The 112,042-nt window shown below is 61.5% G+C and carries 112 protein-coding genes, 1 pseudogene and 1 riboswitch (1 of these 114 only partly in view); of the genes and pseudogenes, 66 read left to right on the forward strand and 47 right to left on the reverse strand.

Annotation, left to right across the window (positions count from 1 at the left end; genetic code table 11):
* Positions 1 to 55: 55 nt before the first annotated feature.
* Positions 56 to 484: a phage holin family protein gene (locus tag AB4Y87_RS11155; protein WP_442004407.1), complete on the reverse strand. Its 429-nt coding sequence runs from the start codon at positions 482 to 484 to the stop codon at positions 56 to 58.
* 126 nt (positions 485 to 610) lie between these two features.
* Between AB4Y87_RS11155 and AB4Y87_RS11160 the strand changes: the two genes are divergently transcribed.
* The 5 genes from AB4Y87_RS11160 to AB4Y87_RS11180 all read left to right on the forward strand — a co-directional run bounded on the left by AB4Y87_RS11160 (position 611) and on the right by AB4Y87_RS11180 (position 6,471).
* Positions 611 to 1,729 carry a histidinol-phosphate transaminase gene (locus AB4Y87_RS11160; protein WP_442004408.1) on the forward strand — a complete coding sequence of 373 codons (1,119 nt, stop codon included), beginning with the start codon at positions 611 to 613 and terminating at the stop codon, positions 1,727 to 1,729.
* A gap of 149 nt (positions 1,730 to 1,878) precedes the next feature.
* Positions 1,879 to 3,072 (forward strand): pyruvate dehydrogenase (acetyl-transferring) E1 component subunit alpha, encoded by a 1,194-nt coding sequence (gene pdhA / locus AB4Y87_RS11165; protein ID WP_442004409.1) that lies wholly within the window; start codon positions 1,879 to 1,881, stop codon positions 3,070 to 3,072.
* Positions 3,072 to 4,052, forward strand: a complete 981-nt coding sequence (locus AB4Y87_RS11170) for an alpha-ketoacid dehydrogenase subunit beta (protein ID WP_442004410.1) — start codon at positions 3,072 to 3,074, stop codon at positions 4,050 to 4,052. The genes pdhA and AB4Y87_RS11170 overlap by 1 nt, the downstream gene beginning before the upstream one ends.
* Positions 4,053 to 4,107: 55 nt before the next feature.
* Positions 4,108 to 5,739, forward strand: a complete 1,632-nt coding sequence (locus AB4Y87_RS11175; RefSeq protein WP_442004411.1) for a 2-oxo acid dehydrogenase subunit E2 — start codon at positions 4,108 to 4,110, stop codon at positions 5,737 to 5,739.
* Between the two features lie 291 nt (positions 5,740 to 6,030).
* The gene (locus tag AB4Y87_RS11180) at positions 6,031 to 6,471 is read left to right on the forward strand and encodes a phosphatase PAP2 family protein (protein ID WP_442004412.1); all 441 of its coding nucleotides are present in this window, start codon (positions 6,031 to 6,033) and stop codon (positions 6,469 to 6,471) included.
* 60 nt (positions 6,472 to 6,531) lie between these two features.
* Here AB4Y87_RS11180 and AB4Y87_RS11185 read toward each other — a convergent pair whose 3' ends face one another.
* From AB4Y87_RS11185 to AB4Y87_RS11195, 3 genes are all read right to left on the reverse strand, one after another.
* Positions 6,532 to 6,870 carry a hypothetical protein gene (locus AB4Y87_RS11185; RefSeq protein WP_442004413.1) on the reverse strand — a complete coding sequence of 113 codons (339 nt, stop codon included), beginning with the start codon at positions 6,868 to 6,870 and terminating at the stop codon, positions 6,532 to 6,534.
* A gap of 144 nt (positions 6,871 to 7,014) precedes the next feature.
* Entirely contained in the window at positions 7,015 to 7,443 is a 429-nt protein-coding gene (locus AB4Y87_RS11190) for a universal stress protein (RefSeq protein WP_431117086.1), read from the reverse strand.
* Entirely contained in the window at positions 7,440 to 8,750 is a 1,311-nt protein-coding gene (locus AB4Y87_RS11195) for an aminotransferase-like domain-containing protein (protein ID WP_442004414.1), read from the reverse strand. The genes AB4Y87_RS11190 and AB4Y87_RS11195 overlap by 4 nt, the downstream gene beginning before the upstream one ends.
* Before the next feature lie 110 nt (positions 8,751 to 8,860).
* Between AB4Y87_RS11195 and AB4Y87_RS11200 the strand changes: the two genes are divergently transcribed.
* From AB4Y87_RS11200 to AB4Y87_RS11210, 3 genes are all read left to right on the forward strand, one after another.
* A complete protein-coding gene (locus AB4Y87_RS11200) occupies positions 8,861 to 9,709 on the forward strand; it encodes an isocitrate lyase/PEP mutase family protein (protein WP_442004415.1) in 849 nt (282 codons plus the stop codon).
* Positions 9,710 to 9,820: 111 nt separating this feature from the next.
* Positions 9,821 to 10,906 carry a hypothetical protein gene (locus tag AB4Y87_RS11205; RefSeq protein WP_442004416.1) on the forward strand — a complete coding sequence of 362 codons (1,086 nt, stop codon included), beginning with the start codon at positions 9,821 to 9,823 and terminating at the stop codon, positions 10,904 to 10,906.
* Positions 10,887 to 11,426: a hypothetical protein gene (locus tag AB4Y87_RS11210; RefSeq protein ID WP_442004417.1), complete on the forward strand. Its 540-nt coding sequence runs from the start codon at positions 10,887 to 10,889 to the stop codon at positions 11,424 to 11,426. Before AB4Y87_RS11205 ends, AB4Y87_RS11210 begins: the two co-directional genes overlap by 20 nt.
* A gap of 118 nt (positions 11,427 to 11,544) precedes the next feature.
* On the opposite strand, the gene AB4Y87_RS11215 is transcribed toward AB4Y87_RS11210, so the two are convergent.
* On the reverse strand, positions 11,545 to 12,402 hold the full coding sequence (locus tag AB4Y87_RS11215; RefSeq protein WP_442004418.1) for a GerMN domain-containing protein: 858 nt from the start codon (positions 12,400 to 12,402) through the stop codon (positions 11,545 to 11,547).
* A gap of 181 nt (positions 12,403 to 12,583) precedes the next feature.
* On the reverse strand, positions 12,584 to 13,147 hold the full coding sequence (locus tag AB4Y87_RS11220) for an NAD(P)H-dependent oxidoreductase (protein ID WP_442004419.1): 564 nt from the start codon (positions 13,145 to 13,147) through the stop codon (positions 12,584 to 12,586).
* Positions 13,148 to 13,233: 86 nt separating this feature from the next.
* On the opposite strand from AB4Y87_RS11220, the gene AB4Y87_RS11225 reads away from it, so the two are divergent.
* A complete protein-coding gene (locus tag AB4Y87_RS11225; RefSeq protein WP_442004420.1) occupies positions 13,234 to 13,839 on the forward strand; it encodes a TetR/AcrR family transcriptional regulator in 606 nt (201 codons plus the stop codon).
* 238 nt (positions 13,840 to 14,077) lie between these two features.
* Here AB4Y87_RS11225 and AB4Y87_RS11230 read toward each other — a convergent pair whose 3' ends face one another.
* A complete protein-coding gene (locus tag AB4Y87_RS11230) occupies positions 14,078 to 14,227 on the reverse strand; it encodes a DUF7660 family protein (protein ID WP_442004519.1) in 150 nt (49 codons plus the stop codon).
* Positions 14,211 to 15,062: an SMP-30/gluconolactonase/LRE family protein gene (locus AB4Y87_RS11235; RefSeq protein WP_442004421.1), complete on the reverse strand. Its 852-nt coding sequence runs from the start codon at positions 15,060 to 15,062 to the stop codon at positions 14,211 to 14,213. Before AB4Y87_RS11235 ends, AB4Y87_RS11230 begins: the two co-directional genes overlap by 17 nt.
* Positions 15,063 to 15,366: 304 nt before the next feature.
* Here AB4Y87_RS11235 and AB4Y87_RS11240 point away from each other — a divergent pair, with 304 nt between their 5' ends.
* Both AB4Y87_RS11240 and AB4Y87_RS11245 read left to right on the forward strand, forming a co-directional pair.
* A complete protein-coding gene (locus AB4Y87_RS11240; RefSeq protein ID WP_442004520.1) occupies positions 15,367 to 15,819 on the forward strand; it encodes an ester cyclase in 453 nt (150 codons plus the stop codon).
* A 287-nt stretch (positions 15,820 to 16,106) separates the two neighbouring features.
* On the forward strand, positions 16,107 to 17,243 hold the full coding sequence (locus AB4Y87_RS11245) for an FAD-dependent oxidoreductase (protein ID WP_442004422.1): 1,137 nt from the start codon (positions 16,107 to 16,109) through the stop codon (positions 17,241 to 17,243).
* 121 nt (positions 17,244 to 17,364) lie between these two features.
* Here the strand turns inward: AB4Y87_RS11245 and AB4Y87_RS11250 are convergent, their stop codons facing one another.
* Positions 17,365 to 17,838 (reverse strand): DUF6278 family protein, encoded by a 474-nt coding sequence (locus AB4Y87_RS11250; RefSeq protein WP_442004423.1) that lies wholly within the window; start codon positions 17,836 to 17,838, stop codon positions 17,365 to 17,367.
* Between the two features lie 203 nt (positions 17,839 to 18,041).
* On the reverse strand, positions 18,042 to 18,329 hold the full coding sequence (locus tag AB4Y87_RS11255; RefSeq protein ID WP_442004424.1) for a hypothetical protein: 288 nt from the start codon (positions 18,327 to 18,329) through the stop codon (positions 18,042 to 18,044).
* A gap of 400 nt (positions 18,330 to 18,729) precedes the next feature.
* Between AB4Y87_RS11255 and AB4Y87_RS11260 the strand changes: the two genes are divergently transcribed.
* The 3 genes from AB4Y87_RS11260 to AB4Y87_RS11270 all read left to right on the forward strand — a co-directional run bounded on the left by AB4Y87_RS11260 (position 18,730) and on the right by AB4Y87_RS11270 (position 20,973).
* On the forward strand, positions 18,730 to 19,755 hold the full coding sequence (locus AB4Y87_RS11260; RefSeq protein WP_442004425.1) for a DUF695 domain-containing protein: 1,026 nt from the start codon (positions 18,730 to 18,732) through the stop codon (positions 19,753 to 19,755).
* A 325-nt stretch (positions 19,756 to 20,080) separates the two neighbouring features.
* Entirely contained in the window at positions 20,081 to 20,479 is a 399-nt protein-coding gene (locus tag AB4Y87_RS11265; protein WP_442004521.1) for an ankyrin repeat domain-containing protein, read from the forward strand.
* A complete protein-coding gene (locus AB4Y87_RS11270; RefSeq protein WP_442004426.1) occupies positions 20,446 to 20,973 on the forward strand; it encodes a hypothetical protein in 528 nt (175 codons plus the stop codon). The genes AB4Y87_RS11265 and AB4Y87_RS11270 overlap by 34 nt, the downstream gene beginning before the upstream one ends.
* A 140-nt stretch (positions 20,974 to 21,113) precedes the next feature.
* On the opposite strand, the gene AB4Y87_RS11275 is transcribed toward AB4Y87_RS11270, so the two are convergent.
* Positions 21,114 to 21,569, reverse strand: coding sequence for a DUF4304 domain-containing protein (locus AB4Y87_RS11275; RefSeq protein WP_442004427.1), 456 nt, complete (start codon positions 21,567 to 21,569; stop codon positions 21,114 to 21,116).
* A gap of 141 nt (positions 21,570 to 21,710) precedes the next feature.
* On the opposite strand from AB4Y87_RS11275, the gene AB4Y87_RS11280 reads away from it, so the two are divergent.
* A complete protein-coding gene (locus tag AB4Y87_RS11280) occupies positions 21,711 to 22,001 on the forward strand; it encodes a DUF4190 domain-containing protein (protein WP_442004428.1) in 291 nt (96 codons plus the stop codon).
* A 296-nt stretch (positions 22,002 to 22,297) separates the two neighbouring features.
* Here AB4Y87_RS11280 and AB4Y87_RS11285 read toward each other — a convergent pair whose 3' ends face one another.
* Positions 22,298 to 22,648 (reverse strand): DUF2750 domain-containing protein, encoded by a 351-nt coding sequence (locus AB4Y87_RS11285; protein ID WP_442004429.1) that lies wholly within the window; start codon positions 22,646 to 22,648, stop codon positions 22,298 to 22,300.
* A gap of 144 nt (positions 22,649 to 22,792) precedes the next feature.
* Here AB4Y87_RS11285 and AB4Y87_RS11290 point away from each other — a divergent pair, with 144 nt between their 5' ends.
* Complete coding sequence (locus AB4Y87_RS11290) at positions 22,793 to 23,254, forward strand: hypothetical protein (RefSeq protein WP_442004430.1); 462 nt, start codon at positions 22,793 to 22,795, stop codon at positions 23,252 to 23,254.
* Between the two features lie 178 nt (positions 23,255 to 23,432).
* On the opposite strand, the gene AB4Y87_RS11295 is transcribed toward AB4Y87_RS11290, so the two are convergent.
* The gene (locus AB4Y87_RS11295) at positions 23,433 to 23,807 is read right to left on the reverse strand and encodes a LysM peptidoglycan-binding domain-containing protein (RefSeq protein WP_442004431.1); all 375 of its coding nucleotides are present in this window, start codon (positions 23,805 to 23,807) and stop codon (positions 23,433 to 23,435) included.
* Positions 23,808 to 24,326: 519 nt separating this feature from the next.
* Here AB4Y87_RS11295 and AB4Y87_RS11300 point away from each other — a divergent pair.
* Both AB4Y87_RS11300 and AB4Y87_RS11305 read left to right on the forward strand, forming a co-directional pair.
* Positions 24,327 to 24,638, forward strand: a complete 312-nt coding sequence (locus AB4Y87_RS11300; protein WP_442004432.1) for a hypothetical protein — start codon at positions 24,327 to 24,329, stop codon at positions 24,636 to 24,638.
* Positions 24,639 to 24,962: 324 nt separating this feature from the next.
* Positions 24,963 to 25,178, forward strand: coding sequence for a hypothetical protein (locus AB4Y87_RS11305; protein WP_442004433.1), 216 nt, complete (start codon positions 24,963 to 24,965; stop codon positions 25,176 to 25,178).
* A gap of 188 nt (positions 25,179 to 25,366) precedes the next feature.
* On the opposite strand, the gene AB4Y87_RS11310 is transcribed toward AB4Y87_RS11305, so the two are convergent.
* Entirely contained in the window at positions 25,367 to 25,678 is a 312-nt protein-coding gene (locus AB4Y87_RS11310; RefSeq protein WP_442004434.1) for a hypothetical protein, read from the reverse strand.
* Positions 25,679 to 26,053: 375 nt separating this feature from the next.
* Here AB4Y87_RS11310 and AB4Y87_RS11315 point away from each other — a divergent pair, with 375 nt between their 5' ends.
* Both AB4Y87_RS11315 and AB4Y87_RS11320 read left to right on the forward strand, forming a co-directional pair.
* Positions 26,054 to 27,550 (forward strand): DUF2971 domain-containing protein, encoded by a 1,497-nt coding sequence (locus tag AB4Y87_RS11315; RefSeq protein WP_442004435.1) that lies wholly within the window; start codon positions 26,054 to 26,056, stop codon positions 27,548 to 27,550.
* Between the two features lie 295 nt (positions 27,551 to 27,845).
* Entirely contained in the window at positions 27,846 to 28,304 is a 459-nt protein-coding gene (locus AB4Y87_RS11320; protein WP_442004436.1) for a DUF4262 domain-containing protein, read from the forward strand.
* A 59-nt stretch (positions 28,305 to 28,363) separates the two neighbouring features.
* Here the strand turns inward: AB4Y87_RS11320 and AB4Y87_RS11325 are convergent, their stop codons facing one another.
* On the reverse strand, positions 28,364 to 28,846 hold the full coding sequence (locus AB4Y87_RS11325; protein ID WP_442004437.1) for a hypothetical protein: 483 nt from the start codon (positions 28,844 to 28,846) through the stop codon (positions 28,364 to 28,366).
* Positions 28,847 to 28,991: 145 nt separating this feature from the next.
* On the opposite strand from AB4Y87_RS11325, the gene AB4Y87_RS11330 reads away from it, so the two are divergent.
* The gene (locus AB4Y87_RS11330; RefSeq protein WP_442004438.1) at positions 28,992 to 29,336 is read left to right on the forward strand and encodes an Imm10 family immunity protein; all 345 of its coding nucleotides are present in this window, start codon (positions 28,992 to 28,994) and stop codon (positions 29,334 to 29,336) included.
* A 166-nt stretch (positions 29,337 to 29,502) separates the two neighbouring features.
* On the opposite strand, the gene AB4Y87_RS11335 is transcribed toward AB4Y87_RS11330, so the two are convergent.
* The 3 genes from AB4Y87_RS11335 to AB4Y87_RS11345 all read right to left on the reverse strand — a co-directional run bounded on the left by AB4Y87_RS11335 (position 29,503) and on the right by AB4Y87_RS11345 (position 31,044).
* The gene (locus AB4Y87_RS11335; RefSeq protein WP_442004439.1) at positions 29,503 to 29,721 is read right to left on the reverse strand and encodes a hypothetical protein; all 219 of its coding nucleotides are present in this window, start codon (positions 29,719 to 29,721) and stop codon (positions 29,503 to 29,505) included.
* 171 nt (positions 29,722 to 29,892) lie between these two features.
* Positions 29,893 to 30,246 (reverse strand): immunity protein Imm33 domain-containing protein, encoded by a 354-nt coding sequence (locus tag AB4Y87_RS11340; RefSeq protein ID WP_442004440.1) that lies wholly within the window; start codon positions 30,244 to 30,246, stop codon positions 29,893 to 29,895.
* Positions 30,247 to 30,693: 447 nt separating this feature from the next.
* Positions 30,694 to 31,044 (reverse strand): DUF2750 domain-containing protein, encoded by a 351-nt coding sequence (locus AB4Y87_RS11345; RefSeq protein ID WP_442004441.1) that lies wholly within the window; start codon positions 31,042 to 31,044, stop codon positions 30,694 to 30,696.
* Positions 31,045 to 31,336: 292 nt separating this feature from the next.
* Between AB4Y87_RS11345 and AB4Y87_RS11350 the strand changes: the two genes are divergently transcribed.
* Positions 31,337 to 31,954 (forward strand): RNA polymerase sigma factor, encoded by a 618-nt coding sequence (locus tag AB4Y87_RS11350; RefSeq protein ID WP_442004442.1) that lies wholly within the window; start codon positions 31,337 to 31,339, stop codon positions 31,952 to 31,954.
* A complete protein-coding gene (locus AB4Y87_RS11355) occupies positions 31,951 to 32,619 on the forward strand; it encodes a hypothetical protein (RefSeq protein ID WP_442004443.1) in 669 nt (222 codons plus the stop codon). The genes AB4Y87_RS11350 and AB4Y87_RS11355 overlap by 4 nt, the downstream gene beginning before the upstream one ends.
* A gap of 383 nt (positions 32,620 to 33,002) precedes the next feature.
* Here AB4Y87_RS11355 and AB4Y87_RS11360 read toward each other — a convergent pair whose 3' ends face one another.
* From AB4Y87_RS11360 to AB4Y87_RS11370, 3 genes are all read right to left on the reverse strand, one after another.
* The gene (locus AB4Y87_RS11360; RefSeq protein ID WP_442004444.1) at positions 33,003 to 33,368 is read right to left on the reverse strand and encodes a hypothetical protein; all 366 of its coding nucleotides are present in this window, start codon (positions 33,366 to 33,368) and stop codon (positions 33,003 to 33,005) included.
* A gap of 265 nt (positions 33,369 to 33,633) precedes the next feature.
* The gene (locus tag AB4Y87_RS11365) at positions 33,634 to 34,032 is read right to left on the reverse strand and encodes a hypothetical protein (RefSeq protein WP_442004445.1); all 399 of its coding nucleotides are present in this window, start codon (positions 34,030 to 34,032) and stop codon (positions 33,634 to 33,636) included.
* A 330-nt stretch (positions 34,033 to 34,362) separates the two neighbouring features.
* Positions 34,363 to 35,610 (reverse strand): Nramp family divalent metal transporter, encoded by a 1,248-nt coding sequence (locus AB4Y87_RS11370; protein ID WP_442004446.1) that lies wholly within the window; start codon positions 35,608 to 35,610, stop codon positions 34,363 to 34,365.
* Positions 35,611 to 36,030: 420 nt separating this feature from the next.
* On the opposite strand from AB4Y87_RS11370, the gene AB4Y87_RS11375 reads away from it, so the two are divergent.
* The 3 genes from AB4Y87_RS11375 (at position 36,031) to AB4Y87_RS11385 (ending at position 38,369) form a co-directional block, all read left to right on the forward strand.
* On the forward strand, positions 36,031 to 36,738 hold the full coding sequence (locus tag AB4Y87_RS11375; protein WP_442004447.1) for a helix-turn-helix transcriptional regulator: 708 nt from the start codon (positions 36,031 to 36,033) through the stop codon (positions 36,736 to 36,738).
* A 76-nt stretch (positions 36,739 to 36,814) separates the two neighbouring features.
* A complete protein-coding gene (locus AB4Y87_RS11380) occupies positions 36,815 to 37,189 on the forward strand; it encodes a VOC family protein (RefSeq protein WP_442004448.1) in 375 nt (124 codons plus the stop codon).
* 376 nt (positions 37,190 to 37,565) lie between these two features.
* The gene (locus AB4Y87_RS11385) at positions 37,566 to 38,369 is read left to right on the forward strand and encodes a polyprenol monophosphomannose synthase (RefSeq protein ID WP_442004449.1); all 804 of its coding nucleotides are present in this window, start codon (positions 37,566 to 37,568) and stop codon (positions 38,367 to 38,369) included.
* Positions 38,370 to 38,490: 121 nt separating this feature from the next.
* On the opposite strand, the gene AB4Y87_RS11390 is transcribed toward AB4Y87_RS11385, so the two are convergent.
* Positions 38,491 to 38,748, reverse strand: coding sequence for a PLDc N-terminal domain-containing protein (locus AB4Y87_RS11390; protein ID WP_442004450.1), 258 nt, complete (start codon positions 38,746 to 38,748; stop codon positions 38,491 to 38,493).
* A gap of 290 nt (positions 38,749 to 39,038) precedes the next feature.
* Here AB4Y87_RS11390 and AB4Y87_RS11395 point away from each other — a divergent pair.
* From AB4Y87_RS11395 to AB4Y87_RS11445, 11 genes and pseudogenes are all read left to right on the forward strand, one after another.
* Positions 39,039 to 39,602 (forward strand): annotated as a pseudogene (locus AB4Y87_RS11395) (recombinase family protein).
* 354 nt (positions 39,603 to 39,956) lie between these two features.
* On the forward strand, positions 39,957 to 40,940 hold the full coding sequence (locus AB4Y87_RS11400; RefSeq protein WP_442004451.1) for an ABC transporter permease: 984 nt from the start codon (positions 39,957 to 39,959) through the stop codon (positions 40,938 to 40,940).
* Entirely contained in the window at positions 40,940 to 41,902 is a 963-nt protein-coding gene (locus tag AB4Y87_RS11405; protein ID WP_442004452.1) for an ABC transporter permease, read from the forward strand. Before AB4Y87_RS11400 ends, AB4Y87_RS11405 begins: the two co-directional genes overlap by 1 nt.
* On the forward strand, positions 41,899 to 44,046 hold the full coding sequence (locus AB4Y87_RS11410) for an ABC transporter ATP-binding protein (protein WP_442004453.1): 2,148 nt from the start codon (positions 41,899 to 41,901) through the stop codon (positions 44,044 to 44,046). The genes AB4Y87_RS11405 and AB4Y87_RS11410 overlap by 4 nt, the downstream gene beginning before the upstream one ends.
* Positions 44,047 to 44,120: 74 nt before the next feature.
* Positions 44,121 to 45,848, forward strand: coding sequence for an ABC transporter substrate-binding protein (locus AB4Y87_RS11415; protein WP_442004454.1), 1,728 nt, complete (start codon positions 44,121 to 44,123; stop codon positions 45,846 to 45,848).
* Between the two features lie 245 nt (positions 45,849 to 46,093).
* Positions 46,094 to 46,363, forward strand: a complete 270-nt coding sequence (locus tag AB4Y87_RS11420) for a type II toxin-antitoxin system Phd/YefM family antitoxin (RefSeq protein ID WP_442004455.1) — start codon at positions 46,094 to 46,096, stop codon at positions 46,361 to 46,363.
* Entirely contained in the window at positions 46,360 to 46,617 is a 258-nt protein-coding gene (locus tag AB4Y87_RS11425; protein WP_442004456.1) for a type II toxin-antitoxin system RelE family toxin, read from the forward strand. The genes AB4Y87_RS11420 and AB4Y87_RS11425 overlap by 4 nt, the downstream gene beginning before the upstream one ends.
* A 14-nt stretch (positions 46,618 to 46,631) precedes the next feature.
* The gene (locus tag AB4Y87_RS11430) at positions 46,632 to 47,702 is read left to right on the forward strand and encodes a Gfo/Idh/MocA family protein (protein ID WP_442004457.1); all 1,071 of its coding nucleotides are present in this window, start codon (positions 46,632 to 46,634) and stop codon (positions 47,700 to 47,702) included.
* A 116-nt stretch (positions 47,703 to 47,818) separates the two neighbouring features.
* Positions 47,819 to 48,526, forward strand: coding sequence for a hypothetical protein (locus tag AB4Y87_RS11435; protein ID WP_442004458.1), 708 nt, complete (start codon positions 47,819 to 47,821; stop codon positions 48,524 to 48,526).
* Between the two features lie 181 nt (positions 48,527 to 48,707).
* On the forward strand, positions 48,708 to 49,256 hold the full coding sequence (locus AB4Y87_RS11440; protein ID WP_442004459.1) for an RNA polymerase sigma factor: 549 nt from the start codon (positions 48,708 to 48,710) through the stop codon (positions 49,254 to 49,256).
* On the forward strand, positions 49,253 to 50,113 hold the full coding sequence (locus AB4Y87_RS11445; RefSeq protein WP_442004460.1) for a hypothetical protein: 861 nt from the start codon (positions 49,253 to 49,255) through the stop codon (positions 50,111 to 50,113). Before AB4Y87_RS11440 ends, AB4Y87_RS11445 begins: the two co-directional genes overlap by 4 nt.
* A gap of 98 nt (positions 50,114 to 50,211) precedes the next feature.
* Here the strand turns inward: AB4Y87_RS11445 and ald are convergent, their stop codons facing one another.
* Positions 50,212 to 51,330, reverse strand: a complete 1,119-nt coding sequence (gene ald / locus AB4Y87_RS11450) for an alanine dehydrogenase (RefSeq protein ID WP_216926266.1) — start codon at positions 51,328 to 51,330, stop codon at positions 50,212 to 50,214.
* A gap of 208 nt (positions 51,331 to 51,538) precedes the next feature.
* Between ald and AB4Y87_RS11455 the strand changes: the two genes are divergently transcribed.
* Together AB4Y87_RS11455 and AB4Y87_RS11460 are read left to right on the forward strand one after the other, a co-directional pair.
* The gene (locus AB4Y87_RS11455) at positions 51,539 to 52,753 is read left to right on the forward strand and encodes a PucR family transcriptional regulator (RefSeq protein WP_442004461.1); all 1,215 of its coding nucleotides are present in this window, start codon (positions 51,539 to 51,541) and stop codon (positions 52,751 to 52,753) included.
* A 129-nt stretch (positions 52,754 to 52,882) separates the two neighbouring features.
* Positions 52,883 to 53,803 carry an AEC family transporter gene (locus AB4Y87_RS11460; protein WP_442004462.1) on the forward strand — a complete coding sequence of 307 codons (921 nt, stop codon included), beginning with the start codon at positions 52,883 to 52,885 and terminating at the stop codon, positions 53,801 to 53,803.
* A gap of 240 nt (positions 53,804 to 54,043) precedes the next feature.
* Here the strand turns inward: AB4Y87_RS11460 and AB4Y87_RS11465 are convergent, their stop codons facing one another.
* A complete protein-coding gene (locus AB4Y87_RS11465) occupies positions 54,044 to 55,438 on the reverse strand; it encodes a hypothetical protein (protein ID WP_442004463.1) in 1,395 nt (464 codons plus the stop codon).
* A 2-nt stretch (positions 55,439 to 55,440) separates the two neighbouring features.
* Positions 55,441 to 55,591, reverse strand: a riboswitch (cyclic di-AMP (ydaO/yuaA leader).
* A gap of 129 nt (positions 55,592 to 55,720) precedes the next feature.
* Positions 55,721 to 55,954: a hypothetical protein gene (locus AB4Y87_RS11470; RefSeq protein ID WP_442004464.1), complete on the reverse strand. Its 234-nt coding sequence runs from the start codon at positions 55,952 to 55,954 to the stop codon at positions 55,721 to 55,723.
* Positions 55,955 to 56,001: 47 nt separating this feature from the next.
* Between AB4Y87_RS11470 and AB4Y87_RS11475 the strand changes: the two genes are divergently transcribed.
* Positions 56,002 to 57,069 (forward strand): ATP-dependent DNA ligase, encoded by a 1,068-nt coding sequence (locus AB4Y87_RS11475; RefSeq protein ID WP_442004465.1) that lies wholly within the window; start codon positions 56,002 to 56,004, stop codon positions 57,067 to 57,069.
* Positions 57,070 to 57,172: 103 nt separating this feature from the next.
* Here AB4Y87_RS11475 and AB4Y87_RS11480 read toward each other — a convergent pair whose 3' ends face one another.
* On the reverse strand, positions 57,173 to 57,448 hold the full coding sequence (locus AB4Y87_RS11480) for a DUF6480 family protein (protein ID WP_442004466.1): 276 nt from the start codon (positions 57,446 to 57,448) through the stop codon (positions 57,173 to 57,175).
* Between the two features lie 130 nt (positions 57,449 to 57,578).
* The gene (locus AB4Y87_RS11485) at positions 57,579 to 58,397 is read right to left on the reverse strand and encodes an alpha/beta fold hydrolase (RefSeq protein WP_442004522.1); all 819 of its coding nucleotides are present in this window, start codon (positions 58,395 to 58,397) and stop codon (positions 57,579 to 57,581) included.
* Between the two features lie 315 nt (positions 58,398 to 58,712).
* On the opposite strand from AB4Y87_RS11485, the gene AB4Y87_RS11490 reads away from it, so the two are divergent.
* The gene (locus AB4Y87_RS11490; RefSeq protein WP_442004467.1) at positions 58,713 to 59,360 is read left to right on the forward strand and encodes a hypothetical protein; all 648 of its coding nucleotides are present in this window, start codon (positions 58,713 to 58,715) and stop codon (positions 59,358 to 59,360) included.
* Between the two features lie 143 nt (positions 59,361 to 59,503).
* Here the strand turns inward: AB4Y87_RS11490 and AB4Y87_RS11495 are convergent, their stop codons facing one another.
* Both AB4Y87_RS11495 and AB4Y87_RS11500 read right to left on the reverse strand, forming a co-directional pair.
* Complete coding sequence (locus tag AB4Y87_RS11495; RefSeq protein ID WP_442004468.1) at positions 59,504 to 59,755, reverse strand: hypothetical protein; 252 nt, start codon at positions 59,753 to 59,755, stop codon at positions 59,504 to 59,506.
* 80 nt (positions 59,756 to 59,835) lie between these two features.
* The gene (locus AB4Y87_RS11500) at positions 59,836 to 60,243 is read right to left on the reverse strand and encodes a helix-turn-helix domain-containing protein (RefSeq protein ID WP_442004469.1); all 408 of its coding nucleotides are present in this window, start codon (positions 60,241 to 60,243) and stop codon (positions 59,836 to 59,838) included.
* A 269-nt stretch (positions 60,244 to 60,512) separates the two neighbouring features.
* Between AB4Y87_RS11500 and AB4Y87_RS11505 the strand changes: the two genes are divergently transcribed.
* From AB4Y87_RS11505 to AB4Y87_RS11540, 8 genes are all read left to right on the forward strand, one after another.
* A complete protein-coding gene (locus tag AB4Y87_RS11505; RefSeq protein ID WP_442004470.1) occupies positions 60,513 to 61,583 on the forward strand; it encodes a LacI family DNA-binding transcriptional regulator in 1,071 nt (356 codons plus the stop codon).
* Between the two features lie 80 nt (positions 61,584 to 61,663).
* Entirely contained in the window at positions 61,664 to 63,340 is a 1,677-nt protein-coding gene (locus AB4Y87_RS11510) for an ABC transporter substrate-binding protein (RefSeq protein ID WP_442004471.1), read from the forward strand.
* 108 nt (positions 63,341 to 63,448) lie between these two features.
* On the forward strand, positions 63,449 to 64,426 hold the full coding sequence (locus tag AB4Y87_RS11515) for an ABC transporter permease (RefSeq protein ID WP_431117056.1): 978 nt from the start codon (positions 63,449 to 63,451) through the stop codon (positions 64,424 to 64,426).
* Positions 64,427 to 64,436: 10 nt separating this feature from the next.
* Positions 64,437 to 65,372, forward strand: a complete 936-nt coding sequence (locus AB4Y87_RS11520; RefSeq protein ID WP_442004472.1) for an ABC transporter permease — start codon at positions 64,437 to 64,439, stop codon at positions 65,370 to 65,372.
* Entirely contained in the window at positions 65,369 to 66,367 is a 999-nt protein-coding gene (locus AB4Y87_RS11525; RefSeq protein WP_442004473.1) for an ABC transporter ATP-binding protein, read from the forward strand. Before AB4Y87_RS11520 ends, AB4Y87_RS11525 begins: the two co-directional genes overlap by 4 nt.
* Complete coding sequence (locus AB4Y87_RS11530; protein ID WP_442004474.1) at positions 66,364 to 67,539, forward strand: oligopeptide/dipeptide ABC transporter ATP-binding protein; 1,176 nt, start codon at positions 66,364 to 66,366, stop codon at positions 67,537 to 67,539. Before AB4Y87_RS11525 ends, AB4Y87_RS11530 begins: the two co-directional genes overlap by 4 nt.
* Entirely contained in the window at positions 67,536 to 69,086 is a 1,551-nt protein-coding gene (locus tag AB4Y87_RS11535) for a glycoside hydrolase family 32 protein (RefSeq protein ID WP_442004475.1), read from the forward strand. Before AB4Y87_RS11530 ends, AB4Y87_RS11535 begins: the two co-directional genes overlap by 4 nt.
* Before the next feature lie 115 nt (positions 69,087 to 69,201).
* Positions 69,202 to 72,870: a GH32 C-terminal domain-containing protein gene (locus AB4Y87_RS11540; RefSeq protein ID WP_442004476.1), complete on the forward strand. Its 3,669-nt coding sequence runs from the start codon at positions 69,202 to 69,204 to the stop codon at positions 72,868 to 72,870.
* 218 nt (positions 72,871 to 73,088) lie between these two features.
* Here the strand turns inward: AB4Y87_RS11540 and AB4Y87_RS11545 are convergent, their stop codons facing one another.
* Together AB4Y87_RS11545 and ptsP are read right to left on the reverse strand one after the other, a co-directional pair.
* Entirely contained in the window at positions 73,089 to 73,367 is a 279-nt protein-coding gene (locus AB4Y87_RS11545; RefSeq protein WP_224093305.1) for an HPr family phosphocarrier protein, read from the reverse strand.
* A gap of 32 nt (positions 73,368 to 73,399) precedes the next feature.
* On the reverse strand, positions 73,400 to 75,100 hold the full coding sequence (ptsP, locus tag AB4Y87_RS11550) for a phosphoenolpyruvate--protein phosphotransferase (RefSeq protein WP_442004477.1): 1,701 nt from the start codon (positions 75,098 to 75,100) through the stop codon (positions 73,400 to 73,402).
* 129 nt (positions 75,101 to 75,229) lie between these two features.
* Here ptsP and AB4Y87_RS11555 point away from each other — a divergent pair, with 129 nt between their 5' ends.
* The 3 genes from AB4Y87_RS11555 to AB4Y87_RS11565 all read left to right on the forward strand — a co-directional run bounded on the left by AB4Y87_RS11555 (position 75,230) and on the right by AB4Y87_RS11565 (position 79,185).
* Complete coding sequence (locus AB4Y87_RS11555; protein ID WP_442004478.1) at positions 75,230 to 75,952, forward strand: TetR/AcrR family transcriptional regulator; 723 nt, start codon at positions 75,230 to 75,232, stop codon at positions 75,950 to 75,952.
* Positions 75,953 to 76,018: 66 nt separating this feature from the next.
* Positions 76,019 to 78,037, forward strand: coding sequence for a PTS mannitol transporter subunit IICBA (locus AB4Y87_RS11560; RefSeq protein WP_442004479.1), 2,019 nt, complete (start codon positions 76,019 to 76,021; stop codon positions 78,035 to 78,037).
* Entirely contained in the window at positions 78,037 to 79,185 is a 1,149-nt protein-coding gene (locus AB4Y87_RS11565; RefSeq protein WP_442004480.1) for a mannitol-1-phosphate 5-dehydrogenase, read from the forward strand. The genes AB4Y87_RS11560 and AB4Y87_RS11565 overlap by 1 nt, the downstream gene beginning before the upstream one ends.
* A 229-nt stretch (positions 79,186 to 79,414) precedes the next feature.
* Here the strand turns inward: AB4Y87_RS11565 and cycA are convergent, their stop codons facing one another.
* The 5 genes from cycA to AB4Y87_RS11590 form a co-directional block, all read right to left on the reverse strand.
* Positions 79,415 to 80,875 carry a D-serine/D-alanine/glycine transporter gene (cycA, locus tag AB4Y87_RS11570; RefSeq protein WP_442004481.1) on the reverse strand — a complete coding sequence of 487 codons (1,461 nt, stop codon included), beginning with the start codon at positions 80,873 to 80,875 and terminating at the stop codon, positions 79,415 to 79,417.
* Between the two features lie 164 nt (positions 80,876 to 81,039).
* Entirely contained in the window at positions 81,040 to 81,801 is a 762-nt protein-coding gene (locus tag AB4Y87_RS11575; protein ID WP_442004482.1) for an ABC transporter permease, read from the reverse strand.
* On the reverse strand, positions 81,798 to 82,577 hold the full coding sequence (locus AB4Y87_RS11580) for an ABC transporter ATP-binding protein (protein WP_442004483.1): 780 nt from the start codon (positions 82,575 to 82,577) through the stop codon (positions 81,798 to 81,800). The genes AB4Y87_RS11575 and AB4Y87_RS11580 overlap by 4 nt, the downstream gene beginning before the upstream one ends.
* Positions 82,574 to 82,939, reverse strand: a complete 366-nt coding sequence (locus AB4Y87_RS11585; RefSeq protein ID WP_442004484.1) for a DUF1048 domain-containing protein — start codon at positions 82,937 to 82,939, stop codon at positions 82,574 to 82,576. The genes AB4Y87_RS11580 and AB4Y87_RS11585 overlap by 4 nt, the downstream gene beginning before the upstream one ends.
* A gap of 1 nt (position 82,940) precedes the next feature.
* A complete protein-coding gene (locus AB4Y87_RS11590) occupies positions 82,941 to 83,270 on the reverse strand; it encodes a PadR family transcriptional regulator (RefSeq protein ID WP_431117042.1) in 330 nt (109 codons plus the stop codon).
* Between the two features lie 103 nt (positions 83,271 to 83,373).
* On the opposite strand from AB4Y87_RS11590, the gene AB4Y87_RS11595 reads away from it, so the two are divergent.
* From AB4Y87_RS11595 to AB4Y87_RS11605, 3 genes are read left to right on the forward strand one after another with little or no spacing between them, the layout of a single operon-like run.
* Positions 83,374 to 83,880: a GNAT family N-acetyltransferase gene (locus tag AB4Y87_RS11595; RefSeq protein ID WP_442004485.1), complete on the forward strand. Its 507-nt coding sequence runs from the start codon at positions 83,374 to 83,376 to the stop codon at positions 83,878 to 83,880.
* A 49-nt stretch (positions 83,881 to 83,929) separates the two neighbouring features.
* Positions 83,930 to 84,379, forward strand: a complete 450-nt coding sequence (locus tag AB4Y87_RS11600) for a MarR family winged helix-turn-helix transcriptional regulator (protein ID WP_442004486.1) — start codon at positions 83,930 to 83,932, stop codon at positions 84,377 to 84,379.
* A gap of 33 nt (positions 84,380 to 84,412) precedes the next feature.
* The gene (locus AB4Y87_RS11605) at positions 84,413 to 85,651 is read left to right on the forward strand and encodes an MFS transporter (protein ID WP_442004487.1); all 1,239 of its coding nucleotides are present in this window, start codon (positions 84,413 to 84,415) and stop codon (positions 85,649 to 85,651) included.
* A gap of 51 nt (positions 85,652 to 85,702) precedes the next feature.
* Here AB4Y87_RS11605 and AB4Y87_RS11610 read toward each other — a convergent pair whose 3' ends face one another.
* The 3 genes from AB4Y87_RS11610 to AB4Y87_RS11620 form a co-directional block, all read right to left on the reverse strand.
* On the reverse strand, positions 85,703 to 87,172 hold the full coding sequence (locus tag AB4Y87_RS11610; RefSeq protein WP_442004488.1) for a sugar porter family MFS transporter: 1,470 nt from the start codon (positions 87,170 to 87,172) through the stop codon (positions 85,703 to 85,705).
* Between the two features lie 332 nt (positions 87,173 to 87,504).
* On the reverse strand, positions 87,505 to 88,854 hold the full coding sequence (locus AB4Y87_RS11615) for a formimidoylglutamate deiminase (protein ID WP_442004489.1): 1,350 nt from the start codon (positions 88,852 to 88,854) through the stop codon (positions 87,505 to 87,507).
* Complete coding sequence (locus tag AB4Y87_RS11620; protein WP_442004490.1) at positions 88,851 to 90,050, reverse strand: allantoate amidohydrolase; 1,200 nt, start codon at positions 90,048 to 90,050, stop codon at positions 88,851 to 88,853. Before AB4Y87_RS11620 ends, AB4Y87_RS11615 begins: the two co-directional genes overlap by 4 nt.
* A gap of 190 nt (positions 90,051 to 90,240) precedes the next feature.
* On the opposite strand from AB4Y87_RS11620, the gene AB4Y87_RS11625 reads away from it, so the two are divergent.
* The 7 genes from AB4Y87_RS11625 to AB4Y87_RS11655 all read left to right on the forward strand — a co-directional run bounded on the left by AB4Y87_RS11625 (position 90,241) and on the right by AB4Y87_RS11655 (position 97,845).
* Positions 90,241 to 90,972, forward strand: a complete 732-nt coding sequence (locus AB4Y87_RS11625) for an IclR family transcriptional regulator (RefSeq protein WP_442004523.1) — start codon at positions 90,241 to 90,243, stop codon at positions 90,970 to 90,972.
* Entirely contained in the window at positions 90,969 to 92,075 is a 1,107-nt protein-coding gene (locus tag AB4Y87_RS11630; protein ID WP_442004491.1) for an ATP-binding cassette domain-containing protein, read from the forward strand. Before AB4Y87_RS11625 ends, AB4Y87_RS11630 begins: the two co-directional genes overlap by 4 nt.
* Positions 92,072 to 92,722 carry an ABC transporter permease gene (locus tag AB4Y87_RS11635; protein ID WP_442004492.1) on the forward strand — a complete coding sequence of 217 codons (651 nt, stop codon included), beginning with the start codon at positions 92,072 to 92,074 and terminating at the stop codon, positions 92,720 to 92,722. Before AB4Y87_RS11630 ends, AB4Y87_RS11635 begins: the two co-directional genes overlap by 4 nt.
* Positions 92,683 to 93,435, forward strand: coding sequence for an ABC transporter permease (locus AB4Y87_RS11640; RefSeq protein WP_442004493.1), 753 nt, complete (start codon positions 92,683 to 92,685; stop codon positions 93,433 to 93,435). The genes AB4Y87_RS11635 and AB4Y87_RS11640 overlap by 40 nt, the downstream gene beginning before the upstream one ends.
* Before the next feature lie 97 nt (positions 93,436 to 93,532).
* Entirely contained in the window at positions 93,533 to 94,447 is a 915-nt protein-coding gene (locus AB4Y87_RS11645; protein ID WP_442004494.1) for a glycine betaine ABC transporter substrate-binding protein, read from the forward strand.
* A 51-nt stretch (positions 94,448 to 94,498) separates the two neighbouring features.
* Positions 94,499 to 96,295, forward strand: coding sequence for a urocanate hydratase (locus AB4Y87_RS11650; protein ID WP_442004495.1), 1,797 nt, complete (start codon positions 94,499 to 94,501; stop codon positions 96,293 to 96,295).
* 95 nt (positions 96,296 to 96,390) lie between these two features.
* On the forward strand, positions 96,391 to 97,845 hold the full coding sequence (locus AB4Y87_RS11655) for an aromatic amino acid ammonia-lyase (RefSeq protein ID WP_442004496.1): 1,455 nt from the start codon (positions 96,391 to 96,393) through the stop codon (positions 97,843 to 97,845).
* Between the two features lie 103 nt (positions 97,846 to 97,948).
* On the opposite strand, the gene AB4Y87_RS11660 is transcribed toward AB4Y87_RS11655, so the two are convergent.
* Both AB4Y87_RS11660 and rraA read right to left on the reverse strand, forming a co-directional pair.
* Entirely contained in the window at positions 97,949 to 99,601 is a 1,653-nt protein-coding gene (locus AB4Y87_RS11660) for an MDR family MFS transporter (RefSeq protein ID WP_442004497.1), read from the reverse strand.
* A 133-nt stretch (positions 99,602 to 99,734) separates the two neighbouring features.
* On the reverse strand, positions 99,735 to 100,208 hold the full coding sequence (gene rraA, locus AB4Y87_RS11665) for a ribonuclease E activity regulator RraA (protein WP_442004498.1): 474 nt from the start codon (positions 100,206 to 100,208) through the stop codon (positions 99,735 to 99,737).
* A 158-nt stretch (positions 100,209 to 100,366) separates the two neighbouring features.
* Between rraA and AB4Y87_RS11670 the strand changes: the two genes are divergently transcribed.
* A complete protein-coding gene (locus AB4Y87_RS11670) occupies positions 100,367 to 101,671 on the forward strand; it encodes an MFS transporter (protein ID WP_442004499.1) in 1,305 nt (434 codons plus the stop codon).
* Here the strand turns inward: AB4Y87_RS11670 and AB4Y87_RS11675 are convergent.
* From AB4Y87_RS11675 to AB4Y87_RS11695, 5 genes are all read right to left on the reverse strand, one after another.
* Positions 101,668 to 102,759, reverse strand: coding sequence for an FG-GAP-like repeat-containing protein (locus AB4Y87_RS11675; protein WP_442004500.1), 1,092 nt, complete (start codon positions 102,757 to 102,759; stop codon positions 101,668 to 101,670). The genes AB4Y87_RS11670 and AB4Y87_RS11675 overlap by 4 nt on opposite strands.
* A 267-nt stretch (positions 102,760 to 103,026) precedes the next feature.
* Positions 103,027 to 104,310, reverse strand: a complete 1,284-nt coding sequence (locus AB4Y87_RS11680; protein ID WP_442004501.1) for an FG-GAP repeat domain-containing protein — start codon at positions 104,308 to 104,310, stop codon at positions 103,027 to 103,029.
* 142 nt (positions 104,311 to 104,452) lie between these two features.
* Positions 104,453 to 106,174 carry an FG-GAP-like repeat-containing protein gene (locus AB4Y87_RS11685; RefSeq protein ID WP_442004502.1) on the reverse strand — a complete coding sequence of 574 codons (1,722 nt, stop codon included), beginning with the start codon at positions 106,172 to 106,174 and terminating at the stop codon, positions 104,453 to 104,455.
* A gap of 171 nt (positions 106,175 to 106,345) precedes the next feature.
* Positions 106,346 to 107,491, reverse strand: coding sequence for an FG-GAP repeat domain-containing protein (locus AB4Y87_RS11690; RefSeq protein WP_442004503.1), 1,146 nt, complete (start codon positions 107,489 to 107,491; stop codon positions 106,346 to 106,348).
* A 50-nt stretch (positions 107,492 to 107,541) separates the two neighbouring features.
* Entirely contained in the window at positions 107,542 to 108,669 is a 1,128-nt protein-coding gene (locus AB4Y87_RS11695) for an FG-GAP repeat domain-containing protein (protein ID WP_442004504.1), read from the reverse strand.
* Between the two features lie 282 nt (positions 108,670 to 108,951).
* On the opposite strand from AB4Y87_RS11695, the gene AB4Y87_RS11700 reads away from it, so the two are divergent.
* From AB4Y87_RS11700 to AB4Y87_RS11710, 3 genes are all read left to right on the forward strand, one after another.
* On the forward strand, positions 108,952 to 109,560 hold the full coding sequence (locus AB4Y87_RS11700) for a TetR/AcrR family transcriptional regulator (RefSeq protein WP_442004505.1): 609 nt from the start codon (positions 108,952 to 108,954) through the stop codon (positions 109,558 to 109,560).
* A gap of 281 nt (positions 109,561 to 109,841) precedes the next feature.
* Entirely contained in the window at positions 109,842 to 111,032 is a 1,191-nt protein-coding gene (locus AB4Y87_RS11705; protein WP_442004506.1) for an NAD(P)-dependent malic enzyme, read from the forward strand.
* 159 nt (positions 111,033 to 111,191) lie between these two features.
* Entirely contained in the window at positions 111,192 to 111,695 is a 504-nt protein-coding gene (locus AB4Y87_RS11710; RefSeq protein WP_442004507.1) for a DUF456 domain-containing protein, read from the forward strand.
* A 75-nt stretch (positions 111,696 to 111,770) separates the two neighbouring features.
* Here the strand turns inward: AB4Y87_RS11710 and AB4Y87_RS11715 are convergent, their stop codons facing one another.
* Positions 111,771 to 112,042 carry the final stretch of a polysaccharide deacetylase family protein gene (locus tag AB4Y87_RS11715; RefSeq protein ID WP_442004508.1) on the reverse strand. 676 nt of this gene lie beyond the right edge of the window, so only the last 272 of its 948 coding nucleotides appear in the window; the start codon falls outside the window, past its right edge; its stop codon occupies positions 111,771 to 111,773.

Genomic DNA, 112,042 nt, shown 5'->3' on the forward strand with positions numbered 1-112,042 from the left:
CCAATGGTTAGTGCAGCGCCAACAGTGAGAACAGGCCCAGCGGCGGGAACTGCATCTAGCGTTTGCGGGCCCCGGGGATCAGGCCGGCAACCACGCTGATGATGCTGATGATGATCGAGGCGAGGATGGCTGTCCAGAAGAACGAGTCAATAGTGAGGTGCACAGGCGTGAAGCTGCTCAGCCACGCTGTCAGGTACAGCATTGCCGCATTGATGATGATCGTAAACAGCCCCAGGGTCAGGATCGTCACGGGGAGAGACAGAATCTTAACCAGCGGGCGGACGAACGCGTTGACGACTCCAAAAATCAGGCCGATGAAGAGGTACGCCAAGACGATCCCCGCTGCATCAGCGCCTTCAGTGATCCCGGCGTTGGCTGCCGCCTTTTCAGTGGCAGAGGAAGAGATCTCCAGTCCATCCAACAGCCAGCTGGCGATCCACAGAGCCAGGCCGTTGATCAGGACGCGAACGATGAATGAACCCATGCGCCCATGCTTTCATACTCGTCTGTGGCTCGGCTGGGACATCACTATGGAAAGGCAACTGGATGAGGATGAACGTTGGCTGCCGAACATGCCAAACGCCACAAGGGTGCAAGTAGGCTTGAATCCATGACTACTACTGACAACGCACCGGAGGGCGTACTCCCTCGACCGGTCGTGGACAGGCTCCCCAAGTACGCGGCTGGTAAACCCCCCTATGCGATCGAGGGCCTCACCAGCTACAAATTGTCGTCCAATGAAAACCCGCTGCCTCCGATCCCTGCAGTGTTGCAGGCCATCGCGGATCAGACTGACATCAACCGCTACCCAGACCCCTTGGCAACCAAACTGCGCGATGCTTTGGCTGACTTCCTGGATGTTCCTGCTGACGACGTCGTCACCGGTGCAGGAAGCCTCGGCGCGCTCAACCAGATTCTTGCCACCTTCGCGGGCCAGAATGATGACGGCAAGTCGGACGAGGTGATCTACGCCTGGCGCTCCTTCGAGGCTTACCCCATTTGTGTGGGCCTTGCGGGGGCGGCCAGCGTGCAGATCCCGTTGCTTCCCGACGGCCGTCACGATCTCGAAACCATGGCGGCGGCGGTCACGGTGCGCACCAAGGTGATCTTGCTCTGCACCCCGAACAACCCCACCGGGCCCATCCTCACGGCTGAGGAAACGGAGCGCTTCATCCAGTCGGTGCCGCCCAACGTGGTGGTGGTCATTGATGAGGCTTACCAGGAATTCGTCCGGGACCAAGCCGCCGTAGACGGGATCAAGCTTTACCGGAAATACCCCAATGTTGTGGTGCTGAGGACTTTCTCCAAAGCCCACGGGTTGGCAGGACTGCGGGTTGGATACAGTGTTTCCGGCCCGCAGCTCACCCAGCACCTTCGCGTTACAGCTACCCCCTTCGCCGTATCGCAAATTGCAGAACGCGCAGCGATTACATCCCTCGAGAATTTCGACCAGGTTGTCGAAAGGGTACAAAGCCTGGTGGAGGAGAGGGACCGCGTCACTTCGGGTCTCCGCGCTCTCGGATGGTTCGTGCCGGAGGCCCAGGGGAACTTCGTTTGGTTGGACTTGGGAGAGAACAGCGGCGAGTTTGCGGCGTTGGCAGCCGAGCAGGCCCTATCTGTCCGGGCCTTCGGTAATGAGGGAGTCCGGGTCAGCATTGGCGAAGTGGAAGCCAATACAAGGTTCTTGAAACTCTGTGCAGGTTATACAAAGGCTCCGCACAGTTCCTAGCGGTTAACAAATGCGCCTACGCTACTTACTGCCGATAAAGTAAGGACGAAAGCCAAAATATATGCCCGTTCCGGAATGCATTCCGGAACGGGCATATATCCCAGCGACAGACATTGCCCGGCACTAGCTGCGGCAAGCAAGGAGACGGAATGGGCTCGACACAACTGCCCCCCGGGACCGATGAAACTCTGGCGGCAACCTCAGCGGCTGTAGCTGCCTCGGGTGAACCCGTAGAGATGGTCCAGTTGCTCGGCCCTGACGGAAAGCTAGGCACCGACCCCGTCTTCTCTGACTATGCCAAGCGGATAGACCCCGAAAAGCTCCGCGTCTTTTATGCCGACATGGCCAGGATTCGCCGTTTTGACCAGGAGGCCACCGCGCTGCAGCGCCAAGGCGAACTCGCTTTGTGGGTGCCGCTGACCGGTCAAGAGGCCGCCCAGATCGGCTCGGCCCACGCCAGCCAGCCCCAGGACTACATTTTCCCCACTTACCGTGAACACGGTGTCGCATTGGTGCGCAACGTGGACCTTGCTGAATTGTTGAAGCAGTTCCGCGGAGTCTCCAACGGAGGCTGGGACCCGCGGGGGAACAACTTCCACCTCTACACCTTGGTCCTCGCCGCGCAGACGCTTCACGCAGTGGGCTACGCCATGGGCATCCAGCGTGACCAGAAGCTCGCGGTTGCCGATGGTTCCAATGATCCCAAGGCTGCAGTGGTTGCCTACTTCGGTGACGGCGCCAGCTCCGAAGGGGACGTCCACGAATCAATGGTTTTCGCTGCCTCGTACGACGCCCCGGTTGTCTTCTTCTGCCAGAACAACCACTGGGCCATCTCTGTGCCTACCGAAGTCCAGACCAAGGTCCCGTTGGCCAACCGCGCCAAGGGTTATGGATTCCCGGGAATCCGTGTGGATGGCAACGACGTCATTGCCGTGCATGCCGTCACTGAATGGGCCTTGGAGCATGCCCGTGAGGGCCGCGGCCCTGTACTTATCGAGGCGTACACCTACCGTGTCGGTGCGCACACCACAGCTGACGACCCCACCAAGTACCGCGAATTGGCCGAAGAGACCGCGTGGCGTGCGAAGGATCCGCTGGAGCGTTTGGAGAAATACCTGCGGACTGAAGGGCTCGCCGATGAAGCCTTCTTCGAACAGGTTCAGGCCGACGGGGATGAGCTGGCCAAGTATGTCCGCAGCACCACGCACGGCCTGGAGGTGCCGGACATCCGCGATTCCTTCGCCAACGTCTATGCCGAAGCACACCCGCTGATTGCAGAGGAACAGGCGTGGTTCGAGGAATACTCGGCAGGCTTCGAAACCGACCAGGAGGCAGCTAACTGATGGCAACCATGACCATTGCAAAGGCCATCAACGAGGGTCTCCGCGCATCGCTGAAGAGCAACCCCAAGTCCCTCTTGATGGGCGAGGACATCGGGCATCTCGGTGGCGTTTACCGGGTGACGGATGGCCTGATCAAGGAATTCGGGGCCGACCGCGTCGTCGATAGCCCTCTGGCAGAGTCCGGCATTGTGGGAACTGCTATTGGGCTCGCATTGCGTGGCTACTCGCCGGTGTGCGAAATCCAATTCGATGGCTTTGTCTATCCGGCCTTCAACCAGATCACCACGCAGCTGGCCAAGATCCATGCCCGCAGCCATGGCCGCCTTACTGTTCCTGTGGTTATTCGGATCCCCTACGGCGGCGGAATTGGTTCCATCGAGCACCACTCCGAATCCCCGGAAGCGTTGTTCGCCCACACCGCTGGCCTCCGTATCATTTCGCCGTCCAACGCCCATGACGCTTACTGGATGATCCAGAAGGCGGTTGAGTGCCAGGACCCTGTGATCTTCTTCGAACCCAAGCGCCGCTACTGGCTCAAGGGCGAGGTGGATGTGGAGAATGCTGGTCTGTCAGAAGACCCGTTCAAGGCACATGTGGTCCGTGAAGGTACGGATGCCACGATTGTGGCTTACGGGCCGTTGGTTCCGGTTGCCCTCGCTGCAGCAAATGCTGCAATTGAGGATGGACGCAGCATTGAGGTCATCGACCTCCGCTCCATCTCGCCCGTGGACTTCGACACCGTTGAGGCGTCGGTCAAGAAGACCGGCCGCCTGATCGTCGCCCACGAAGCCCCCACGTTCGGCGGCATTGGCGGTGAGATTGCCGCCCGCATCAGCGAACGGGCGTTCCTGCACCTTGAAGCCCCTGTGATCCGTGTTGGCGGTTTCCACATGCCGTATCCCGTGGCCAAGGTTGAAGAGGATTACTTGCCGGACATCGACAAGATCCTCGAAGCGCTCGACCGCTCCCTGGCTTACTAAACCGCCCTGATCCAGTCCGGCTTCACAGCCGGGCAGACGGAAATCGAGGACCACTGTGACTGTAAAGAAATTCAACCTGCCGGACGTCGGCGAAGGCCTGACCGAGGCTGAGGTAGTGGCTTGGAAGGTCAAGCCCGGCGACACGGTTGCCATCAACGATGTCCTGTGCGAGATCGAGACGGCGAAGTCGCTCGTTGAGCTCCCCTCGCCCTTCGCCGGCACGGTCACCGAGTTGTTGGTCGAAGAAGGCATCACGGTGGAGGTTGGCACCGCAATCATCGCGGTTTCGGACAACCAGCCCGGGGATGCAGCGCCGGTGACGCAGGCTCCGACCGCGGCTCCCGCCGTCGAGGCTCCGCTCTACGGCAAGCTTCCTGTTGATACCGACAGTGGCGAGAACGGGCCTGCTGGCGGACCGCTTGTGGGTTCCGGCCCCAAGGCCGACGCCGTGAAGCGCCGTGCGCGCAAGCGTCCAGCCGGTACTGGCGAGCCAACTACAGTTGCGGAAAACGCCGAAGGTACAGTCCAGGACCATCAAGCGGTTTTGGCTGCCCAAGCAGCCCAGGTGCCGATGCCTCAACGCCCGACGTCGGCACGCGCCGCCGTCGCGCCGGTCAGCCTATCGCCGGTCACCCAATCGCCGGTCACCCAATCGCCCGTTACCCAAACGTCAGAAGTAACAGCGCCAGAAGGCGCAGCACCAGGAGCTTCAGCCCCAGGTGTTTCGACGCCCCAGACCGCAGCATCACGCGGTGCCGCCATCAGCGGTACCATCAGCGGGCTCGTCAACAAGGTCCTGGCAAAGCCGCCGGTGCGGAAGTTCGCCCGCGATCTTGGCATTGACCTTGCAGATGTCGTAGCCACAGGACAGCGGGGCGAGGTGACCCGCGAGGACCTGGTCAGCTATCAGGCGCAGCGTGACGCTGAGCTTGATCAGGCGGAGTCGTTTTGGGGTGCTTCCAAGAAGCCGCAGGACCAGAGGATCGAGCGCGTACCTGTTAAGGGTGTGCGTAAGGCGACCGCCAAGGCCATGGTGGAGTCCGCGTTCACGGCACCACACGTCAGCATCTTTGTTGACGTCGACGCGAGCCGGACCATGGAGTTCGTCAAGCGGCTCAAGGTTTCACGGGACTTCGAGGGCATCAAGGTATCCCCGCTGCTTATTTTGGCCAAGGCCGTCATTTGGGCCGCCGCGCGGAACCCCAGTGTCAACGCCACATGGGTAGATAACGCTGATGGCAACGGCGGTGCGGAGATCCAGGTCAAGCACTTCATGAACCTGGGTATTGCAGCTGCAACACCGCGTGGCTTGATGGTGCCCAATATCAAGGACGCCCAGGATCTCTCCCTGAAGGAGTTGGCCCTCGCCCTCAACGATCTCGCCACGAAGGCCCGGGCGGGCAAGACGCAGCCTGCCGAGATGCAGGGCGGCAGCCTGACCATCACCAACATCGGTGCGCTTGGCATCGATACGGGAACGCCCATCATCAACCCGGGCGAGGTTGCCATCATTGCGTTTGGAACCATCAAGCAGAAGCCATGGGTCCTGGACGGGGAAGTGATTCCGCGGTGGATCACCACGCTGGGTGGGTCCTTCGACCATCGGGTGGTGGACGGCGACCTCTCGGCCCGCTTTATGGCGGACGTAGCTGCCATTCTCGAAGAACCGGCATTGTTGCTTGACTGATCGCCTGGCCGCCACCAATGCGAGCGAAGGGCCGAACACCGCTTTGGCAGCTGACGAGGTTGGTCACATGCCTGCCCAGTTGCGGTCAGGACACCAGTTGCTCTCCGGACACCAGGTGCAGTCAGGACGCCAGTTGCTATCAGGACCCTGGCGCACCGTCGCCCGGGTTCTAACGGAAGCCTTTCAGCCGCCGATCGTAGTGACGGCCCTACTGTTGATCAGTCCGGCTATCGAACCGGGGTTTCCCGGGACGATGGGTTTCGGGCTGCTCGGTGCCCTCTTCGTCTGTTTTTGCCGTTGGCATACGTGCTGGTGATGATCCGTCTGGGCAGAATCACCGATCATCATGTCAGTGACCGTCGTCAGCGGCCCGCGTTGCTGCTGCTTGCCTTGATTTCCGTGCTGGCAGGCCTCGTGATCCTGCAGCTGATTAAGGGTCCGGAAAGCGTTTCGCTGATGATCGTCGCCCTGATCGGAGGCATTGCCGTTCTGGCGGTGGTGAGCGCTTTTTGGAAGATGAGTGGACACGCTTCGGCAATCGCCGCCGCTGCCGTCATTGTGGTGATGATGTTCGGGCCCGGCTGGCTGCCCATGTTGGGCATAGTGCCGGCCGTTGGATGGTCGCGCGTGGTTCTGCGGGCCCATACGCTCGGGCAAGTCGTCGCCGGTTCTTTGTTCGGCGGCATCGTCATCGCAGGGTCCTGGTGGCTGCTGCAGGAATGGATGCTCTGAGGGCAGGCCGCTCGCGGCGGGGCAGGCCTCCGAGGCCTGCTGCAAGGGCGGCGGCCCCGCTTAGAACGCGGGGTAATTAACCAGCAACGCCTGAAGTTCCGTGGTGGACATGTGGTTTGCCATCTCCGCGCTGATGCCCATAGCCATGGCCGCGAAGGTGATCATTGCGACGCAGGCAAGGGAGAGGAACCGCCAGTCCTTGCGCATGATGCTGCCGAAAGTTTCCGGCATGTTCAGGCTGGGGGAGATCATGTTGGGGGCGCTGTCCCAGGAGCCGTCGTCGAGCATTGCGATGATGCGGTCATTCGCGCGGTCAAAACGCATCGTGCTGATGCTGTTGCCGTGGCGGGCAAGCAGGATGTCGTGTCCAACGCGCTGGCGCGGCTGCAAAGTAAGCAAGTGAAGTCCCCTGAAGTCAGTTGATGGAGGATGGCTCACGCCATTGGGGGCATCTCAATTTTATAACGATGACTTCTGGGGCCAGGCCTAAATCACGCCAAAAGCCGGGTGAGCCTCCCCACCCGGCGGCGTGATTCAGGTCGCTTACGGTTGGTCGGTCTTGGCGATATAGACATCGCAAGGAGCGTTGTGGGCCACAGTGTTGGCTACGCTGCCAAGGACACGACCCAGGCCTTGCATGCGCCGGTTGCCCACCACGATCAACCGTGCTTCGAGCATTTCTGCTTCCTTGACCAAGGCTTCACCAGGCTTGCCGCGGGCCGCCGAGTACGTGACCTCAAGGCGGTCATCAGACAGGCGCTCCGCGACGGTGCGGGCGACGGCTTCGGCTTCGGCGGCGTCTGACACGATCCACTTGTCCGTCCCGATCTCAACCACCTCGGTCTTGTTGCTGTCGAAAGCGCTCACCACGCGAAGACTGGCTCCAATCCCGATGGCCAGTTGCTGGGCAGCCTTGGCCGCCCTCATCGCCGTCTCGCTACCGTCTACTCCTACAATGACAACCCCGGTCATAGTGCTGCTCCTTCAGTGGTGGCTTTGATGGCCTCTGCGAGAACAGGGGCCAGACGACGTACGCCTTCGGCAATCGTATCCGGCGGTACAGCACTGAAGGCCAGGCGCAGCTTGTTGGAGGGTCCGTCTGCCGGCGAGAAAGCTGCGCCGGGAATGAAGACAACCCCCGCGTCGATGGCCTTCTTCAACAAGGGGTAGGTGTCCACGCCTTGGGGCAACGTAACCCAGACGAAAAATCCACCGTCGGGGCGTGTCCACGAAAGCCCTGTCGGCATGTATTCGTCCAAGGCGGTGAGAAGGGCTTTGCAGCGTTCTGCGTAGAGGCCACGGTACGTTTCGATTTGTCCCCACCAGTCGTAGTCACGCAAATATGCGGATACAAGCATCTGGTTCAGGGGCGGCGGGCAAAGCGTGACTGCTTCGGAGGCCAGGTAGAAGCGACGCTGCAGGTGGGCCGGCACCAAGGCCCAGCCAATGCGAAGACCCGGTGCGAAGATCTTGGAGAAGGACCCCAAGTAGATGACGTCGTCTGGATTTGCAGCCCGCATCGGGGCGATTGGGTGACCGTCAAACCGCAGCAGGCCGTAGGGATTGTCCTCCAAAACGATGATATTCGCCTTGCGGCATATATCGACGATCCGCTGCCTGCGCGCTTCCGCCAGGGTAATGCCCGAGGGATTGTTGAAGTTGGGAATCGTATAGAGGAACTTGATGTTTTTGCCCTCTGCCTGAAGCGCCGCGATCCTGGCCTCGAGGAGTTCAGGTACCAACCCGTCGTCGTCCATTTCGACCGGCTCCACCTGCACTTGGTAAGCCTCGAAGGTATTCAGGGCCCCAACGTAGGTGGGGTTTTCGACGAGGACAACGTCGCCGGGATTGCAGAAGACCTTGGTGGCCACATCCTGCGCTGATTGGGAACCTGCAGTAATCACGATGTTCTCAGGCTGGGCGTCCATGATGCCTTCTGCTGCCATGATCTCGCAGATTTGTTGGCGCAGTTCCGCGGTCCCCTGGCCACCGCCGTATTGCAAGGCGGTCATCCCGTCTTCGGCGATGATCCTGGCGGCGGTCTGGCCAAGCTTTTCCAGCGGCAGCGATTGCAGGTATGGGTTGCCGCCTGCGAGCGAGACAAGGCCGGGCCGCATGGAGATATCGAAGACGTCCCGTACAGCGGACTGCTTGATGTTGGCGGCCCGCGCGGAGAACAGCTCCTCGTGTGGGTGGGCGGCAGCCGTAGCGGCCCGCTCAATGGCGTCGATGGCTTCAGCGGGCAGCTTGGTGCCGGCATCCAATGTTTCGTGGGTCACAGTGACAGGATACCCCCGAAGGTTGCTAACTAGGCAACATATGTTTTCAAGAACGCGCCGGTTTGTGGTGTTTCCTTTACGCCGGGAACGCCAAGGGCTGGAATGTAGCTATGACACTGCACCGGGGATCCGTGACCAAGGCCGAACTCTTCCACAAGCTTCACGATGCCGGGCCCACGCCGCTGGTCCTGGTGAATGTCTGGGATGCCGCTTCCGCCCGTGTGGTGCAGGAGGCTGGCGCGACGGCGATAGCCACCTCAAGCTCGGCGGTTTCCTGGAGTTTGGGCTTCCGGGACGGTGACCACGTGCCGTGGGGGTTGGCGATGGCGGCGCTGGGGCGGGTGGTAGGGGCAACCAAACTGCCGGTAACTGCCGACATCGAAACTGGATACGGTCGCACGGACGACGAACTGCGGGCCACCGTGAACGGAGTGCTGGATGCAGGCGCGGTTGGCATCAACATTGAGGACTCGGGTGCAGAGCCACTCACGGAAATCAACGAACAATCGCGGCGTATCGCTTTGATCCGTGCCGTGGCGGACGAGCGAGGAATCCCGTTGTTCATCAATGCCCGAACCGACACCTACCTCTCGGGACAGTATCCGGACAACGCTTACGAAGAGACCCTCCACCGCGCTGACTCCTACCTTAAGGCGGGCGCGGACGGCATCTTCGTTCCCGGCGTCGTGGACCTTCACGTCCTGCATGAACTCTCCAGCAAGATCCCCGCACCCTTGAATGCCCTTGCGGGAGTAGGTGCGCCATCGCCCCTGGAACTTCACGACGCCGGCATACGGCGGGTCAGCATCGGCGGAAATACGGCGAAAGCTGCCTATGCAAAAGTTGCGCGGGTGGCGAAGGAGATCCTGGGGGACGGAAACTGGGCGGGATTGGCAGGCACCCGCAGCCACGACGAAATGGATGCGCTCTTCGCCCAGGGACCCAAGTACCGGCCGTAAGTCGCGCGGTTTGCGGCAGATGAAAGCGCACGACGGCGGAACCTGGCTTTAATGTCGGACCCCACCATTAGCTTGGAATCAGCAGCAAAGACCGTAGGCAGGGGAGGGCGGATGGCAAGACGCAGTGTGCAGTTCTGGCGCATTGAGCAACTGAATGGCGATGATCTGCGCTCTCCGTTTCCGGCGCGCCAGGTGGCCGAGGTGCTCCAGAGGGCCCAAAAGGCTGGGACCGACCGGCATTTCATCGGCTTGGACGGCACCGTGTTGCTGGCTCAAACGGCATCATTCTCACCTCATCCGGTGATCCTCCTGGACCGGGTGCGCGACACCAACCTGCCCAGCGTGGGGGATGCACTTGGACGCCGCAAACCCCTCCCGTTGGCGCCGGGCGACCACCTCCTGGAAACCACCTACTTTGCCTTCCTGAAGCGGAATGTCATCGCCGTGTTGACCAGCGGCAATGGTCCTCGGGCGTCGAGGATGGGAGAGTACCTCGAAGGCATGTTGGGGCTTGAGCTCGGATTGGTCCCGGTGGTCCGTGAGGACATCGAGGAGATCCTTAGCAGGCTTGAGGTGAGTCGCTTCGAGTTCGCGCTTCCCGCTGAACGCCTCTCCGAAAAATTGATGGAGGGTGAATGGGCTGACGTTCTGGACAGTGCCTCACGTTTGATGAACCAGGGAACCTTCCGGATTTCCCTCAGTGTGGGCCGTTCAGGAAGGGCCGAGGACAAGCAGCGGATCCGGGAGCGCATCCAGCAGCTCATTGATCTCTTCCGCAGGGCGGGATCAGTAGAGCACTTCGACTACGTCGTGGCCGAGGGCAAGGACTCCCTGACCGGCGACCGCGAAGTGATTGATCTGCTTAAGGAGCGTTTCGTCTCCCACATCGAAGTGGACCCGGATGTCTTCAACGATCCCCGAAAGTCCACTGCCGAGGCCATTGCCATCCTCAGTAAACAGGCCAGGGATAACGAGGCCTTCTTCGCCCTCACACTGCCGGACATCAGAGGCTCCGCAGATTCGATCTCTGTGCCGGACATCGTCGCAGGCGGAATGGCAGCAGTGCGTGAGGCTCTGGCCGCTGCCGCTTCAAAGGAAGAACCCACAAAGGCGGAACCGGCCAGCGTGAAACCTGCGGATGGGAAGTCAGCCCAGGGCTCAGAAGGCAGTGCGGATCATGAGCTTGTACGAGGTTGACGTCGAGCGCACCGGCCGCCGCCGGACGGTCTGGAGGTGGTTTCTGCTCCATCCGCCGGCAGACTATGCGTGGGCGATTTTGGCTGTGGTGATGTGGCTTGGCTTGGGGTGGCTCTTGAAGCAGCCGTTGATGCTGGAGGGCGTAGATCCGGGTGCCCGCCGAACCCTGTTCCAGACCCTTGCTACTTTGGCTGGGGCTACCGCTGGCCTCACGCTCACCAGCGTCTCCATGCTCATCAACGTGCTCGGCAAAAAGGCGGCGCCTGGGCAGCGCGAGCTTCCCTTGGAGAAGCTCACCGCCTTTCATCGTCGCCAAATCGGAGAAGTGTTCCTTTTCGCCATTCCGGGGCTAGGCCTGCTGGTGGTTGCTGCCCTCGTCACAGTGGTGTTGGAGGGCGATGGTCCCAGGGGCCTCTGGATTCCGGAGGCGGTTGTCTTCGTTCTCACCTTCGCGTCCGTCTTGGCACTGCTCCGTGTGGCGTGGGCGCTGCGGCGGGTACTGGCCATCGCAACGGCCTGAGCGCGCGGCCCTGAAACCTCAGCAATTCCAGCTAAGTTCCTGCCCCGCTATTCCGTTGCTGGGCCAGGAAGGATTAAGCGGGTTGACAACGTATGTGTCCCGCGGAGGGTCCGACGCGCTAACGCAGGCTCAGCGCCTCAGCCAAAGTCTTGCCATTGACGTAAATTTCGGCCCGGGATGCCCCGCTGGCGGAGACGATGGTGTGCGTCAACTGTGCCTCGATGCGCGGGATGTCGCACACTCCACCGGGCTGCAGCGTGCCCCCCAGGTTCACCACCACTGTTGCTCCGCTGACGTAGCCGGACTGGAAGTGCAACGAGGAATTAGCCAGCGAATCGTAGAGGCCCGCGCCGGTGTCCAGAGGCATGCCAGCTTCCAGCAGGCGGCTCAGCGCCAGCGTTAAAGGGTCGCCGGGCGCCAGGGCACCGCGGACAGGCACCAGGCTGTCGTTGCATCCGAAGCGAACACCTCTGGCGCCCCCGTCGTCAACGGCAACGTAGTAGACCGCCGGCCCCAAATTCAGGTCCTGGGGCACGGTCGCAGCCCGCGCAACGGGAGCAACGGCTGTTGGTGAAGGGCTTGGCGTGTCGACGGGTAAAGGCTCGACGGCGGCACTCGGCCCAGGCGTTGCGGCCACTGTCGTGCCACCGTAACCGGAGCCGGAGCCAGCACCACCGGAGCCGGAAATGCTTGAGGGAGTGGCGAGTGCATCCGGACGAGTCGCAGCGCCGCTTCCCGTTGCCGTGGATGTCGAAGACGGAGCGTCCGAAGCCCCATCCGCCGCAGCATCACCCACCGAACCGGATGGGCCCACCACTGGAGCAGATGACGTATCCCCGGCGGAGGGCAGGGTCCCTGGGGCCGAAGTACAGCCAGCCAGCAGCAGACCCAGCACGAGGCAGGCAGCCGGGATCGCCGTCGTACTTGTTGGTCTCCACCCGGCACGCATGACAGCCCCACGCTCCTGTCCGTCCACCTGTAGTTCAACGTTAGGCCCGTGTGACTTGCAGCAAAATGCCGCTACGGTGACGGTTCGGACAAGAGTTGATCACGCTGCATCCACCAGGCGCCGAAACGTGGACACCGGAAACGCAAATGCCCCCGCGCCGTCCTGCGGGTTCGCAGGGATCGGAGCGGGGGCATTGAAAGCGAAAAGACTAGGCTGCTTCTTCTTCCTGAACGGCAGTCAGGGGCTCGAAGATGGCCTTGATCTGCTCAACAACCTCAGCGTCGTCCTTCGGGTGCAGCTCAGCGAAGCGGATCATGGAACCCGGGACGGCCAGCTTGACCTCGTCAAGGACCTTGGCGCCGGCGATGCCAACAGCCTTGCGGGCCTCGTCCTGTGCCCAGACTCCGCCGAACTGGCCGAAAGCGGTTCCGACGACGGCGGTCGGCTTGCCGGTGAGGGCGCCGGCGCCGTACGGGCGGGACAGCCAGTCGATGGCGTTCTTCAGCGATGCAGGCATGGTGCCGTTGTGCTCGGGGGTGACAAGGAGAAGGGTGTCGGCGTTGGCCGCAGCAGCGCGCAGGGCCGCAGCTTCGGCGGGAACCTGGCCTTCGACGTCGATGTCCTCGTTGTAGAACGGGATGGTGCCGAGGGAATCGTGGATCTGGACGTCCACGTTCTCCGGCGCGTTCAGCTGGATGGCTTCGGCGAGCTTCTTGTTGTGGGAATCAGCGCGGAGGCTGCCGACGAGGGTAAGAACGGTGCTCTTTGACATGGTGTCTCCTTTGTAAGTGTTTGGACCTTCACTGATACTAAACGGACCGCGGTCCGGTTTCTATTCCCGGGTCTAGAATGTTTTTTGTGAGCTCGATCCCAATCCAGCCGGACGTGCCTTTTGGTCCGCCTCATGAGCGCAGTGACGCCGCCCGGAATCGCGAGCGGCTCCTTTGCGCTGCCCGCGAGCTGGTTGACGAGTTCGGGGTGGAAGCACTCACCATGGATGCGCTCGCCTGCAAGGCCAACGTTGGCAAGGGGACCGTGTTCCGTCGCTTTGGTAGCAGGGCCGGCCTGATGATGACCCTTCTCAGTGACTCTGAATCTGAATTCCAGCGCGGCTTCATGTTTGGTCCGCCGCCCTTGGGCCCGGGCGCCGCACCCAGCGAACGCCTCATGGCCTACGGTGAGGGCCGCATCTACTTCGTCCTGGAAAATGGCGAGCTCCTGAAAGCCGCCGCAACCAATGCCCGCAATCGCTTTGACGTGCCCGCCACTGTCCTTGCGCACCGACATATCGAGGTCCTGCTGCGTGAGGCTGATATCGCCGATCCGTGGGTCATGGCGATGTCACTGCTTTCCGCGCTGGACCCGGAACGGATCGTCAACGACGTGCGCGTCCACGGCATCTCTCCGAAGCGGCTCACTGACTCCTGGCGCGAGCTCGTCTCGCGCCTCATGCGATCTTCCTAGCTCAAGTCCACCCTCGTTCGCGCTTTCGTAGTCCCCGCCTAAATTGAACGAGGGTGAGTCTCACAAGGGGAGCTGGCCGTAAGCACCACAGTGACTGCGATTGTGACTTTCGGCGATAAGTGGCGGTGTTTTTACAGCGCTATCTGACGTATGCCTATGTCCGCTAGGGGATCCTTTACCGGGCGCTGACAAGGGGCAATCGGGAAGGTGAGATGGGCCGCGCCGAAATTGCAGTTATTTATTCATACACTGTGGCAGCGAGTAGCATCTGGGCGAAAAGCGTCCAGGAAGGTACGTCGGACACTGGTTCGCCCCGGTTGATGAAGTAACCATCCGTATCCTTAGCATCCTCGCGGTGATTCAGGCGCCGGTCAGCTCGGCAGCTCAGCCACGTAGATCCGGGCGCTGCGCCGCTCCTGCACGGCCCTGAGCTGGTCGACTCCCTCGAACTCGTTGCAGAGCAGGAACAAGTGCCGACCCTGCGGCCCGCCGAGCGCGCATGAGAAGCACGGTACGTCAGTCTCGATCCGATGGGTGATCTCGCCGCCGTCGAGCACCCGGACGACTGCTCCAGCGGGCGCGCCCTCGACGCGGGTGTGCGCGAAAGTGTCGGCCGTCTGGGACCAGATACCGCCGGCGGCGTCAATGCAGATGCCGTCGGGTCCAAGGCCCTCTGCCCAATTGCGGCGCCCGGACAGGGAGCCGTCGCGCCCGATGTCGAAGGCCGATAATCGACCGGCGAAGGACTCGGCGACCACGAGCGTCGATCCGTCAGGAGTCACGACCATGCCGTTGGGGAACTCGATGTCGCCGGCTACCTCGCGAGTGGTGCCGTCTGGAGCGACCAAGCGGATCCACCCCGGTGTGGGTTCCGCGCCCCCGGCGAAGTCGAAGTCGGCCCCGTTTACGTAGACGTGGCCGGCCGGGCCGACGATGACCTCGTTGCCTCCCTGCTCGCTGTACCTGTCGGTGGAGCCATCTGGCCGCACCAGGGCCAGATCCTCGCCGGAGACCAGCAAACCGCCGTCGGGCAACCAGTCGATGGCCCAGCCCATCCTCGTCGGTCCGGATGCCATGACTTCAGTTTGGCCCAGGAGGTCGACGGCCAACACCTCACCCGCACCCCAGTGAGCGAACCACAGGCGGCCTTCGTGCCAACGTCCGGACTCAATCATCGCGAAGCCGTCCGCAAGCAAACGTGGGGCGGGGAGCATCTGTGTCATGGCAACGATCCTGCCCTAGGACAAGCCCGCGGCGCCAGACGTACCGCAACGGCATCCCGATCCCCCGCGAGCAGGCGGTAGCTGCACCAGTACGGGTCGGCCCTGACAGCATCGACCTGGCTGCATTTCTGGGTCCTCGCAGCCATTCATCGGAGTGGCTGCGCCAGGCCCAAGCACCCACGCGCTTGGTAGTGTAGACGATGATTGACCGGGGCGGACCCGACTCCTGGACAACGTCCTTACATCAGTTTTTTGCTCGAAGCAGGTGGTGCTGGAGCGTCTCACTCATCCAATCGGCGAGGCGATGCGGGGTCCAGCCGAGTTGCTCTACGAGTTCCCGGTAGAGGCCGGGGGCGGCCAGGCCACGGAATATTGCCTGTGCCTCGGCCAGGGATACGGCGTGTTCGTCCCCGAGCGCGGTGATCATCGCGTCCATGATCTGGTCCCGGCCTGCGAGTTTGGCGCGCAGCAGCTCCCGTGTCTGGGGGCTCTCGTCGGTAGCAAGGACTGGGCCACCCGAGGCACTACGGCCTGGGTGCGTTTCCACGGACGAGGAACACACACGGGACCGTTCTTCGGACCACCCAGCGGGAAGCCGGTCGAGGTGACGGTCATCGACATTGCCGTCGTCGACGGACGTATCGCCGAGCACTGGCGCGTTCCGGACCGTTTCTCCCTACTCCAGCAGACGGGGTGTACTGAGACGCCTAATGCCCAGCGGCTCTCCAAATTGAGCTCCAAATGGCGGAAAAGATAGGGGACTGGGATAGCACTCTGTAGTTTGGCATCGGCGTGGGAAGCTCAAAGTTGCAGGCAGCAGGATGTTTACAACAGCAGGGCCCGTGTGAATGCGGCCCCTGTCGGCTGCCCAGGGTCCTCCTCTGCATGTGATGCCAGGGAGCAGCCAACAGCAACGGCTGGTACTCATCTGTGTCTCGTGGAACTGGGACCACTTTGATCCTTGCCCGCATGGCCGCTGACTTGCCCGAGCAAATTGGGCTCAATACGCGGGATCCGCCAGGGCTGAGTGCTTGAATGAAATGCATGGTGGACCGCAACGTACTGATCTCCGGCGCCGGCATTGCCGGTTCCACGGCCGCGTATTGGCTGGCGAAGGCAGGTTGGTCGGTCACGGTTGTGGAACGAGCGGCCGACATCCGATCTAGTGGCAACCCTATTGACGTACGTGGAGGAGCCGTCGCTATTGCGCGGCAAATGGGCATCTGGTCCCACCTGGAAGAGGTCGCGACCGGAGTCGAACGCTTGGTCTTCGTCGACGCCGTCGGGCGTGCACAGGCAATGATCCCCACGCGGCTACGCGGTGGCAGCCCAGAGGAGGTCGAGGTCGCACGAAATGAACTCGTCGACGTGTTGCTTGAGAAGGCACACGAGACAAGCCTCATCATCCGCGACGACTCGATCACCGCCTTGCACCAGGACGACAGGGGTATCGACGTCCAGTTTCAGCGGACCCCTTCCCGTCGCTATGACTTGATTATCGGGTCCGACGGACTCCACTCCACCGTTCGCCGCTTGGCATTCGGCCCCGAAGAACGTTTTTCCCGCCCCTTCGGCATGTTCGTCGGTACGGTGCGCGCGCCTGCGCCGATCGAAGATCCGCGCACTGTGCTGTTGTACAACGAACCAGGAACCTCCCTGACCATCCATCCGGCAGGTGGGAAGCCAGGGTTCGCATTCATCTTCCGGGGACAGCACGATTTCGACTACCGGGACGCCGAACAAGGCAGACGCATCGTCGAGTCCGCCTACGCGGGCGGCGGATGGCTCACAACGCTCGCCCTTAAGGAATGGGGCGCGTCCGACGATAGGTACTTCGACGCCGTCACACACGTGGACGTACCGCAGTGGGCTGCCGGCCGAGTCGTGCTGCTCGGTGACGCGGCAAGTTGTATCTCGCTGTTCGGTGAAGGATCCAGCAACGCGATCGTTGGAGCCAAGACCCTCGCCGACTCCATTGCCGCCCACCCTGATGACCACACCGCCGCTTTCGCCGACTATGAACACAAACACCACAAACACGTTCGAAAGCAACAACGAGGCGCCGGCATCGCATCCCGCCTCCTTGTACCCAAGACCCGGTCGGGCATCACGATACGCAATGCTGCACTAAACGCCCTTCCCTTCCGGAGCAACCGACGAAAGCGAGATTCACAGGGATAAGTGACGGGCTTCCGCAAATGGTCTGCCTAAGCGCGCCATCTTTCGCTGCACGGCTGAACAGCGCACGAAAAGCGCCGTTTGAGGATCCTTCACTGGACACTCGTTCCCGCATCAGCAGTGCCTAGTTGCCTCGGAGTCTCTCTTCGTCAATGAGGTCGATTGCGTGGTCGAAGTTCATCACTAGGGTCGGGAAGCCTACATCAAGCCGTCGGTGAGCTACATGAATAACCGAAATGCTTGTGTTTCTCCTTATCCGGACCATTGGGAAGCCCTCTTCGATAACTTCCCAATGAGCTCCCGGGATGGCGTGAATGAGAACGTCTCCGTAGAACATGCCAACGGCCGCAGCGAGTCCCGTTAGATCTTTCCTCGCCTCCGGGTCCTCAATCAGCGCGTCAATTACGACAAGGCCCTCGCGTGAGCGGGGAAGGACCACTCGTTTCCCTTGGCAGTAGGTGAGGAGCTCGTCGTAACCGCCAACGTTGATTGGCGCAGGAGAGGGTTTATTAGTGCCCGGCTTGTACTCCGCATATCTCCGGGCCATGCCAGGAGGGAGTAATTGAAGCGGCTCTTCGGTCTCGTCCCGGTCAGGCATGCCGTCATGCTATGCGGATATGGTCCTGGAGGGGCACTGCCAAGTAGGCCGGAATTAAGGGGCACTTCAGTGCCCGGTAGAGGATCCCTCAACGGGCGTATGTGAAATCGACTTCGATCTTTTGGCCCGAAGCCGCGCCATCCCGAGCGGGGTTGCGCCGATCCATGAGCGTGGCAGCGCCCGGTCGGCCTCGCCGTGCACGGTCAACGAACCTCTCTCGGGCCATACCAGACGCCCTCCGGTGGGCCGATCGCTCCGGCCCTCTCGCGGGCGTCGGCCAACGTGGCGGAGGAAGCGAACTGCCGGGCCAGGTCGAGATCGGCCATGTCCATCGCAACAATGACGGTGTTCGGAGTCTCCGCGTCGAGGTAGGTTCCGGTGACCACCAGCCCGTGGCGGCGACGCACCGCGTCCAACTCCGGGTCGTGAAACACCGCATCCCATCGGGCGACGTCGGCGACGCGCTGCTTGACCAGCATGATTCCCGCCATGAGAACTCCATAGAAGACGACGATTTTGTTTGCCCATAGTCTTCCTCTAGTTTCGTCGATGTCAAACGGAATGCACGTTCTCTTAAGCCCGGGGAGCCAGGACCAGCAAGACGGGCCAGCCAGGACCAGAAATCCGGAGTCTGGTCTCACTTACTCGGCTCAGCGCCCCCCCCGAGAACCGGCGGCCCATTACGTGCCTCCAAGCCATGGTCACCGTGTTGCAGATTCCCGCCCACCGACGGGCACCGTGCCCGGTGAATGATCCCCATACGGGCGCTTGAACGCCCGTACCGGCTTACGGGCGGCCGTAGACACGAGTGTGACCTTAAGGGGAGTTCCGTCAGAACTTTCCGGTAGATTCTGCATTGCGGCTTATCGTGCCGCCCAAGCAGAGGTAGACATGGGAATTTTTCGGCGCAAGCTCACTCCGGCCCCAGTACATCCGATTAGCGCTTTCTGGGAATGGTGGACCGCTGAGGGAAAAGACCGCATCGGCACCGCAGTGCAGACCGGAGAGTGGGACGACCTTCCCAGCGTCATGACCCAGCAACTCGCCAAGGTGCATCCTGACTTGGCGTGGGACACCGGTCGCGGTCATCGCTCGGACCATCTTCTGGTCGTCAGTGCTGAGGGTGATGCTGCGTTACGCAGAGTCGCAGAACAATGGCTGCGCGCAGCCCCTTCCGCTGACGAGGTTTGGGACTTCGCCTCGGCCCGTCAGCCGGTGCCCGGCGTTATCGAGAACGTCCTCGACGTCGACGGCACTAAGTTCCCACTCCGGGACATCCGGTTCGGCCTCAGCGTGGATGACCTGCGTGAAAGTATCGACGTCGAGGTTTACCACCCTCTGTTCGGTCAAATGCCCGGGAATGAACCTCTTCGGGTCTCCTTCTTGTTTCTTGACTGGCTTCTGGGCGAAGACGGCGTCGAACGGTGGGTGGGAGCTATCAACACAACCACCAGCGCCGATGTAGCCAAGGCTTCAGCAACTGATCTCGTCGAAGCCATCAACAGGATGACTGCACAAGCACAACCGGACAACTGGGCCCTTCTGCAGGGCACGACGCCAGCAGGCGAGCGGATGGTTGTCCTGGCCCGTAGGCCGCTACGGTGGATCGATTACCCGGTCTTCGACCTCCATACTGAGGTGAGCCTCGCGTATGCAGACCAACGGGACGATGGTTTGCCAACCGAAACCGCTTTGAACCGTCTCCGCCAAATCGAGGACAACATCACTGCAGCACTCGGGCCGCGAGGGATCCTCGTGGCCCATGAAACAGCGGCTGGAACCAGAGTGCTCCACTATTACACTGATTCCGACGACCAGAACGGACATGCGTCTATCGAAGCAGCTGCCCGCTTAGTTGACGCTGCCACTACCCAAGTACCCGATCCTGGATGGACGGATCTGCGCCAATTCTCATAGGAGCCAGGGTGCTCCGTCCAACAGACCCAGCCCTGCACCTCCTTTGCCGCAGAGCGCCTCGCAAAGTACAGGTTTTCGGGGCACCTGCCCACAGTCGAAATTGTTTGTGGAACGCCGCGCTTGGGGCCTTTAGAGATGAATGTGGTGTTTTCACAGCGCTATTTGGCACACCCCTCAGCCCGGTAAGGGATCGGCTTACGGCCGCTCTGAAGGGACCTGAACGAAGCCTGTGGCAGACCCGCACGTCGCTCTCAGCCGCTGGTTACCGGATGACAGACTGCACGTATGGACCGGATGAACCGCACAGCGCTCCACCACGCAGCCCCTGGAAAATGATGTTGCCACCGCAGAGGCGCACTTGGCCGACGGTGCTTCGCCCGATGCCCAGGACAAGGCCGGATTCACGCCACTACATTTTGCTGCGCAGGAATATGCTGTCGCCGCAGCTGCTGCTTTGCTCCGTGCCGGCGCCACTGTTGACCTGCAAAACGGCTGGGGCAACACTGCGCTCTTTACTGCTGTCGGTAATTCAAACGGCCGTGGCGAACTGATCAAACTCCTGCTTTCGTACGGAGCTGATCCATTCTGCATCAACGGAGGTGGCAAGACCCCCGTTGGGTTTGCACGACTGATCGGCAATTACGACGTCGTAGTGAATGACCCTCTCGGTGCCACCTTTATCCTGATGCCATGGAAAGAGTGCTGCTCGACCAAGTCATCATGACCGACTACGGCCAGTTCGACCTGCATTGGGCCGGCTATGGCTTCGATGGAATCTTTGAACGCTTCTTCGACGACCAGGTCAATGGCCTGGTCGGGGCGTCCAATGCGGATGGGATCTATCTCCACTTCGGCCGACGATCGGGAGGGTCTGACGTGCGCATCGTGCTCCTGGATGAGGCACCTGAGCTGAACCCCGCTTCCCCATGGGAGGACATCGTCGAGGTGTCCTTCACTCTTCCCGAGGGACATTTCATACGGTGGACTTCCTGGGGCGACGAGAACAGCGGCGAACTACGCGATGTGACGCCCGGCAGCTACCGATTGCGGACCAGTGCCCGAGGCCGCGACGAAGGCCATGACGGAGAATTCTCCGACGAGGTGGTCGATCATTACCTGCTGGAGATGTGGCCAGCCTCGCCGCAGCCGGACGCCATCCTATGCTCCAGCAGCAAGGACGCTGAGTACTGGCACAAGACGTGGGGAAGTCGCCGCTGAACACAGGAGTGGATTCTTCATAAGCGCTGTCCACGCCCACGCTTTGTGGGCGCGCCGATGAGGTGGCCGTTGCCCTCAGGCTGCGGCTGACCTAACAACGACGCTCTCAGAGGAGAGGACCAGAGCGTTCAGGGATCGCCCTACGGGCGCGACTCATTGGAAGACTCCTGGGCACGTAACCAGGAGATGCCCTTGTCTCTAATGGCGTCCAAGACCTCACGGGCGACGTCTTGAGTGGATCGGTTCGGTTGGATAGCAAACCAGGTGTCGGTTCCCCATACGAGTATTCCCAAACGCTTTGATGTCGTGACAGGACCCAAGACGTTTGCGCTCGGCTGCACGCCCATCCACTTCTCCCTCTCACGCTTGGTGTTCCAAGCCTGGCGGTCGACTGCAGAAAGGTTCACCGTGAAGCGCACCTCATCCGCTGTACTGGACGTTGATCTCTGAATGCCCAGTAATAACCAATGAGTGGCGGACGGAAGCTCGAACTGTGTTCCGCTTCCGCGGAAGCCAAGGCGACGCAGCTCCGGCGCCAATTCCGTGCGCACCATCGAACGAAAGTGGTCCTGCGCAGTGCCTCCAACGATGCTCACGGCTTGAGCATAGCTGCAGCATCGGAGCAGCGGACAGTGGACAATCGTGGCCGTAGAAGGATCCTTTACCGGTCGGTCATGCGGGAGCCTCTGCTAGGCGGTTAGACTCAATTGACGCTTACGAAATGGCGAACTGTGAGTATGTCATCTACGAAGGCACCGCTGACCACTGGCCGGATTAACGTCTTGGCCGTTGTGGCCATTGCCCTGGCCGGCATCGCCTTTGCCGGTATTTGGTTCTTTGGCCTCGGGATTCTTGCGACTTTCGCTGTGGGGGCTGGACACGTCTCGTTGAATCAGATCAAGCGAAAAAACGAGAGGGGTCGCTCTATGGCGATAGCGGCCCTCGTTCTCGGCTACGGACTTGCCACTTGGGCCCTGATCAACGTGCTGACCTACATCCCTGTTGCACTACAACAGATGTCTAGCTAGACCGACCCCTCATTACGGCCCGCTGAAGGATCCTTGGCCGGACATGGCGTGACGGCTCCATAGGAGCCCACTTCATTTCTTCGATTGCGCCACATATACTCAGGTCGAACCTGCCCAAGATGCGTATACCCGGTAAGTGCGTGTCCTGCCCGTAGTTTGGTGAGGGTGGTTGCCTGTTCGAGCCAGGCCAGGTCCTGGAGGACCACCGCTCTACGGGAGCGATCGGGGACTCCGCCCAACTCCAAGCGCCCGGATAAGGATCCTTTACCGGACAGTTGCACATGGCTTTGTGGGCCCTATTCGCTGGCCTCGAGTCGAGCCCGGACCTCAAGCGGCTGAATGTCATAGCCCGTTGCGCGAACGCCAGACCAGTTAAGTCCCACGAGAATGCCATCTCGTTCGAGTGCATCAATCCACTGTGTGCGCCACACGGTAAGGGGGATTGCCTCTGCTTCGAAGGCTCGATACGCCGGAATGCTGCTGGTCACTTTCTCAGCTCTGCTTCGGAGCGACCAGAACGGCATGCTGCGTTCGCCATCTCCATTGGGGGGTGTAGGGAAACCATGTGAATCGCGGATTCCCCACACTTGCTGGTGCAGGATGACCTCTTGATAAAAGCGGCTCGCCTGGGCCGCGCTGATACTCACACCCACAGCCTAAATCACTGCCCTGAACCGGGTCCGTAAAAGATTCCCCAAACACAAGAGCAGGCGCAAGTATCCCCTTGAGGGATTCTCCTGCGGACACGATGGCGGGCTCAAGAATGGCAACTCTGCCACTATGATTTGCTCATGAGCGGCGAGGAAACTGAGAGCGTGAGACTCCTGTTTCTCCAGGATCAGGTTGGCTTGCTACCCAGCGAACAATATCCGGATGTCGCGGCAAGTTTGCTCGTCGGTGGCTACGATTCCCCGGCGCTCCGGGAATTGGCCGGATACTCACCAAATGATCCGCGGGGAGCCAGGGACTTATGGATCCAAGCCAGGAAGGAACTGGGAAAGCCATTTGAGGACGATGGTGTTGCCCGCCGTATCTTGGTTCGAAGCTGGCTGAGTGAAATTGTTGGCGGGACTTTGGCGCCGCGCACGGGTGTAGGTCTGGTCTTCGGGAAGGGTTGGCTGGTGCTGGGGCAGCCCCCGGAACTGAATCATTTGGTTGCTCTCATGGATGACTGGGACGACATGCCACAAAAACGGGACGCCATTGGCACCGAGATCATGGACGCAGCCCGCCAAGCACTGACTGTGTGGTAGACGGTGTGCAACTGTTCCTAGCTTCCTCTGCAGCCAACTTTGTCTGACGGCATTGCGAACCCACGCATCCCGCTAAGGGATCGTCTACGGGCGTATCGAGGAATCTGCAATCAGGAACCCGAAACTACACTGGTTTGTGCGGTGCCACTTACTCTGGCTAAAGATCTATCGGAGGTTCCTAGGAGGGGTTTTGCAGCTTGAGTTTCATGCCGGGCGTGAAGGATGCAGTGGCTTCTGGGGACAATGACCACATTCCGGGAAGCTTGTTATCCGTTACCAACTGCCGAACTGGTATTCCAAAGCGTGCCGCTACGGCCCCTGGGTTGTCTCCTTCAACAACGGTATAGATATCTGGGCGGCCCGATGCGTCCTTTTGATAACCGCCGGCCGCTCCTGCGCGCAGGTAGTCGACCCCTCGCAGGTCCACGACAGTTCCCACCGCTGGCTCTGCGTCCACCGGATTCGCCTGGAATGCTTTGAGGCTGGCTTCTTTGAGCTCAAATGCTTTCGCGATGGATGCCCAGGTGTCCCCTGCGACAGTCGTGTACGTCACTGGCAGTTTGTAAGAGCTCAGCCCCACCGTGCCAGCCACATCAGGGGTGGGTGCACTGGAACTGGATGCAACAGCCGCCGCTGCCGCTGCTACAGGGGACGCACTGGAGGTAGTGGGGGACGGCGACGGCTCCGAATAGGAACATGATGTCAGCAACATCGCCGACGCCGCGAGAAGCCCGGCGCTCCCTATTTTCCAAGCTCCCAGTTTGCCCCCACGCATGTAAGCCCCCAAATCATCCCCTAAGTTGCTCTGCTACAGATCCGAACGTTTAGTCGTGCCCGGCACGGCTCACTCAGACTAAACCAACCCTTCACCTACAGCCGCTTCAGGCTCTGCCATTCCTATGACTTTTGGCGATAAATGGCGGTCTTTTTGCGACGCTATTTATCGCATGGCGCAGCCCGCAAGGGGAACCCTTACCGGGCGCATGGGGGCGCCGGTATTAGAGACTTCTGCGCACCCAGGCAGTAACTTTTGGTGAAACCACTCAGCCAACTCGGGGGATGATGCAGGCCTATGAAGCCTTATCGCATAAATGTCGGCATCGAGTACCGGACAATCCGCGCCACGACGCCGCTCGTCGAACTAACCGCAACGGAGGAGGATCTCAACTTTCGCTTTCGGTTCGGTCTTGGGCGCATCTTCGGGCCATGGCCCTTCCGCAGGGAACAGGTAATCGAGGTCTTCACTACTCGTGGATTGTTCTCTAAGCGGATCCACATCCGCGGCGGCGGCTTTGAACTCTTCGTCTTTGCGGTTCCTCCCGAACCACTGCTTCTAACCCTCGAGGAACTCGGCTACCCCGTGGACTGGATCTTGCGACGATGACCGGGGCGAAGTCTGCATGGAGTCGGCTGCCCGCAAGGGCATCCCTCGTCGGGCGTCCGGCATCGCCCAGGACCACCTACGGGCGTGGCACGATGAGAGCTGGAGACTGCTTGGGCGAATATGGAGCTGCGACTTGGTAAACACGGGATCTCGTAGTGGTTTGATCACTTGCAGAACTGCTTTTCAAGTGACACGTGGCGCCACCGCGCCACGGCCGTCTTAGTAGTTGTTAGTTTGTCGATTGCTTATCTAAGCGCTGCTGGTGTCCCCCAGTCTTTGTTTACTGATCTGCTGATAGGTCTGCTGCTCGTCTCAGGATTTGTCTTGGTCGTTCTTATCAACTGGGCGGGATTCAGGGAGGATGCTGAGAAAAGGGCTGGCTACACAACCATCCGCCTTGGGAACAAGAAAATAATGCAACGAGATCCTTATATGGGCCGCATCATCCGACTAGCCCACGCGGACTATCTCGAGCGCCGGCACTTCGCCGAGATCTTGGAACGAACTAAAGCCGAAGCGGAGAAGCAGCAGGCGCCTTAGAACAACGTCCGTAAGGCGGTGGTCCACCGGGAGCCTCACTGGCCCGAATGGGGATCCTTTACCGGGCGCTACCGATTCGTCTACGTGTTGTCGTGCTGAGGGTGGACGTTGCTCGACGCTCCGCCACTGATTGCTCACCAGCGCGTTTCCTGGCGACATCGTGACAGAGTTGCGCAGGATGGATCAGCTCATGGTTTGCGGGTGGTGGCTTCAGCGGTCATCTGCGCTTTTGTATCTGCAATTATCTGGAGGAAACGTTGACGCTCCAAGGGTGTTGCGCCCGCCAGGCGAATGACCCTGCCCAGGTATGGATCCCGCTGCATCAGCTCGTTACGACTCGTCCTAAGAGTCGTATACCCTGCCCGCTTCTCCGCGCGCTCCCGGACGGCACACCAATTGATGAGCACGATGACAGGGATGACACTGGCCGCCATACAGGCGACCATGGTGTTGGTGAACCAGGACTGCGGCATGCCGGAGTTGTTCATAATCAGAGTCACTAGGCAGATGGCAAGCGATATCGTCGTAAACCGGTAGCGCCATCGCCACAAAATGAACGCGGTGGGACCATCGATCAATCCACCTTCTGACGACATATTTATCCCACTGTCCATTACATATCGAAGGTCTGATCGGCGGTGTTCCGACTGATACAGCCCCTGCTGTGCCGAGAGCCCCATCAAAGCTAGCCTAGTCAGAAGCCCAAATCCTACGCGGCTACTTGAGGATAATATGCCAACTTGACCGTAGGTCTGCTGCACTGGGCCCGCAGCAAATTCCTAGCGCCCGGTAGAGGATCCTCTACCGGACACTTCTATCAGGTAGCACCCGAGGGCCGTTGGAGGGTCCCAGGGGGGCGATGGAACAATTGAGCCGTGAGTGAGGACGAGAGCAGTGAGAACGTAGCCCCTGAGCCAGGCGAGCACGACCCCTCCGAAGGCGAACCCACCGAAGAGGCAGAGGACGCGGAGGGGAAAACTACCTCTAAGCGAGGCGAGCATGTGGTAGCCCTCGATGACATCCTTAGACAGGCGGATGAGGCTACTGGGGACGAGCCTGAAGGGGCACGTCATAGCATCGATGTTGAGCGTTTGAACGTCAACCAGGAGCAACTGGAACGCATGCATCGCCTCGTGTCCCAACCATGGGTGCAGGATTACGCGGCCAGACAGATAGCTACCTCTGGCATCACTGACGCACTCCGACGAATGACGAGCAACCTGAGCGACATCTATCCAAGCCCTGGTGTAGCCGCTGCCGTTGAAGCCATGCGTAAGGCTGTGACCATCGACCTTCCTCAACCGGTAGGTGGGAAAGGGGTATGGGGACTGTTCGGTGACCTTCAGCTAAAACAGCAGAAGTTGTTTGAGCCCTTTGCGGCAGCCATCGTGGGGGACATTGGGAGACTAGCAAGGAACGCTGCGCTTGCTGGCTATGCCAGGAAAACGCAGGAGTTCTTGACGACAACGGAGAGTTTGCGTTATCGCTGGAACCGTCCGGTATGGCACTACACCAACGGCTATGCGTTGATGTCCATCCTCAGAAACAAGTGCCTATGGGCTTCCAATCCTGCACACCTCAATGATGCAACGGAGATCAGGCACGGGTTCGAATTCTTACAGGAAGCTCACTGGAAAACACATAAGAAAGCTCCTTCCCATGGTCACGACGCTGACCAGTGGGAGGCCGTAAACGCCGTTCTGCGTGAGGTTCTCGATGAGGACTATTTCAGCGACATCATCAATGAGGTTTATTTGATATCAGCCTCGGCAAAGCCAGACAGCCTAACACTGTGGAGAAACTATGCCGATGGTGATGGTTTCGCCATAGGCATCGATACTGCAGTCGAGTTGTCTGCTGACGGACTGGAAGTAGAGGAGACAAGCCACGACGATCATGCCCCTAACGGTATTCCGCCCATCAGTGGCTGGTATCGGGTCGAGTACAAGGACAGCCAGAAACGGCGGCTGGCTAACGAGTTCATCGAGAGTGCTGTTACGGACATCTTGGCAGCAGGCAAAAGCAACGTTTCGCCGGTAGTTAGCGAACTTCGGAAGCAGGCGGTCATCCTTGCATCCGTGATGAAACATGAGGCGTTCCAGGACGAACGGGAGGTGCGGTGGATATCCACCAATTTCAGTGAGGACTTCGACCCTATTCACTACGAGCATGGCCGGAAATCAATCGTCCCTGTCCTTCACGTCATGACTGCTTCCGAGATTAAGGACGACCTACTCCCGTTGAAGGGCGTGTGGTGTTCACCTATCGCCGATGCCAGCATCGTCCGCACCGTCGAGGGCTTGTTGAAACAGAACCACTACGACGAAGCCAGCGAGAAAGTCGAGAAGTCAGTGCAGCCGTTCAGGGGATGACAGCAGGACGTCCGGGTGCAGCCACATAGGCAAGCTCAGGATGATTCAGGACGGCGGAGTATCGTATACCTCCCGCGACACTCACGCTGAACGTATCGCACAAGCGCGCCGGAGGTCGCGGCCGCTGGCTCTTATCGGTCTGTTTGAATGATATTTGCTTAGTCAACCTACCTGGCACAGCGGAAGAGTCGCAGCGAAAAGAAGTGAACGGTCAGGGATGCCCATCCGGGCGTGCAAAGGATGGACAGTGCTGACGATTGGCGACAGAGCTTCACGGCGTTGCTAGATTGAGTCCGTGAAACTTAAGGACAGCAATGACCCCGTCTTCAATCAACTGCTGTCGTTGATCGAAGAGCACGGGTGGGCGGTACGTCATGTCGGCGCGGGTGATCAGGCTGCCTTTTCCTACACCGTTGGCCTTACAGCCCTAAAGCATCCGGAGATCGTTATGGAGGGCCTGCCGTTCGAGGTAGCCCAAGCCTTCCTGAACCTCATGGGTGAAGAGGTAAAAGCAGGTAAACGCTTCATCCCAGGAAGCATCACCACAGACCTCACCGAACCTCCAGCTCCCATCGCTTTCATCGCGGTGGAAAACATCGCGGGACTGACAGCGGTGGCAGAAGTTTACGGCCAAGTAAAGGCCCTACAAGCAATTTGGAGTGACTCCACCGGACGATTGCCCTGGGAGTCGACCTACCGCAACCCTGCGGATGCACAACCTCTCCTGGGTCCAGTACCCGAATCCTTCAAGTAATTTCTTGTTTCTCGCGTGATCGCAACGCTGCCCGGTAAAGGATCCTCTAACGGGCAGCATTAGTCACCAGCGTCGGACAACCGTTTCTGCTGAGTTGAGGCATATATGTGGGTGAAGTAAACGCCATACTCGCTATCATCCGCGAACTCCGATAGGTCCAGATCGCCGCTTGCCTCGAACTCGGACCACAGCTTTTCACCCACCGACTCCCAGGGCGACGGACCACATCCGCAACACCAAGGGAACGACTTCGACATCCAACCCAAGACAAACCGAACCGTTGTGTCAATCTCGGCATCGGATGTGAGGAAGGCAGCCAGCTCGGGGAACAGGGACAGGTCGTAGTCGTAGTCAGGTAGGCCGGTCAGGAAAGCGGGTTCGCTGCAAGCCCACCACTCGATAAATGCCAGTCTGAGTGCGGTTCCTTTGTCTGGCGGAAGGGAGTGCCAGCGTTCAAGCAACGCTTCGCGCGACGCGGAAAGAGCCCCTGGACGCTCCAGCTCTATGGCTTCCCGCAATAACAACGGCTTCTTATCGTCCACATCGCGATTCTACGATGGAAGCGTCAGCTGACTTTGGCTCCGTAGGCCGATCCTTTACCGGACGAGTTTGGTTTGGGAGGACATAGGTGATTTCGTGTTGCCCATGATGACAGTTAGGGCCGTTAGTCACTTTCGCGATGAAGAGATGGGCTTCGAAGCCGTCGTGCTTGCCGATCAGGATCTTGCCCCGGCATGGCAGTTGGAATTCCAGCGTTCGCTGGATCCCGATGAGCAGGATGTGGCCCTAGGCATGGGCTCCTACTGCGTGACCTTGACCAACGGCGCCTGCGCCTATGGGTGCCTTTCGTCTGCCCTCGTCGAGGAGGGCAGACTGCACGTGGTCTTCATGGAGGATGGCGCCCAAAAATTGGGACTTGAATCACCAGAGTTGGAGCTGTCACTTGATCTTGATGCCGATCAAGTACATGAATTGGTGAGGGGGCTCCAGTCCGTTTTTGGCCGAGACAGCAATCCGCCGGTGCTTAATTGACGACTGGATCCCTTCAGAGCGGCCATAAGCCGATCGGCTTACTGACGTAGGTCCACCGGATTATGGAGTTGGCTTTGACCCAGTGGGAATCTGGGGACCCCGGCCAGACAGGCAGCCCTTCTAACCGGATTCAACCTATCCATGCTCTCGAAATGGCCAGGGTCTTTTACTCTGGCACATCGGGAAGAGTGTTCATCGCTCGTGCTAGATCACCCTGCAGTCGGCGCACCTCCTGCCGATGAAAGCCGACACGAGTATGAAACTCATTTTCGTCGAGAGCTTCCGATGTCTCACGCAGAGACGACCAAAAAATTTCAAGCTCATCTACGGACAGCGTCAGCCTGACTTCCGCGACAGGTACCTCAGGATCAAATTCCAGCTGCATAGTTCACTTCCAAAACTTCGGCTACGAAGACGTGAAGTAATCCTAGCCATCCCATTGCTACCGAGCTTCAGCCAGGGAGGCGGAGGAAGGTAAGTCATGGGCGTTCGGTGAAGGATCCCTGACCGGACGCGAATCCCGAACGGGAGATTCAGCCGTCCGGGTCAGCTTCCCTCAAACATTCAACAACGACTCATCAAACCAGACATCTTCGTAGCCAGGTGCCAAGAGGAATCGCCAACCCGCGGGCAAAGCGAGATAGGGAACGACTTCAGGACACCGTGTCGTCAGATGCTCGACGTGCAACGGAACAAAGAAGTCATCCGCCGTTCCGAGGTCTTCACCGCGCCAGATGAACCAGCCACTGGTCCCAGCCGCGGCTGGATGCCGCAGACCGTTGAGTGGATAAACATGCGGCGACCGAACATTTTTGGAGACTCCCACCTTTACGCCCTGCAACGGTGGTGTAGGGACAGCCCCGAACCTGGCGGTCAGCTGCATCTGGGCGGAGAGGATCGAATCGTGCATACGTAGCATCTTCGCTTAAGAAGGCGCACATAACCCTGTCCGTTGAAGGATCCTCTACTTGGCCGGTGGAGAGCTGGACGCTTTGGGGACAGGAAATAGGGCACACTGCTCTCATGGCAACTCAGTACTACCGGAGGCCGTGGAACGAGTCCCGAGGCGACCAGTATTCCTCTTGGGGTCCCGCCACTTATTACTTCGAAGTCGGTAACGACGCGGCCGACCCGCCAGATCGAGATTTACGATTCTGACCCGACTCTTCGTTATGAACCTGAACATGAAGAGGACGAATTTGGTCTTTTGGCTCAGGAGCCGCTGGCTCCGCTAGACGAATGGCAGCCATGGGCCATTACCGAGGCAGAATTCGAACAGGCGTGGCATGACCTGCCCTAGTTCACTGTGCCCGGTGAAGGATCCTTTACCGGACAATTGCACATGGCTCTGGGGGCCCTATTCGCTGGCCTCGAGTCGAGCCCGGACCTCAAGCGGCTGAATGTCATAGCCCGTTGCGCGAACGCCAGACCAGTTAAGTCCCACGAGAATGCCATCTCGTTCGAATCCATCAATCCACCGCGTGCGCCACACGGTAAGGGGGATTGCCTCTACTTCGAAGGCTCGATACGCCGGAATGCTGCTGGTCACTTTCTCAGCGCTGCTTCGGAGCGACCAGAACGGCATGCTGCGTTCGCCATCTCCATTGGGGGGTGCAGGGAAACCACCTGAATCGCGGATTCCCCACACTTGCTGGTGCAGGATGACCTCTTGATAAAAGCGGCTCGCCTGGGCCGCGCTGATACTCACACGCACAGCCTAAATCACGGCCCTGAACCGGGTCCGAAAAAGATTCCCCCAAACACAAGAGCAGGCGCAAGTATCCCGTTGAGGGACAGCCAACTTGTCTGACGGCATTGTGACCCACGCATCCCGCTAGGGATCCCTCACCGGGACACCAGATGTGAAGGTCTACCCGGCCGTTTGGCACGAGTCGGGCGGAGCTCTGCGACCGGAAGCGGACTGTCTCCCGTGCTGTCCAGGACGTGAAGATTTATTTGGTAAACATGGAACCAAATGCGATGACCGGACACTATGGGATATGACTGGGGAATCGGATATCTCAGATGAGGTGTTGTGGCGCCGCGTCGTGGCTGGTGACGGTGACGCATTCGGCGTCATTTTCGACAGACACCACGACAGGATCCGGCGCTACGCCCTGAGAGTGCTGAGCCTGCCTCATGTCGCGGACGATGTCGCGGCTATGGTTTTTTACGAGGCATGGCGGAAACGCTACCAAGTCAGGATCACCGGCGACTCAATCCTGCCTTGGCTTTTGGTAACTGCGAACAACACAGTACGTAACCACGTCCGTCAACAGCGCCGTTACAGGCATTTCCTCAGTCAGCTTCCCACTCCAGAGTCTGCCCCGGACATCGCCGAGAGCATTGCCGAAGCAGACGACGTCAGGTTCTGGTCTTCGGCCCTTCGGGAAGCCTTCGGCCAACTCAAGCGGCCAGAACGCGACGTTCTGACATTGTGCGTGATTGAGCGCATCGGAATCCGTGAGGCAGCTATTGCTTTGGATGTGGCCGAGGGAACCGTGAAATCACGACTTCATAGAGCAAAGACCCGGCTTGGAAACCTGTTCAGCGAGACGGTGTGCGAACTTGAACAGCCCGATGCCCAAAAGACTCTTGGACGGAGTCCATCATCATGAGTACATCGAAATTTCAGACCATTCGGCGTGAGGCACTGCGCAAGCAACTCGTAGAGCTTCCTACAGTCGCGGAGACTGAAGCCGCCGCCAGGTTCAGACTTCCGGGGAAAGTTATTCAACGTCGATCGAAGGCGGCTGCGGCGTGGAACCGATACCGAGTGTGGTTGGCTGCCGCCGTCGTCGGTGCTGCGACCGTAGCGGGCACCATGGCACTAACACCAACACCGGAGGACAGGTTTGAAGACGCGTCGAGGATCATCTCATCGCTGACCAACCCCCAGCAGGATGCCGACAAAGTACCTCCAGGCGCACTCTCTAACCCTGAAAGTTTGGGCATTGACGCCTCGCAGACCCGGCTGCTGGGGCACAGCGATTCCTACACGTACTACGGTGCACCTGCGACCGAAGCCGACTCGATGCCCGGGACTCCTTCCGGCAAGAGGATCTGCATTATTTCCGTTCCGGTCAAAGGGCAGCGCGCTTCCATCGGATGCACTCTTCTAAAAGGCTTCGAGGGCGCTGGGCTCAAGTTTGAGAGCCCCGACCGGGCGGAAGCCGCTTGGCTTCTGGTTCCTGCCGGCATACAAGAGGCCCTGACCTCGGTCGCGTCTGAGAATGGCTGGGCCCAACAAGCCCCGAATTTCCTGGTGCGGAATAGCCGCTGATGTGGTTGAGGCACCGGCATACGAGCGAATGCAGCTATCCGTCGATTCCGGGCAGTGCTGGTGCTGTGATCTCGCGCCCGGTGCGGCGAAGATCGCAGACCGACCGGACCACATTGCAACCAGAGAGGAAGCCCGCCATTGGGAGACGACCCCATCAAAACTGACATGCTGGTGTTGTTTCCCCCGGCGGTGTACAGCAGTCAGGTGCCCGGAGAGGGATCCCTCAGCGGACACTTAAGTCCTCCGTTTGGGCTTTCGGGTGCCGAGCGGGCCTCCGCTTGCGCCTTAGGATCGCGGCGAAGACGATGTGAAGCCATTTTATTGTGGGAAGCAATAGGGCTAGAGCTCCCGGGGGCTCTAACTGCATCGCGTGACGCGTTGTTTCAGCGCTTATCGTCAGGCGAAAGAACTTCAATACTGCGGTTGGTGCCCAAATGTATTGTCACAACGACGCCACTTGACCAGTCCGCCATTCCGGCCTCGACTTCGGATTTCAGCGCGCTGAGGCGTTCATCGTCGGGCGCATACTCTTTGTTCGTCGAGAATTCGATTCGGCACCAAGGCATCATCCCGCCGTCGCCCCAAGTGCTGTTTATGGATGGCGCGGACCCGATGGACTTCTCGATGACCGGAGAGAGCTCGTTCGCAAGACCGTCGCAGTCGTCGGACGCGAAGTAGTCGCCCACGCAGCCAGCTAGCAGTGGGGTCAGCAACAGAAGCAGCCCACCTCTCGCGAACGCGCGTTTCATGCTCTGACCATAACAGTCACGGCAGATGCCGCCTCATGACGTGCCCGTTAGCCGACCGGCTTGTGGGACGCGGGCCGATCGCGAAGTAGCGCGAGAACGACGACATCGAGCGGAGTTGTCCACAGCTGACCTGGCCGATAGTCCGGCCAAAGCATCAGTTCTATCGCTTCACTACCGACTTACGAATGTGCGCGGTTGTATTTCAATTTCGAAAGCTCGAATCACAGATCCGAACTCACAGATGCGCGTCGTAAGTTGATAACTGCTACTGAGCTTTTACGGCCCGGTCCAAGTCGCGCTGGCTCATCCCGAACAGCACGTTCGGGGCGTCGTACTCGTAGGGATAACCGACGATGAGTGCCGCGGCGATCAGATCACCATTGGTGATGTACTCACCTCGCGATCGCTCGATAAGACCCTTGACTCTGTAGCTGTCCTGCGTCGGTGTCTGGATTAATGAGACGTTCTCCTCCAGCCACTCGACGAGCTGCTTCACGATATGTTCGTTGCGCAGAAGAACATCGCGTCCCGCTGCGATCTCCGTGTTCCGCTGCGCTGGGGTCTTTTTGTGGGCGTCAAATGCGCCGATCCCAAAGTTGTTGAGCTGCGGGTGTTGTTCCATCACATCGGCCAGAGTCGGCGCTGATCCATCGTTGTGTGCCATAGCACCATTCTGCCCCAGGCTTTTGCTTACTCGGGTCGACACCATTGAACTGACTGCTCCCTGTGCGACCGGGGCGCCCACGTCACATCTCCAAGTACGCAACATAGGCTAAGTACCAACCTGCCCAAGATGCGTATACCCGGTAAGTGCGTGTCCTGCCCGTAGTTTGGTGAGGGTGGTTGCCTGTTCGAGCCAGGCCAGGTCCGGGAGGACCACCGCTCTACGGGAGCGATCGGGGACTCCGCCCAGCTCCTGCCAAACGACAAGGTAGACCGTGTTGATCTGATGCGCGTTGGAGGATCCCTCAGCGGGCGCTACTTCCGTGCGTCGCTAGGACCTCTGCGTGAGGGAGATCCAGATGCCAATGGCACCGGCCACGACCATGATGAGCGTGATTGACCAGCCCAAGACGGTGGCAAGTTTCCCATTGCGAAACTTGCCCATGATGTCTTTGTCCCTGGCAATGAGCATGGTGACAACGAGGAACGGGGCCGCGGCGACGCCGTTGATCATGGCAGTGAAGATGAGCAATCCGATGGGGTCTGAGGCGAAGAAACTAATGAGGACGCCGCCGAGGGTTCCGGCGCCGAGCAGCAGGTAGTACGTGCGTGCACGGCTGGGGCGTCGATCGAAGCCCCAGTCTTTTCCGAGGAGGCCAGCCAGCCCGGCGGAGCCTGAAGCGACCAGGATGGGTACCGCCAGGATGCCCGAACCGATGAAACCGGCGGCGAAGAGGTACTTTGCTGCCGGCCCAACGATGGGTTCCAGCGCTTTGGCAGCATCGGCCGCAGTCTTGACGTCCGTGCCGTTCTTGCCCAGTGTCGCGGCGGTGGCGGCCATGATCGCGAACATGATGAGGGCCGAGAAAAACATGCCAACGAACACGTCGGCCCGGGCGTTCCGGAGCTTGTGCTCGGCGGCAGCCGCTGTCCGCTCCTGCAACCCTGCGGCCTTCTTGCCTCCGAAGTCTTCATCTCGGAGCTCTTCGACCCGATGCGCGCTTTGCCAGAAAAACAGATATGGGGAAATGGTCGTCCCCAGCACAGCGACGACCAGGCCCAGGTAGTCAAGGCTGAACTGGAAGTGAAGACCGAGCATTCCCGCCGCTACATCACCCCAGTCCGCTTTGGCCACGAAAAGTACGGCCACATAGGCCAGCAACGCCAGACAGAGCCATTTGAAGATTTTGGAAATGACGGTGAAACCTCCGGCGATCAAGGTGACGGCGATGCCGATACCAGCGACAGCGCTCCAGAGATGATCCGGTCCGGCTCCCACCAATTCCATGCCCTGCCCGATGGCCATCAGGTCCGCGGCCGCGTTAAGCATGTTTGCGGCCAGAAGTGCCACGATCAGGATCCCGATCACAATCCGGGGCTTGCGGGAGAACTTCCGGCGGGCCAGCCTGCCCAGGCTTTCGCCGGTTGCCAAGGCAGTGCGATCGCAGATCTCCTGCACAGCCATCATCATGGGCAAAGTGAGCGGCACGGTCCACAGCAAGCCGTTGGAGTATGCGGCTCCTGACTGGGCGTATGTCGCTATTCCCGAGGGATCATCATCAGCAGCGCCGGTTACCACGCCCGGACCAAGTAAGCCGAGAAACCGTCGGATCTTTGACTGCTGCCCCCCGAAAGAAGCCGGGTCCTCGCTGGAACGATACTCTGACGGTCCGCCTGGAGCAGTCTTGGTAGGTTTCGGTTCAGTCGCTTCCTCGGCACTCATCCCAACCTGCTCTCTGTCGTATTGAAAGCTAAGCAAGCTTACCATCTGCCGGTTGTGCCAAAAAGCTTTGCGCCAAGGCAAAGGTGTCGAGGCGCATTATCGGCGGTCCCTGTATGGCTGACTTGCAGAGGACGACGCCGGTAAATGCTGATGGCAGAGGCATCAGCTCTGTCGTATGCCCGTAAGCCGATCCTCTAAAGGACTCGCACTACGGCCGGTAAGGGACCGCTTACGGGCGGCGCTGATGCCGCTCGTATTCGGAACTAGGGTAGAGGTGTGAATCGCACCGACCGGCTCTACGCACTCGTCGAAGAGCTGCGGGCTGTTGCACCACGTCCGAGGAGTTCCAAATGGTTGGCCGGGAAGTTCGATGTCAGCTCCCGGACCATCGAGCGGGACTTGTCGGCTTTGCAGCAAAGCGGAGTCCCCATCTGGGCAGAACCTGGCCGCACCGGAGGCTACTGCCTTGATCCGGCGCACACCCTGGCTCCCCTCGGGTTCACTGTTGACGAGGCACTCGCCGTGATGATCTCTCTGGGCACGCTGGTCACCAGCCCCTTCCGCGATGCCGCGACGTCGGCACTTCGCAAGGTTGTCGCCGTCACGGGCGATCGCAACCTGAGAGAGACAACGGACCTCGCTACCCGCATCTACCTGCTCGGCGAGCAAAGGCCGAATGAGGCGCCGCACGAGCTGGCCGACGCACTGCAAACCGGCCAGGTTTTGCAGATCGCCTACACCGACCGTAACGGGATCGCGACCTTACGTAACGTCGAACCCATGGGATTCGTCGGCAAGGGCAACGACTGGTACCTGATCGCCTGGTGCCGCCTCCGTGACAGCCTTCGGGCGTTCCGGGGCGACCGCATCACCGACGCCAAGCCCTTGGGCGAGCGAGCACCGCGCCGCCCGCTCCGCCTAGAAGACCTCGGCATCGTCCACGGAGAGTTACGGACGGTCGGCATGGGCGAGAAATCGCCTTAAACACCGACAGGACGTTGTCGCGCGGCCAGCCCACGATGGACACGTGAAGCCGGACGGCCCGGCTGGAAGGTAGACCATGAACCTCGCATCGATCCGCATCATCACTCACGACATCGACCGGCTCGCCCGCTTCTACGAGGCAGTCACGGGAACAGTACCCGTACGGCCCGCACCTGTCTTCGCCGAGTTCCGGACGGCCACGGGAACCCTCGCAATCGCAAACACAACAACCGTCGCGATGCTCGGCGACCAAGCCCCAAAGCCCAGTAGCAACCACTCGATCATCATCGAGTACCTCGTCACGGACGTCGACGCGGAGTTCGCTCGACTGCAAGACATGCTCGAGGACATCGTGCTCGAACCAACCACCATGCCGTGGGGCAACAGGTCCACCTTGTTCCGCGATCCAGATGGCAACCTCGTGAACCTCTTCTCCCGGCCGACCCTCTGAAAACCGATCTGCGACATGCTCCCACGTAGGTGCGGGAAGGTGCTGGCGTTTTAACGGTCGATTGCGGCTAACCCTCAACGCGCCCGCTGAGGGATCCCTTTACGGACGCGTTTGCTGACTCACGGGTATCCAGGGCCGGCTTTGGGCCGGCCCTCTAGGAACGGCACGCATTCGCCAGGGACAGGCTCAACCCATTTTCGAAACCAATTACCACGTCCTGGGCCGACCAGCGATTAGGACTTTAGGACATTGACCTGACAGAAAAGTCTTGGTTTCGGTTGTTCCGAGGAGGTCACTAGACTGACTTGGCCCAGCATATGTGCAGATAAGCACATGCTTTGGGCTCTTTTTCGAAGCCGAATTGGGGACCCATATCTTGACCGCAGCTCCTAAAATCACTGTTGTTGTACCGACCTACAACGAGCGGGATAACCTGCCTCTTCTCACTGCTCAGCTCGCATCGCTGGGGATCGAGAATCTTCACGTCCTGGTTGTTGACGATAATTCTCCTGATGGGACCGGCGAGCTCGCAGATCGGTTGGCCGGAGACTCCGGTGGGATGATCTCCGTTCTACACCGGAAAGAGAAGGATGGACTCGGTCGTGCTTACGTGGCTGGAATGGCCCGCGCGTTGGCTGAGGAAGCAGACATTGTTATCCAAATGGATGCGGATCTATCTCACCCTTTCTCCGTGATCCCGACGATGATTGACCGGATCAGGACAGGTGCTGCGCTGGTTATCGGCTCACGCTATGTAGCCGGCGGCTCCACGGCGACGGAATGGCCCTGGCACCGCAAAGCGCTCTCGGCCTGGGCGAATTTCTACGTGGGTATGATCTTGGGGTTGAAGGTGAAAGACGCCACGGCTGGCTTCAAAGCTTGGACTGCCTCTTCCCTCGTTCAGATTGATGTGTCATCGGTCAGGAGTGACGGCTATTCCTTCCAGGTCGAGATGAACTACCGTGCCGCTCAGCGAGGCCTGAAAATCGCTGAGGTACCCATTCACTTTGAAGAACGCGTGGAAGGGGCGTCCAAGATGAATCTCCGTGAACAGATCGAGTCTGCCCTCACACCCTGGAAACTACGATTTCAAAAAGAGTCGTTTCCACTGCCGGTTCCGTCCGGCGGCGAAGCCCAACTCGAGGGGCTTCCCCGGCCCTCCTCCCGCGGCGGCTCTTAGCCGGGACAGAGTGGACTTTTCCGCTCTCAGCCGCTGGCCGGTGGCCCACCGACAGGTCTAGCTGAATGAATGGAACAACTCCCGGGTCGCTTGAGCGGGAAAAACTTGCGTCCCCATGCGGCTATCTCGCTTGATCGCGAAGACGAGAACTGGATGTTTCTCTACGCCCAAACAGGAACCACAGAACCGAGCCAAGTACCGGTACCGCAAGAACGATGAGGGCCCAAACGACAGTACCGCCAGTGGTATGAGTCCTATTGCGCGCAATGCTCACGAGCGACGCAATGAACAGGATTGCGTTCAGGAGCAACAAGAATCCCATGATGCCCCAGTTCGGCACCAGTGGATTTACGTCCGATGTAGAGAGCGCCAGTATCATTTTTTCCCCAAGATAGTGCGGCTACTGATGCTCAACCATATCGCCAGCTCTTGGCACCACCTGGAAATAACAACAGCGCAACAGCCATGGCGCCCGGCAGCCCTAAGCTCCTCGCCAGCGTCTGTAAGTGGTCTCCTCAAGCGAGCTCTGGAAGCGTCCGCAAGCCGGTCGATCACCGTGCCCAAGAAGCGCGCCGCCACGTCCCGTTTAGTTACTGGCCCAGACCATGTAGGTAAGACCCGCACGATGAAATGCACGATGATGGGGGGATTACTGCAACCTTGTTTGCTATGGCTGGAATGAGAATCGGCTATGCCCGGGGCTCGACAAACCACCAGGACCTGACCGCCCAATGAAACGCTCTCCTGGCCCTTGGTTTGAACAGAAGCAGATCTTCGTCGATCACGGACTGGCGGGAGCGAACCGCGTCCGCCCAGGCCTCCGTGAAGCGATGGCGGCATGCCGGGCCGGCGACCCGCTCGTGGTGACCAAGCTCGACCGACTGGCCCGGTCCCTTTCCATGCCCGGGACATAGCCGATGAGCTGACGGAAAAGGGGTAGTCCTCAGTCTCGGCGGCAGCACCCACGACCCGATTGCCCCGGTAGGCCGGCTGCTGTTCAACGTCATGGGAATGGTGGCCGAGTTTGAGGCGGATCTGATATGGATGCGCACCCGCGAGGGCATGGCGGTCGCTAAAGCGAAGGGACGCCTGAAGGGTAAGCAGCCAAAATTATCCAAGACGCACCGCAAGCATCTTCTGACGCTTCACGACGCCGGGGAGCACATCCAGCCTGAATTGGCGGAGCTATCCCGGACCACGGTGTACCGCGAGCTCCAAAGGCGCGCCATGTGAAGATCGACGCGTTGATCGACCTCCTTGCGGGCTGCGCCATGCGACAAATAGCGCCGTGAAAAAGCCGGCATGTACAGCCAAAAGTCAGAGCCTCCGCCGTCGAAATCGTGACGCGAAAACAGATAACAATCTGGCTGCAGGCGTGAAACCGGCCCTCATTGAGCGAAACGTGAAGCAGTTATTGTGGTAGTTTCCTCTTGAATGTGACCCATGCCATACAAGGGCGGTGTTCACGTGGAGGGGTCTTGGGGGGCCATCACCCCTCATGCCAATTCGTAGCTGACGCCGGCCACAGCCGGGAACCGCGGAAGGACGAGCATTGATCTATGCCACGATCCAGGGCAGCCGCCCGACATGCTGAAATATCTGACGAAGCGGTCGGGCATCTACCTGATCATGATCTTCCTGACCACGAGCGCGGGCTATTTCCTGGCAGTATCAACGCTCAAACCCGCGGTCCTGGAACAGGAGAAGATCCCGCGGCCAACCCCGGAACAAGTAGCCGCCTCCTTCCGTGGACTGGGCCTGGACCCCGACGCCAACCCATGGGAACGCTATGTCGGCTGGCTCGGCGGAATCGTCACCCGCTGGGACTGGGGCCGCAGCCCGAACGGGGCATTCGTCAACGCCGAATTCGCTGACCGGGTACTCGTTTCCACGCGGCTGTTTATCGCCTCGATCATCCTGACGCTGATCATCGGCGTCGCTCTGGGCGTCTATTCAGCAGCCCGGCAATACAAGTACCAGGACCGCGTCATCACGTCCTACAGCTACCTGGTGCACATCCTTCCGGCACCGATCGCCTACTTCCTGGTCCAGTTGGGCGCCATCAGCGTCAACGAAACCGTAGGCCAGCGCATCTTTTTCGTCACCGGCATCTCGACGCCGGGGATCGACCCGGGGTGGCCGGCTTTCGTTGACCTCGTGGCCCACTACGCCGTGCCCACCTTCGCGATGACCATCTTCGGTTGGGCGGGTTACCAGATCGCCCAGCGGCAGTATCTCCTGGACAACGTGAATGCTGACTTCGTCCGCACCGCCAGGGCAAAAGGGCTTACCCGCAACCAAGCCATCCGCAGGCACGCCCTGCGGGTGTCCTTCATTCCCGTGGCGCAGAGCATTGCCTTCACCATTCCCGCGATCTTTACCGGCGGCTTCTTTGCGGAGGCGATCTTCGCCTGGCCCGGCATCGGACTGTGGAGTATCCAGTCGATCGGTCTTCAGGACGTCAACGTCGCCACGGCAACGTTGGCCTACGGCTCGGTGATCTTCGCAATCGGCGCCATCCTTGCCGACTTCGCGACGACGCTGGTCGATCCGCGAGTGAGGGTCCAGTAATGACGAACATCATTGATCCCATTGCGGAAATCGACGAGTCAAGGGTTGCCGACCAGGACGTCGTCATTGGGAAGTCCCGCATTATCTTCCGGCGCTTCATGCGGAACCGTACCGCCGTCGCCGGTTTGTTCATCTTCCTGGCGCTGTTCCTCTTCTCCCTGTTCGGCGGGTTCCTTACCCCATGGGACAAGGACACGATTGATCCCCTCAACATTGGCATGGGACCATCACCGGATCACTTCCTGGGTACGACGCAGGCCGGCATCGACCTTATGGCGCTCATCGTTGAGGGCACACGGATCTCGATCTTCATCGGGCTGATCGTGGGCGGCGTATCTGTGCTGATTTCCGCCGTCTATGGCTGCACCATGGCGTTCTTCGGCGGCAAAGTGGACGCCGTGATGTTGTTCATCCTTGAAGCCCTCATCATGATGCCGGCCATTCTGGTGGTCGCAGTGGCCACCAGCGGGGGCGGCGGACTCAAGGACCTCCCCAGCTGGCTCCTGCTGATCATCGTGCTGCTGTTCTTCAGCTGGATGGGCACCGCCCGCCTGGTGCGCTCATTGTCGATGTCCCTCATGCAGCGGGACTACGTCAAAGCCGCCAAGTACATGGGTGTTCCCTCCCGCAAGATCGTATGGCGTCACCTCGTCCCCAACATCGGCTCACTCTTGGTCCTCGATTTCACCCGCGGTATTACCGGTGCCGTCCTCGCCGAAGTGGCGTTCTCCTTCATCGGCATCGGCATCAAGCTCCCCGATGTCAGCCTGGGCGTCCTCATCGGCCAGGCCACCGGCCAGGTGTCCTCGTTCCCGTGGATGTTCTGGGTACCGCTGACCGTCATGTTCCTCCTGACCGGTTCGCTGGCCATGATGAACGACGGCCTCCGCGACGCCTTCGACCCCAGCTCCAGTTCCATCGGCCGCGCGAAGACCAAGACCGCAAAGAAGACCAGCAAATGAGCACCAACATCTCCCACACGCCCGCAGAGCGACTTCGGGACGCCGGGCTCTACGCCCCTGGCGATGCCGTCCTGAGCGTCCGGGACCTCAACGTCCGCTTCAATTCTGAAAACGGCGTTGTCCACGCCGTGCGCGGTGTGGACTTCGACCTCATGCCCGGAAAAACCTTGGGCATCGTGGGCGAATCGGGCTCCGGAAAGTCCGTGACGTCCATGGCCATCATGGGACTCCTCCCCGAGACCGCGGACATCTCCGGTTCCGTGCGCTACAAGGGCAAGGAACTCCTCGGCCTGAGCGACAAAGCGATGTGCAAGCACCGTGGCAGCGATATCGCCATGGTGTTCCAGGACCCGCTTTCCTCCCTGACCCCCGTTTACACCGTGGGGAACCAGATCATCGAGGCCCTGACCGTCCACAACCCCACCATGAGCAAACAGGCTAAAGAAGCCCGCGCCGTCGAACTTTTGCGAATGGTGGGCATCCCGAGCCCCAAGGACCGGCTGAAGGCATTCCCGCACGAATTCTCCGGCGGCATGCGCCAGCGCGTAATGATCGCCATCGCGATTGCCAACGATCCGCGGGTACTCATCGCAGATGAACCCACGACGGCGTTGGACGTCACCATCCAGGCGCAGGTGTTGGAAGTCCTGCACACAGCGCAAGAGGAGACCGGCGCCGCCGTCGTCATGATCACCCACGACCTCGGCGTCGTAGCGGGCATGGCCGACGACATCATGGTCATGTACGCAGGTAAGCCCGTGGAAACCGGGACGGTGGAGGACATCTATTACAACCCCCGCATGCCGTACACCATGGGTCTCCTCGGCGCCGTCCCGCGCGTTGACACCGCCAACAAGCAGTCGCTGGTTCCGATCGAAGGCACGCCGCCCAACCTGACACTGCCCGTAACCGGCTGCTCGTTCGCTCCGCGCTGCCCGCTCGCCAGCGATGCCTGCCTGCACGGCGAGCCCGAGCTCTTTTCGGTACCCGGTTCCGAAGGTCACAGGGCAGCCTGCATCAAAACGGACCAGCTATCCGGCGAGGCGGACGCCCACCAGATTTTCCAGGCGCCGCCCAAGCCCGTGTCAAAGTTCGACGGCGTTGCCCGCCTTGAGCGCGACAAGGTCCTTGAGCTCAAGGACGTGAAGAAACACTTCCCACTGCTCAAGGGCGCGCTGATCAAGCGCCGGATCGGCACGGTCAAGGCCGTTGACGGGCTGAGTTTCGACATCCGCGAAGGCGAGTGCCTCTCCATCGTGGGCGAGTCCGGTTGCGGGAAGACCACCACGTTGCTGGAAATCATGGAGTTCCACCCGGACCAAGTGGGCGAAGTGGTGATCGGAGGCGTGAGCAACAAGGTTGCCACCGACTCCAAGACCAAGATGGCCATGCGCAAGGAAATGCAGATGGTGTTCCAGGACCCCACGGGTGCACTGGATCCGCGCTTCACGGTGTACGAAGTTCTGGCCGAACCGCTGGAGAACCTGGGCATGCCCAAGGCGGCCGTCCGGAAGCGGATCATGGAGCTCATGCGGCTCGTGGGCCTGCAGGCGGACCACGTCAACCGTTTCCCCAACCAGTTTTCCGGAGGCCAGCGCCAGCGCATCGGCATCGCCCGGGCGCTCGCAGTGAATCCAAAGCTCGTGGTGCTGGATGAACCCGTTTCCGCCTTGGACGTCTCCGTCCAAGCCGGCGTTATCAACCTGCTGGACCAGCTTCGCGCCGAACTTGGCCTGAGCTACCTGATGGTTGCCCACGACCTCTCCGTGGTCCGCCACATCTCGGATCGCGTGGCCGTGATGTACCTGGGCAAGATCGTGGAAACCGGCGATGTGGACGAAGTGTTCGACAATCCGCGGCACCCCTACACCAGGGCCCTGCTATCGGCGATCCCGGTACCGGATCCTCATCTGGAACGCACGCGTGAACGCATCATCCTGCAGGGCGATCTGCCCAGCCCTCTTGATGCGCCAAAGGGTTGCAATTTCGCAACGCGTTGCCCCGTATTCGCCGCACTACCTGCCGCCAAGCAGGAGAAGTGCCTTACTCTGGAGCCGCCACTTGCTTCAGAAGGTCAACAGGAGTTTGCATGCTTCTTCCCGGACGGGGAAATAGATGCCGACATGCTGGTGGTGCATGCCTGACGACAAATGACTCATTGATTGAACCCTGTATTCAATTCGTAAAGATTTCCAGTCGTAAACATGAAGGGCAAACCATGAAGAAGTACACGACGATCGGCGGCGTAGCAGTTGCAGCAGCACTGATGCTGACCGCTTGCGGCGGGGGAACGCCGTCGGGTCCGGCCTCCCAGAAGGCCGAAGAAGCTGGCGGCGACATCAGCAAGCTCATTAGCGTTAATGCCAAGGAAGCCAAAGACCTGGAGCAGGGCGGCACTGTCACCCTTGCCGTGGGCAGCATTGGCCCCGACTTTAACGGCTTCTCCAATGTGGGCAACAGCGCAGACAACTCGGCGCTGATGACCCCGGTTAATACGGCTTCCATCAACAGCGGCGGCATTGGCGGCTGCTGGAAGTTGGACTTCAACGGCAAAGCTGAGCCGAACAAGGACTTCTGCGAAGACGTCAAGAGCGAAGTCAAGGATGGCAAGCAGACCATCACCATCAAGGTCAACGACAAGGCGACCTGGAACGATGGAACGCCGATTGACGTCAAGACCTTCGAGAACACGTGGAAGATGCTGAAGGGCGACGACAAGTCAATCGACATCGTTTCCGCCGGCGCCTACGCTTTCGTGGATTCGGTCAAGGCCGGCGCCAACGACAAAGAAGTCATTGTCACCACCACCCAGCCGGTCTTCCCGCTGGAGAGTCTCTTCTTCGGACTGATCCACCCCGCAATCAACACCCCGGAAATCTTCAACACGGGCTTCGCTGGCAACATGCACCCCGAGTGGATGGCTGGTCCGTTCAAGGTTGAAAACTACGACACCACCGCAAAAACCGTCACCATGGTTCCCAACGACAAGTGGTGGGGACAGAAGCCGGTCCTCGACAAGGTTGTTTGGCGCCAGATGGAGCCCAGCGCTACGATTGCCGCTTTCAAGAATGGTGAAATCGACGCCGCCAATGGTCGTACCCTTGGCCGTTACAAGCAGCTCGAAGGTACCAAAGACGCCGACGTTCGCCGCGGCCAGCGCCTGTTCGCAGGTGGCCTCAACCTGAATGCCAAGCGCCCGGCACTTACTGATGTTGCCGTCCGCAAGGCGATCTTCACCGCAGTGGACCGCAAGGCTATCCGCGATGTCCGCTTCAACGGCCTGAACTGGTCCGAAGAAAGCTCGGGCTCCATGATGCTCATGCCGTTCTCCGAGTACTACCAGGACAACTACCCCGTGAAGGACACCGGCGCTGAGCAGGCCAAGAAGGTCCTTACCGACGCTGGCTATGCCCCGAACGACAAGGGCATCATGGCGAAGGACGGGGTGCCCGTGGCCTTCAAGATCACCAACTTCGGCGACGACCCCACCACGGCCGCAACCTCGCAGACGCTGCAGAAGCAGCTCCAGGCTGCCGGCATGGATGTATCCATCGACCAACGCGGTGACGCCGACTTCGGCAAGGTCATCGGTGGCCGCGAGTTCGACGTAACGATCTCCGGTTACACCGTGGGCGCGGATGCCACGGACGCCGTGAAGCAGTTCTACGATTCGTCGACCAACGAAAACGGCCTGGGCGATGCTGAGCTCGACGCCGAAATCAAGCGTCTTGCGACCATTGCGGATGACACTGAGCGCAACAAGGCCGCCATGGACGTTGAGAAGAAGCACATGGAGAAGTACTTCTCCATGGGCACTGTCCTCAACGGCCCGGAGATCCAGTTTGTGCGCACGGGCCTGGCCAACTACGGCCCGTCCCTGTTCAAGAGCCTGTCCAACGTTCCGGACTGGACCACTCTCGGATGGGAAAAGGGCGCCAAGAAGTAACGCTCTGCTCTGGGTCTAAGAGCAGCTGTAGGTCTAAGAAATAAGAAGGCCGGGAGCTTCCCTGAACTGTTCATTGGTTCGGGGGCGGCTCCCGGCCTTCCCCATGCCATCCCTCTCTCACATCCAACTGCCTTTCCCCGATCGTTCTCTCACGTCCTGCCTCCTTTTCCGGATCCCTCTCTCACATCGGCCTGTACATTTCGTCCCTTATGTACATTAGGTACAACTGGCGCTAGGATAGGCGCATGGGTGCTGCCGACTATTTCGTAAGTGTTGCTGACCTGAGAGTCCATCTCTCAGATACGATCAATCGCGCCGCATACGGGCACGAGAGGATCAACATCACGCGTCGGGGCAAGGTTGCGGCGGTGTTGATAAGCGCCGAGGACCTTGAACGTTTCGAGCGTCTCGAAGACGAAGCGGACGTTAGAGCCCTCAAGGAAGCTAAAGCAGAAGACGACGGTACCCGCGTAGGTCTTGACGAACTCCTGAAGGAGAACGGCATCAACCGTTGAGTTCGTATCGTGTGGAGTTAAGCAGCGGCGCGGCAAAACAGCTACGGAAGCTCGACCTTCCAATTCGGCGAAGATTGCTCCTGGCGATCGCCGATCTGGAAAGCAACCCTCGACCCGACGGGGTGAAGAAACTCAATGGCACATCAAATGCTTGGCGGATTCGAATAGGCGACTACCGGGTGCTCTACGAGATTCACGAAGACGAACTCGTCGTCCTGATCTTCCGCAGCGCGCACTGGCGGGAGGTTTACTGAATTAGCCTTGGGGCATGACTTCCAGGCCGATTCGCACCGCCATCGCAGGTTTTGGGTTATCGGGCAGCGTATTCCATGCGCCCTTCATTGCAAGCAACACTTCGTATGACCTTGCCGTCATTGCCACATCAGACGCCCAAAGGCAGGCAAAGGCGGCTGAACGATACCCGCAGGCCAAGGTAGTCAACACGCCGCAGGACATCCTGGCACTGGCCGATGAACTGGATCTCGTCGTTCTTGGCACACCGCCTGCCACGCACTATCCGCTGGCGAAGGCCGCGCTGGAAGCCGGACTCGACGTCGTCGTCGATAAGCCGTTTGTTGTCCACAGCTCGCAAGGCGAGGAACTGATCCAACTCGCCGCAGAAGCGGGCCGCGTCCTCACTGTCTACCAAAACCGCCGCTGGGACGGAGACGCGCTCACCCTGAAGAAGCTGCTCGACGCCGGGACTCTGGGTACCGTGACCAGATTTGAAGCGGGGATGGAGCGCTGGGCACCGGAGATCGCCAAAGCCTGGAAGGCAAGCGCTACTGCCGAGGATGGCGGTGGGGTCCTCTTCGACCTCGGTGCACACGTGCTGGACCTGGCCGTCCAGTTCTTCGGACCGGCTCACGTCACCTATGCCGAGATCTTGGCACGACGTCCGCAGGAGAAGGCCGACGATGACGTCTTCATCGCACTTCAGCACGAATCCGGCGTCGTCAGCCACGTGACCCTGAACCTCAACAGCCACCTCCACGGACCGCGTTTCCGTGTGCTGGGCACGAAGGGCGGCTTTGTAAAGTTCGGCACCGATCCGCAGGAGCCTTTTGTTCTGGGCGGTGGGCTGCCTACCGATCCTCAGTACGGTGTCGAGCCTGCCAAAAACTACGGGACCCTTGAATCGGACGGGCAGCGCCGAACCATCACCACCGAGCGCGGCGCCTATCCTGAGTTCTATCGCCTCCTGGCCGAAAACATCGACGACGGCGGTGCGGCATCCGCGCGTTCCGCACCTGTGGATCCGGCTGGCTCAGTTGAAGTGCTGAAGCTGATCGAACAGGCACGTGCCGCGGCCAGGAAAAATACTTTGGGGAAGGCGTAACCTCAACCGTGCCCGGAACGATGTAGAGGGAGTGCGGGCCACGTCCGCACGCTGATCATCCGGCAGCGACCAAAACGCTGCCGGGGCAATCCCCACATCGTTTGTCGGAGGCTTTTATGTCCTTGTTCACTGTCCTTGCCACCAGCAAAGTCGCCGCCGGCGTCCTGGCTGCCGGAGCTGTAGCTGCCGGCGGAACCGGTGTCGCTGCCTTCAATGGCGCGCTTCCCACCGAAATCCAGCAGAGCGCCCACGACCTCGTCGGCGCACCCGCTCCCCTCGCCACGAAGGCAGCTGACGCAGCCGAAGCTGGCCAGGCCAAGGCGACTGACGCCGTCGAGACCGCCCATGCGAAGGCAACCGACGCTGCCAAGGCTGGCGAAGACAAGGCAACCGACGCTGTTGACGCTGCGAAGTCCAAGGCTGAAGACACTCTCGCTACAACCCCTGAAGCATTCGGTCTCTGCACCGCCTTCATCCATGGTGGACTCAAGGCTGACACCAAGGTGCCGGGTTTCCAGTCCATCGTGGTGGCCGCAGGCGGCGAAGCCAACGTTGAATCGCACTGCCAGGCCGTAGTCGACGCCGGCAAGGCCGCCGGTCTGAAGGCTGACGGCTCCGCAAACGCAAACGCGAACGCTGACGGTTCGGTTGCCGCCAAGGTGCCTGCCGTTCCGGCTGTCCCGGCCGTTCCGGGAACGGACGGTGCCCCGGCTGTCCCCGCAACACCGGCCGTCCCTGCAGCACCGGCCGCCCCCGCGCTGCCGACGCAGGTGCCCACCGATGTTCCTGCCGCCCCGGGTGCAGGCCTCGATTCGGTCCGCTAAAGACCCAGCGGTTACGGTTTAAGGGTGGGGCTCCTTGGCTTGGACCGAGGAGCCCCACCACTTTACGGACGGCGGAGTACGTAACAGACCGCAGTGGCAATGGATGTCCTGAGCCCGGAAAACAACCGGGGACGGTGCTCCAAAGAGGCCGCTGCGTTGCGCGGGATGGAGGCATCCACGGGTGCTAAACCCACTAGCTGATGAATATGTGCAGACGGACGAGGACGATCCCGCTCTGCTCTTCACCGATGCCTACAACCAGTTTTCAGGGCCGGTTTTCGGTTACCTCCGAGCCCGTGGTGTGGACGATCCCGAAGCCGTCACGCAGGACGTCTTCCTTGCCCTGTATCCGAAGCTGCCGGATCTGGAGGGCGGTCTCCAAGGCGCCAGGACCCTGCTGTTCTCGATCGCCCACGCGCGCATGGTGGACCATTATCGCAAGCGCGAACGGACCCCGGATTCAGCTCCATACGAGGCTGAGCTGGACGCGCGGCGCGCGCCCTCGGCAGAAGACCAGGCATTTGGCCGCGGCAGCCTGGGTGTCACGGAACTTCTGGAGGACCTCGCTGCAGATCATCGCGAGGTCCTGGCATTGAGGGTGGTGGCTGACCTCTCGGTGGAAGAAACGGCGGCCATCATGGGCAAATCCCAAGGGGCAATAAAACAACTGCAGCGCAGGGCATTGAGTGCACTGAGGAAAAGTGCACTACGAAGGAATGGCACACCATGAGTGAACACATCACCCCCGCCGGACGGCGGAGCGGTCACACCGACGGTCATAAAGGCGAGCAGGCCGTGGACCGCCTGTTGGCCGATTCCGGACTCGACGACGCCCTCGACATCCGTGCCGAACTTCTTGAACTGCGCTCCCTCGCCAGCACCCCTCCGACGCCCTCCGCGGCCGTCCGTGCGTTGATGATCAGCGACCCGGCTGCCAGCAGCAGAAGCACGACGGCGGAGGTCACCTCCGCGGTGGCTGACCCAACCCCTGCAGACTCAACCTCTACTGACGAACTCGCGGCCCGCCGTCGTCGTAAGCGCCGTGCTGCGATCGCCGGGTTCGCTGTGGCAGTGTCATTGGCAGGCGGTGCTACGGCTGCAGCCGCTTCCGAGGGCGGCATCCCGGGAGCTTTCCAACACCTCGGCTCCACCATCGGCTCGGTAGTTTCGCAGCTGACGCCCGGATCAGGCAATGGATCAAGGCAGAATCCTGGTTCCCCCTCGGAAGAGGAGCGTGGCCGCACTGTGACTCCGGCGTACCCTTACCCATCCGGTCACAACCCTGCGGGCAACATCACCACCGGGAAAACTACCAACCCCAGTCAGGAGCCTCAAGGCGGCACGAATGGCGCGTCAGGACATCCCAACTCGCCCAAGGCTCCCAATGGGGGAATGCCCGAAACACCGAAGATCCCCGGAAATGGTCAGCCCGGCAACATCAGCATCCCAACCCCCGCGGCACCCATCACGCCTCCCGGCATCGAGGCGCCCAATGTAACCCCGCCAACTCTTCGGCAGTCAGACATCCCCGTGCCGGTTCCCACACATGTTGTCCCTGAGGAATCAGTGGCACCGGGGAACGGCTAGAGCACGGGGTTGCTGCCCAGCACGTGGAAAACCCGCTGTTTCGTCGCTGGGCAGCGACGAAACAGCGGGTTAGCGACTTGTCAACGCCAGGGCAAAGCCTAGGCGGTAACCACGCTGTGCCAGTCGGCCACGAGGGGCAGGTTGTGCGCCTCCGAAACCGAGTGGTGTGCCACGTGGCCTGCAGCGATGTTGAGGCCTGCGGCCAGGGCGGGGTCGCGGTCGAATGCGGCCTTGACGCCCAGGTTGGCCAGTGCCACGGCGTAGCGCAGGGTGACGTTGGTCAGTGCGTACGTGGAGGTGTTGGGAACAGCGCCAGGCATGTTGGCAACGCAGTAGAAGATCGAGTTGTGGACCTTGTACGTCGGTTCCTGGTGGGTGGTGGGGTGTGTGTCCTCGAAGCAGCCGCCCTGGTCCACGGCGATGTCTACCAGGACAGAGCCTGGCTTCATCCGGGACACGAGTTCGTTGGTGACGAGCTTGGGCGCCTTGGCGCCGGGGATCAGGACGGAGCCGATCACGAGATCTGCGTCGACAACTGACTTCTCGATCTCGTAGGCGTTGGATGCCACGGTCTTCAAGCGGCCCTGGTAGAGGGCGTCGAGTTCCCGCAGGCGGTTGATGTTGATGTCCATGATGGTGACATCAGCACCGAGGCCCAGTGCCATGGCGGCGGCGTTGGTTCCCGCAACACCTGCGCCGAGGACAACAACCTTGGCCGGACGGACACCCGGTACGCCGCCAAGGAGGATGCCCTTGCCGCCTGCCGGTGCCATGAGCGAAGAGGCGCCGACCACGACGGACAGGCGCCCTGCGACCTCTGACATCGGGGCGAGCAGCGGAAGGGTGCGTCCTTCCTGGACCGTTTCGTAGGCGATGGCCGTGACACCGGAGTTGATGAGCTCGGCGGTGAGTTCGGGCTCGGCGGCCAGGTGCAGGTACGTGAAGAGGATCAGGCCCTTGCGGAAGCGGTGGTACTCGGCCTTGATGGGTTCCTTGACCTTCATAACCATGTCGGCCCGGCCCCAGACGTCGTCCGCGTCGGCAACGATTTCGGCGCCGGCGATCGAGTACTCCTCGTCCGTGATGCCAGAGCCCAAGCCCGCGCCCCGCTCAACCAGAACGGTATGTCCGTGAGTGCGGAACTCGTGGACACCGGCGGCCGTGATGGCTACGCGGAACTCGTTGTTCTTGATTTCTTTAGGGACGCCGATGATCATTTGCTGGCTCCATCGTTAGCGGCTTTTTCGGCCGGATATTTGCTGCGGGCTGTGATTCCAGAATAAATCCGGCTGTGAGGCAGGCGACATGATCCTCCAGACCAGGGGAGGCGAAATCCCTGTAAATTCAAGGATCTTCTTCCATTGAGCTCGACATTTGTCGAGTGCTCGAGCGTCAGGTGTCGCCTGATGTTGGTACGCTTTCTGGATGCAGCAGGACGTCGAGGAGATCGTTGAACGCGTGGCGCTCAAGCTGGGCAGGGGGCTGTCCCTGGAGGACCTCGACGGCGTCCTCCTCGCCTACAGTTCCAACCAATCCCACGCCGACCGCGTCCGGGTGAACTTCCTCCTGAGCAAACGCGTGCCGAGCGATGTCAGTGCCTGGCAGCTCTCCCATGGCATCTCGACGGCGGTGCGCCCGGTTGTTGTTCCGGCGAACGACGAGCTGGGCATGCTCGGCCGGGTTTGCGTCCCGCTGCTGGTGCGCGGTTTTCGGGTGGGCTACTTATGGGTGCAGCAGGACCTTGAGGAGCAAACCGCGACGGCGATACTCGCCGAATTGCCCGGCGTGCGTGACGAACTGGATCTGTTGGCGGGTTTGTTGCTCGATTCCAACACGGCCGAATCAGAGTTCCGAAGGAGGCGGGAGCAGGAGTTTCTGGCGGCCTGCGCCGGGGAGTCGAACGCAGTGGCAACGGTGGCCGGTTGGAAGGAGATCCAGGGCCGCGGTCCGTGGCAACTGGTGACCGTCCTGGACGCGGATGGTGGCGGAACCGACGTCGACCCCATTGCTGCAACGCTAACCCACCGGACAGCAGCGTTGCAGTCCACGATCGGTGTCAACGCCGCGTTATTCAGCGCCGGGACGGAGACGCATTCCGTTGTCCTGTTCCGGGAATCCGGTGGCCGGGCGGATCACGCCCAGGTCCTGGTGCACTATCAATTGGAGCTCGCCAAGCGGGCGGGCCGCGCGGTGGATCGGGTGATCCTGGGCATCAGCGAGCCGTTCCAAGTCATCCGGCAATTGGCAGGGGCCTACAGGCAATCCAAAGTGGCAGCACAGGCCGCAGCCGTGGATCCGCCCCTCGGGGAACTGGTGGAGAGCCGGGCGGTTGGCGTTTATCAACTCTTCGATCGTCTTCAAGCGCCGGGCGGCTGGGATGACACGGGCTCCGTTCATTTCCGCACCTTGGAAGACGCGGACAAGAACGGCGAACTCCTGCCAGTGCTGGAACTGCTCTACGACAACGACAGCTCCGTGCAGGACGTCGCAGCGAAACTCCACTTGCACAGGAGCAGCATCTACAACCGCCTCGGCCGGATCCGCCAACTCATCGGAGCTGATCCGTTGAGCGGTGGGATCCGGCTCGAGCTGCATGCTGCACTAAAGGCCCAAAGGTGGGCCTCACGTCCCCGGATCTAGGGCGGGACCCGGAAGCTGAATCGCCTAGCCCTGGGGAACGCGTGTTGTGGAACGGTAGCGCTGAAGTGGACAGTCCTTCAGACGTCCCCTACGCTGAGAAAGCGGTTTCTCAACAATTTTAGGAGCACTGTGGGCGGCGTTGTCTCGGGGATCCTCATCGTCGCCTCGGTCATCGCAGTGGGTTATTTCGCAGCCCGCTACAAAGTGCTGGCACCCGATGTCCAAAACGCACTGACTCGAACGGCCTTCTACATCACCAATCCGGCGCTGCTGTTCACGGTGGTAGGTGAAAGCGATATCCGTGCCGCACTCGGGGTCGATGCCCCTCTGGCACTCCTGTCGGCAGCCGTTATAGGCCTTCTTTATTGTTTGTTGAGCTTCCTGTTCTTCCGGCGGCCGGTCGCCGAAACGGCAGTTGGTGCCATGGCCAGTAGTTACGCCAATGCGAACAACATTGGCATTCCTGTCTCGTTGTATGCAGTGGGCACGGCGCAGCACGTTGCTCCAGTCCTTCTGGTTCAACTCCTGATCATGGCACCCTTCTACCTCAGCGTCCTGGGCGTGGCAGGTGGCACAAAAATCTCCTGGAAACGAATGCTGTTGCAGCCCTTCTCCAATCCCATGATTATCGCCTCGGGGCTGGGAGTGGTGGTGGCTCTGACGGGGTGGGAGGCTCCGGAACTCGTCCAGAAACCCATTGACATGCTGGCCGGCGCGGCCGTCCCGATGGTTCTGCTGGCTTTTGGGATGTCGCTGGCAGGCAAGGCACCTCTCCAAAAGGGGGATGGCCGCGTGGAGACCGTGGTGGCAACCACCCTGAAGGTGGCGGGCATGCCCGTGGTGGTCTGGGTGCTGGGACGCTTTGTGTTCGGCCTGGAGGGGCAGCACCTCCTGGCCAGCGTCATCATGGCAGCCCTTCCAACCGCCCAGAACGTTTTCCTTTTCGCTTCTCCCTACGGACGCGGAATGACAATGGCCAGGGACGTCATCCTCTGCACAACGGTGCTCTGCATCGGGGCGCTGGTCATGGTCGCGTGGCTGCTGGGTTAGAAACGCCAGGCCAGGAACAAGAGCCACACGAAACAAAAAGCGAGACGGAACAGATGAGGCAGGCACCCGGGTGCCTGCCTCATCTTGTTGCCGTGATTGCTGTAGCTGTGATTCCTTAGGCCCGACGCAGCCGTTGGCAGCTCCAACGGCCCATCCGATTGCGGAAGGTGGCAGTGCGGCTGCTGCTGCAGTACCGGCCGTGCCATCCGACGTGCTTGCGGGTCCTGGGAAGTTGCGTGCTCACTTCAAGATCCCTGTGGCGCCGTCAAGTATGCCGTCCAGGTCCAAGGCTGAACCACTTGACGGCGTGGTGGCATTTGGATTTCCGGTTGGCTTTGGCTTCGGTGCCTGAGTCTGGGTTGGAGTAGGTGTCGGAGTAACCGTGGGACTGGGCGTCGTTGTGGCGGGTGGGGTGGTAACCGTGTCCGAGGGAACCGGGCTCGGGGCCGGCTGGGTTGGGACAGGAGTTGTCACGCCCGGCACAGGGACAACAGCCGACGGGGCCGACGAAGGGACCCAAACAGGATCCGCGAGTGAAACTTGCGGAGTCGGAAGTGACGACGACGACCCCTGAGCAGGTGCCTCTTCTGACGACTGCGTTGCAACAGTTGCCGGCTGTCCGGCCTCGCTGGTCGCCGACGAAGCTGATGCAGTGGAGCTGGACGAGCTGGGTGCGGGGGTGGCCGAGGTTGACTGCCTGCTGTCGCCACCCGTCTTTGCGTCACTGGCTTCCTGAGCCGGTGTTTCCTGCCCGAAGAAGGGAAGCTCGAAGGCCTGGCTCATGGTGCCAACGGTCAATACCAGGCCCAATGCCCCAGCGACGACTGCCATGCGCTGGCCCATTGTCTTGACCGAGGCGGCCTTGGTGAGGACTGCGTGTGGTTCGTGGCTGAAGGACGACGCTCCAAACGTGGGGGCAACGCCCGTCGGGGACTCGGCAGCCGTTGTCGCGGAAGGGGCTGTCCCGCTACCGGATGCCTGGGCACGAAGGGCTTTCCGGCTTGCGAGACCAGCTGCGGCGGTGGCGGCTGCCGCGAGCTGGGCAGGGCTCTTTGACTCCGCCGGCGAAGCAGGGAACGCCGGAGCCGCAGGTGTGGGAAGAGGGGCGGCAACGGTCGGAATTTCGGCTGTGACCGGATCCCCAGTGCCGGGCGTGGGCGCCTGCACTATCGGAATGGCAGCGGTGGCGGGCTCGGGTTCGTGCGCGGCGGGGGTGGGTGCAGCAGCAGCCACCATTGGAATGGCAGCGGTGGCGGGCTCGGGATCTGCAGCCGGTTCGGGAGCGAGCGGCGTGGGCGCCGGAACTGTTGGAATCGCAGCCGTAGCCGGCTCCAGAGCAGCGGAGTCTACTGGGGCAGAGTCCGCCGGTGCTGTTTCTGCCGGAGCTGTTTCAGGAGCGATTACAGCTTGGGCTGCCCGTTCACGCTCTGCCGCGCGAGCGGCTGCGCGCGTGGTGGGTGCCGCAGGGGTGGGAACAGGAGCAGTGGCGGGTTCCGGCGTCGTGCTTGTAAAACCTGTTTCTGCTTCCGGCGTGCTGGTGGAGGATCCGCTGGGTTGGGCCCGACGGCGTCCGGTTGGTTGGGTACGCTCGCGCGCTATTTGGGCGCGGCGCGGCTGATCCATGGTTGGGGACATGGTGGTTGCCTCTCAACGCCTGCGAGGTTAGCTGTCGGGTTCGGACGAGGCCGTCCGGCCGCACATGGCGGCTTCACCCCAAGGGCCCATGGAAAATCAGGCCCGGGAACTCTGGGTCCCCCGTCTCTGCCGCTAGTCTGGCGGATCCCGGTTTGCGGCAGAGCTCGGCGTCAACCCGGAAGCGGCCCAGCGGAGATACGGGTCGCTCTTAGACCGTACATGAGCGCCATAGTAAAGTCACATTAATGTAACGGGCGGGACGCCTTCCAGCGCGAAGGTCCGTTAGGACTTAGGCTCCGGGGCCGGAGCCGGGGCTGGCAACTCGAGCTGGATCCTTTGGATTTGGTGTGCGTAATGGGTCTCGGGTCGGAAAATTTCGTCCGTCACGCCCAGGATCCCACCCGCGGCGCCGCGCCGGACTTTCCCCTTGCTGTTCTGGCGCGAGACCCAGAACCAAAGGGCCGCAATGAGGGCAGGTGCTGCCAGTACAGCCACTAGAACGGCCAAGATATCCATCGCCCAAGACTAGCTTCCGCCGCGGCTGGCAGGTAGAACATAGTCGTATGGACCTCCCAGTGATGCCGCCCATTTCGCCCATGCTTGCCAAGTCCGTTCCTTCGATCCCTGATGTAGGCCACTTTGAGCCGAAGTGGGACGGGTTCAGGACCATCGTTTTCAAAGATGGTGACGAGATCATCCTGGGCAGCCGCAACGAACGTCCCATGACGCGGTACTTTCCCGAGTTGGTGGAAGCCCTTCAGAAGAACCTTCCGGACAAATGCGTGATCGACGGCGAGATCGTCCTCATAGCTGACAGCAGGCTCGATTTCGAGGGCCTTCAGCAGCGCATCCATCCTGCCGATAGCCGTGTGCGGATGCTTGCCGAAAAGACACCGTCCTCCTTCATCGGATTCGACATCCTTGCCCTGGGCGGGGAGAACCTCATGGACAAGCCGTTTTCCGAGCGTCGAGCCGCCTTGGAGAAGGCGCTCGCCAGGGCTGAGGCGCCCGTGTACGTAACGCCGGCGGTGACGGAACTTGATCAAGCGCAGGAGTGGTTCGTGAAGCTGGAGGGGGCTGGGCTCGACGGCATACTTTCCAAACCGCTCGGAGGGACGTACCAGCCGAATAAGCGCGTCATGTTCAAGACCAAGCATGAACGGACCGCGGACTGTGTGGTGGCTGGATTCCGCTGGCACAAAACGGGAAAGGTTGTGGGGTCGATGCTGCTCGGGTTATATAACGACGCCGGCCAGCTGCAGCACGTGGGGGTGGTGGCTTCATTTCCCATGGCCAAGCGCGAAAGCCTGGTGGCCGAACTTGAGCCGTACCAGACGGAATTCAGTGAACATCCTTGGGGTCAGTGGGCCGATCAAGGAGACGCGGCAGCTACAGGTTCTCGAATGCCGGGCGCGCAGAGCAGGTGGAGCGCCGGTAAGGACTTCTCCTTTGTTCCCCTCCGGCCGGAACTCGTCATTGAGGTTGCCTATGACTACATGGAGGGCGAGCGGTTCCGGCACACCACCCAGTTTCGTCGGTGGAGGCCGGACCGGACCCCAGAGAGCTGCACATACTCACAACTCGAAGAACCGGCTGATTATGACCTCGGGGAGATCCTGAGACTGCCGTAGCCTTGGGCTCCTTGGGTTTGGTTCTACGTTGTCGAGCCGCTGTTACGCCGTTGGACCGCTGTTAAGTTGTTGGCCAACAACGTATTAGCGGCTTGGCGACGACCTACTCTTCGTGCCCCTGGTCGCTGCTCATGCTGTCCTCTGCAGGCGGGGTTTCGCCTGGGGGTACACCGCCGCCAGGCTCGAGTCCCGTGACATTGCCGTCCAGGGGATCGGGGTTGGCGGAAGCTGCGGGATCGTCCTCTTCGTCCTGGCGCATGTCTGGGTCGGTGTGGACATCATCCGGATCGCCGGCAGTGTCGCCCGCGGTGTCGTCCGGCTCGGCTGCGCCCGAGACGCCGAAGGTCCGGGGATCGTCCTCTGGGTCATAGCTGGTCATGGTCGCCCTTCCTAAGCAAACTTACTATTGTGCTTGCCCGGCCAGCCTAGTCTCCAGATCGCAAACCCAACAAGGGGCACCCATGCCGGGATTCGACGTCGTGCACTATTGCCTGACTCCGGCGGGACGCCTAACTCTTGCGGGATGTCGCCGCGACAAAGCTCCTGATAGCGTCCGCCACGGCCTTGGGGCGCATGTGTTGTGCAACATGCCCCACGCCCGGGATCTCCACCAGCCGCCCTTGAGGAATTGCCCGCGAGAGGCGAAGAGCCCAGTCCGGCCCGGCGACGTGATCCCGGCTCCCTCGGAGCACCAGCACGGGAGTTCGGACTTTGGCCACCTGCTTTTCGGTGGGGTACTTCATCATCACGGGCAGCTCCGTGAGGTACCAGCGGGGCCCGCATTGCAGGTAGTCCGTGACCACAATCCAGTTGGACGACGGGCTTTCCCGGAGAAGGCCGTCCAGGAACAGGGCAAGCGACTGCCGGGCGACGTTCTTGTGCCGGGAGTCCACCACAGGGCCCATGAGCACCAGTTGCTGGGCGCGTTCAGGCTCGCGGAGGGCCGCTTCGATGGCGAACTGCACGCCCATCGAATGACCCACCAGGATGTACGAATCAATGCCGCACGCCCTGAGTGCCTCGGCAATGAACGCGCCGTAGTCCTCAACGGATAGTTGCCGGTCGGGTTTCGGAGTCCCCGCAAAGCCTGGAAGGTCCAGTGAATAGGTGGGGGCGCTCGCGGCCAGGACGGCATGAAGCCTGGCGAGGTAGCGGTGCGAAACGCCGATACCGTGGATGAGGATGTAAGCGGGCTCCCTCTGATCTGGGGATTCGGCAGGCTCGGGGTTGGCATGGCTGCCGGGCCGCGGCGGCGCCGTTCCATCCGTCCACAGAATCCGGCCGGTCAACCCGCAGGCCTCGACGTCTGCAGATAGTAGCGTAGTCAGCTCCCGAACCTCCGGTTCTCAATTGTGCTTTGGATAGCCCTGCGACTCCATAGCTCTTCTTGCCTGTTTGTTGAGAATAGCGCCCGAGGCTTCCTGTAAGGGAGGAGCTGGCAGATGGGAAATTCGCGGCGCGGTTGCAGATCATACACAGCGCCGCGGTAGCCCTCCTGTGGATAAACCCGGATCTGAGGAAGGCCAGGCAAATCACGTGCTTAGACTGGCAATTCAAAGAAACAACCCCGGCCGCATCATGGCTCTGGTCCAGAGAGGCGGGTCCGGGGACTTCGCACTCAGCCTAGCAAGGAGCATGAGGACTTGGCCAATCTTGAAACATGGTCCAACGGTGCTCACAACCGAGCTCTCGATGAGGCAATTACGCCTGTCCGGATGGCAACTTACGCGGCTGCTGCCTCCCACGATGCGTCGCTGGCCAGGCGGCTCTATGTCTGGGACCGCGACGTGGCGATCGCACTTCTTGCTCATATTGCAATCGTCGAGGTAGCTCTGAGGAATGCGATGGCCAAGCAGCTGGACACTGTCTTTGGTCGATTCTGGTATGCGAACGACATAGGCCTTGATGGCCCTAGCCGGAGTAAGTTGGCCGAAGCGTGGTCCAAGCTGGGCCAAGACCGACGAACATCTGGTCATCTTATCGCTGGGCTGATGTTCGGCTTCTGGAAAGGTCTGCTTGAGCCAGGCGGCTACGTAGGCAGAGAACCGCAAAGATTTCACATGTCTCATGAAAATCTATGGAACTCGTGCCTGAATAAGGCATTCCCCGGCGGCAGGACCGTGGCTGCCGCAGATGGCGAACGATTCACGAGGTCTTGGACCCTAGGCGTTGTGGCAATGGTTCATGCTGTACGGAACCGTGCTGCCCACCATGAGCCGTTCGTAGCGGGTTTTCCCCTACCTGGGCAGCGTCAGAGGCTCACTGCAGAGCAGGGCATGAGGCTTGTCTGAAGTTGGCTCGGATTCTGGACCGGGATCTTGCAGAGTGGCTGGCGGCAACCACTCAACTCCCTCAAGTGTTGTCAGCCCGCCCCTGGTAGAGAAGGAAGCGGTGCCGGATGCTGAAGTGGGTTCCAAATCCGACCCCCCGGAACCTAGTCCCGGGTGGCGTCGTCCGATTCGGCGGGATCGCCGGCCGCACGGGAGGCGTCAGGGGCGGCGGCAGCATCAGCGGCGTCCCGGCGTCGGGCGATCTTGGATTCTGTCCACATGGCCACCGCGACGAACACGACGCACGCAAACATGAAGGTGGCTACGAAGTTCAATCCCATGGCTGATCCCAAGGGTGCGGCAAGGGCCATTGCGGCCACCCCGGCCACGATATGCCACCCTTTGAAATTGCCCACCAAACAAGCGTAACCCCGGGCTAATCAGGTGCTGGCCCGTTGGCTGGGATCGTTGCTTGATCCTTATCACTCCGACGCTTTTAGTCGTTGCGAGCGTCATTTCCGGCGTCATCTTCGTCCTGCTTGCGCTTCTGGGTTTCCAGCCACTGCATGATCGCAGCCTGGCGGATTCGCCGATGCGTTCCGCGGTATTCCACGGGGATCTCTCCACGGTCGGTCATATTGCGCAGGTAGGTGTGTGAGATGCCTGCGAGCTCCGCGGCCTGGGACGTCGTGAGCATTTCCTCCACGCTGCTGACCGTGACAGTTTCGCCGCGGCTCAGCCTTGCAAGAAGATCGACGACGGCGTCCCTCGCCTGATCGGGCAGGCGGTGGACCGTGCCATCGACGAACACAGTGATGTCGTCGCTGTCCTGGAGGGAGCGTGCCAGATTCCGGGCGTCGTCGGCGGGAAGGCCAGCTGTAACGCGGGGAGCTATCAATGCCATGGCAGAAGCCTAGCGCGGTGCTGGCTGTTGGCTGCGCTGGACGAGGGAGATGGGCCGATTCGATGGTTCGCTGCGTGCACGACGATAGGAGTCGTCTTGTGCGCAGCGCGTCGTCGAGGCGGCGGGTTGGGGTCGGGCGGGGCCGGGCGAAAAGTAGGCGTTGACAGGAAACAGGTAACGCGCGTAACCTAAATCACACGGTCCCAGTAACGCGCGTTACCAAAGCCTCACCCAGCATCACCAACCCGAACCAACACCCGGAGCATTCAATGGCGAAAAGCACCACCCCCAACAAAGCCGCAGCTGTGCGGCAGCGGGGAGTCACCATGAATGACGTCGCCAAGCACGCCGGCGTCTCCCGGACCGCAGTCTCGTTCGTGCTGAGCAACCGCGAAAACGCCAGCATCTCCGAGGAAACCCGCACCCGTATCAACGATGCCGTGCAGGCACTGGGCTACCGCCCGAACGCCGGAGCACGGGCGCTGGCATCCCAGCGCAGTGATTGGTACGGGCTTGTCACCGAGATCGTGACGGCACCGTTCGCCGTCGACATCATCAAAGGAGCCCAGGACCAAGCGTGGCTTGATCGTCGGTTCCTGCTCATCGCGCCCTCCGACCAGGCCGATGCCGTAGGACCCAACAAGGGCTTGGAAGATGCCGCCATCGAAAAGCTGCTGGAACAACGAGTGGAAGGACTTCTCTACGCAGCCACCTTTCACCGGGGCGTGCATGTTCCGCAGAGTGCCAACGAAGTACCAACCGTCTTGATCAACTGCTTCGACGCGGACGGAAAGCTGCCCTCGATCGTCCCTGACGAGCGTGCGGGTGGCAGGGTCGCCGTCGAGCGCTTGCTTCAAGCCGGCCACACCCGGATCGGAATCATCAACCTTGACCCGGTCATTCCTGCAGCAGTCGGACGTTTGGAGGGTGCCCGCGAAGCACTCGCCAAAGCCGGGCTGGAGCTGGACCCGGAGCTGGTGGTGTCCGGATACGCAACGGCCGACGGCGGCTACGAGGCCGCCTGCGAAATCCTGGACCGCTATCCGGAAAAGGACAGGCCAACCGCGCTGTTCTGCCTCAATGACCGCATGGCGATGGGCGCGTACGACGCCATCAAAGAACGGGGCCTGACCATCCCCGGAGACATCGCTGTGATCGGCTTCGACAACCAGGAGTTGATTGCGGCCTATCTGAGGCCAAAGCTGACCACCGTTGCCCTGCCGTTCCAAAAAATGGGAGCCCTGGGAGTCCAGACGCTCGCCGCTCTTACAGCAGGACAGCCGATCATTGCCGACCAGCAATTGGTCGACTGTCCGCTGCTAGAACGCTCTTCGGTCTGACCGCGAAATCAACCTCGAAGAGCAAACCCCTTACCCACCCCTTCACCTTGGACGATGAAGATAGGAAAGAGATAACCATCATGACACAACCCCGATTCCTGAGGTCTGCCCGCATCACGGCGGCCGGACTGGCGGTGGGCGCGATGCTGCTGACCGGCTGTGCCGCAACCGTCAACAAGACTTCCGGCACCGACGCCGCGGCAAACGCGAGCGCCTTCCTCACCATCCCGCGTGAGGACATGGGCACGTTCGTGCAGAACTTCAACCCGTTCGCGCCCACCGTCAACCCGATGGTCCAGCAGTCCATTTACGAGTCTTTGCTGATCTTCAACCCGGCAAAGGGAGACACGGTGCCGTGGCTGGCAACTGAGTGGAAGGCAGCCGACGACGGCAAATCGATCACTTTCACGTTGCGTGACGGCGTGAAGTGGTCCGACGGCCAGCCCTTCGTGGCTGACGACGTGGCTTACACGTTCGAGCTTCAGAAGAAGATCAAGGGTGGCTATGAGTACCTGGACACCGTGACCGCCGAGGGAACCAACAAGGTCACGTTCAACTTCAACAAGCCATGGTCGCCGGCGCTTTACGACGTCGGACAGCTCAGCATCCTGCCCAAGCACATCTGGTCCGCGTTGGCCGACCCGGAGAAGGACGCCAACGCCAAGCCCGTGGGCACCGGTCCCTACACGGAAGTGGACAGCTTCCAGGCCCAGTCCTTCGTGCTCAAGAAGAACCCCAACTACTGGCAGCCGGAAAAGCAGAAGATCGCCGGCATCAAGATGCTCGCTTTTGCAGGCAACGACGGCGCCAACCTCGCCGCTGCGAACGGGGACGTCGACTGGGCCCCGCAGTACATCCCGAACATCGAAAAGACGTTCGTTTCCAAGGACAAGGAACATCGCCAGTACTGGTTCCCGGCAACGGGCGCCATGATCAACTGGCAGCTCAACACCGCCAAGGCTCCCTTCAACGATGTTGATGTTCGCAAGGCCCTGAGCATGGCCGTTGACCGCGACCAGGTCACCAAGATCGGCATGAGCGGCTACGCCAAGCCTGCAGACTGCACTGGCCTTTCCGGGAACTACGAGAAGTGGAAGAACTCCGAGGTCAAGGACAACTGCACCTGGACCAAGCTGGATGTACAGAAAGCCAACGAGCTGCTGGACAAGGCCGGCTACGCCAAGGGTGCTGATGGCAAGCGCAAGCTGAAGGACGGCTCGCCGTTCGAGTTCAAGATCTCCGTGGGCGCATCGTCTTCCGACTGGCTTTCAGTAGCCAACGTGATTTCGCAGAACCTCGCCGAGGTTGGCGTCACGGCAAAGGTTGACTCCCCGGACTGGGCTGCCGTGGTTGCGGGTTACGAGACGGGCGATTTCGATTCCGGCATCGTGTGGAGCGCCAACGACCCCAGCCCGTACAAGTACTTCAACACCTCCATGGGCACGGCAACCGTGAAGCCGGTGGGAACCAAGACGTTCGACAACTACCACCGCTTCGGTGACACCAAGGCTGATGCCCTGCTGGCCGACTTTGCAGCAGAGGCCGACGAGTCCAAGCAGAAGGACATCGCCAACAAGCTCCAGGAAGAGTACAACGACGTCGCACCGCTGGTGCCGCTGTTCTCGGGCCCGGAATGGGGTGCCTTCAATGACACCCGCTTCACCGGCTGGCCCACCGAGGGCAACCCGTACGCAACCCTCTCGGTACGGTCACCCACCACAGTCCTGGTGCTGACCACGCTGGAACCGCGTAAGTAACCGCAACTCGGCACTACATTGCACGCCCGGCGGCGCCTCGCGTCGTCGAAGGATCAGTCCGCCGGGCGTGCCCCCAAACTTTCCGTAATTCCCGAATGGAGGGAAACCGTGCGCTTTATCCTGCGCCGCCTGGGTTTCTACCTGATCGCCTTCTGGGCATCCATCACCCTGAATTTCCTGCTCCCGCGCTTCATGCCCGGCGACCCCGTCTCCCGCATGTTTGCCCGCTCCCAGGACAGAATGCAGCCCGAACAGATCGAGGCCCTGCGCAAGCTTCTTGGCGTGGACGATCGGCCCATTTGGGAGCAATACGTCGACTACATGCACAACATCTTCACGGGCCAGATGGGCGTCTCCATCTCCCGTTTTCCCACACCGGTCACGGAGGTTATCTCCTCCCAGATCGGTTGGACGCTTCTGCTGGGCGGGACCGCGCTGGTGATTGCCGCCGTCGTGGGTAACCTGCTGGGCATCCTTGCCGCTTGGCGGCGGGGCGGCGCAGTCGACTCGGCGCTGCCGCCGGTGCTGGTGTTCATCGGCTCGTTCCCGTACTTCTGGCTCGCGATGGGTGCGCTGTACCTGTTCGGCGTGGTGCTGGGTTGGTTCCCGATCCGCCACGCGTTCACGGATGGTTTGGAACCCGGGTTTACGTGGGAGTTCATCGGCGACGTCGGTGCGCACCTCGTGCTGCCGGCGCTGACGATCGTGCTGGTGTCCATTGGTGGCTGGATGTTGGGCATGCGCAACACCATGATCGCCACGAACTCGGAGGACTACATCACCATGGCCGAGGCCAAGGGACTGCGTCCGGGCCGCATCATGCTCCGGTACGCAGCCCGGAATGCGATGCTGCCGTCCGTCACGAGCTTCGGCATGGGTCTGGGTTTCGTGGTGGGAGGTGCGCTGCTCACCGAGGTGGTGTTCGCCTATCCCGGCGTGGGCTACCAACTCCTGAACGCTGTCCAAGGCCTGGACTACCCCCTCATGCAGGGCCTGTTCCTGACCATCACCGCCGCCGTGCTGCTGGCGAACTTCCTGGTGGACATCCTCTACGTCCGCCTCGACCCGCGCGTGCGCAGCAACTAGAGGACTGATCATGACAACCGCACTTCTGAAGCAGCCAACTCCAACGCCGGCTGTCCGCAAGCCCAACCGCAGCTTCGTCCACGGACTCCTCACCAACAAGAAGGCCATGCTGGGCATGGCCGTGATGTTCGTGTTCATCGCACTTGCGTTGCTGGCGCCCGTGCTGTTCCCCGGTGACCCCTCGCGGATCACCGGGATGGCCTCCCTGGAACCTTCCCCAGAGCATTGGCTGGGCACCACCGCCAAGGGACAGGACGTGCTGGCGCTGACCGTCCACGGCTCGCGGAGTTCCCTGTTCGTCGGCCTGACTGTGGGCTTCGCGTCCACGTTCGTCGGCATCCTGGTGGGCCTGGCTTCTGCGTACTTCGGCAAGTTCATCGACGAAGCACTCTCTTTGGTGACCAACGTCTTCCTGCTCCTTCCCGGCCTGCCGCTGCTGGTCATTCTGGCCGCCTTCCTGCCACCGGGCCTTGGCACCGTGATCCTGGTCCTCGTGGTTACGGGATGGGCCGGCTCGGCCCGCGTGCTGCGCTCGCAGGCATTGTCCATCCGTTCCAAGGACTTCGTGGCCGCAGCCGTGGTGTCCGGTGAACGGGCGGGCCGGATCATGTTCCGCGAAATCCTGCCGAACATGGCCTCGATCGTCATGGGCACGCTGCTGGCCTGCGTCATCTACGGCATCGGAGCCCAGGCTGGCCTGGAGTTCCTCGGCCTGGGCGACGTCAGCACGGTCTCGTGGGGCAACAACCTCTTCTGGGCCGGCAATGAAGGCGCCCTGCTGACTGGAAGCTGGTGGGTCTTTGTTCCCTCCGGTGTCTGCATCGCTTTAGTCGCCTTCGCTCTGGCACTTATCAACTACGCCGTGGACGAGGTCACGAACCCGCGGCTGCGGAAGATCAAAACACCCAAGACCCCTGCAAACACCGAAAGGAGCGCCGCCAAGTGACTGTCTCCCAAGTCTCCTTCGGCTCCCACGAGCCCGTCCTGGACGTCAAGAACCTCACGGTAAAGTACGTGGGCGATACCCGCTCAACCACCGCCGTCGATCGCGTTTCCTTCAGCATCGGCACCGGTGAGGTGTTCGGGCTGGCTGGTGAATCGGGCTGTGGGAAGTCGACCATCGCCAACTCGATCATGCGGCTCCTGAAGGATCCCGCCAAGATCGCCGGGGGCAGCATCTCCTTTGGTGGCAAGGACGTCCTGGCCATGAGCCCGGAGGAACTGCGGCGCTTCCGGTGGCAGGACGTGGCCATGGTGTTCCAGTCGGCCATGAATTCGCTCAACCCGGTGCTGACCATCGGCGAGCAGATCGTGGACATCTTCAGCACACACGCCGGCTACTCGCGCAAGGAATCACTCCGCCGGGCGGGCGATCTGCTGGAACTCGTGAGGATCGACCCCGCCCGCCTCAAGTCCTACCCCCATCAGCTCTCCGGTGGCATGCGGCAACGGGCCGTGATTGCGATGGCTGTCGCCCTCAAGCCGTCGCTGCTGATCCTGGACGAGCCAACTACTGCACTGGACGTTGTGGTGCAGCAGGAAATCATGGCCCAAATCAAGGAACTCCAGCGCGAACTCGGGTTCTCCGTCCTCTTCATTACGCACGACATGTCCCTCATGGTGGAGCTCTCGCACCGCATGGCTGTCATGTACGGCGGCCGGATCGTGGAAACTGCCAAGGCGCAGGACGTCTACGCCAACCCCCGTCACCCCTACACCCAGGCACTCATGGGTGCGTTCCCGCCGCTCACAGGTCCTCGTGTTCCGCTCACAGGACTGCCGGACGGCGTGAAGTTCCGGAACATCCCGGACCTCACCGAGGTGGCGCCCGGCCATCTGGTGGCACCCTTTGATGCTTCCGCCGCTGCGGTGCCCGGCGCGTCAACGGTTGCCGGTGGTTCCACGGTCGATCCCGCAATCCTGGAAGGAGTCGCACGATGAGCCACTCTGCCGTGTCCACTACGTCACTGTCCCCTGCGATCGAAGGTTCGGCGCGCCACGCCGGTGCTTCCGAAACGCCAGCCTTGGAAGTCCGTGGTTTGAGCAAGTCTTTCCCCATCGGAGGCCTGTTCTCCCGGCAATCCGTCCGGGCCCTGCACGGCGTGGACCTCACCATTGGCCGCGGCGAAATCGTGGCACTCGTGGGGGAGTCCGGTTCCGGCAAGAGCACCCTGGCCCGCTGTGTTGCCCGGCTCGAAAAGCCGAGCTCCGGCGCGATCCTGGTTGACGGCGTCGACGTCCTCAAGCGCGACCGGTTCCAAGCGTCACGTGCCTTCCGGTCACAACTGCAGATGGTCTTCCAGGATCCGTTCGGTTCCCTGAATCCGGCCCACAGGATTGAGCACTTCCTGCGGAGGTCCTTGGCCATCCACGGGAAGGGCGGAACGGAGCCCGAGACGCAGCGCCGGCTTGAAGAACTCATGACCACCGTTGGCCTGCAGGCGGACATGCTCAACTCCTACCCGCACGAACTCTCGGGTGGGCAGCGCCAGCGCGTCGCGATCGCCCGTGCGCTCGCCGTGGAGCCGGAGGTCATCCTGGCTGATGAACCCACCTCCATGTTGGACGTGTCAGTGCGGATCGGCGTGCTGAATCTGATGCGGAAACTCCGCGACGAGCAAGGCATTTCCATGCTCTACATCACCCACGACCTCGCGTCGGCACGCTACCTGGCCGACCGCACCGCTGTGATGTTTGCCGGCGAACTCGTGGAGGAAGGGGAGTCCCTGGACCTGCTCGCCAACCCGGCCCACCCCTACACGCAACTCTTGGTGTCGGCCGTTCCGGACCCGGCACGCGCAGGTTCCTACGATCCTGTCCGCCGCGCTGAACTGCGGCAGGCCGTCATGGCTTCCACGGGCTGCGCCTTCGACGGCGATCCACACCAGGCCTGCTCCGCTTCCGAACCTGTACGCCATCAGGTGGGCGATGCCGCAAACCGCCATTGGGTGCGCTGCCACCTCTACCGGCCGCGGGCCGGAGCGGGCGGACACGCGCTGGCTACTGAACCGGCCGAGGCTGTATCGGCTGGGACGACTGAACCCGCGACGACTGAACCCGCGACGACTGAACCCCTGGCGACCGAAAAGACTGACAAGAAGGCTTCCGCATGACTGAACTGACCCACCCGCTCGCCACCGTTCCGCGCGACGAGCTGGTTGCCCGCGCCGAAGCCGATCACCTCCGGCCGCGATTCCACTTTGTTTCTCCGGCTGGCTGGCTCAACGATCCCAATGGCGTCAGCCAGTGGAACGGCGTCTACCACCTCTTCTACCAGTACAACCCGGAGGGTGCGTTCCACCATCGCATCCAGTGGGGCCACGCCACCAGCACGGACCTTGTCACCTGGACGGACCAGCCGATTGCTTTGGAGCCGTCGGCGGGTGCAGATGCGGACGGTTGCTGGTCCGGTGTGTTGGTGAACGACGGCGGTACGCCCACCTTGGTGTACTCCGGACGACTCGACGAGCGTGAGCTGCCCTGCGTTGCCGTGGGATCTGCGGACCTCATGACATGGACCAAAATTCCCGAAAACCCGGTGATCGCTGCCCCTCCCGCCGGCGTCGACATCACCGCCTACCGGGACCACTGCGTATGGCGCGAGGGCACCACCTGGCGACAGTTGGTTGGCTCGGGCATCCGAGGGCGCGGTGGGACGGCGTTCCTCTACGAGTCTTCGGATCTGCGTTCGTGGACCTATGTGGGGCCGCTGTTCATTGGCGACGCATCCCAGGGCGATCCTGCAGATACCGACTGGACCGGAACTATGTGGGAATGCGTGGACCTGTTCAGGGCGGGTGAGGGTGCTTTGGGTTCTGCCCCGCTCGCTTCCGTGGAGGCGGGCGAGGATCCTGATGTGCTGGTTTTCTCTGCCTGGGACGACGGCGAGACCCGCCACCCGTTGTATTGGACTGGACGCTACTCGGGGGACACCTTCGAACCCGCTGCCCTGCACCGGCTCGACTACGGTGGACGGTTCTTCTACGCCCCTCAATCGTTCGAGGATGAATCAGGCCGCCGCATCATGTTCGGTTGGATGCAGGAAGGCCGCAGCGATGCCGCCATGGTGGAGGCAGGATGGTCGGGCGTGATGAGCCTGCCGCGGGTCACCACTTTGGCCGATGACGGAACACTGGAGTTTGCGCCGGTTCCTGAGGTTGAGAAGCTCCGCCGGAACCACGTAAGCGTACCGGGCAAGGTGCTCGTCGGGGGCGGTACGCCTGTGGATACCGGTGTCTCAGGGAACCAGTTGGACCTTGAGCTGGACGTGCAGTTGGCACCGGGTGCTGTGCTGCGACTGGGCATCTTGGGCTCGGGGGATGGTGCTGAGGAGACGGTGATCGAACTCAGCCGCTCTCTTGAGGACAAAAGCATCCTCCGACTCGACCGCACCAGAAGCAGCCTTGACGCTGACGTGGATGTGGAGGACAAGTCCGGCCCCGTCCCGATGCCCGACGGCCGCGTGCGCCTGCGCGTCCTGGTGGACCGGTCCGCCGTCGAGATTTTCGCCAATGGCAAGCCGCTCACGGCCCGGGTTTACCCAACTTTGGGCGGCGAGCGCGTGACTCTGACAGCGGCTGAGGGCAACGTCAGCCTCCTGGGCTTCGACGCCTGGACCATGGCCGACTCCTGGGGAGGCCCGCGCCCCCTCTTCCCCTAACACCGCCCGCACAACCATCCTTCTCTCACATCCCGAGCGTTTTCCGCCGATCTTCTCTCACATCAGGGGAGGTTTTGGCGAACGCTCTCTCACCCTGAGGTCAAAGGCGATCTGAATGCATAAGAGAATAGTTGCCGGCCTCACGGCCACGGTCCTTGGTGTTGGCTTGGCCGGGACGGGGGACGCTGCTCCGGCGGTGGCCCTCGATCCCGCGCCGGTCACCCTCAACAGCACCACGAGCCCCGTCCCTGATGTGGTCGGAATCAGCGGTTCGTGGACCCGGACTGTGCAAGGCGGGTACACCGCCGTCGCGCTTTCCGGCCAGAATGCGGCGGCCACCAGCGAGCAGGTGGTTGCGGGAACCGCCCGGTATACGGCCTCGGTGACGGTCGACGCCGGGAGTCCCTACGGTGTGGGGGCGCTTGTTTTCCGCACAACACCCGACGCCGGTGCGGGTTACGCCGCGACGATCGACCCCAACCTGGACCGGGTGAGGTTGTTCGACCTCGCGACCGGACAGGACATCGTGGCTCCGGCTTCCGTAGCGCTGAATACTGGACAGGCCTACATCGTGGATGTTCATGTGGACGGCCCGCGCATCTATGTGGCCGTCGATGGAATCAAAAGGATTGACGCCACGGACTACCGCTACGAATCGGGCCGGGTGGGCCTGCACGCGTTCAACGGGACAGTGTCTTTCGGCGCTCCCGGCGTGCGGACTATTGACGCGAATGTGAGTGGATGGGCCTTGACGGGCACGGGCTGGCAAGCTTCAGCCACCGGATTCCGCGGAGTCGCGCCGTCGAACAGCAACATCCGGGCCGTCGCGACGGGGCAGTCACCAACCGACGTCGACTTTTCCACAGACATCCAAGTCACCTCACAATATGGCGTGGGGACGGCACTGTTCCGCACCAACGACTCAGGTACTTCGGGTTACGCGGCCGAGGTGGACCCGAACGCCGGACGTTTGCGCCTGTACAGGGTCTCGGACGACGCCACGCTGGGGACGTTCACCACTGCCATCACCGTCGGCCAGGTCTATCGCCTTCGGGTCACCGCGCTCGGTAACCAGTTGGCCGTCTACTGGCAGACCGACTTCCTGGACCCCGACGGCGCCATGCCGGTCATAACCGCCACGGATTCCGCCCACGCTTCCGGCCATGTCGGGCTGGGCTCCTTCAATGGAACCGCCGTGTTCCAGAGCATGACGCTTCGAGGACTTGAGACGTCGTTGCAGGGTTGGCGTGTTGCCTCCGGTTCGTGGGAACCCGACTCCGCTGGCCTGCGCGCCTACGCGGCGAGTGGCACAGCGGCGCGGTTCATTCCGGCGGTGGCGTCCGACGTCGTTGCCTCCTTGGACCTGACTGTCACCTCCCCGGCAACCGCCTCAGTGGTGGTCCGCAGCGGCGCCGACGGCAGCGGCGGCGTGGAACTGAGGATCGACCCAGGAGCGGGCACGGCGAAGCTGTACAACCGGGCCACCGGGGCGTTGCTGCACTCCGGCAACCTTCCCTCCACAAGCTTCAAAGCCGGCCAACTCAACCGCGTCCAGCTCACTGTCCAGGGCAGCGAAGCGTCTGTGTTGATTAATGGCACGCCCGTGCTAAATGGCGCAGTACCGGCCTCCGCCGGAGAGGGTTTCGCCCTGCTGGCTACCGGAACGGCCTGGTTCCAGAACGTCCGTGCAGACGATGTGGATCAGTATATGAACGGCCTCTACCAGCCTGGATACCACTACAGCCAGAACTCCGGGAACAGTTCCGACCCCAACGGGCTGGTCTTTTTCGATGGCGAATATCATCTCTTCCACCAGGACCGCGGACGCTGGGCGCATGCCGTCAGCACCGACCTGATGCACTGGAAGCAACTGCCCATCGCCCTCCCGCACATGGCCGCGGGGGAGTCGTGGTCTGGCTCGGCGGTGGTGGACGCCTCCGATTCCAGCGGCCTGTTCGACGGCGGATCCGGGCTCATCGCCTACTACACCAGCTTCAACCACGATGCGTGGAACGGAAATCAATCAGTTCGCGCCGCCTACAGCAAGGACAAGGGACGCACTTGGCAGACGGTCCTGACCGCTCCGATGGTGGAAAACCCGGGTGGCCCCGACGGCGGTTGGGACTTCCGCGATCCCAAGGTCACTTGGGATGCGGCTTCCAGTAAATGGGTGATGGTGGTGGCTGCGGGCGACCACATCCGCTTCTACTCCTCCACAGACCTCATCCACTGGACGTTCGCCAGCACCTTCGGCTACGGCGACTGGGTTCGCGGGGGCGTGTGGGAATGCCCGGACTTCTTCGAAATGCCTGTGGAGGGACAGCCCGGGGTCAAGCGCTGGGTGCTGTGGTGGAGTACTGGTGCGGTCCGCCCTACCAACGGCTCCGCGGCGCAATACGTGACGGGCGCGTGGAACGGTACAGCATTTATGCCCGACACCACCGCTTCGCAGGTATTGCAGGCTGACCATGGCCGGGACTACTACGCAGCAATGAGCTTCTTCGGCGCGCCCGATGGCAGGCGCATCATGATCGGTTGGATGAGCAACTGGGACTACGCGTTCAGCCCGCCCACAGGCCGCTGGAATGGGCAACTGTCCATCCCGCGGGAGCTCAAACTCGCTGATGTTCCCGGCGCAGGGCTCCGGCTGACGCAGGCTCCCGTTGTGGAGGAAGAGTCGCTGCGAACGTCAACCTGGCAGGCCTCCGATGTCACTGTGACGCCGAGCTCCGCGAACGCGCTTGCGGGTGCTTCCGGACGATCTTTCGAGCTCGAAGCGGAGGTTGGGATTCCTTCTTCCGGTGGTGCCACCTCCTTCGCGTTCGGGCTGAGGAAAGGGGCCGGCTCAACTGGTACTCCCGCTCAAGAAACAATCGTTAAATACGACGCCGGTGCTGCCGCACTCACCGTGGACCGCGGCACGGCCGGGCGGGAGGACTTCACCCGGTACTTCGCGGGTTCCGCAGCGGACAATTCCACAGCACCGTGGAGTTCCACGGTGGTGGGTTCCGAGCGTCGCGTGAAGCTCCGAATCCTGGTGGACGCATCCTCGGTGGAAGTCTTCGGTGGCGACGGTACAGCGGCCATCACTTCGCTGATCTTCCCTAACCCTTCCTCCACAGGCCTCTCCTTCACAGCCACCGGAGGGAATGCCCGGCTGGTGTCCGTCAAAGTACACCAGCTCAGCGACACGGCCCGCCTGACCACCGCGCCGCCGTCGAACGTTTTGCCTGCCGCGGGCGGGACGGCTCGCCACAACCTTGGCACATATTCAGTGGTCCCCGGCGGCAAGTGGGAGGGCACGGGCGCAGGCCTGGCGGGTACGTTCGACAAGGACTCGACGGCCATGAGCGCAGCCGCATTCACCAATGTGCGGGTGCAGGCAACGGTGCGGTTCGGCGGCGAAGCCTTTGCCGGCGACGCGCTCAACGGTGGCCTGGCTCCGGAGAAAGGGTACGGCGGCGCGGGTTCGGTGTTGCTCAGATCCTCCGCCGATGGATCCAGCGCCTATTACATGAATCTGGACCCGAATCTCCGCGTGGCGCGGGTGTTCTCGTTGAACAACGGCGTGTTTACGGTGCTCGCGAGCGTTCCGGCGGTCTTGAGCCACGGGGTGAGCTATGCCCTGGACACGTCGATTGTTGGCAACAGGATCACGGTGGCTGTGGATGGAGCGCAGTTGATCGACGTCTCTGACTCGGCGCTGGCCTCCGGCAGGGTGGGGCTCAACGTGTTCGACGGACGCGCGGCGTACCAAGACTTGGTGGTGACCGCGCTGCCATAGGCCGGGCGAGCCCGATTCGATGACTCGCTGCAGACCAGACGACTCCTACCGTCTAGTGCGCAGCGCATCATCGAATCGGGCACATCTCATAGCCCGAAGCTACCCTGATGAGGCTCGCCGAGTCACCCATTTCGCTGCTTCCCTGCGCACTGTGCCGTGCGCACGGCATGATGCGCAGCGAATCATCGAATCGGGCAGCCGAACGCGCCGCGCAAGAACTACTCCGCGTCCAAATCCGTCTCCAGCAACGCCACCAGCGCGTCCAAGGCAGCGTCGGCCCCGTCGCCCTCGGCCCGCAGCACGACGACGTCACCCTTAGCGGCGCCGAGCGTCATGAGCGAAAGGATGCTGGCGGCGTCGAGGGCTTCATCGGCGGGTTCGCCCTGCATGGCAATGGTGACTTCCACCGGCTGCTCGCCTGCCGCTTCGGCGAACAGGGCGGCGGGCCGGGCGTGCAGGCCGGAGCGACTGGCGATGGTGGCTGTGCGTTCGGGCATGGGTTTCTCCTAGCGGTATTACGTAACGGAACTTAAAGACCGAGCTCTTCGAGCACGGGGAGCTTGGCCCTGACCCACTCGCGGGCCTCGGTAGCGCTCGGCGCGGTGAGGGCCAGCCGGGCGAGTTCCTGCGCCTGCTCCAGGGTGACGGTCTTCAGCACAGTCCCGACGGCGGCCAGCGAGCGCGCGGTCATGGACAGCGTGCTGACGCCGAGTCCGGTAAGTACGACGGCGAGGGCCGGGTCCGCGGCTGCCTCGCCACAGACGCCCACCGGCCTGCTGTCGCCTTCCCGGCCGGATGCTTCCTGCGCTGCACCTTCCACCGTGAGCTGCACGAGCCTTAGGACGGCGGGCTGCCATGGGGTGTTCAGTTCCGCGAGGGGCCCGAGTTGGCGGTCGGCGGCCATGGCGTACTGGGTGAGGTCGTTGGTGCCCAGTGAAGCGAAGCCAACTTCCCGGAGCACGGAGGCGGCGGTCAAAGCAGCCGAGGGAACTTCCACCATGACGCCAGGCGTTTGGATGCCGGCAGCAGCACACAATGAGGCGAACCGACCGGCTTCGGCAGCCGTCGAGATCATCGGGGCCATGACCCAGACGTCGGCCTCGGACTCAGCAGCGGCCCGGGCAATGGCTTCGAGTTGACGTTCCAAAACACCGGGCGTGGTGAAGTCTGTCCGGTAGCCGCGGACACCAAGGGCAGGGTTGGGTTCGGTGGCGTCGGTGAGGAAGGGGAGTGGCTTGTCCGCTCCGGCGTCGAGGGTCCGCAGCACTACTTTCTTGCCCGGGAACGCATCAAACACAGCCTTGTACGCTGCGGCCTGTTCGTCGACAGAGGGTTCGGTATCGCGCTCGAGGAAGCAGAACTCGGTGCGGAACAGGCCAACACCCTGGGCGCCGAGGCCAGCTGCTGCCACTGCATCCTTGGCTCCGCCCACGTTGGCGAGGAGCGGGACCAAGTGGCCGTCCGCCGTCGCGCCGTTTCCGTCGAAGGCGGCCAGCGTAGCGGACGTTTCCGCCCAGGCGGTTGCTGCAGAGCGCTGCTCCTCCGAGGGGGAAACAACCACGAGGCCAGCGGCCCCGTCTACGTAAACCTCGCTGCCATCCACAACAGAATCAACGCCATGAGCCGCGACAACAGCAGGAAGGCCGAGCGAGCGGGCGATGATCGCCGTGTGCGACTGCGGCCCGCCGCCCGAGGTCACCAGGGCCAGCACCTTCTCGGGGTCGAGAGTTGCGGTATCCGCGGGGGCAAGGTCCTCCGCCAGCAAGATGAAGGGCGTCTCCGAAGAAGGGATGCCTGGCGCGGGGACTCCACGCAGCTCAGCCACAATGCGGGCGCGCACGTCCAGCACGTCCGTGGCGCGTTCGGCCATGTAGCCGCCCAGGTTGTGCAGCATTTCGGAAACGGAAGCGCCGGCTTCCCAGATGGCCCGCTCCGCGGATGAGCCCGCGTTGATGAGCTTGGCCGCGGATTTCAGGAGCATGGTGTCCTTAGCCATGAGCGCGGTGGCCTCGAGGACGGCCTTGCCGTCGCCGGAGGCAGAGTCCGCGCGCCCCTTGAGCTCGTCGTGGACGGCTTGCGCTGCGGCTTTCAAGCCCGCGACGGCGTCCTCCGGACTGACGTCTGCGGCCAACCGCTCGCCCGACGGCGGTTCACTCACCGGTTTGGGCATCTGGCGGACGGAACCAATGATGCGGCCAGGGCTTACCCCTACTCCTTGGAAATTCTGCACTGAATCCTCTGTTCCTGCGTGTTGGTTCAGACCCACCGGCAACGGCACCACGAGCCTGCGAAATTAGCCTACAAAATTCTGTTGTGAGCCACTTCATATAGCAACGCTATAGGTGCTAGGGTAGCGGTTATGAGTTTCGATGACCAGCTTCCGCCAAAAGTTCGGTTGCTCCGTGCAGCTGCTGAATTGTTGGCAAATTCGGAAGGGTCAGCGGTCTCTACGCGCCAGATCACAGCGTTGGCCGGGGTTACGGCCCCAACGCTCTACCACCACTTTGGAGACAAAGAAGGACTGTTCGACGCCGTCGTTTCCGCCGGTTTTGAAGAGTACGTGGCGGGGGAACGGGACTTTGCTCCGTCCGGGGAGCCCTTGGAAGATGTCCGGCGGATGTGGGACAACCACGTCCAGTTCGGGCTGAGCCAACCCCACTTGTATCTGGTGATGTTTGGCAATATCAGACCGGAAAGCCGCCCAGCAATCGTGGCCGATGCTGAAGCGCTTCTGGAAGAAATGCTGAACAAGGCCGCCATCGCCGGTCAGATCAACGTGCCGCCCCGCGAAGCGGCGCGAAGCATCCTCGCGGCCAACGTGGGTGTAACGCTCATGCTCATCGCCGAACCGGTGGAAGAAAGGAACCTCGAGCTCTCAACGATGACCCGGGATTCCATGATTTTCGCCGTCTCCACGGATACCGCCCGTGGCGCCGCACCGGAGGACTCCGGTAAGTCCTCCGTGGTTGTTGCGGCAATCGCCCTGAATGCGGCACTGCAGGCCTCGCATTCGGACCAACTTTCCAGCTCTGAATTGAAGCTCTTCCTTGAGTGGCTTCACCGCATTTCCAGCAGCTCCTAAGGCTGTTCTCTCTCGATCTATATCGACTGACCCCGCGACGCCGCGGGACACACGTTAGGAATTCACATGGCAACAGAGACCGTTGCGAAGCCCCGCACCAGCCTGCGCGTTGGCGTCCAAAAGTTCGGAACATTCCTGTCCGGCATGATCATGCCCAACATTGGCGCCTTCATCGCCTGGGGCCTCATCACGGCCCTGTTCATCAAAGTAGGCTGGATTCCGGTCGCGGAACTGGGCGGTTTCGGCACAAATGCCGAGGGAGTTCCCAACGTGGGCATCGTTGGCCCCATGGTCAAGTATCTGCTTCCGATCCTGATTGCCTATACCGGTGGCCGGATGGTTTATGACGTCCGCGGCGGCGTGGTGGGCGCCATCGCCACCATGGGTGTCATTGCGGGTACGGACTCGCCAATGTTCATCGGCGCCATGATCATGGGCCCGCTGGGTGGATGGACCATGAAGCAACTTGACCGCCTCTGGGATGGCAAGATCCGGCCGGGCTTCGAGATGCTGGTGAACAATTTCTCCGCCGGTATCTGGGGCGCAGCGTTGGCTTTGGGTGGATTCTATGGCCTCTCATGGGTTGTCAAGCGGTTCACCGAAGGCGCTGGGACCGTTGTCGAGTTCCTGGTCAACAATGGCCTGCTTCCTCTGACCAGCATCTTCATTGAGCCTGCAAAGGTTCTCTTCCTCAACAACGCCATCAATCACGGTGTGCTGACCCCACTGGGCATTCAGCAGTCCCTGGATCACGGCAAGTCCATCCTGTTCCTGCTCGAAGCGAACCCCGGCCCCGGCCTCGGTATCCTGCTGGCCTACATGTTCTTCGGCCGTGGCGCCGCGCGGGCATCCGCTCCAGGTGCCGCAATCATCCAGTTCTTCGGTGGCATCCACGAGATCTACTTCCCGTACGTCCTGATGAAGCCCATCCTGATCCTCGCTGCCATCGGCGGCGGCATGACGGGCATCGCAACCCTGGCCATCACCAACTCCGGCCTCGTGGCTCCTGCCGCGCCAGGATCCATCATTGCCGTGATCGCCCAGACCTCCCGTGACAGTTATGTCGGCGTGATCCTGGCCGTAGTCCTGGCAGCCACTGTTTCCTTCCTGATTGCTTCACTGATCCTGCGCACCTCCAAGGACAAGGGCGAGGACGATCTGTCCGAAGCCACATCGCGTATGGAAGCCATGAAGGGCAAAAAGAGCTCCGTCTCTTCGGCTTTGGTAGGCGACCGGGCAAGCGATCGCAGCGGCACCGTCCTTACCCGCCCCGTTCAGAACATCGTGTTCGCCTGCGACGCCGGCATGGGCTCCAGCGCAATGGGTGCCTCGGTCCTGCGCAACAAGATCAAGGCCGCCGGCTTCCCGGAGGTCAAGGTCACCAACTCGGCCATCGCCAACCTGAGCGATTCCTACGACGTCGTCGTTACCCATGAAGACCTCACCGAACGCGCACAGCCCCGGACAGCCAGCGCAGTGCACTACTCGGTGGACAACTTCATGAACAGCCCCAAGTACGACGAAATCGTTGAGCTGGTCAAGACGAGCAACACCGAAGGCCCGGCCGCCGCGTACGCCGACGGAGCTGTGGAAGCAACAGCAGCCGCCACGCACGGTGCCCATGCCGCCGAGCCGGCCGCCGCCGTCGGGGGTAAAGGAGTCCTGCTCCCCGAGAGCGTTGTGCTGAACGGAATGGCACACGACCGCGATGCCGCGATCGACGAAGCCGGGCAGCTCCTGCTGGACCGCGGCGCCGTGGATGTCAGTTACGTGCACGCCATGCACGAACGCGAGGAATCCGTGTCCACGTACATGGGCAGCTTCCTGGCGATCCCGCACGGCACCAACGATGCCAAGGAACACATCCGGCACTCCGCAGTTTCCATCATTCGGTACCCCGAGGGCATCGACTGGGGCGGCAAGCAAGTGAAGTTCGTGGTCGGCGTCGCTGGCCTCAACAATGAGCACCTCCACATCCTGTCCTCGATCGCCAAGATCTTCACCAACAAAGCCCAGGTTGCCCAGTTGGAGGAAGCGACCACGGTTGAGGAAGTACTGGAGCTGTTCGGAAAGGTCAACGCATAGTGAAGGCAGTCCATTTTGGGGCAGGCAACATCGGACGCGGCTTCGTGGGGCTGTTGCTGCACGAAGCCGGCTACGAGGTGGTGTTCGCGGATGTTGCGGACGCGCTGATCAGCCAGCTCGCCTCTGCGAGCAGCTACGAAGTCCATGAAGTTGGCGAGAACCCCGCGGTCAAAACCGTGGACGGGTTCCGCGCGCTGAACTCGAGCACGCAGGAAGCCGCCGTTGTGGAGGAAATCTCGACGGCGGATGTGGTCACCACCGCGGTGGGGCCACACATCCTGAAGTTCGTGGCACCGGTGATCGCGCGCGGGCTCGCAGCACGGGAGCCTTCGTTGCCGCCGCTGCAGGTGATGGCATGCGAGAACGCCATCAACGCAACGCACCTCCTGCACGTGGAGGTCCGGGCAGCTTGGGACGACTCCGCCGCTGATTTGGACTCAGTGGCTGTCTTCGCCAACACCGCTGTGGATCGAATTGTCCCGAATCAGGATCCGGGCCAGGGCCTGGATGTCACCGTGGAAACGTTCTACGAATGGGTCATCGACCGCACGCCGTTTGGTGACCACGTCCCTGCCATTCCGGGAGCGACGTTCGTGGATGAGCTTGGCCCATACATCGAGCGCAAGTTGTTCACCGTGAATACCGGGCATGCTTCTGCTGCGTACTTCGGCTACGCGGCGGGCCTGGAGAAGATCTCCGATGCCATGGCCGATCCGTCCGTGGCGGCGAAGGTCAGGGCTGTTCTTGAAGAGACAAAGGAACTGCTGGTGGCCAAACACGGATTCGTGGAGGCGGAGCAGGAAGCGTATGTGCAGAAGATCCTGTCCCGCTTCAACAACCCGTACTTGCCGGATACCGTGGTCCGCGTCGGCCGGGCACCGCTGCGGAAGCTTGGCCGGCACGAGCGGTTTGTCGGCCCAGCGGCTGAGTTGGCGGAGCGTGGTGTAACTCCGGTCGCGTTGCTGGAGGCGATGTCGGCCGCCCTTCGTTTCGACGACGGATCCGACGACGAAGCCGTGGAACTCGCAAACATGCTCTCCGAGCTGGACGCGGCTGCCGCCGTCGAACGCATCACCGAACTTCCGCCGTCGCACCCGCTGTTCCCGGCCCTCCAGAAACTCATAGAGGACCGCAAAGCCGAAGCTTGATTCTTCTCTCACATCCTGCGGCCTTTTGGCGAACGTTCTCTCACGTCGTGAAGCCTTTTGGCGGACGTTCTCTCACATAAGAGCGCGACGTCGGCACCCAGCCTTGGGTGCCGACGTCGAAGGCTTTCCTACCAATCCGTCCCAGCCGCGATGAACTTACCCGAACCCCGCGGGATGTGAGAGAAGGTCGCCCAAAAACCCGCGGGATGTGAGAGAACGTCGGGAGGGGTTAGCGCGCTGCCGCCGTTTCGGCTTCCGCCATCGCCTTCCATTCCGCCACGCGCGCCTGGTGCAGCGGTGATTTGCGGACCACGGCGTAAGCGATGCCAAGGATCGCGAACCAGATAGGCGTCACCAGCAAGGCCGTGAGCGTGTCCGGCTGCGTGGTGAGAGCCCAGACCAGGAAGGCGAAGAAGGCGAAAACAACCCACACCATCGGAATGCCGCCGGGCATCTTGAACGGCGACGCCGCGTGCTGCTCGGGACGGCGCTTGCGGTACACGAGGTAGCTGGCAAGGATGATGGACCAGACGAACATGAAGCAGACCGCGGACACCGTGGTCACCATGTCGAACGCCGCGCCGACGTCCTTGCCCGCGTAGAGGAGTACGACGCCGGCCAGCAGCAGGACGCAGGACAGGAACAGTGCGTTCTGGGGTACTTTGCGGCTGGAGAGCCGGCCGAAGACCTTGGGTGCGTCGCCATCGTTGGCCAGGCCGAACACCATGCGCGACGTCGAGTAGATGCCCGAGTTGGCCGAAGACATGGCCGATGTGAGCACCACGAGATTGACCACGGTTGCCGCCATGCCGAGGCCTGCCAGGGAGAACATGGCGATGAACGGGCTGTGTCCTGCCTTGAACTCGGTCCACGGGGTGACGGACATGAGGATGATGAGGGCGCCTACGTAGAAGAGCATGACACGCAGCGGGATGGCGTTGATGGCGCGGGGCAGGTTGTGCTCCGGGTTTTTGGTTTCTGCAGCGGCGGTGCCCACCAGCTCGATGCCCACGAATGCGAAGACAGCGATCTGGAAGCCGGCCACGAAGCCCATGAATTCCTTGGGGAAGAACCCGCCATGGCTCCAGAGGTTGGTGAAGCTGGCGGTGCCGGCGTTGGACTGGAAGCCGGTGAAGATCATGACCAGGCCAACGACGATCAGCGCGACGATTGCAACGATCTTGATGAGTGCGAACCAGAACTCGGTCTCGCCGAATGCCTTCACGGTGGGGAGGTTCAGGAGGAGCAGGATGATGATGGTCGCAATTCCCGGGACCCACAGCTGAACGCCTGGCCACAGCTCATTGGCATAGCCGGCAATGGCGATAACGTCCGCAACACCGGTGACCACCCAGCAGAACCAGTAGGTCCAGCCGGTGAAGAAGCCTGCCCACGGCCCAAGGAGGTCGCCGGCGAAGTCGCTGAAGGACTTGTAGTTCAGGTTGGACAACAGGAGTTGGCCCATGGCGCGCATGACGAAGAAGAGCATGAAGCCGATGATCATGTACACGAAAATCACGGAGGGCCCGGCCACGGAGATGGTTTTGCCCGAGCCCATGAAGAGGCCGGTTCCGATGGCCCCGCCGATGGCAAGGAGCTGGATGTGGCGGTTGCTGAGCGAGCGTGACAGGTGGGGCTCGCTGTCCCTGCTGGAGACGCCGGTCTGCGCCTGTGTTGTCTGATCGGACATTAGTTCAAGAACCCTTCGAAGAGCCCACCAAAATGGTGACGGCCGTTACAAATCTGTTTCGATAAAGCTATAGCTAATGTCTGACCAATGGCTAATCGGCTCTCACGGCGAAAGCTCCCCTGTGGAAAACGGGGGAGCTTAGGCCTGGTTCAAACGCCAAGTCCTTAGGCGATCTGCCGCCGATACGCTGCCGCCGCGAAAGCGTAGGCGAGCACGAGGATCCCCAGGCACCAGGCCAGTGCAACCCAGATGTCGCCGCCAACGGGGCGCTGTGCGAACAGATCCTGGATGGTGTTCACGATGGACGTGACGGGCTGGTTCTCGGCGAACCAGCGGACTGGTCCGGGCATGGTCTCCGTGGGGACAAAGGCCGAGCTGATGAATGGCAGGAAGATCAGCGGGTAGGAGAATCCGCCGGCGCCATCCACAGACTTCGCCGAGAGGCCGGCAATGATGGCGATCCACGTGAGTGCCAAGGTGAAGAGCGCCAGGATTCCTGCAACGGCCAGCCAGTCCAGCACGCTTGCCGAAGTCCGGAAGCCCATGAGGAGGGCTACGGCCACGATGATCACCAGCGAGAGCCCGTTGGCTACCAGTGAAGTCAGAACGTGGGCCCACAGAACCGAAGAGCGTGCGATCGGCATGGACTGGAAGCGCTCGAAGATGCCGCTCTGCATGTCCGTGAACAACCGGACTGCCGTATATGCAATGCCGGACGCGATGGCGATCAGCATGATGCCCGGCAAGAGGTAGTTCACGTAGTTGTCCGTATCAGTCCTGATCGCGCCGCCGAACACGTAAACGAACAACAACATGAGGGCGATTGGAGTGATCGCTGTGGTGATGATGGTGTCCACGCTGCGGAAGATGTGCCGCATTGAGCGGCCCAGCAGCACGGACGTGTCGGCGAAGAAGTGGGTGCTCATGACCTGTCCTTTACTGACTCGTTGTTACCAGTGCCAACCAAGGCCAGGAAGATGTCCTCCAGGCTCGGCTGCTTCTCGACATACTCGATCTTGGCTGGCGGCAGCAGTTGCTTGAGCTCGGCCAGGGTGCCGTTCGCAATAATGCGTCCTTCATGAAGGATCGCAATCCGATCCGCGAGTTGCTCAGCTTCATCCAGATACTGGGTGGTGAGCAGGACCGTGGTCCCTTGGTTCGCGAGGTTCTTGACGATATTCCACACCTCCAGGCGGGCTTCCGGGTCAAGGCCGGTGGTCGGTTCGTCCAGGAAGATCACCTTCGGGTTGCCGATCAGGCTCATGGCGATGTCCAGGCGGCGACGCATGCCGCCGGAGTATGTCGACACCTTGCGGGATCCTGCCTCAGTGAGGCTGAACTGAGCCAGCAACTCGTCGGCGATCATGCCTGGGTTTTTCAGGTGTCGCAGTTTCGCTACCAGGATCAGGTTCTCCTTGCCGGACAGCACCTCGTCCACTGCCGCGAACTGCCCGGTCAGGCTGATGGACTGCCTCACCTGAAGCGATTCGGTGGCAACGTCAAAACCCTCGACGGCGGCAGCGCCCGCGTCCGCTTTCAGCAGGGTGGACAGGATCTTCACCATGGTGGTCTTGCCCGCTCCGTTGGAGCCGAGGAGGGCGAAAATGCTGCCGGCCGCTACCTCAAAATCCACCCCGCGCAGAACATGGAGATCCTTGTACGACTTCTCGATGCCCTCTACCCGGATTGCCGTTGCGGTCATGATTCAGCCTCCTTAGCTTTATCGACAGCCTTCGTGAGGCGCTCGCGTTCCTTATCAATCCAGCGCTTCCCGCCGTAGGCCTGGGCAAAGGCCTCCGCGAATTCGATCGGATCTTCGCCCACGATCCCGCTCACCGGCGTTCCGTCGATGGCGGCACGTTCCCACAGGTCTGCGAGGTCCGTGAACATCTGCACCATGGTGTCCCCTTCGGTAACCCCGCCGTAGTACATGAGGTACCGATTGAACGCCGTGGCCACCGTGAGGTAGGGCTCAGGCAGGGCATCCAGCCGAGCCTTGGCCTGCTTGTACTGCTTCTTCTGCTCGAGCGAACCGGTCACCAGTTCGATCCATTTTGCTGCCATGTCAGTTTCCTTCCTTGCGGAGCTCTTCAAGCCGTTCGGACAAGAAGCTCCAGGTGTTCCAGAATTCGTCCAGTTCGTTTTTGCCCTGCGCGTTGAGCGTGTACACCTTGCGGGGTGGTCCCTTTTCGGACGGGCGCTTTTCGACGTCCACCAGCCCCTTTTGTTCGATCCTGACGAGCAGCGCGTACACAGTGCCCTCAGCGATCTCGGTGAAGCCCTGCTCCCGGAGCAGTGTGGTGATCTCGTATCCGTACGCTGCCTTTCCGGTCAGGAGGGCCAGCACAATGCCCTCCAATGTGCCTTTGAGCATCTCCGTCATCTGCTTGCCCATCGGACACCTCCTTCACTACTCAGTATTACTAGCTACCACTACATAGTAGAACTAGGTACCGGTACTTAGCAATACTGAGTTCTGAATGAAGTGGCATGCTGGGATGGTGACCACAGACCCTGCCGCCGCGCCCGCTTTGATGACTGCCGACGTCGACTCCGGAACCTTTAGTCTTCGACGCGCTACCAAGGCTGATTTGCCGCGAATCCTTGCGTTGCTGGTAGATGACCAGTTGGGCGCTACCCGCGAAAATCTGGACGACCTTGCTCCGTACGAGCGTGCTTTTGAAATGATCGACGGCGACCCCGCCCACCTTTTGGTGGTGGGCGAACTCGGCGGGGAGGTCGTTGCTACTTTCCAGCTCAGCTATCTGCCAGGCCTGTCGCGCAGGGGATCGTTGCGTGCCCAGATCGAGGCGGTCCGTGTGGACGATGCGCTCCGCGGGCAGGGGGTGGGCGCGCTCATGGTCCAGTGGGCGATCGATCAGGCGCGGGCGCGGGGATGCTCCCTGGTCCAGCTGACCACTGACAAGTCCCGCGCGGCTGCACATCGTTTCTATGAGCGATTGGGTTTTGTCGCTAGCCATGAGGGCATGAAGCTGAAGCTTTGACCCGCTTACGCTTGACTCTTAGGTCACCTAACTATTAGGCTACCTAAATATGACGAGCACTTCGGCTTCCGACCCCCGGCTTCTCCATATAGCGCAGCAATTCCGCGAATCACTGCGTCTGGGCGTGTACATGTTCCGCCGCCTGGATCCGGAAGGTGAACTCACCGCAGCGCAGCTCAGCCTGCTCTCGATGATTTCCGACGGCGGACTCCGCGTGGGAGACATCGCCAAGAACCTGGGGATCAAGGTCCCCAGCGCGACGGAGCAGATCATCAAACTCGAACGCTCAGGCCTCGTCAGCCGGCAGCCTGATGCCAACGACTCCCGCGCAGTCCAAGTGGTTATCACTAAAGCCGGGACCGCCGCCGTCGAATCTGCCAACCAGCGCCGAAACGCGATGGTGGCTGAATTGCTCCAGGAACTGAGCGGCGATGAAATCGAGCAACTCGCCGCGGCGCTCCCCATCATCAGCAAGCTCAACAGCTCATTCCAGAACTAACCAGAACCAAACGCACCGACAAGGAGCCCTTGAATGTCACGCCAACTGGCTGACGCTTCAAAAAGCGCCGAGACAACTACCGAAACCACCCTCGAAGCTGAAAAGGCTTCATTCCTCAAACAGCCGAAGGCCGTGTGGGCCACCGCGCTCGCAGCCGTATTCGCGTTCATGGGCATCGGACTCGTGGACCCGATTCTGCCGGCAATCGCCAAGAACCTGGACGCGTCCACCAGCGAAGTTTCCTTGCTCTTCACGAGTTACTTCCTGGTGACGGCGATCGCTATGCTGATCAGCGGCTTCGTGTCCTCGCGCATCGGCGGCAAGAAGACGCTACTGATCGGGCTGGCCGTGATCGTGGTGTTCGCATCGTTGTCCGGCTTGTCCGGCAGTGTTGAGCAGTTGGTGGGTTTCCGTGCTGGTTGGGGGTTGGGTAACGCCCTCTTTGTCGCGACCGCCCTGGCCGTGATCGTCGGTGTGGCCAGTGGTGGTACCGGAACGGCCATCATTCTTTACGAAGCGGCGCTCGGCCTGGGTATCTCGCTGGGCCCGCTTCTTGGGGCATTGTTGGGCGGCTGGCAGTGGCGGGCACCGTTCTTTGGAACCGCGGTCCTCATGGCTGCCGCTTTCATTGCACTGCTGGCTTTGCTTCCCAAGACGCCCGCTCCCGCCAGGAAGTCACGTCTGCGGGATCCGCTCCTTGCGCTGGGACACAAGGGCCTCAGTACGACGGCGGCAAGCGCCCTGTTCTACAACTACGGCTTCTTCACCATCCTCGCCTTCACGCCGTTCATCCTCGGAATGGACGCATACGGCATCGGGGGAGTGTTCTTCGGTTGGGGAGTTGCCGTCGCCGTGTTCTCGGTGTTCGTAGCTCCCGTGCTGCAGAAGCGTTTCGGTGCTGTAAAGGTCCTGACCGGCACCTTGGCCGCACTGATGCTCGACCTCCTTGGGCTGGGACTTGCTGCCGGGCACTCGGTGACTACCGTCGTCGTGCTTGTCATCGCGGCAGGTGCCCTGCTGGGCATCAACAATACGATTTACACCGAACTGGCCATGGGCGTCTCCGATTCTCCGCGACCCATCGCATCCGCCGGCTACAACTTTGTGCGGTGGATGGGTGGTGCGCTGGCTCCGTTCGCCGCCGCCCAGCTGGGCGAGCACTTTGGGCCGCAGGTGCCCTTCTTTGCCGGTGCTGTTGCCATGGTGATCGCGATTCTCATCGCCTTCGGAGGCCGCGGGTACCTGAGGTCGCACGAGCCGCACCTCGTGTAGCCGTCCCCTTAAACACAAAAAGCCCGACGGAATCCGTCGGGCTTTTTCGCGCTACTTGGGGTCGTTGGACGGGACCGGCAGCGGCGCCACCGGTGCGCCCTTGGGAACGAAGAGCGTCTCGGCCTGCTCCAGCGACATACCGTTCGTCTCGGGAACCTTGAACATCACAAAGAAGAACGACGCCGCAGCGAACGCCGCGTACAAGGCGTACGTCAGTGGCAGCGAACCCGCCGCCATGATGGGGAAGCTGAGGGTGATGGCAAAGTTGGCGATCCATTGCGCGGCCGCCGCCAGTCCGAGCGCGCGGGCTCGGATTCGGGACGGGAAGATCTCGCCAAGCAGCACCCACACGAGCGGCCCCCAGGAAGCACCGAAACTGATCACGAAGACGTTCGCCGCCACGAGGGCAACCGGGCCCCAAGCGCCGGGGAGGCTGATCTCGGAGCCCGAGCCGACAGCGGAGGAAAAGGCCAACGCCATGACGCCGAGCGAGACAGCCATGCCGATGGAGCCGGTCAGCAGGATGGGGCGGCGGCCAATGCGGTCCACCAGTGCTATGGCTACCAGAGTCACCAGAATGTTCGTGACGGACGTGGCGACCGAGATGGTCAGGGAGTCCTTCTCCTGGAATCCGACCGCTTTCCACAGCGTGGTGGAGTAATAGAAGATCACGTTGATGCCAACGAATTGCTGAAGCACCGACAGGATGATGCCGATCCAGACCACTGCCTGCAGGCCGAATGTCTTGCCCCGCAGCGAGCCCTTCTTGGTGGACAGTTGGTCCTGCTGGATGGATTCGCGGATATCGCGGATGTGCCGTTCCGTATCGTCGTTGGGGATGAGGGTATCGAAGATTTTTCGAGCTTGGTCTTCCCTGCCGTTGAGCACCAGGAAGTGTGGCGACTCGGGCAAGCGGAACGCGATCCAGCCATACACGGCGGCCGGCACGGCGCACGCGATGAACATCCAGCGCCAGGCTTCCATCCCGAGCCAGAACGTGCTGCCCGCGCTGCCGGCGGAGTTGGCCAGGACGGCGTCGGACAGCAGTGCAGCAAAAATACCGGTAGTGATGGCGAGCTGCTGAAGCGACGCCAAACGGCCACGCACGTGCCGCGGGGAAATCTCGGAAATGTAGGCCGGTGCGATGACTGAAGCAAGGCCGATGCCCAAGCCCCCAACCAAGCGCCAGAAAATTAGGTCCCACACACCAAACGCCAGCCCTGTACCTATGGAGCTCACCAGGAACAGGAGGGCACCGATCTTCATCGCCGGAATGCGGCCGTAACGGTCGGCGACCTTGCCAGCCAGATAGGCTCCCAGCGCGCATCCGAGCAAGGCGACGGCGACGGCAAAACCAGTGACGGCCTCGCTCATCAGGAATTCGTCCTTCATGGCATCCACGGCACCGTTAACCACGGAAGAATCGAAGCCGAACAGGAAGCCGCCCACCGCTCCAGCGACGGCCAGGCCGATCACTTTCCTGGACACTGGGGGCACGCCTACTGTGCTGGGATTGGACATGGGTCTCCCTTGGGAATGGTGGTGTGGGATTCACGGTGCGGACGTCGTCGGCTGTTCCGACGGGGACGCCGGTGCACACGCGCTACACAGTGTGGCACGCCCCATCCACCAAGTTCCAGTCAAGGCGATTCAGATGACGCCCATTCATTAAATGAACGCACCGATCCTGATTGGTGGGTGGGAGCGGGCTGAAGGCTCATGAGGTGACTGGGGAGGGCAAGAAAGTGCGCGTTTGGCGCCACTACTTGAACGCAAAGCACGACGGCGGCAGGTGCCTCGGGAGTCAAACGCACCTGGCGCCGTCGGCCGCTTACGAGAGTAAAGGCGCGACGCTAGGAGAGCTCCTTCAGTGCCTCCGCCAGAAGGCTGCCCGGCTTGCCGAGCCGTGCGTGGACGCCGTGCGAGGCCACCAGTTCTCCAGCAATGATGACCTCGGTGACGTCGCTGGCTGTTGCGCTGAATGCCATCTGCAAAGGACGGGACCCGGCGGTGCGGGTGGACGCCGAATCAATAACCATGAGATCGCACACGGCGCCGACCTCAAGAGCGGACGGGGCAATCGGCGTAGCCATGGACCGGGCTGCTCCCTCCGTGGCGGCCCGCAGAAGTTCCTGCGGTGAGAATCTGCCCCGCTGGCCTGTGCCCAACCGTTCCCCGTGTTCCAACATGCGCATTTCAGTCCAGGGATCGATCACTGCGTGCTGGTCCGTGCCCAGTGCAATGGCTGCTCCGGCGTCGGCAAGCTGACGCGCGGGACCTATTCCGTCTGCGAGGTCGGCTTCCGTGCTGGGGCACATCACCACAGTGGCGCCGGCATTTCCGAGCAGGGCGATGTCTTCCTGCGTCAGATGCGTGGAGTGGACAGTGGAGAGCCTGTTCGAGAGGAGGCCGTGGCGTTCCAAAAGGCCCGCCGGCGTGGTGCCGTACGCCTCCAGGCAGGCTTGGTTCTCGGCAGGCTGTTCACTGAGGTGGATGTGAAGGGGAATGTCTGCCGGGAGCTGCCTGGCCACAACTTTCAGATCCTCTTCGGGCACGGCCCGGACGGAGTGAAGGGCAGCTCCGACGCTGACAAGTTCCTGGGGAAATTGCTCGGCAATGACTGCCCGGAGGGAGCTCAATCGATCGAGCCAGGCGTGCACGTCCGCATCCCCGAACCTTGCCTGTTCCGGGTTGAGGGGCGTCCCGATTCCTCCGGCCAGATACAAGGTATCCAGGAGGGTGAGACGGATCCCGGCGGACATTGCCGCCCTGGCCAGCGCCAGCTCCATGGCATGGGGTTCCGCGTAGGGCGCGCCGTCGGGTTGGTGGTGGACGTAGTGGAATTCGGCCACGCTGCTGAAGCCAGTAACCACCATTTCAGCAAAGACCGCAGTGGCGAGCTTCTCGTATTTCTCCGGCGTCAGCTCCGACGCGCTCCGGTACATCTGCTCCCGCCACACCCAGAAATCTCCGCGGCCATCATGGGTTCGTCCGCGCAGGACTCGGTGGAAGGCGTGGGAGTGGGCGTTGGCAGCCGCCGGGAAGGTGATCCCGGTCAGCCTCGTGTCATCGGGTTGTGGTTCAGTCTCAGTTGTAATGCTGGAGATCCGGCCGCTGTGCGTTTCGATCCGCACTCCAGCGGCAGCCGCCAGCGCAGTAGTGTCTGTTTTGATGATGGCCGTTTCGCACCAAAACGCGTTCACAGGAGTCCCTCCAGAACATCCGCGAGGGCAACGGTGCCTGCCGATGCGTCTTCGTCGGCCACATATTCTTCGGGTGAGTGTGAGATCCCGCTGGGGTTGCGGACAAAGAGCATGGCCGACGGGACATATCCGGCCAAGACGCCGGCGTCGTGCCCCGCGCCGGTTGCCAGCACAGGAGCCCCGGGCACGAGCCCGCCGATGCGTTGACTCAGCCCCGGGTCAAAGTGGACGGTGCCGCTGTAGGACTCTTCCGTGAGGATTGCGGTGCACCCTTCGGCTGCGGCGACTTCCTGCGCCGTACTGTAGATGGCTTCGATGAGGTGGGCGGTCACGGCGTCGTCGGGGTGGCGGGCATCAAGCCACAGATCGACGCGCGAGGCGATCACGTTGGTGCCACCCGGGACTGGAGACAAGCGGCCGACCGTGGCGCGGGCATCCGGTTGCTTGGCGGCGGTGTCGCGGACAGCGAGGACGATCCGGGCGGCAGCAACCATCGGGTCGGCCCGGTCAGCCATGAGAGTGGTACCCGCATGGTTTCCTTGGCCACTGACGCTGATCTTCCAGCGTCCGTGACCCAGGATCGAACTTCCGACGGCGATAGCCGGTCCGTCTTGTCCCAGCCCCTTGCCTTGTTCCACGTGCAATTCAACGAAATCGCCGATCCGCGCTAAGGCCTTGGAATCAGGGCCAACGTGCCGGGGGTCGAGACCATTGTCCCGGGCGATGTCGGCGAAGGTGTTTCCGTCGGCGTCACGCAAGTTCAGTGCCTTGTTCACGTCAATGGCGCCGGTGAGGAGCCGGGAACCCAAGCAGGCCACGCCAAAGCGCGACCCTTCTTCTTCCGGGAAGACCGTGATGGCCAAAGAACGCGGCGGCTGAACTCCGCGGGATTTGAGGAGATCGACGGCGGCGAGCGCGGAAGCGACACCGAGGGGTCCATCGAAGGCGCCCCCACCGGGGACGGAATCGAGGTGGCTTCCGGTAACGAGGGCGCCATCCTGTGGCTCTCCCCACCAGGCCCAGATGATGCCGTTGCGATCTGTCTCGACGTCAAGGCCGCGTTGTTTGGCTTGCTCGATGAACCACTGCCTGAGATCGAGTTCGGGCGTTGAGTAGACGGCCCTGGAGTAGCCTCCGCGCACCGCATCGCGGCCCACATCCTGTATTGAGGCAAGGAGCTGATTGACGGTTTCCACGTGTTCCTCCGATTGATGAAGACTGCCACCAAGTAAAAACCAGATGCCACCACATGGCAAGGGCTCGCGCAACTATTAACAGGCCCGAAACATGCGAGTGCCTTAAAGGAGCAAGCCACGTCTCAAATCCCGGAATGTCAAGTAATCTGCAGCGAACCCTTGCCATTCGATGAAAATTGATTTTTACTTAGTGGCAAGACATGGTGATTTAGACCACTTGAAAGCAGGTCAGGCAGTGGCAGCAGATTCCTCCACCCGCACAGTCGAAAGGGCGTTGGCTCTCCTTAGCGCAGTCTGCACTGATGGCTCCATCAGCCTGAGTGACGCGGCGCGGGTGGTTGACCTTTCTGCCAGCACCGCGCTCCGCCTCCTTCGCACCCTGGAAGGCAGCGGCTTTGTGACACGCGATCCGGGCGGTAATTTTCGTCCGGGAGCCAGTGTCATCCAGCTGGGAGCCCTCGCCTTGGGACAGGAATCCCTGGTGTCGCTCTGCACACCGCACATGAAGCGGCTCGTCGCGGAAACCGGCGAGTCCTGCTATTTGAGCATTCCCGGTCCTGGGGAAACCGGGATCTACATTGCCATCGTCGAAGGTACCCGCTCTGTCCGGCACACCAGTTGGGTCGGCAGGAGCATTCCCTTGGAAGGGTCCGCCGCTGGCAAAGTCCTCACTGGCGGACAGAATGGCCGCGGTTACGCCATCGTGCGGAGCGGCGTTGAAGACGACATCACTGCGGTTGCCGCGCCCATCGTGATCGGTGGCCGAACCGTGGCAGCCCTCAGCATCGTCGTTCCCAGTTACCGCTTGGACGAGGCGAAGGCCAAGACATTTGGCGAGGAACTGGTGAAGGTAGCGGACAACATCCTCGTGGAACCCGACGGAAACCATGAAGTGCCCCAGGAAAGCATGGAAGAGAAATGATCAAATTTGAAAATGTCACCAAGGCGTACCCTGACGGTACTGTCGCCGTCGATGGCCTCAACCTGGAGGCCCCGACCGGAAAGCTGACCATCCTGGTGGGCCCGTCCGGCTGCGGCAAGACCACCTCGCTGAGGATGATCAACCGCCTCATTGAACCCACCAGCGGCACCATCTACCTGGATGACCAGCCCACGTCCGGCATGGACGCAGCGTTGCTCCGCCGCCGGATTGGCTACGTCATCCAGCACGCAGGGCTCTTCCCGCACAAGACCATCGTGGACAACGTCTCCACCATGCCCGTCCTCCTGGGCGAGAGCCGCCAGAAGGCGCGCACCAAGGCCCTGGAACTCATGGAGCGCGTGGGTTTGCCCGCGAGCTTCGCCAAGCGTTACCCCTGGCAGCTTTCCGGTGGCCAGCAGCAGCGCGTGGGCGTAGCCCGTGCACTGGCATCTGACCCGGCGTTCATGCTGATGGACGAGCCTTTCAGTGCCGTGGATCCTGTGGTGCGCGGGCAGCTCCAGGAGGAGTTCCTCCGCCTCCAGCGTGAGATCGGCAAGACCATCATCATGGTCACCCACGACATCGACGAAGCCCTCAAGCTCGGCGACCAGGTGGCCGTGATGCGCGTCGGCGGCAAGCTCGCCCAGATGGCAACGCCGTCGGAGCTTCTCACCTCGCCGGCCGATGAGTTCGTGGCTGACTTCGTGGGCCGTGACCGCGGTTATCGCTCCCTCGGCTTCACGAAGACCGCAGGCAGTGTGGCTATCGGTGAAGAAGCTGTGGTCCAGCTCGGTGCTTCCGGAGAAGAGGCCCGCGCCAAGGCGTCGGGTGCTTGGGTATTGGTAGTCGACGGCGGTCGGAAGCCTCTCGGATGGGCCCAGCCGGAGCTCCTGAACGGTGAGCTCAAGCGTGAAAACCTGAACCTCAGCGGTATCCCGGCAGCTGCCTCGGGAACGATGCGCCAATTGCTGGACGCCGCACTGTCCTCGCCCAGCCGCCGCGGTGTCGTCGTCAACGAGCACGGCGAGCTGATCGGAACCGTGACGGCCACCGACGTCGTCAAGGCCATCGAAGCTGAACCACACCTGGAGACGGCCCGATGAACTTTGAGTGGCTGGGCCGCCAGTTCGACAACATCGTTTTCCTGCTCGGCTGGCACGTCCTGCTGGCCGTCATCCCCTTGGTCCTTGGTCTGCTGATCGCCTTGCCGCTGGGCTGGTGGGCGCACCGGAGTCGTCGGATCTATCCGCTGCTGGTGGGCATCGCAGGGCTCCTCTACACCGTTCCCTCCCTGGCACTCTTCGTGCTCCTGCCACTCGTCCTCGGCACCAAGATCCTGGACCCGCTGAACATCGTGGCCGCGCTGACCATCTACACGGTGGCGCTCCTGGTGCGAGTCGTCGCAGATGCCCTGGATTCCGTCCCTGAAGACACCATCCAAGCTGCCAAGGCCATGGGATACCGCGGTTACCAGAGCCTGTTGAAGGTTGAGCTGCCGGTGGGCGTTCCCGTCATCTCCGCAGGCCTTCGCGTAGCCGCTGTGTCCAACGTCAGCCTGGTCTCCGTTGCCGCGCTGTTGGGTATCCCGCAGCTTGGCTCCCTGTTCACGCAGGGCTTCCAGCTCCGCTTCTTCACGCCGATCATCGCCGGCATCGTGCTCTGCGTGGTTCTGGCCATGATCCTGGACGGGCTGATCATCCTTCTCAACCGGTGGCTGACACCGTGGACCCCCAAGGTGGTGGCATCGTGAACTACTTGTTCGACCCCAAGCACTGGAGCGGCGCAGACGGCATCCCGACCTTGATCGGCGAGCACCTCCTGTACTCCCTGATCGCCCTGGCCATCGCTGCCGTTATCGCCATACCACTGGGCATCTACATCGGCGTAACCGGCAAGGGCGTGTTCATGATCGCCGGCCTGGCGAACGCGCTGCGTGCCCTGCCGAGCGTTGGCCTGCTGATCCTGCTGGTCCTGCTTATTTCACCAGCGTTCCCATCGAGGATGGGCTACATCCTGCCAAGCCTCATCGTGCTGGTACTCCTTGCGGTGCCGCCTATCCTGACCAACACCTACGCCGGCGTTCGCGCAGTGGATGCTGCCGCCGTCGACGCCGCAAAGGGCATGGGCTTCCGCACCATGAAGATCCTCACGGATGTCCAGCTGCCGTGCTCGCTTCCGCTGGTTTTGTCCGGTGTCCGCAGCGCCCTGCTGCAGATTATCTCGACGGCGACCATCGCAGCGTACATTTCGCTTGGCGGCCTGGGCCGTCTCCTGATCGACGGCAAGGCCCAAAATGACTACAGCCAAATGGTCGCCGGCGCTGTCCTCGTAGCTTTGCTGGCCCTGTTCTTCGACCAGCTTCTCGCTTTCATCACCCGTCGCGTTGTCTCACCCGGACTGACACGGCGAACCATCAAGTCGGTTCCAGTAGCCGAACCCGTGAAGACCCCCGTCACGGTCTAACCAACACCCGGCGCTGCTTCCGGCGCACAAGTTTCACCTCCACCCACCCCCACCTGGCTGCTGCATGCCTTGTAAGCGCCATTTCAGGAGAGTTGATATGAAGAAGTACTTGACCGGTTTCACCTTAGCCGCCGTTGCGGCCATCACCTTGAGTGCCTGCGGCGGCGGGGACCCCATGAGCGCATCCAACACTGCGGCAGCAGGAGGCTCCGGCGACAGCATCATTGTCGGTTCGGCTGACTTCCCCGAAAGCCAGTTGATCGCCAAGATCTACGCCGAGGCCCTCAAAGCCAAGGGCGTCAATGTCACCGAAAAGCCCAGCATTGGCAGCCGCGAAGTGACTGTGCCGGCTCTGAAGGACGGTTCCATTGACCTGATGCCGGAATACAGCGGATCACTTCTGCAATACCTGGATCCCACCACCAAGGCCTCCTCACCTGACGACGTCATCAAGGAGCTGGGCACCAAAATACCGTCGGGACTGACCCAGTTGACGGCGTCCAAAGCACAGGACAACGACGTCCTGGCAGTGAAGAAGGAAACTGCTGACAAGTACAATCTGAAGACCATCGAGGATCTGCAACCTGTAGCCAAGGAGCTCGTCCTGGGCGGCCCACCGGAGTGGAAGACTCGTGTGAACGGTGTGGCGGGGCTGAAATCGGTCTATGGATTGGACTTCCAGGACTTCTCAGCGCTCGACGCCGGTGGTCCACTCACGCTAAACGCGCTCCTTTCCGGTCAGGTCCAGGCAGCTGATCTCTTCAGCACGGACCCGGCAATAGCTGAGAATCATCTGGTCACCCTCGAGGACCCGAAGAACCTCTTCGTGGCCCAGAACGTCTTTCCCATCATTAACGAGAAGAAGTCCTCAGACACCGTCAAGAGTGTGCTTGACAAGGTTTCGGCGGCATTATCCACCGAGGACCTTATTGAGATGAACGGCAGGACTGCCAAATTTGAGGATATGGGACAGATTGCCAAGGAATGGCTCAAGAGCAAGAACCTGGGCTAAACACGCCGCCCCCGTGGTTGCGCTGTCTTGCAGGATTTTTAGGAGTAAAGAATGACTGCCGATTTCACTACTGGTGCCCGTCCGGTTAAGGCCGCGCGGGGTACTGAGCTTACTGCCAAGTCGTGGCAGACTGAGGCGCCGTTGCGTATGTTGATGAACAACCTGGATCCTGAGGTCGCTGAGCGTCCTGATGATTTGGTGGTTTACGGTGGCACGGGCCGTGCTGTGCGGTCCTGGGCTGCGTTTGATGCGATCACCCGGACCCTGGAGACGATGGAGAAGGACGAGACGCTGCTGGTGCAGTCGGGCAAGCCGGTGGGTGTGTTCCGCACCCATGAGTGGGCTCCGCGCGTCCTGTTGGCGAACTCGAACCTGGTGGGGGACTGGGCGACGTGGCCGGAGTTCCGTCGCTTGGAGGCCGAGGGCCTGATGATGTATGGGCAGATGACGGCCGGGTCCTGGATTTACATCGGCACGCAGGGCATCCTGCAGGGCACGTACGAGACGTTCGCCGCCGTCGGGAATAAGCTCGCTGCGGAGGGACGCCACCCGGCCCCCGCCGCTGCTGGTTCCACTGAAGGCCCCCTCGCTGGGACGCTGACGTTGACCGGTGGCTGTGGTGGCATGGGCGGTGCCCAGCCGCTGGCTGTAACCCTGAACGACGGCGCCTGCCTGATCGTGGACGTGGACGAGACCCGCCTGCGCCGCCGTGCGGGCAAGCGGTACCTGGACGAGGTCGAAACGGATCTGGATGCCGCGATCGCGAAGGTCCAGGCCGCCAAGGACGAGCGCCGTGGCTGGTCCGTGGGCTATGTGGGCAACGCCGCGGAAGTCTTCCCGGAACTGCTGGCCCGCCACAAGGCCGGGGAAGTGACCTTTGATGTGGTCACCGACCAGACCTCCGCGCACGACCCCTTGAGCTATCTGCCGGAGGGCATTACCGTGGCGGAGTGGCACACCGAGGCTGCTGCGGATCCGGAAGGCTTCACCAAGAAGGCCCAGGCCTCCATGGCCCGTCAGGTCCAGGCGATGGTGGAATTCCAGGACGCCGGGGCTGAGGTCTTCGATTACGGCAACTCGATCCGTGATGAGGCACGCAAGGGCGGCTACGACCGGGCGTTTGAGTTCCCCGGTTTCGTTCCGGCGTATATCCGTCCGTTGTTCTGCGAGGGCCTGGGCCCGTTCCGCTGGGTTGCCCTGTCCGGGGACCCGGAAGACATCGCCGTGACCGATGCAGCGATCAAGGAGCTCTTCCCGGAGAACACGCACCTGCACAAGTGGCTGGACGCCGCGGCGGACCGTGTGGAATTCGAAGGGCTGCCGGCGCGTATTTGCTGGCTCGGGTACGGCGAACGCGCCAAGGCCGGCCTGTTGTTCAACCAGCTGGTGAAGGAGGGCAAGGTCAAGGCCCCGATCGTGATCGGTCGTGACCACCTTGACTCCGGCTCGGTTGCGTCCCCGTACCGGGAGACTGAGGCCATGGCCGACGGCTCGGACGCGATTGCTGACTGGCCGTTGCTGAACGCCTTGCTGAACACCTCCTCCGGCGCTACCTGGGTCTCGATCCACCACGGCGGCGGCGTCGGTATCGGCCGGTCCCTGCACGCCGGGCAGGTTTCCGTCGCCGACGGAACCGACCTCGCCGCGGAGAAGCTCGAACGGCTCCTGACCAACGACCCCGGCATGGGCGTCATCCGCCACGTCGACGCCGGCTACGACCGCGCCGTCGAAGTCGCCAACGAACGCGGCGTCCGCATCCCCATGCTCCCCACGAGCCCCCTCACCTCGCAAGCTCGGTCAGGGAACCCTGCTCGCGTGGCCCCAGAATCGCAAGCAACAGAAAAGTAGCCCCACCCAAACCCAACTAGGTAGCAGCAGATGCCGTTTTGAGGGCTGAAAACGGCATCAACTGCTACCTGGTTGGGGATGCAGAAAGGATCATCATGATCGAGATCGACGGACGACGGCTTGGACTTGCCGAGATCGTGGCAATTGCAGTTGGCGGCGAGAAGGTGATCCTGGCTCAGTCGGCGATTGAACGCATGGGTGCCTCGCAACGCTCGGCCCGGGCAACGGCACAGGTACGGCCGGTTTATGGGCGCTCCACAGGTGTTGGGGCTAACCGCTCCGTGACCCTGGATACATCAGGCGCATCTGCCGACGAGCACGGACTCAACTTGCTTCGTAGCCATGCCGTGGATGCCGGACATGCCCTCGACCGCGAAACGGTGAGGGCCATGCTCGTGGTCAGAGCATCCCAGCTGGCGGCCGGGGCTTCCGGGATTAACCCGGCCCTTGCCGAGGCCGTCGTGCAGATGCTGAACGCAGATACCCTGCCGCAAGTGCGGGAATTCGGCGGTATTGGCACAGCAGACCTTCCTGCTCTGGCCGGAACGGCGCTAACTCTCCTGGGTGAGCGTCCCACGATCGATGGCACGCGCGTGCCAACGGCGTTGGATTCCTGGCCCACAGAAGACGCGCTTCCCTTCATCAGTTCCAGTGCCCTCACCATCGGGCAAGCCATCCTTGCGCACCAGAAGCTGCTCACGATGATGGAGAACCTGACCACCATCAGTGCTATGTCGTTCACGGCCATGTCCGGAAATCCGGAAGCGTTCAGCCCCGAAGTCGCAAAGGCCACTGAGTCGGGCGCCATGGCTGATGTCGCTGCAACCCTGCAGGAATTGGTGGCTGGATCCGGCAAGCCCGCAAGGATTCAAGATCCGTACTGTCTGCGCATGTTGCCGCACTCTCTGGGGGCGGTCATGGAGGAACTCGAGTCGCTGAGGATTACTCTGGAGCGCTTGGCTGTAGCGGGCCATGAGAACCCCATGGTCTTTGGCTCAGTGGAAGAGGGCACTAATGGTGTCGCACACCATGGCCTGTTCCATATGTCCACACTGGCCCGGCGCATCGACGCCCTGCAGTTGGCCGTTGGCGCAGCGTGTACCACGACACTTGGCCGGATCACCCGTCTTAGCGATCCCACTTTCACTGGTCTCCACCGATTCCTGGCAGGCAATGATGCGGGCCAGTCCGGTGTCATGATGTTGGAATACGTCGCCGCTGCAGCGGTAGGCCGTATTCGCGCCAACGCCCAGCCAGTAAGCCTGCAAACCGTGAACCTCTCCTTGGGCGCCGAGGAAGATGCAAGCTTCGCAACTCTGGGTGCTGCACAGCTGGAGTCCACAGCGCACGCGCTGGCCACGGTAGTCGGCGTCGAGCTTGTTTGTGCGTCACGGGCGCTTCGCGCGCAAGGCAGGCGTCCGGAGGAATTCAGTAGCCGCAGGCTCCGAGCCATGATGGAGGCTGGCTTCACCTTGCCATCCGACGTTCAGGACCGCGACTTGCGGCATGACCTTGAGCAGGCCCAGCGCCTTATCCGCGACTCGTACTGATCCACAGGCTCGGAACGACACCGACTTCGAATAACAATGGCCAAAGCAATAACGGCAGGCGGTCCGAGGACTGCCTGCCGTTATTGTTTTGGAGCGGTAGCGTCTAGTGGGCGGGGACGGATTCCTTGGCTGCTGCCTTCGGGTCCATGAGCTTCTTGTTAGGCAACGCGAAGCTGATGAGGAAGGCGACGAGCATCAGGCCAGCTGCCGTGAGCATCACAGTGTCAATTGACTGTGCGAAGCCCTCGGTGATGGGCCGGGTGAGTGTGCTGTTGGCTGCGTGAAGCCAGCTGGTGTCGTTCAGGGAATCGTTGTTTGCGCCATTCTTGAAGAAATCGAAGAGCTTCGCATTCGCGGGATCTGCCGCCACGGCCGGATCCTTCATGACCGCTTGGTAGTCCGGGCTGGAAGCAGCGGTCTTCATGCCATCGGCGATCTTGTCCGCGGCCAGGCTGAACAGCATGGAGATGAACACGGCCGTGCCCACAGCTCCACCCATGGAACGGAAGAATGCCGCCGTGGAGGTTCCGACGCCCATGTCCTTCGGCGGCACCGATACCTGCATGGCGAGTGTCAGCGGCTGCATGCAGAAGCCCAAGCCAACGCCGAAGAACACGGCAATGAGTCCGGGAACCCAGAGACCCGTGTCGACCCCCAGCACCAGGCCCATGACGAGTGCGGCTCCAGTCAGGATTGCCGTACCCAGGATGGGGAAGATCCGGTAAACGCCCGACGACGAGATGGTGCGCCCGGCGCTGATCGAACCGAACAGGATGCCCACGGTGAACGTGATCATCATGAGCCCGGCTTCGGTGGGGGTGAGGCCCTTCACCAGCTGCAAGTACATGGGCAGCATGGCGATGGCGCCAAACATGCCGATGCCGATGATGAAGTTCAGCAGGGATGACAAACCAAAGGTTGCGTTCTTAAACAGACGCAAGGGGATCAGCGCGTAGTCCCCGGCCCGCATTTCGGCGAACAAGAAGGCCACGATGCCAACGACGCCAAGGCCGTAGCAGATCCAGGATGAACCCGATGCCCAGCCCCAGGACCGGCCCTGCTCTGCGACAAGAAGAAGCGGAACGATAGCCAGGGTGATGGCTGCCGCGCCCCAATAGTCGATCTTTTGTTTCACGTGCCGTGCAGGGAGGTGAAGGAACATGAAGACCACGGTGAGTGCGGCCAGGCCAATGGGAAGGTTGATGAAGAATACCCAGCGCCAGCCGTCGAAGCCCAGGATGGTCGATGTTCCCGCGAAGGCGCCGCCGATGACGGGGCCAAGGACGGAGGAGATACCGAATACGGACATGAAGTAGCCCTGGTACTTGGCCCGGTCCTTCAAAGCAACGATGTCGCCGATGATGGTCAGTGCCAGCGCCAAAAGGCCACCTGCGCCAAGGCCCTGCACGCCACGGGCGATCGCAAGCTCCGTCATGGAATGGACAGACCCGGCATAGAGGGATCCGGCCAGGAAGATCAGGATGGCTGCCAGGTAGAGCGGACGGCGTCCGAAGATGTCGCTGAGCTTGCCGTAGAGCGGCGTACTCACAGTAGAAGTGATGAGGTACGCGGTAGTGGCCCATGCTTGGAGTGACAAGCCGTCGAGGTCGTTGGCGATGGTGTAGATGGACGTCGACACAATGGTCTGGTCCAGTGAGGACAGGAACATGCCGAGCATGAGTCCCACCATGACGGTGAGCGTCTGACGATGCGTCAGGACCTCGCCGGCGGCCCGGACGGGCGCAGATTTGGACATATCTTCTCCAGAGGTGGCAGAAAAGTGGATTTTAAGCAGGATAGTTGCTTTCAGTAACTATCCTAATGCCTGTTTGATTCCCGGAAGAAGAATGTTTCTTGAACAACCTTCGTAAGTCGGCCAGTCCCCGGGGTCAGCGCTCCACGAGAATGCCATCCGGATCGCTGTAGATCATTACACCGGGTTGGATCCTCACGCGGTCAATCACCAACTGGACATCAACCTCGCCTACACCCGTCTTGGCGCTCTTCTTCGGGTTGCTGCCCAGCGCCTTGATGCCCAGCGGCAGGCCCGCAAGGGCTTCTCGATCCCGGACGGCTCCGTTAATAATCACGCCAGCCCAGCCATTGGCCACAGCACTTTCAGCGATCATGTCTCCCATGAGGGCAGTCCTCAATGATCCTTGGCCATCAACCACCAGAACGGCTCCTTCGCCGGGCGTCCCAAGGACTGTCTTCACCAGGGCGTTGTCCTCGAAGCACCTGATGGTACGTACCTGTCCGCTGAAGTGGGTGTGACCGCCCAGGTTCTGGAATTGGACTGCAACTGATTCCAATTCCTCGCCCCGATCGTCATAGAGATCAGCCGTATTAATCTGCTCGCTCATGTCCTTCTCCTCCATACGTTTGAGGCCACACTAACGCGTGCGCCACGTGAGAGGCACGGCACGTCGTGGGCTATGTGGATAACTGAGGTGAACTTCGGTTCCATGCCCTTCACCCGCGCTAATCTGAATCCAGACGTTCAATCTAGGGGGAACCTGCCATGAGCCTGTCCGACCTTCCCGGTCCTGTGCCGGACCCCGCCGTAGTCCGGGGCGGCACGGCCACAGCTCTCGCCGAACCAGTGGACCGGGTCCGCGCCCTATGGATTACTGGCGTCGTGCTCATCAACGTGGGCATCAATGCGGCATTCTTCGGCCCCATCCAGGTTCTCCTCGGGCAGCAGGCGGTCCACTTTGACGAAGACCAAAAGGAAGCGATCCTCGCTCTGGTTACGGGCTGCGGCGCGGCGGTCTCCTTGGTGGCCAACCCCTTGTTCGGCGCTTTCAGTGACAGGACTGTGTCCCGTTTCGGACGTCGCGTTCCGTGGGTCCTCGTGGGAGCGATCCTAGGGGCAGTGGCACTCGTAGGACTGGCGGGAGCGCCGAACGTGGCCGTCATGACGGTGCTGTGGTGCTTCGTGCAGGCTGGATGCAACGGCGCTTACGCTGCCATCACGGCCGCGATTCCAGACCGCGTTCCAGTGCCCCAACGCGGCACTGTCGGAGGTTTGGCAGCCATGGGACAAACAGTTGGCGTCCTGGCAGGCGCGGTGATTGCCGCCGTCGTGGCTGGAAACTTTGCCGCAGGCTACCTGGTATGTGCGGCAGCGCTGCTGGCCGGCGTCGTGCTTTATCTGTTCAAGAATGACGACCAGCCGCTTCCAGCCCAGGCGCGTCCACCGTTCAGTCTTGTGCGTTTTTTCCAAGGCTTCTGGGTCTCCCCGAAACGCTACCCGGATTTCGCCTGGGCATGGCTCACGCGCTTGCTGGTGAATATTGGCAACCACATGGTCACGCTCTATCTGCTGTTCTTCCTCAGCGATGCCGTGCACGTGAAGGAAACCGAGGGCATCGAACCTGCATTCGGAGTGCTTATCCTGACCGGTCTGTATGCGGTCATGGTGATTATCACCAGCGTGATCGGCGGAACTTTGAGCGACCGGATGGGCAAGCGGAAGCCTTTGGTGATCGCGTCGTCCGTGATCATCGCTATAGCGTCATTGATCCTCGGGTTTGCACCGACGTGGGCCGGCGCCATTACGGGCGCCATTGTCCTGGGCATCGGTTTTGGCGCCTATCTGGCCGTGGATTTCGCACTGATCACTCAGGTCCTGCCAACGGCGCTGGACCGTGGCAGGGACCTGGGTGTGATCAATGTGGCGAACTCGCTGCCGCAGGTGGTTGCCCCGCTGATTGCTTTCCCGTTTGTCACGTACTGGGGCGGCTACGTCTCGCTGTATGTAGCCGCCGCAGTCATCGGATTGCTGGGCGCCGTGTTCGTGGTGAAGATTAAGAGCGTTGTCTAGAAGACGGCGGTGAAGCTACCCCAGCCCCAACCGACGACGGGTGAACCCTTCCACCGATAGCCGTAGATGCCGGAGTGGCGTATGCCCGAGGTATCGCCCAGATACATTGTCAGGCGGCCGGCACTGTCGATTCCGTAGACATCGGAGTCTCCGTCCCCGTTGAAATCACCGGCTACGCCGATGCGTGCCACTGATTCCCAGCCCCAGCCGATGGAGCCAGCAAAACCGCCAGGCAGGCCATATTCTTCGAACCACCCGTTTCGGCGCGTGGTTCGCACTTCCAGGTTTCCCCAGAAAGGGCGGGTGAGAACAACAAGGTCCGAAGTGCCAAGGAAATGTCCGGCACCGACGACATAGTAGCTTTCCCACCCCGGCCCGATCTTGTATGGGGAGAGCCATCCACCCCGGCCGTTCCCTGGATAGAGGAACAGATTGCCCGCGTTGTCCTTTGCCAGGATGTCGTTTGTACCGTCACCGTTGAAGTCGCCGGGCGCCACAAGGTCCTTGAATCCCTGCCATCCCTGGCCGATCTGGAAGGCCTTCTTCCACCCTCCAGAACCATTTCCTTGGTAGAGGAAGAGACGTCCCTGGGGGTCCCGGGCTATCACGTCGACTGTGCCGTCGCCGTCGAAATCACCGGGAGAGACCAACAGGTCGAAGTTGTTCCAACCCCGACCGATCACTTGGGTTGCCTGCCAATTGCCGTGCCCGTCCGTGGGGTAGAGCAACAAACGGCCGGAGGAGTCACGGGCGAAGATATCAAGTGTGCCGTCGCCATTGAATCCGCGGGCGCGCGCCGCCGCTGCAACCCGCAACGGGTTGGCCGCTTGGACCGTGAGTTGTGAGTCGGCGTCGTAGAGGATAGTAACGTTCGCAGCTATTACGCGTCCCAAGTCAGCTGATGTTGCGCGATACGTTAGGCCGCTTGCGCCAGGAATCACCACTCCATCCCTGGTCCAGGAGTAAGAAACGGATGGAGCCCCTCCCTCAGGTGAAACATGGGCAAACGTCTGCGAAATGTCCACCTTCAGCAAACCGCCGACTGTTGGATCGCCGCCCAGTTGGGGTGTGCCGTTGATATATACCAAGCGGGAAGGCACTCCAACTGCCGGTATGGAACCATGTGCAGGCAGGGCCGGGGCCACAAGAAGACCGGCCACCAGCGACGCGGTCAGAATTGACAGTAAACGGCGCAGCCGTGGCGCGACGTTGGGCGAAGGAGTACAGGGCTCCAAGAAATCCTCCAAGAGATGGGTTGGGTGAGATCCAACCGGCGGTAGTAAGGGTCATGCAGTGCTAAAGCAGGGACCCCGCCCAATCAATCCGGTCGGGGCCCCTTCCAACGAGATAGAGCCCTAGAAGACAGCGTTGAAGCCGCCCCAGCCCCAACCAACTACAGCGGAGCCCTTCCACCCACCTGAGCCGTTGCCGTAGTACATGCGCATCTGACCAGAGGTGTCGATGCCCCAGACGTCGTTGGCGCCATCGCCGTCGAAGTCGCCGGCGCCGCCGAGCTTTGTGATGGCGTTCCAGCCCTGGCCGATCACACGGCTCGTGGTCCAGCCGCCATGGCCATTTCCACCGTAGAAGACAAGGTTTCCGGCGCCGTCGCGGGCCAGCACATCAGGCTTGTGGTCGCCGTCGAAATCACCAGGGGAGAACACGGAAGTCATGCCGCCCCATCCCCAGCCGATGGTAGAAGCAGCCAGGAAGCCGCCCTGGCCGTTACCCGGGTACAGCACGAGCTCACCGGAAGACTTGCGGGCAAGGAGGTCGTTGTTGCCGTCTCCACTAAAGTCGCCTGCCGCGAAGATGGTGCTGAAGATTCCCCAACCCCAACCGATCTGTTGTCTCGGGTACCAACCACCGTGCCAGCCGGCCGGGTAGAGGAAGAGCGAGCCTGCGCTGTCACGGGCGATGACGTCATTCTCGCCATCGTTGTTGAAGTCGCCGGCAGCGAACATCGTGTTGAAGATGTTCCATCCCGAGCCGACTTCATATGCCTGCTGCCACGTGCCATTTCCACCGGTGGGGAACAAGCCGAGGCGGCCCCAGGAGTCCCGGACGTAGAGGCTCATCGTGTACGAGTCCCAATACTCGGCGCGGTAGAAGCCGGACGTGTGGGGACGATCGATGTCTACGGGAGTCACATAGTTGAAGTCCAGGGCGTCCAATGCCACAGCCGCAGTTCCGGAGGTGGGGAGGTTGCCGGGGTTGTGGATCAAGGAACCGTCGCGCCAGTAACCGACTTCTTGACCAGCTGCGGTCTGAATCTGCATGTACTGGGCAAGGTAGGTCCCCGGCGGGGTCCCCTGTGCAAAGAAGACGTCGAACGAGTACGTCGAATCCGCGGAGCTGTACGAGCCCTGCGTCATCGTCGTGTGGAGTTTACCCGTTGCTGTATTCCGGAACAGGACGTACACGTCGGTAATCGGACCGGATGCCTGGAAGGTAACGTGTGATGTTGCCTGCCCTCCAGCGCTGATCGCGTCTGGCGTCGTGGAGACCGCTACAGGTACCGGTGCGAAGGTGTCATCGGCGTGGGCTGCTGGTGCAAAACCCAGCCCGCCGACCAAAATAACGCTGCCCATAAATGCGGCCAGCCAGCTGCGCACGCGGCGCAGAGGAGTGCTCCCCATGGTTCCCCCAAATCAGGCCGGTCGCAGATGGCCGGCGCGTGTAAGTGACTTGAGAGTACATGGAGACACCGACAGTCTGGGAATTTGCTGGCAAAAATACAAGCAAAAGACAAGTCAAGCCGAAAACGCAACCAATATCGGCTTAGAAAACCGCCGTGAACCCGCCCCAGCCCCAGCCAACAACGCCGGCGCCTTTCCATCCTCCGATGCCGCTGCCGTAGTACATGTTCAGTTGGCCTGCGGCGTCGATTGCCCAGACATCGTTGAAGCCGTCGCCGTTGAAGTCGCCAGCTCCACCAATGCGGGACATGACGTTCCAGCCTGTGCCTATGGAGCGGGCAGTCGTCCATCCGCCGTTGCCGTTGCCGCCGTAGAGCCGCAGGTTTCCGGCGCTGTCGCGGCCCAGGGCATCGGGGTTGCCGTCGCCGTCGAAGTCGCCGGGCGAGAAGACCTGGCTGAGGGCGTCCCACCCTTGGCCCACGGCGCCGGGGGCTTTGAAGCCGCCCGTCCCGTTGCCTGGGTAGAGCACCAAGGCGCCTAGCGGCGTGCGGGCGAGGACATCGTTGTTGCCATCGCCCGAGAAGTCGCCTGCGGCGATGATCGAATCGAAGACGTCCCAGCCCCAGCCGATCTGCTTGCGCGGAAGCCAGCCGCCAGCCCCATTGCCGGGGTACAGGAACAGGGCCCCGTCGTGGTCCCTGGCGATGACGTCATTGAAACCGTCTCCGTCAAAGTCGCCCGCGTTGAAGACGATATCGAACACGCCCCAACCAAAGCCGATAGTCCGGGGAGTTTGCCAGTGGCCAGCGCCGTCAGTGGGGTACAGGAGCAGGTTCGCCGCAGCATTCCGCGCGAACAGGTCCATGGAGGCCCCGGCGTCGAAACCTGCCGTGTGCGGTTTGTTCCGAACCACGGTGCGGCCGAAGACCGTAAACGGACGCGTGGCCGTCACAGGATTGCCCGCTTGGACTACTGCCCGGAAACCAACGACGGCGCCACGATCCGCTGCCTGTAGCGTGTAAGTCTTCGTCGTCGCACCGCTGATCACCGTACCGTTGCGCACCCATTCGTACCTGACGCTTACGGGCCCGCCGACTGTCCCACTGGAAACACTGCCTTCGTTGAAGACGCCCGTGAGCTTCTCGCCCACGATCAGCTTGCCTTGGAGTGCAGGAGCGGTTGCTGTGATGGGTGACGTGGGAGTCAGTGGGAGCGAGGATGCCGACACAGCCCGGTAGCCTGCCCGCGTGGCCGTGACCCGTACTGACAGCGTCTGGTCCAGGTCTGCTTCTGCAATGCGGTAAGTGTTGAGCGTGGCTCCAGGGATCGGCTGGCCATTGCGCAGCCACTGGTAGGCGAAGCCGGTGGGCGTTTGGGTCCAAGAGCCGTTGTCCGTGGTCAGCACTTGGTCGTAGCGCGCCACTCCTGTGATGGTTGGCGGCTTGATATTTGGATTGTCCACCAGCGGGAAGTTGGGATTGTTGACGGCGAAGTCGACGCCGTCCAAGGCCCCCGGCCGCTGGGTTGGTGCTTCCAGCCCCTGCGAGAGGAAGAGGATGTTGCCGTCGCGGCCGTAGCGGACAACCCCCTGGCCCAAGGGGAGCATGATGTTGACGCTGACGAGTTTGTAGCGCCCGGTTCGCTGGAAGGCGCTCCCGTCCACGGGCACTTTGGCTTGCGCGCTGTAGGGCCCGGACAGCTGGCTGGTAGGTCCGTAGAGGGTGGCCTGCTCCAGGGTGTCCTCATTGACGTAGGTGAAACCCACTTCCTTCGCGGGACCGCTCAGGGTGAAGGACAAAGAGATAACACTCCCGGAACCCACCGTGGCCGGCGAAGTACGGGTGACCACCGTGGGAAGAGGCACGTTTGGTCCCGCAGCCGTAGCGCTGGGAGGCGAGACTGCAATTGCTAGCGCAGAGCACAGGAGGATGGCTAGAAGGATGTGAAAACCCGTCCGTACTGAATGCACAAAAGCTGAACGCACAAAAGCCGCCGCCCGCACGGAAGAAAAAGTCGTCATGGTATCCCCCAATCCCTAGAACAAGGCGTTAAAACCGCCCCAGCCCCAGCCGATGGTTTGGGCGCCGTTCCAGCCGCCGTCGCCGTCGCCGTAGTAGGCCAGCAGCTGGCCGGATCCATCCACTGCATAGACGTCTACATTGCCGTTACCGTCGATGTCGCCGGCGGCGCCAATGGCCGCCATGCCGTTCCAACCCTGCCCAATCACGGCCATGCCTGCCCAGCCGCCAGCTCCGTTGCCCTTGTACAGGCGCAGGGCACCTGAGGTGTCGCGAGCCAGGATGTCCACGTTGTGGTCGCCGTCAAAGTCGCCGGGCGTGATGATCTTGTTGACCACGTTCCAGCCGCTGCCGACGACGGACCGGGTGAGCCAGCCGCCGTCGCCGTTTCCGGGATAGAGGTAGAGCAAGCCGCTGGAGTCGCGGGCGAGGATGTCGTTGTTGCCGTCCCCATTGAAGTCGCCAGGGGAGACTATCGAGTTGAAGCTATTCCATCCTGCGCCTATTTGGCGGCCTGCGAAGAACCCGCCATCTCCGGTTCCTGCGTAGAGGAAGAGGTTCCCTGCCGAGTCCTTGGCGAGGATGTCGTTGTTCCCGTCCCCGTTGAAGTCGCCAGGGGAGAGGACGGTCCCAAAACCATTCCAGCCCGGACCAACGGTTCGGGCGGATTCCCAGGCCCCGCCAACGCGGGGATACAGCATGAGGGTGCCGTCTGTGCGGCGGGCAAGCAATTCGAACGTGCCACGCCCGGTGAAGCCGTTGGCCCGGTTGGAGGCGGAGATCTCTACAGTCTCGGCGCTGCCAACTTCCATGGGGTCACAAGGATAGTTCGAGGCGACGTAAGCGGCGATGGTCTTGCCGCGGTCCTCTTCGGTGAGCCTGTAGTTCCACCACTCCGTGTGGTCGTCAGCGTGCTCGCCGTCACGGGTCCAGTAGATGTGGTAGTCGGGGCCAGCGGCCTGGCCGCAGCCCCGGTAGGAAGCAGGATCGATCTCCACGCTGAGCGTGGAGCCAACAAACGGCGCACCGTGAACCACGGGATCTGCGGGGTCCATGGTTGCCATGGCAGGTGCCGGGGCGAAAGCGACGGCGGCAATAAGCGCGGCCGCAATCCCGGCTACCGCTCGGCGCACGCCTGATGCACGGCATGATAGAGCGTTCATTGTGTCCTCCCCAGACTTATGCGGCTAATCTTACCGCGGCTGGGACTCAGCTAGAAGATTGCTGTGAAGCCGCCCCAGCCGTTGCCCACCACCTGGGATGTGCGCCATCCCGTCCGGCCATCGCTGTAATAGATCACCAAGCGGCCCTGCTGGTCCACGCCGTAAACGTCCGGGAAGCCATCCTTGTCGAAGTCACCAGCAGCGCCAGCGGCTTTGAGGACGTTCCAGCCGACGCCCACCAGCCATGACCTGGTCCAGCCACCCGCCCCATTGCCGCCGTAGAAATACAGGTAGCCACTGCGGTCGCGCGCCAACACGTCCACCTTGCCGTCGCCGTTAAAATCGCCAGGCGTCAGCAGGGTGTCCATCACCTGCCAGCCCTGCCCGACGGCGGTCCTCGCCAGCCAGCCTCCGGAACCATTGCCGGGGTACAAATAGAGGGCGCCGCCAGGTTCCCTGGCCAGGATGTCGTTGTTGCCATCCCCGTTGAAGTCACCGGGACTGACGATTGAGTCGAAAATGTTCCAGCCCTTGCCGATGGTCTGGGCCGGCTTCCAACCACCGGTTCCGTCGCCGGCGTAGAGATAAAGAGTGCCTGCAGCATCCCGTGCGATCACGTCGCCCTTGCCATCACCGTCGAAGTCGCCAGGGGAGAGGACGAGGTTGAAGACGTTCCACCCCCAGCCCACGGTGCGGGCGGCATCCCATGCTGCGCCCGTCCTCCCGTACAGCATCAACGAGCCGTCGCTTCCACGCGTCAGGAGTTCGAAGCTGCGGCCCGTGAATCCGTTGGCCCGGTTGGGTGCGGCGACGGGTCCGGTCTCGTCGCTGTGGAGGGTTTCGCCTCCGCAGGCGGTTTTGCTGGCGGTCAGGTGCACGGCCATCCGCGCGCCGGTGTCATCCTGCTGCAGGAGGTAGCTGCGCCCGGTTTCGCCCGCCACGAGGAAGCCGTCCCTTGTCCAGTAGACGGTGAAGTCCGGGCCCTTGCCGCCGCCGCAGCCATAGAAGGTATACGGGCCGATTTCGGTTGTTAGCGTCTTGCCAACAAACGCATCGCCGATGACTACGGGGTCCGGTCCGTTGCTGGACGCACCCGACGCCGGCAGGGGGCTCAGTGCCACCGCCGCCACAGCGGCGGTCAGCAGCGCTGCTGCCATCCGACGTCGAAAATTCCCCATAGTTGTTTTCCTCCCATGCGTGCCAACCCAACTGAGTCGCAGTTGATGCCGTTTTGAGGGCCCAGAACGAGCTCATCTGCGTCTCAGTTGGTTGTCCGTAATCTTCCAGCAGTGTATGTGCGCCGCCCGCCGTTTCCCGGGAGCGGCATGGGATGCGTTCAAAGCGGGGCGCTCTCAGGAAACGGTCATTTTGCTCACGTATCATTGATGCGATCGGCCTGCCGCGGGTCTTGTGACCCAAGCCGGCCGTTTCCTTGCCAGCCTGCCAAGAGATCGCCGGAAATGCCCGAACCGTTTTCCCTGGAACCGTACTCCCTTGATCTGACGACGGGGTTGCCCCGTATGGCTGCCGCACCGACCACGCCGCGGCAGCAGCTGCGCTATGCCCGCATCCTGAAGACAGCGGCGGGCTTTGCCCAACGTCAGTTCGACACCTTGAGTTTGTCGGACGTTGCCGCCAAAGCGGACGTCCCGCTGGGCACGCTTTACCGCTACTTCCCCTCCACAGCGCACCTGATGTTGGCCGTCTACCGGCAGCAGTTGCGCGAGCTTCGCGACGGCGTGCGCCAGAGGAAGGGCAAGGGCCATGCTTTGTCAGGTCTGATGATGGAGATCTTCCACCTGAGGGTCATGCAGCCCGGCGTGGAGCACTGCCTCATCCGGCCTGCCGGGAAAGATAGCGATACCGCCCAGCTGCTGCGCGAGATTGATCTCTTGTCCGAAGAAGTTGTGGGTTCCCTGAGCAAAGAGCCCGGAAATGACGCCCCGAAGGCCAGGATTCTGTTGCATCTGGTCAGTGGTCTGGTCCAGGCCGTCCGGTGTCGTCGCTTGTCGCTCTTTGAAGCCGAAAAAGACCTCAAGAAGGCGTGCAGCCTGCTGACCGGAGAATGACGCAATAGGTCTTCCGGTCTAGACCACCGGCTCCTAAGAATGCGTTTTTTCGCGTGAGCTGGATCACTTTTGAATCTGCCCAAACGTTTTACTCTCGAATCGTCTCTCTTGGTATTGAATCTTGTACCCTCCATGCTTCCCTACGCTGGAAGTACCGAAGCGGCTAGCAGCCCATACCTGCAGATGCACCTTCCGGGCCAGCCACCCTTGGCCCGAACCAGCAGTTCTGTTCCTGCCCGAATCATGCCGTGGGTCCACGGCTAGCCTGAGGAGACAAAGACGTGTCCATTGAGACAATCGCTACTGACAATGACGCCTTGGTACTGAGCGAAGAAGAGATCTTCGCAGCACACGAGGGCGGCAAGCTGACGATTTCCAGCACCGTTCCCCTGAACAACAAGCGCGACCTTTCCATCGCGTACACCCCGGGCGTCGCCCAGGTCAGCCGCGCGATCCACGCCAACCCCGAGCTCGCCCGCACCCACACCTGGGCTGAGCGCCTGGTTGTTGTTGTCAGCGACGGCACCGCCGTCCTGGGCCTGGGCAACATCGGCCCCAGCGCTTCCCTCCCGGTCATGGAAGGAAAGTCTGCCCTCTTCAAGTCCTTCGGCGACCTCGACTCCATCCCGCTGGTTCTCAACACCACCAACGTGGACGAGATCATCGAGACCTTGGTCCGCCTCCGCCCGAGCTTCGGTGCAGTGAACCTTGAGGACATCTCCGCTCCGCGTTGCTTCGAACTCGAAGAGCGCCTCATCGAAGCACTCGACTGCCCCGTCATGCACGACGACCAGCACGGCACCGCCGTCGTGGTTCTCGCTGCCCTGACCAACGCTGCCAAGGTGACCAAGCGCGAACTTTCCGGGCTCAAGGTCGTTGTCTCCGGCGCAGGTGCCGCAGGCATCGCCATTGCCGAGATTCTTCTTGCTGTTGGCATCCAGGACGTCATCCTGCTCGACTCCAAGGGCGTAGTCAACGCTGAGCGTGCCGATCTTGTGGCCGATCCTGACAGCGTCAAGGCCCGCATGGCTCAGCGCACCAACCCCCGCGGCATCACAGGTGGTCCGGGCGAGGGGCTGACCGGCGCCGATGTGTTCGTAGGCGTTTCCTCCTCCAAGCTGGATGAAAAACACCTGAAGCTCATGAACGACCAGTCGATCGTGTTCGCCCTGTCCAACCCGGACCCGGAAGTCCTTCCCGAGGTTGCCCAGAAGTACGCGGCCGTAGTTGCCACGGGCCGCAGCGACTTCCCGAACCAGATCAACAACGTGCTGGCCTTCCCGGGCATCTTCCGCGGCGCACTGGACGCCAAGGCCCGCCGCATCACGCCCGCAATGAAGATCGCCGCTGCACGCGCCATCGCTGAGCTGGCCGAGGAAGACCTCTCCGCTGACTACATCGTGCCGAGCCCGCTGGACGCCCGAGTGGCACCGGCAGTCACCGCGGCTGTTGCCGCAGCAGTGACCGAATAGCGGTTACCGACCAAACACCGATGACGGCGACGCCTCCCACGCTGGGGAGCGTCGCCGTCGTTGTTCGTTAAGGAGCAACGCGGGGTCACTTGTGGCCCATGTTGGCCTCCCAAAGGGGCCAGAAGTGACCCCGCGTTGCTGGCTCATAGACTTGGGCCCATGAATGCCGAACTCGTCGTGACGATCCTGTGCGGCCTAGCCATTGCGGTTGGGGTTGCCGGGACCATCATCCCTGTCCTTCCGGGAAGCATCCTCATTGGTGCGAGCCTCCTCGCGTGGGCAATTTGGGGCGGCGCCGGAACGCTCGGCTGGGTGATCTTCGCCATCGGCATGCTGTTCGTAGTGGCCGGGATGGCCGCCAGTGCAGTGCTCACAGGGCGAAAGCTGAAACAGCATGGGATTCCCAACAGGTCCGTTGTGATTGGGATAGTTCTCGGCGTGGTGGGAATGTTCGTGATTCCGGTGGTCGGATTGCTGGTGGGATTCGCCGTCGGGCTCCTGCTGAGCGAGGTCCAGCGGACGCGTGACTTCCGCACGGCTGTCCGTACGAGCGGCGCCGCGCTCAAGGCGACCGGCATCGGGATTCTCGTGGAGTTCGGTCTTGCATGTGCCGCTGCGAGCACCTGGATCATTGGGGTTTGGATCAACGCCGTAAACGGTTAAGAACCTTCGCCGAGATGGCAGCAGACCCCCATGTGCAGCCAGAACATGGGGGCGTGCTGCCATCTCGGCGAAGCGTTACCGGAGGGTGGGTACCCGTACCTGGGCCGGGCGGAATGAAGCACCGGCTCCTGGGAACAAGGGGACGTCGATCCGGGCGTGGGTGTGGACTTCCTGAACCGTATCCTTCGTGTGCTGTGCGATCTCGGCAAGAGTGGTGACCCACATGCCCTCAAGGCCCTTGACCCGTTCGATCAGCTGTTCCAAGGCGACGGCCCTGGACGGCCGGCCGGAGATGAACGGGTGGTTGGTCAGGACGAAGCAGCTGCCCTGGGCGTGGTGCGCTTGGG

The sequence above is a fragment of the Paenarthrobacter sp. RAF54_2 genome, assembly GCF_052113945.1.
In the GTDB taxonomy this organism is placed as follows: domain Bacteria; phylum Actinomycetota; class Actinomycetes; order Actinomycetales; family Micrococcaceae; genus Arthrobacter.

Bases quoted from the DNA above. Each gene is read 5' to 3' on its own strand.
- AB4Y87_RS11155 (WP_442004407.1), bottom strand. From the start codon at position 484: ATGGGTTCATTCATCGTTCGCGTCCTGATCAACGGCCTGGCTCTGTGG.
- AB4Y87_RS11160 (WP_442004408.1), top strand. From the start codon at position 611: ATGACTACTACTGACAACGCACCGGAGGGCGTACTCCCTCGACCGGTC.
- pdhA (WP_442004409.1), top strand. From the start codon at position 1,879: ATGGGCTCGACACAACTGCCCCCCGGGACCGATGAAACTCTGGCGGCA.
- AB4Y87_RS11170 (WP_442004410.1), top strand. From the start codon at position 3,072: ATGGCAACCATGACCATTGCAAAGGCCATCAACGAGGGTCTCCGCGCA.
- AB4Y87_RS11190 (WP_431117086.1), bottom strand. From the start codon at position 7,443: ATGACCGGGGTTGTCATTGTAGGAGTAGACGGTAGCGAGACGGCGATG.
- AB4Y87_RS11200 (WP_442004415.1), top strand. From the start codon at position 8,861: ATGACACTGCACCGGGGATCCGTGACCAAGGCCGAACTCTTCCACAAG.
- AB4Y87_RS11205 (WP_442004416.1), top strand. From the start codon at position 9,821: ATGGCAAGACGCAGTGTGCAGTTCTGGCGCATTGAGCAACTGAATGGC.
- AB4Y87_RS11210 (WP_442004417.1), top strand. From the start codon at position 10,887: ATGAGCTTGTACGAGGTTGACGTCGAGCGCACCGGCCGCCGCCGGACG.
- AB4Y87_RS11220 (WP_442004419.1), bottom strand. From the start codon at position 13,147: ATGTCAAAGAGCACCGTTCTTACCCTCGTCGGCAGCCTCCGCGCTGAT.
- AB4Y87_RS11235 (WP_442004421.1), bottom strand. From the start codon at position 15,062: ATGACACAGATGCTCCCCGCCCCACGTTTGCTTGCGGACGGCTTCGCG.
- AB4Y87_RS11240 (WP_442004520.1), top strand. From the start codon at position 15,367: ATGCGGGGTCCAGCCGAGTTGCTCTACGAGTTCCCGGTAGAGGCCGGG.
- AB4Y87_RS11245 (WP_442004422.1), top strand. From the start codon at position 16,107: ATGGTGGACCGCAACGTACTGATCTCCGGCGCCGGCATTGCCGGTTCC.
- AB4Y87_RS11250 (WP_442004423.1), bottom strand. From the start codon at position 17,838: ATGCCTGACCGGGACGAGACCGAAGAGCCGCTTCAATTACTCCCTCCT.
- AB4Y87_RS11255 (WP_442004424.1), bottom strand. From the start codon at position 18,329: ATGGCGGGAATCATGCTGGTCAAGCAGCGCGTCGCCGACGTCGCCCGA.
- AB4Y87_RS11260 (WP_442004425.1), top strand. From the start codon at position 18,730: ATGGGAATTTTTCGGCGCAAGCTCACTCCGGCCCCAGTACATCCGATT.
- AB4Y87_RS11270 (WP_442004426.1), top strand. From the start codon at position 20,446: ATGGAAAGAGTGCTGCTCGACCAAGTCATCATGACCGACTACGGCCAG.
- AB4Y87_RS11280 (WP_442004428.1), top strand. From the start codon at position 21,711: ATGTCATCTACGAAGGCACCGCTGACCACTGGCCGGATTAACGTCTTG.
- AB4Y87_RS11290 (WP_442004430.1), top strand. From the start codon at position 22,793: ATGAGCGGCGAGGAAACTGAGAGCGTGAGACTCCTGTTTCTCCAGGAT.
- AB4Y87_RS11300 (WP_442004432.1), top strand. From the start codon at position 24,327: ATGAAGCCTTATCGCATAAATGTCGGCATCGAGTACCGGACAATCCGC.
- AB4Y87_RS11330 (WP_442004438.1), top strand. From the start codon at position 28,992: ATGGGCTTCGAAGCCGTCGTGCTTGCCGATCAGGATCTTGCCCCGGCA.
- AB4Y87_RS11335 (WP_442004439.1), bottom strand. From the start codon at position 29,721: ATGCAGCTGGAATTTGATCCTGAGGTACCTGTCGCGGAAGTCAGGCTG.
- AB4Y87_RS11340 (WP_442004440.1), bottom strand. From the start codon at position 30,246: ATGCACGATTCGATCCTCTCCGCCCAGATGCAGCTGACCGCCAGGTTC.
- AB4Y87_RS11350 (WP_442004442.1), top strand. From the start codon at position 31,337: ATGACTGGGGAATCGGATATCTCAGATGAGGTGTTGTGGCGCCGCGTC.
- AB4Y87_RS11355 (WP_442004443.1), top strand. From the start codon at position 31,951: ATGAGTACATCGAAATTTCAGACCATTCGGCGTGAGGCACTGCGCAAG.
- AB4Y87_RS11360 (WP_442004444.1), bottom strand. From the start codon at position 33,368: ATGAAACGCGCGTTCGCGAGAGGTGGGCTGCTTCTGTTGCTGACCCCA.
- AB4Y87_RS11365 (WP_442004445.1), bottom strand. From the start codon at position 34,032: ATGGCACACAACGATGGATCAGCGCCGACTCTGGCCGATGTGATGGAA.
- AB4Y87_RS11380 (WP_442004448.1), top strand. From the start codon at position 36,815: ATGAACCTCGCATCGATCCGCATCATCACTCACGACATCGACCGGCTC.
- AB4Y87_RS11390 (WP_442004450.1), bottom strand. From the start codon at position 38,748: ATGATACTGGCGCTCTCTACATCGGACGTAAATCCACTGGTGCCGAAC.
- AB4Y87_RS11400 (WP_442004451.1), top strand. From the start codon at position 39,957: ATGCTGAAATATCTGACGAAGCGGTCGGGCATCTACCTGATCATGATC.
- AB4Y87_RS11405 (WP_442004452.1), top strand. From the start codon at position 40,940: ATGACGAACATCATTGATCCCATTGCGGAAATCGACGAGTCAAGGGTT.
- AB4Y87_RS11410 (WP_442004453.1), top strand. From the start codon at position 41,899: ATGAGCACCAACATCTCCCACACGCCCGCAGAGCGACTTCGGGACGCC.
- AB4Y87_RS11415 (WP_442004454.1), top strand. From the start codon at position 44,121: ATGAAGAAGTACACGACGATCGGCGGCGTAGCAGTTGCAGCAGCACTG.
- AB4Y87_RS11420 (WP_442004455.1), top strand. From the start codon at position 46,094: ATGGGTGCTGCCGACTATTTCGTAAGTGTTGCTGACCTGAGAGTCCAT.
- AB4Y87_RS11430 (WP_442004457.1), top strand. From the start codon at position 46,632: ATGACTTCCAGGCCGATTCGCACCGCCATCGCAGGTTTTGGGTTATCG.
- AB4Y87_RS11435 (WP_442004458.1), top strand. From the start codon at position 47,819: ATGTCCTTGTTCACTGTCCTTGCCACCAGCAAAGTCGCCGCCGGCGTC.
- AB4Y87_RS11445 (WP_442004460.1), top strand. From the start codon at position 49,253: ATGAGTGAACACATCACCCCCGCCGGACGGCGGAGCGGTCACACCGAC.
- ald (WP_216926266.1), bottom strand. From the start codon at position 51,330: ATGATCATCGGCGTCCCTAAAGAAATCAAGAACAACGAGTTCCGCGTA.
- AB4Y87_RS11455 (WP_442004461.1), top strand. From the start codon at position 51,539: ATGCAGCAGGACGTCGAGGAGATCGTTGAACGCGTGGCGCTCAAGCTG.
- AB4Y87_RS11465 (WP_442004463.1), bottom strand. From the start codon at position 55,438: ATGTCCCCAACCATGGATCAGCCGCGCCGCGCCCAAATAGCGCGCGAG.
- AB4Y87_RS11470 (WP_442004464.1), bottom strand. From the start codon at position 55,954: ATGGATATCTTGGCCGTTCTAGTGGCTGTACTGGCAGCACCTGCCCTC.
- AB4Y87_RS11475 (WP_442004465.1), top strand. From the start codon at position 56,002: ATGGACCTCCCAGTGATGCCGCCCATTTCGCCCATGCTTGCCAAGTCC.
- AB4Y87_RS11480 (WP_442004466.1), bottom strand. From the start codon at position 57,448: ATGACCAGCTATGACCCAGAGGACGATCCCCGGACCTTCGGCGTCTCG.
- AB4Y87_RS11500 (WP_442004469.1), bottom strand. From the start codon at position 60,243: ATGGCATTGATAGCTCCCCGCGTTACAGCTGGCCTTCCCGCCGACGAC.
- AB4Y87_RS11505 (WP_442004470.1), top strand. From the start codon at position 60,513: ATGGCGAAAAGCACCACCCCCAACAAAGCCGCAGCTGTGCGGCAGCGG.
- AB4Y87_RS11510 (WP_442004471.1), top strand. From the start codon at position 61,664: ATGACACAACCCCGATTCCTGAGGTCTGCCCGCATCACGGCGGCCGGA.
- AB4Y87_RS11520 (WP_442004472.1), top strand. From the start codon at position 64,437: ATGACAACCGCACTTCTGAAGCAGCCAACTCCAACGCCGGCTGTCCGC.
- AB4Y87_RS11530 (WP_442004474.1), top strand. From the start codon at position 66,364: ATGAGCCACTCTGCCGTGTCCACTACGTCACTGTCCCCTGCGATCGAA.
- AB4Y87_RS11535 (WP_442004475.1), top strand. From the start codon at position 67,536: ATGACTGAACTGACCCACCCGCTCGCCACCGTTCCGCGCGACGAGCTG.
- AB4Y87_RS11540 (WP_442004476.1), top strand. From the start codon at position 69,202: ATGCATAAGAGAATAGTTGCCGGCCTCACGGCCACGGTCCTTGGTGTT.
- AB4Y87_RS11545 (WP_224093305.1), bottom strand. From the start codon at position 73,367: ATGCCCGAACGCACAGCCACCATCGCCAGTCGCTCCGGCCTGCACGCC.
- AB4Y87_RS11555 (WP_442004478.1), top strand. From the start codon at position 75,230: ATGAGTTTCGATGACCAGCTTCCGCCAAAAGTTCGGTTGCTCCGTGCA.
- AB4Y87_RS11560 (WP_442004479.1), top strand. From the start codon at position 76,019: ATGGCAACAGAGACCGTTGCGAAGCCCCGCACCAGCCTGCGCGTTGGC.
- cycA (WP_442004481.1), bottom strand. From the start codon at position 80,875: ATGTCCGATCAGACAACACAGGCGCAGACCGGCGTCTCCAGCAGGGAC.
- AB4Y87_RS11575 (WP_442004482.1), bottom strand. From the start codon at position 81,801: ATGAGCACCCACTTCTTCGCCGACACGTCCGTGCTGCTGGGCCGCTCA.
- AB4Y87_RS11580 (WP_442004483.1), bottom strand. From the start codon at position 82,577: ATGACCGCAACGGCAATCCGGGTAGAGGGCATCGAGAAGTCGTACAAG.
- AB4Y87_RS11585 (WP_442004484.1), bottom strand. From the start codon at position 82,939: ATGGCAGCAAAATGGATCGAACTGGTGACCGGTTCGCTCGAGCAGAAG.
- AB4Y87_RS11590 (WP_431117042.1), bottom strand. From the start codon at position 83,270: ATGGGCAAGCAGATGACGGAGATGCTCAAAGGCACATTGGAGGGCATT.
- AB4Y87_RS11595 (WP_442004485.1), top strand. From the start codon at position 83,374: ATGGTGACCACAGACCCTGCCGCCGCGCCCGCTTTGATGACTGCCGAC.
- AB4Y87_RS11600 (WP_442004486.1), top strand. From the start codon at position 83,930: ATGACGAGCACTTCGGCTTCCGACCCCCGGCTTCTCCATATAGCGCAG.
- AB4Y87_RS11605 (WP_442004487.1), top strand. From the start codon at position 84,413: ATGTCACGCCAACTGGCTGACGCTTCAAAAAGCGCCGAGACAACTACC.
- AB4Y87_RS11610 (WP_442004488.1), bottom strand. From the start codon at position 87,172: ATGTCCAATCCCAGCACAGTAGGCGTGCCCCCAGTGTCCAGGAAAGTG.
- AB4Y87_RS11630 (WP_442004491.1), top strand. From the start codon at position 90,969: ATGATCAAATTTGAAAATGTCACCAAGGCGTACCCTGACGGTACTGTC.
- AB4Y87_RS11635 (WP_442004492.1), top strand. From the start codon at position 92,072: ATGAACTTTGAGTGGCTGGGCCGCCAGTTCGACAACATCGTTTTCCTG.
- AB4Y87_RS11645 (WP_442004494.1), top strand. From the start codon at position 93,533: ATGAAGAAGTACTTGACCGGTTTCACCTTAGCCGCCGTTGCGGCCATC.
- AB4Y87_RS11650 (WP_442004495.1), top strand. From the start codon at position 94,499: ATGACTGCCGATTTCACTACTGGTGCCCGTCCGGTTAAGGCCGCGCGG.
- AB4Y87_RS11655 (WP_442004496.1), top strand. From the start codon at position 96,391: ATGATCGAGATCGACGGACGACGGCTTGGACTTGCCGAGATCGTGGCA.
- AB4Y87_RS11660 (WP_442004497.1), bottom strand. From the start codon at position 99,601: ATGTCCAAATCTGCGCCCGTCCGGGCCGCCGGCGAGGTCCTGACGCAT.
- rraA (WP_442004498.1), bottom strand. From the start codon at position 100,208: ATGAGCGAGCAGATTAATACGGCTGATCTCTATGACGATCGGGGCGAG.
- AB4Y87_RS11670 (WP_442004499.1), top strand. From the start codon at position 100,367: ATGAGCCTGTCCGACCTTCCCGGTCCTGTGCCGGACCCCGCCGTAGTC.
- AB4Y87_RS11680 (WP_442004501.1), bottom strand. From the start codon at position 104,310: ATGGGGAGCACTCCTCTGCGCCGCGTGCGCAGCTGGCTGGCCGCATTT.
- AB4Y87_RS11690 (WP_442004503.1), bottom strand. From the start codon at position 107,491: ATGAACGCTCTATCATGCCGTGCATCAGGCGTGCGCCGAGCGGTAGCC.
- AB4Y87_RS11695 (WP_442004504.1), bottom strand. From the start codon at position 108,669: ATGGGGAATTTTCGACGTCGGATGGCAGCAGCGCTGCTGACCGCCGCT.
- AB4Y87_RS11700 (WP_442004505.1), top strand. From the start codon at position 108,952: ATGCCCGAACCGTTTTCCCTGGAACCGTACTCCCTTGATCTGACGACG.
- AB4Y87_RS11710 (WP_442004507.1), top strand. From the start codon at position 111,192: ATGAATGCCGAACTCGTCGTGACGATCCTGTGCGGCCTAGCCATTGCG.